The following is a 115,343-nucleotide window of genomic DNA, read 5'->3' as shown; positions in this document are numbered from 1 at the left end:
CAACTTTTTCGTGTGACGCAAAATAATCGCCGTCGTGTTTTGCCCTTTGACCAATTCAATATGGGTCACCGCTTTAACTGCACGCAGTTCCGTCAACCAGCGGTGCAAAGGCGCGAGCAGCACATTTAATTCGGGCACCAACACCACACACTGTTTGATGGGCGTGATGTCATTGCTGTAGCGCTGGCGAAAGCCGAGCGTCACGCTGCCGTCAGCTTCGTACCAAACACCTAGGCGCGCACGGCTGCGATAAGCGCGATCGCCTGCGCTGATTGCCAACAATATCTGTTTAGGCACTACTCCGCCCCAGCGCTGCAATTGTTCCAACACCGCATTTTGTTTCATTTCTATTTGCGCCGCGGGTTGCATATATTGCAGTTGGCAACCACCGCAGATGGCGAAATGTTCACAGGGAGGCACAACACGTTCCGGGGAGCTATCAATTAACTGGTCGATACGTGCATCGATAAAACGCGCATGATCTTCCACCAGCCGCGCAGTAACTTTTTCACCAACCAGAGCACCATCGATAAAAACGGTTTTGCCGTCGAGACTGGCAACACCGCGGCCATCGTGACTTAAACGATCAATGATAAATTCGCCAAGGCGCTTATTGGTTTGCGGCAGTTGCTTTTCTTCAACGCGCGCCTGATTGCGGCGCGGCGCATCATCGCGCACATACACGCTGCCATCGGCTTTTTTAGGGCGCGGTTTTTTGCCCAACAGGCTGCCGCCTTTTTTCGGCGTACCATTTTTTGATGAGCCGCCATTTTTACCACTGCGATTGGACATTAAAAATTCCCGGGATTACAAAAAGTAACGGCGCAGTAGTTGTGTGAATCATGCGCCGTCATCAGTTTTATTTATTGAGCTCAGTATCTATCCATTTGTAGCGCTCGCGCTGCCAGCGGATCATTTCTTTTACTTCCGCTTCATAGCTACCAGTGCCACCATGGCTGCCATGTATAATCCAATCAGCAAAATCCGTGACTGACCAGAGCAGATAATTTTTCTTTTGTTGCTTATCCAGCCAGGCCGCACGCGCTTCAGCATATTGGAAAACGTAATCCAGTTTTCCGTCCGCTTTTGCACTATTCCACCGCGCTTTTACTTTGGCTTTAAAAGCAGGATCTTGAAATAAACGGTCAAACCAGGGTGCGGGACGAATATGCCAGCCATAGGTTTTATCAACATCATCGTAACCCGCGTTGCCAAATGCCAAATCAAAATCCCAAATTGGTCCGAAAAATAATTTGCCATTGCGTTTTTTATACAAATAAAAACTCGCGACCGCGCCATCGGGATTTTTAAACAGTTCGTTAATTAAAAAATAATTCACCGCTGAATCCACATCGATATAGGCGGCGTAACCCAGTTGCGGATCGGTAAAGTTATTGCCAAACAATGCTGCTTCAGTATCTGTGATGTATTTGTTGATGTATTCGCGCTGAGCCGACCAATTTGCCTCTAACAATGTTTCGGGAGTATCGATACAGAACGGGTTCATGCCATGGGTTGAGTCCACACAAAAAGCCGCTTCGCGATCCATGTTGACGCCATTTACACAAAAACTTTCCCAGAACGCAGTTTGGCAATAATCCTTGTGCATACGGAAATCCACTTCCATCAAATAACCACCGGTAATTTTTTCGGCATCGGTATCAGCGACTTTTAACTCAGGAATGTTTACCCTGTCTTTACCAACGCGAATATGTTCGACTAATTGATACACACCCTGATAGGCGCCGTTAAGTGTCACTTCTACATACTGGTTTCTAACCGTATATTCCAATCCCAAGTGGCGACTTAACATAAATGCGATATCGTTGCGCATTAATGTTTTGTCCGCATAGTTCGCCAGCAATACCCAATGTTTACTTGCTGGCATACCCAACATTTCAGTGGAATTAGCCAGTTTAAGCCGATAGGGTTTCTTGACCCAACTCCAAGTCGAATTGCCGCGACCACGAATTTCCAACGCACCGTCTACTGGCGCCATACCTACACCGGTCAATTCAAAATTACCGTTGACATAGGTCTCTTTGGACAAGATAGGTGCACTGCCAGCAGTGGTAATTTTTAACACAGGTAATGCGTCAACAACACCAACTGGAAAATCTGCTGGCATGCTCGATGCAACACTGGAACTAGAGCTGAAGGATGAAAAATTTGCGGTCGATGAAACAGTCGCTGCAGCTGAACTCGCCGGTGACGAACTAATAGCAACCGGATCTTTTGAACCCGAGCTGCCACCACCACAAGCCTGCAGTAACACTGCAAAAAAAATAAACGTAAACCGAATTATTGCCGTCATAAAAAACCATCCACATTAGTTATTTTTAATAAATCCACGAACGCCTTGAATTGATCACGGATTGTGCTCCGGTCTGCAATCCTTAATTAAACAAGCCAGACGATAAATAGCGGTCACCACGATCGCAAATAATCGCCACTATCACGGCATTTTCTACTTGCCGACTTAATTCCAGCGCTGCCGCTACTGCACCGCCAGATGACACACCACAAAAAATCCCCTCTTTGCGTGCGAGGTCGCGCATCGTTTGCTCGGCCAGCGGCTGGGGCATACTGACAATTCCATCGACGCGATCGCGCTCGTATATCTTGGGCAAATAGGCTTCCGGCCAACGGCGAATACCGGGAATTTGCGCACCCTCAGCTGGTTGCAAACCAATAATCTGAATTGCCGGATTTTTTTCTTTTAGATAAAGCGATGTACCCATGATCGTACCCGTGGTACCCATGGAACTGACGAAATGGGTGATAGTGCCACCAGTTTGCTGCCAGAGCTCCGGGCCGGTGGTAGTGTAGTGAGCGAGTGGATTATCGGGGTTGCCGAACTGATCCAATACCTTACCCTTACCTTCGGCTTGCATTTTGAGTGCGAGATCGCGCGCGCCTTCCATGCCCGCCTCTTTGCTCACCAAAATCAGCTCCGCCCCATAAGCTGCCATTGACGCTTTGCGCTCGGCAGTGGAGTTATCAGGCATGATCAAAATCATCCGGTAGCCCTTGATCGCCGCGACCATCGCCAGTGCAATGCCAGTGTTGCCGCTGGTGGCTTCGATTAGCGTATCCCCGGGTTTAATATCGCCGCGTAACTCAGCACGGCTGATCATGGATAATGCGGGACGGTCTTTCACTGAACCTGCGGGATTATTGCCCTCCAGCTTTACCAATATTGTATTGCTCGATACACCCGGCAAGCGCTGCAAACGCACCAGTGGTGTATTGCCAACAAATGCCTCTATGGTGGGAAAATCCATACTGACCTCAAAGCTGATGATTCAGGTAAATAGCCGGTTGCGCTGGCGCGCGTGGGACGGCTATTCTACCTGTGATCACCCACCCTGCGAACACCCTGTGGTGAAACTCATTTAGGCCCAACACTCGCCGGCATAGTAAAAAATAAGGCAAAACTCTATGAATAATAAACGCAGCAGCATTAAATCCGATGTCTGGCGCCTGATTTTTATTCCCTCGATCAGCATTATTATTCTTATTGCTGCCAGTCTTACCTATTTATGTATTTCACAAATCAATAAATTTATAGATTTACGCGGCAGTGTACTTGCACAAAAAACAGCACACTTACTGCATAAACCTATGCTGGAAAATAATCGCGAATTGGTGCAATACATTCTCGATGCCTCCATCGAAGAACCTTACATTCGCGCTGTACATGCGTATTACACCGATACCGACCAAAGCTTTCACAGCGGCCCGCAATTTATGCAAACCGAGGATGCGGGCGAACCCAACATGCAGCAGCCGTTGGAGCGGCGCACTGATCGCACCTTACGCTTTTCGCATCCGCTGGTTAACCTCGAAAATAAAAATCCTATCGGTTGGGTCGAACTTGAATTAATGGCTGCACCATACGCCGTGGTGCGCTATGAAGCCATAGTGTTGACCATCGCACTCACGCTGTTGTGTTTGATTATGGGGGCCTATTTTGCTATTTCACTTTATTACCGCATTACCGATCCTCTCGACCATATTAAAAATATTGTCCATGCACTGGCGCGCGGTCGGCTGAATGAGCGGGTGGAGCAGCAAAACTCCAGCGAGTTTTTAGGTTTGGCTGAATCGATCAACACCATGGCCGATTATATGGAAGCTGCGCAGGCCGATATGCAATCGCACATTGACCACGCGATTGAAGATTTGCGCGAGACACTGGAAACCATTGAAATCCAAAACGTGGAGCTTGATCTGGCGAGAAAAGAGGCATTGGAAGCCAGCCGCGTAAAATCTGAATTCCTCGCCAACACCAGCCATGAAATTCGCACACCGCTAAACGGTATTCTCGGCTTTATCAATCTCGCACTCAAAACGGAACTCAATGAACAGCAGCGTGAATATCTGGAAACAATCCGCGATTCAGCGCAAAACCTTCTCACGGTGATCAATGGCATCCTCGATTTTTCCAAAATTGAATCAGGCAAACTCACCCTGGATTACGCACCCGTCCCCATTCGCAATTGCATCGATGAAGTGCTGCACATATTGGCACCCGATGCCCACGAAAAAAATCTGGAATTAATTAATTACGTCGAGCCCTGCATTCCCAAAAATTTATTGGGCGATGCACTGCGCTTCAAGCAAGTACTCTCCAATTTGGTGAGCAACGCCATTAAATACAGTAGCACCGGGAATATCCTGATTGATGTCAGTATCCTGCAACAACAGGAAACACAAATCACACTTAAAGTGTGTGTAAGTGATGAGGGGATAGGCTTAACTCGCGAAGAGCAAGACCAACTCTTTAGCCCTTTCAACCAAGCTGATTCCTCCAATACCCGCGAGCATGAAGGTACCGGTCTCGGCTTGGCAATTTGCAAAGGATTGGTTGAACGCATGCACGGGGAAATCGGTGTGGTTAGCGAGCCGGAACGAGGTTCTACCTTCTGGTTCACGGCGCGCTTAGGTATCGACAAACGCCAACCTTCGGTGAGCCAATTGGCCAACCTTAGTGACTACCGTATTTTGCTGTGCGGTGAAAATGCCGCGTCGTTAAAACAAATTGACTGCTTGCTCCGTGAATGGAACGGCAATACACAAAGCATTCCAGCAATACACGATTGCTTCCCTATATTGCGCAATGCGCGCAACAGCAATAACAATTTTGATTTGTTAATTTTGGATATCGCGCCCAATGAGCGCAAAATTCCGCCCGTTTTACTGAATAACTTGGCCGAACAATTAAATGTGGAATTTAATTGCACACTTATCGCTTGCTGCACCCCGGCACACCAGCGCTTATTCCGCGCGCATTCAGAAAAATCGCAGGTTTTGTTTATCAACAAACCTATTGCTTACGATTCACTCTTGCAAACGCTCGGTCGCCAATTGGATTTGCATATCAAAGATATGCGCGAGCAAGATGAAGAGGAAGCGTTGCGACCGAGTGTTGCGGTTTTATTGGTAGATGACAATCTTGCCAACTTGCAGCTCGCCTCCGAATTATTGCGCGGTTTAAATACCCAAGTCGTGCAAGCCAGCAATGGCAAGCAGGCAATTGAAGCCTGTAACGATAATGAATTTGATGTGATTTTTATGGACATCCAAATGCCGGGGATGGATGGTATGGAGGCAACACGGCATATCCGTGCTTTGGAACAAGGCAAACGCCGCACGCCAATTATTGCGCTCACAGCACATACCATCACCGAACAAAAAGCCGAATTATTAATTGCTGGCATGGACGACTGCATTAGCAAACCGGTTAATGAGGCGCAGCTGGCACATATCATTAATCGCTGGGCGAGTTTGTCAGGTAAAAAAGAAGTTGTGATCCAAATCGAAGAAAAAAACCACAATCTGAATGTGCGCGAACCAATCCCAACACAAGACCTCACTGGCTCAGTAGATATCCAACTCTGCCTGAAACTGGCTAACAACAAACCGGCACTCGCCCGCGACATGCTTAGCATGTTACTCAGTGGCTTGGAAACCGAAAAACAACAAATCAATGCTGCACTGGAGAATAGCGCGTATGAGGAATTGGGCGAGCTGATTCACCGTCTGTACGGTAGCAGTTGTTATTGCGGTGTACCGCGCCTGAAACATATCAGCGGGTTGCTCGATAAACTTTTCCAAAGTGAACAATACGAACAAGCGCGCGATGCAATCCCCGCGCTCAATCATGCGCTCGACGATTTAATTAATTGGGGGCGCGATAAAGAACTGGACCCATTATTTGGTTTGGAAAAAGCGGACGCCTAAAAAATAACAGAGAAATAAATAACGCGGGAACTCAGTCGTGTTTGACAGATACAAACAACTGCCGACTATTAAGCGGGCGACTACCAAGCAACGGTTTCAATAACCGGCGGGAGAGATACTTGGCTGCGAGGCGCGTTGCAGGGTCTGAATAATCTCCTGCTGCTATCGCCAACAACCATTCACCTTTTAACAAGAACTGCTCGGGAACTTCAGCCCCTGCACGAAAAAAACCTTCCTGAATATGGCACTCGTAAAACTCCTGTGCCTCTATTGTACAATCGTTGCGTACATCCGCACCAAAATCCAAACCGTAGCCCAACTCAGTTAATAAACGAAATTCAAATTCGCGCAGCAAAGGCTCAATATCGTCTTTGTTTTGCAACGCATTCAGGCTTTGTTCGTAGGCAAAATACAAACCGTTGTGCCCATCCATTTCCGGCAAGAGCCGCACCAGCAATTCATTGAGATAAAAACCGGAATATAAATGATTGGCGGTAAGCGAGAGAAAATGGTTGTCGGATTCAAAACTGGTCAAGAGTTTCATATCAGTTTTTCCCTGCCAACAAACCAGCAAACGGCTAAACGGATTTAATAATTGACGCTTGGGGGTTTTGTTTTTGCGCACACCGCGCGCAACTGCTGTGACACGCCCGAAGTCGGGCGTGAGAAAATCAATCAATAAACTGGTATCGCGATATGGACGTGTGTGCAGGATATAAGCGGGCTGAAGATCAACACGCATAGCTGTGAATTAAAACTCGTTGTAGCCGAGGCTGCGCAAGGCGCGCTCGTCATCAGACCAACCGGATTTTACTTTAACCCAAAGCTTGAGCATGATCTTCATCTCAAATAGTTTTTCCATATCTGTGCGCGCTTCAGTACCAATCAATTTAATACGGCTGCCTTTATCACCGATCAGGATTTTTTTCTGGCCATCGCGCTCAACTAAAATCAGTGCAGAAATATTAAGCAAATTACCTTCCTGCTTAAACTCTTCAATCTCTACTGCCATCTCGTAGGGCAATTCATCGCCCAATTGACGGGTAATCTTTTCACGCACAATTTCGGCAGCCATAAAACGCGAACTGCGGTCAGTGATTTGATCTTCCGGATACATATGTATACCTTCCGGTAAACGCTCGGTAACCAACTGCTCCAACCGATCCAGATTAGTATTGCGCAGCGCCGACATAGGAACAATTTCGGCTACGTTTAATTTTTCCGACAAGCTTTGCAAATGGGGCAGCAAGGTTTCTTTGTCTTCAATTTGATCGACTTTATTTACTGCCAAAATAATCGGACATTTTACATGCTGCAATTTTTCCGCAACTGCTTCATCTTCTTCAGTCCAAATAAAACGGTCGATTACAAAAACCACCACATCCACATCTTTCATCGCACTGGTGGCAGCTTTATTCATATAACGATTGATGGCCTTTTGTTGGCCGAGGTGCATACCGGGGGTATCCACAAAAATAATCTGCACATCGCCTTCCGTTTTAATACCCACAACAGCATTGCGTGTTGTTTGTGGCTTGCGCGAGGTGATACTGATTTTTTGCCCAAGGATATGATTGAGCAGCGTGGACTTGCCCACATTAGGGCGACCAACGATGGCAACATAACCGCAGCGACTGCCGATGGTTTCAGGCTGATCTGTATCTGATTCAAAAGTCATAAATAATACTGGAAGAGAGAATGGAAATTCGGGGCGATCTATTAATAAGCGAGCTTACAAAATTCAATCGATTTTTAACTGCGCCAGCATCAATACCGCGGCTTGTTTTTCCGCTTCACGGCGGCTTGAGGCCGTCGCACTGGTAGGCTGTTTGGTTAATGCAACACGGCATTCTATAGTAAACATTTGCGCATGCCCTTCGCCCCCCACCGCTACCACAACATACTCCGGCAATGGCTGGCGCTGGGCTTGCATATATTCTTGCAAGCGCGATTTGGAATCTTTGGCACTGGTATCAATACTTAAGGTATCAAGGCGTGGCGCGAACCAAGTGAGCACACGCTCGCGGCAGATATCCAGGCCGCTGGCGAGATATATTGCCCCGATAATCGCCTCAACGCTGTCCGCTAAAATCGAATCGCGCGTGTGGCCGCCAGATTTCATCTCTCCTTCGCCCAGCACCAGACACTCACCCAATTCAAATTCGCGTGCGAGTTCTGCAAGGGTATCGCCTTTTACCATCTGCGAGCGCAGGCGGCTCAACTGACCTTCACGCGCTTCAGGGAAACGTTTGAACAGAGCCTCGCCAACAATAAAATTTAAAATCGAATCTCCCAGGAATTCAAGGCGTTCATTGTTGGTTGCACCATGGCTGCGGTGTGTTAGCGCCAGCTGTAATTGGCGCTGATCCTCAAAGTGATAGCCAAGACGTAGCTCAAGGCGCTGGTATTTAAGTGTTAACACAAATTACTTGGTCTTTGGGGTAGCAGGAGGTTTGCAGCATTGACCGGGGCGAGAGCTGTCGAGATGATTCTGGAAGCTCACCACCAAATCAATATTCCAGAAAAGCGGTACGCGAGTTTCATAATCTACAGTAACCACAGCTTTTTCGCTTTCACGCACAACCTTGATATTTCTGGTTGGACCTTCGCTACGCACATTGTTAATCATGTAAAAATTATTGAGCTTACTTTTGATTTCTGCATCCGTCATCTGCTCCAGTTTTTCACTGCCGGTTTCCAGCGAGCGCAAGGCTGATTCAACATAGGTATTTTCAGCATAAAGTGGAATTACCTTGAATGCGAATAAGATAAAGAAACCCGCAACGGCTATTACCAAGGCCCATTGCAACATGCCAAGACCACGCTGGTGTTTAAGCAATTTGATAGTGTTAGCCTTCATTATGATTGACTCCGATTGAGAGGAATGACCAGCATTCAACTTACCACAGGTACTTATTTAATAACGCCGACATGATCAAAGGACGGAATGCTCAGGAACTTCTCCCAATGCATCCAGACTGCAAAGGCTTTGCCGACAATCGCTTCTTCCGACACAAAGCCCCACTCGCGGCTGTCCAAACTATTATCGCGATTATCGCCCATCATAAAGTAGTGACCTTCAGGGACGACCCAGGAACCATGCACACTCAAGCGACTGGGCTGTATGTGTTTATAGGCGGTGAATTCTTTACCGTCAATATTCTCGGTAACCATCCGCAGCATGGGCGCGCCCGCCGGCAACTCTGCCACTAATTTTTCTTCAATGACTTTGCCATTCAAGGTCAGCACATGATTATTGTAAGAGATATGGTCCCCCGGCACTCCGATCACACGTTTGATATAGTAAGTCTCGGGGGCATGCGGTGGGAAAAACACCATCACATCCCCGCGCTGGGGTTTGCCGGTAGGAATCATGGTGTTATTCAGCACCGGTGCCCGCACACCGTAGGCAAATTTATTTACCAAAATAAAATCGCCGACTTCCAATGTGGGGATCATTGAGCCCGAGGGAATTTGAAACGGTTCGACAAGGAACGAACGCAAAAAGAAAACAATAAACAAAACCGGGAAAAAGGATTTGGAATACTCAACCAAAATCGGCTCTTTGCCAGCCACGGCTTTGGCTTCTTCAAACGCCTCTTTTTGCTGCTCAGTATCCAATGCCATACCAGCAAACTGTTTTTCCACGGCAGCCACTTTGACTTTGCGCGGACGCGACAATACCAATGCATCAAACAACCACACCAAACCAGTAATCAATACCGCGAGCGTGAGAATCAGAGGAAGGTTAATACTGCTCATCAAGTTTCCTTAGTGGGTTATTTGTCTGCGATTACTATTATCTATGTTAACTAGCTATCGATTTTCAGTACGGCAAAGAACGCAGCTTGTGGAATTTCAACACTGCCCACTTGCTTCATGCGTTTCTTACCAGCTTTTTGTTTTTCCAACAGCTTTTTCTTACGGGTTGCATCGCCACCGTAACATTTGGCTGTTACATCTTTACGCAATGCTTTTACAGTTGAACGCGCAACGATTTGTCCACCAATAGCGGCCTGGATTGCAACGTCATACATCTGCCGAGGAATCAGCTCTTTCATTTTTTCAGTGAGCGAACGACCCATACCGTGCGCTTTATCGCGATGCACAATAATCGCCAAGGCATCCACTTTTTCACTGTTGATCAACACATCCAAACGAACCAGACTTGCAGCTTGGAAGCGGGTAAAACTGTAATCCAGCGATGCATAACCGCGGCTAACTGACTTTAACCGGTCAAAGAAATCAGTAACCACTTCATTCATCGGCAACTCATAGCGCACACGCACTTGCGAACCGGTGAACTGCAAATCTTTTTGCACGCCGCGCTTTTCGATACACAGGGTAATGACGTTACCCAAGTGTTCTTGCGGCACAAGGATATTGGCCTCAACGATCGGCTCGCGCATTTCCTCGATCGAGCCAGGGTCAGGTAATTTGGACGGGTTATCAACATAGATAACTTCACCGCCGCGCTTGACTACCTCAAACACTACTGTTGGAGCCGTAGTGATCAGGTCGAGATCGTATTCACGCTCCAAACGCTCCTGGATGATCTCCATGTGCAGCATGCCGAGGAAACCGACGCGGAAGCCGAAACCCAGCGCATCTGAACTTTCGGGTTCGTAGAACAAGGAAGCATCGTTCAATGTCAGCTTGGCCAAGGCTTCGCGGAAGTCCTCGAAGTCGTCGGAGCTGATGGGAAACATACCGGCGTAAACCTGCGGCTTGATCTTCTGGAAACCTTCCAGCGCTTCAACGTCAGGAGTTTGAGCATGAGTGATGGTATCGCCTACAGGTGCGCCATGAATGTCTTTGATACCAGCGACCACAAAGCCTACTTCACCGGCCTTGAGTTCTTTTAACTGGGTGGGCTTGGGGCTAAATACACCCACACCGTCAACAATTTGCGCTTTGCCGATGGTTTTGGTGATGATCTTGTCTTTCAAGCGCAGTGTGCCCTGCTTTACGCGCACCAGCGAGACAACGCCGAGATAGTTGTCGAACCAGGAATCGATAATTAGCGCTTGCAGCGGTGCATCAACATCGCCTACGGGTGGCGGAACCAGGCGCACCAGCTCTTCCAATACATCTTCCATGCCCAAGCCGGACTTGGCGGAACAGCGCACGGCTTCGGTGGCGTCGATACCGATAATGTCTTCGATTTCCTGTGCAACGCGGTCTGGCTCTGCCTGCGGCAGGTCCATCTTGTTCAAAACCGGAATTACCTCCAGGCCCTGCTCAATCGCGGTGTAGCAGTTGGCAACTGACTGTGCCTCTACGCCCTGCCCCGCATCGACAACCAGCAACGCACCTTCACAGGCAGCCAGCGAGCGGGATACTTCATAGGTGAAGTCCACATGGCCGGGGGTATCAATAAAGTTAAGCTGGTAGGTTTTGCCATCGCGCGCATTGTAGTAAAGCGTCACGCTGTGGGCTTTGATGGTGATGCCCCTTTCACGCTCCAAATCCATGGAATCAAGCACTTGCGCTTCCATTTCACGGTCACTCAGACCACCGCACATCTGGATGAAGCGGTCGGCGATGGTGGATTTACCGTGGTCAATGTGGGCAATAATGGAAAAGTTACGGATATGGCTCAGGTCAGTCACAGGCGCTTAACTACTTTATGAAGTTGGAATTTGTCCCCGGAATGGGGGGCGGAAATAGTGGGCGGCATTCTAGCCTATTTGGTAGGGGCATGCCATGAGCACACCCTGCAGCCTACGACTAACCGACTTCAGCCTACCCAGGCTTCACAATGGCGGCAATTCCGCCGCAACATCAGCGCTGGTGAGTTTGGTGCGCGCCTTGGTACTCAGATTTTGCAAATGGTTAATCACATCATTGGCGAGCCAGCTGACTGATTGATCCGGATGGCTCAACAGATTTTCTGCAGAGGGGATATGACTTTCGTTACCGGTAGCGCGCAGGGCGAGCAGCGCATCCAGAATTACACTGGTATCACTGTCTTGTACCAGTGGCACAATCGCAGCGGCGGCACCGGCATAGTGGGTTTTGGCCAGATCGTTCAGTGTCTGGCGGCGCACCGCGGGGTTGGTACTGCGCAAACCTGGCTGGGCTTCGGCGACTAACATGTGCATCAAATTGTTATCACCGCGCAGCGACAGTACCTGTGCAAGCACGCGTTTTAATTCGGTATTGGTTTGGTTGCGATAGAGTGTCTCCAGTTCCTGGTTTGTCAGGGTATCCGGGTTCTCAGCCAGATCGGCAACGACTTTACAGGCAATTGCGATGGTTTGTGGATGGGTGTTTTCTGCTACAAAGTCGCGCAGTTTTTCCCCAAAGCTGCGCGGGTCACCAATAAAACGTGTGCTCAGATCTTTGCGAATCTGCTCAATATCCAGGGCTTGGTGCGCGGTTTTATCGGCAGGTACCGATACTAGTTTCTGCGCGGATTCCAAGGTCTGGATTTTATGTTCCAGAGCAATAATTTTTTCGCGTTGTGCGCTGCCATCCAGCAAAATGCTTAGCACGCCATAGCTCACCACCGCGCCGATACACGCAGCCAATAACAAATGCTTGTTGGAATATCGGGGAATACTCATCTCTATCTCTCGTTATTATTTTTTAGGTATCGATTAAAGAAGGGGCGGGAAATCCCACCCCCTTGGTTGTGAAACTTAAGACTTACAGATTGCCGTAACCGATAGCGCCATTGCAATGCAGCCATTCACTGCCGCCATTGCCGCCGCCACAAGCGTTGTTTTGGTAAACACCGGTGTTGTAAGTTTGCGCTTCTGACTGACGCACGCTGCCATTCACACTGATGTAATCCACCTGCACATCGCGGCTGCCGGAATCGTTGAAGTATTCAACCAGCGAACCCCCCGACAAATTGGTCGTCGCCGTGTAGTTGTTCATACCGGTAGACAAGGTCCAGGTTTGCACTGTGGTGTTGTTCACTTTCAAACGGATTTGTTCCTGGCCGGTTGTCCCTCTGGCGCGCACTACAATAGTTTTGTTCCCGCCGGATGCTGAACTTGAGCTGCCGCCCCCACCACCACCACCACCATTACCGGCACCTTCACCGACAGTGATGTCAGAATTGCCGTTACTTTGATAGCCCTCAGTCGCCAATACCATGTAGTTGTGATTACCCAAATTCAGGCCTTTGCTTCTCCAGAAGTTAACGTGGTTAGCAAAGGTGATGGTGCCGGAAATATTGCCGAAACCTTTTTTAGGATTTCTCACACTGAAGTATTGATAAAACGTTTGGGTGCCATCAATCGAGGGCTGTTGGGTGCGCAGGCAACGACGCACATTATAAGTAGCACCATCGCTGGTGAAGCTGCCGTAGTCAGTACCACCAGAGCACGAAGCCGGGTTGTAAGAACCGTAGCTTTCGATTACGTAGTATTCAATCAGCGGGCTTCTGGTCCAACCATAAAGTGCCAGGTAGGAGTTTTGGCTGTTGCTTACGCCGTAGTAACCCGAATAGTTGACGACTTTTGAGCTGCTGCCAGGATTCCAGCCTTTGCCGCCCACCCAGTTATTGGTGTTGTTGGTCCATTGGGACGCGTAACGACCACCGGAATGCAAAGTCATGGATGCGCTGCCTGAATCTTTCCAAAAGCTGTAGTAAAAACCGTTATTGGTACCGGTCGAGTTGGACGTTAAGGTCTGCGCGCTAACGGTTGTTGCACAAAGCGCTGCTGCGCAGATAAAGGATGAAATTACATGCTTGCTGCTGATAAATAGTTTCATTATTAGACTCCAGGATATAGCCACCCAACCAATACCACCGTAGAGGAGGAGGGGCTGTTGGGACTTACCCTGTTCATTGCGAACAGGCGTTTATCGGGGGCCATACTGCGTTGCTGTTATAGGTATGAACCGGCTTGGCCACCGCGATAAGTGCCTATTTATTGTGATATTGTCTTATTGTCAAATAAACCATATATATTATGGTCTTAATAACCATATGCTTATGGTCTTATTAACAATAAATGTTAAAAGGTTCCCTTTTTTAACACTTTTTGCTTCTGGATTGAGTGCATTTTCGCGTCAATACTACGGTTATCCGAGCCACATTGAGATGAAAAATGCGCCATCATTTTATTAGTAAACGATTAATTTCATTAGAAGCCAAACTAGAGCTATGGCGCTGCTATTACCGGTAATTCAGCGACAATATCTGTGCTGGCCAGTTGGGTGCGCGCCCGCTCACTCAGGTTTTGCAGGCTATTGACAACATCTTTTGCCAACCAACTCACCGCCGGATCAGGGTGACTGACTAGCGTTTCAGCCAACCGGACATGGCTTTGGTTGCCGGTTGCGCGCAGTGCTAATAAGGCATCCAGTTTTACGTTGGTGTCGCTGTCCTGCAGCAGCGGTGCGATTGCACTGGCGGCACTGGCGTAACGTGTTTTACCCAGCTCGACCAGCGCTTGCTGGCGTATGGACGGGTTATCACTGCTCAAGCTGGCCTGTGCTTTGGTGATTTGCTTTTCAAGCAACCGGTTATCGCCGCGCGTCGACATCACCTGGGCGATAACCCGTTGCAGATCCGGGTTGGACTGGCTCTGGTAGAGCGATTCCAATTCATAGTCAGGCAGAACTTCAGGATTCTCCGCCAGATCAAACACACTTTTGCTGACAATAGCGACGCCTTCTATACCCGCATTACCCGCCAGCAGGGCATTGGCTTTTTCGGAAAACGAGCGCGGGTCGCGGTCAGAGAGGGTGCCCAAATCTTTTATTAGCTGCTGGCTATCCAAGCTTGCCGTGTCACTCGTCTGCTCGCTGCCGGCCTGGTCAGGCAGCACGTTGGCCGCTGCAGCAGGCTTCTGATGGTTGGTCGCACCAGATCCTGATAGCGCAGATGCGTCAGCTACACCAAATACGCCTGCGGAAAAAAAGCGCGCATCGGTCAGCTCTTCTTCTTTTTGCGCCAATAACAACTCCAAATCCAGAATCCGGCTTTCAAGGGCGCTAATCTGTTCGCGCTGGAGCGATTCATCGTCAAGTAAGGAGAGAGCACCGTAGGTAATAGCGGCCCCGATCAGTGCGGGCAATAACAGATGTTTTTTGAAATCAGGTTGGATACTCATCTTCAATATCCCTCGTTGTGTTTGGTTTTATTGTTATTGTTAGAGTAATTAATTTGATGAACAAAGGGGCAGATAATCTGCCCCTTTGTTTCACATTGCAGTTCAATCGCACTAAGGCTTACAGATTACCGTAACCGATGGCGCCGTTGCAGTGCATCCACTCGCTCAGGCCATTGCCACCACCACAAGCACCGTTTTGGTAAACCCCGGTGTTGTAGCTTTGCGCTTCCGATTGACGAACGCTGCCGTTCACACTGATGTAATCCACTTGCACATCGCGGCTACCGGAATCGTTGGTGTATTCCACCAGCGAACCGCCCGACAGGCTGGTCGTCGCTGTGTAATTGGTCATAGTGGTAGACAAGGTCCAGGTTTGCACCACAGTGTTGTTCACCTTCAAGCTGATGCTTTCACCACCGGCCGCACCGCGGGCGCGCACAACAATCGTCTTGCTACCAGACGGTGCCGAGCTGGAGCTGCCACCGCTGGTACCGGCACTTACGGTGATATCAGAACTGCCGGTGCTTTGATAACCTTCTGTCGCCAACACTTGATAGTCGTGGTTACCCAGATTCAAACCCTTGCTCGCCCAGAAGTTGGCGTGGTTAGCAAAGGTGATAGTGCCGGAGATGTTACCAAAACCTTTCTTCGGATTTCTCACGCTGAAGTATTGGTAGAAGGTTTGCGTGCCATCAATAGAAGGTTGTTGGGTGCGCAGACAGCGACGCACATTGTAGGTAGCACCATCGCTGGTGAAACTGCCGTAGTCAGTACCGCCCGAGCAGGAAGCCGGATTGTATGAACCGTAGCTTTCAATGATGTAATACTCGATCAGCGGATTTCTGGTCCACCCATAAAATGCCAGATAGGAGTTTTGTGAGTTGCTGACACCGTAATTACCGGAGTAGCTGACCACGCGCGAACTGGTACCCGGATTCCACCCTTTACCACCGACCCAGTTATTAGTGTTGCTGGTCCACTGCGAGGTGTAGCGTCCGCCAGCCTGTAAGGTCATAGAGGCGCTGCCAGAATCTTTCCAAAAGGTATAGTAAAAACCGTTGTTGGTACCGGTAGAATTTGAACTCAAGGTTTGCGCACTTACTGCAGTTACACACAAGGCTGCAGCACCGATGAGTGAAGTCAGGATTTTTTTGCCAGTGATTTTCATTATTAGTCTCTCGTTTTTGAGCCTCTCAACCAATACCACCCATAGAGGATGAGGACTGTTGCAAGGTTGATCCTGTCTGTTGCGGACAGGTGTATATCGAGAACCAAACAGGCTTGCTGTTATTGTTAAAACCACCCGGTGCTCGATGTATACATGTATACCGTCGAGACTATTTATTGTCAATAAAACCATAAGCATATAGTCAAATAAACTATATAAACATAATCAATGAGAAAATAGGTTACCTGGAAAGTAACACCTACCGTATTTTTGTTCCCATACGATGGTATTTTAGAAACACCCTGACAGTTCGTAAAACGGAGCTGTCAGGGATAACTATTGCAGAGGTATTGATCAACCCGCTGAAAAAATAAGGTTGAAGCAACTAACCATTATTTGACTATCACTGACCTGAAGACTGGGCGGTTTTGGCGATAGAACCGGATTGCCTTGGGTTCATTTTTAGGAAGCGTCTTGATTATCCTGGCGTAATCGTCAGTAGATTTAATCTCACTGAAAGCCAGTTGGGTAATCACATCACCCACCTGCAAACCTGCTTCAGCCGCCGGGCTACCGGGTTTGACATCGCGCACGACTACACCCGCCTCAGCACCACCACGCTGGCTTTGCTCCAGAGGGCTGACAACCAACCCAAGTACATCTGCCGAGTTTTGCAAGGGAACCGAAGCTGGACGCACCGCTGCTTCTGCAGGCGATACCGGCAATATACCCACGGTGACATTAATTGTCTGCTCTTTACCTTTGCGCATAATGACCACCGGCACCTTGGATTTAGGCGCAGTACGCCCCACGAGAGAGGGCAAATCACTGGAATTATGTACCGCATTGCCATTGAATTTGATAATTAAATCGCCCGCCTTCAAACCCGATTTCGCAGCTGGTCCCTCGCTATCGACTTCATTGATCAAAGCGCCCATGGGCTTATCCATACCGAGCGAACTGGCCAAATCCTTATCCACATCCTGAATCATCACCCCGAGCCAACCACGATCTACACGACCTTTTTCTTTTAATTGGGCGACCACATCGACAGCTAATGATGACGGGATTGCAAACGAAAGGCCGACAGAACCACCGCTAGGCGAGTAGATCTGTGAGTTAATACCTACCACCTCGCCGTTCATATTGAATAAAGGCCCACCGGAATTGCCGGGGTTGATGGCAACGTCCGTCTGGATGAATGGCACATAATTACTTTCACTATGTGCCGAAGGAATGCTGCGACCAATGGCACTGACAATACCTGCACTCGCGGAGTAATCCAGCCCGAAGGGCGAGCCTATAGCAACCACCCACTGACCAACTTTGAGTGTTTCATCTTTCGCCAAACTCAGGGTCGGCAAGCCTTTGGCATCCACTTTCAGCAACGCCAGATCAGAGCGTTCATCGCTGCCAATCAGCGTCGCTGTAAATTCGCGCTGGTCATTGAGGATCACCGTAATGGTGTCCATATTGGTTACCACATGGTCATTGGTCAGCACATAGCCATCACTGGAAATAATAAAACCTGAACCGAGTGAACCCCGATCGCGCGGCATCTGGCGGCGCTCCAACAACTCGCGAAAAATATCGGGTAACCCCTCCATATTGGGCGGCAATTGCTGCGGGGCTTGCGCGATTTCGCCTTTGGATACCGCTGTAATTTTCACCACAGCCGGAGCATGCTGTTCAATCAGTTGGGTGAAGTCCGGCAACTCCGCCGCACGACTAGAGAAGGGCAACACGCTGATAGTCACTACTGCGACCAGACTCGCCCAACTGGCAATCAATTTATGCATGGATGACTCCTGAATTAAACGATAACGAACAGATCATAAGTAATCTGGATTCGCAATTTCAGACTGACACGATATAAAAAAATTCCGAACCCGGCACAAATACCGAGTTAAGAATGATTTGGGAATTGTGGTTAAAAATTGCAAGGGACGAAAGAAAGGCTGGGGGCAATCAACAGCGCATCTGGTTATCTGCCACTGGTGAGATCCTGCTGCTCCACCATCTGCTCCAACTGCTCAAGCGTGGAAGGTAGTGAGGAATTACTGGCAGAGGATTGGCCTACCGTTTTTTCCGCCGCTTTTTGCTCTGCTAATTTAATAGCGGCAATTTTCTTGTCCATCTCCTGACGGGTGGACGCATTTTCCAGCCGCACCGTTACCCGGCGGTTTTTTGCCTGCCCAGCCTTGTTCATATTATTGGCAATAGGAAATTTATCGCCATGCCAGCGGATTGTGATGGTCCCGGCATCTACTCCTTTGTCGATCAGATAGCTCGCAACCAGCTCCGCCTGACGCTGCGTTACTACCTCCCCTGCCTCTGGTGTAGCCAGTTTGTCACTGTGGGCATCGATAAGAATCCCCAGCACGCGGGGATCGGCTTTGGTATAGCGGACTATCTTATCCAACTGGCTTTTTGCAGCAGCGTTGAGATCATCGGCATTGCTGGCGTAATTGATAACAGTGCGCGACAACTGGTCGAAAGTGTAAGGGATCAATCCCTCAATACATTGGCGGTACTGACCAGAAGCAGGGCCGAAATTCCGTGCCGCCAGGGCTACCCGCAAGCTGGTGCCATCCGAACTGATTTGCGTGCTACTGGCCACCACATTGGTTCCCTGCTCCAGCGCGCCTTTTATCGCTGCAATATTTGCCGTTATTTTCAAAGGCTCACCACCAACGCTCTGTGCCTGCCCAAGAACCAAGGGGCTAATATCACTGCGCCACGTGGGTGGCATGGTTTCAATACGCACAGCCCCTCCGGGAAATGCCTGACTGGTATGGAGCAGCTCCAAGAATTCGGCAGCATTTGCATTACGAGTAAAACGCGCACTGCCAAACCCGGGAATTTTATGGTTGAGACTACAGGCAAACGGTCCCGAATGCGCCGACCATTGGGAGTCAGAGAAACTGGCGCTGTAAACCTGTGCCTGCAACCACTGGGCACCTCCAAGCAGCGCTAGCACAAGCGGGAACTTAATCAGCACAGGTTTTAAAGCAGGCGAGGCAGACAACAACATGAATCGATCCGGTTATGGCACGAGAGAGTCTTTGCAGTATAGCCAGCCAACCGGGGAATGCAGTCTGCGACGAATATCATCTGGAGCCACCACGAATTAAGGCTGCGGATAAGGGGCAATTTTGATAGCATGCGGCGACTTTCAACCGTTACGCCTGTCTATTTTTACGGAATAACCTGCCCCATGACCCAGCAGCTAACCCTTACCCGCCCCGACGATTGGCATATCCACCTCCGCGATGGTGCCGCTCTCACCCGCACAGTGGGTGATGCCGCACAACAGTTTGCCCGCGCGATTGTCATGCCCAACCTGGTGCCGCCGGTAATGAATACCGAGCAAGCGCTCGCTTACAAAGAGCGCATTTTGGACGCACGCCCTAAGGGCAGCCAATTTGAGCCACTAATGGTGCTTTACCTCACCGACAATACCGACCCAGCCGAGATCGCTATCGCCAAAGCCAACGGTGTCACCGCCTGCAAACTTTATCCCGCCGGTGCGACCACTAACTCCGCCTCGGGCGTAACCGACCTGAAAAAAATCTATCCGGTGCTGGCAGCTATGCAAAACGCCGGTATGCACTTCTTGTTGCATGGCGAAGTAACCGACAGTGCGATTGATATTTTTGACCGCGAAAAAGTCTTCCTCGACCGCACTTTCAGCCAGGTGGTGAAAGATTTCCCCGCCTTGAACATGGTACTGGAACATATCACCACCGCCGATGCTGCCCAGTTTGTTGCCGAGGCGCCCAGCAATGTTGCGGCCACTATTACCGCGCATCACCTGCTCTACAACCGCAACCATATGCTCGCTGGAGGGATTCGCCCGCACTACTACTGCCTGCCGATCTTGAAGCGCGGCACGCATCAGCAAGCGCTGATCAAAGCAGCTACCAGCGGTAGCCCGAAATTCTTTGTGGGTACCGATTCTGCACCCCACGCCAAAGACAAAAAAGAAGCCGCCTGCGGTTGCGCCGGTAGTTACACTGCCTATGCAGCGATTGAACTCTATGCCGAAGCCTTTGAAGATGCCGGTGCGCTCGATAAACTCGAAGCCTTCGCCAGCCATTTCGGCGCTGATTTTTATGGTCTGCCACGCAATACCGACACCATCACCCTGATCAAACAAGACTGGCAAGTGCCTGACACTTTGAGCTTGGGCGACCAACCGCTGGTGCCGCTGCGCGCCGGTGAAATTTTACGTTGGCAGTTACAGACTGCTTAAGGCGAACAAGTGAATCCACCTGAAAATAACCGCGATCCTGATTCACCTATGGCGCAACGCTTTCGCGGCTTTTTGCCCGTGATTGTCGATGTGGAAACCGGCGGCTTTAACGCACAAACCGACGCCTTATTAGAAATCGCTGCCGTCACCATCCGCATGGACCAAGATGGCTATTTACATCGCCACGAAACTTTTTCGTTTCATGTCGAGCCTTTTGAAGGCGCCAACATCGAACAAGCCGCACTGGATTTTACCGGTATCGATCTCGACTGCCCCGAGCGTATGGCCGAACCGGAATTGATGGTAATGACCGATTTGCTCAGCGCGGTGCGTCGCGCCGTAAAAGAAAACGGCTGCACCCGCGCCGTGATCGTCGGCCACAACGCCCATTTCGATTTGAATTTCGTCAACGCCGTGATTGAGCGCTGCAATATCAAACGCAGCCCGTTTCATCCCTTCTCGGTCTTCGATACTGCTACCCTCGCCGGCCTCGCATTTGGCCAAACCGTTCTCGCCAAAACCTGTCAGGTTGCAGGAATCGAATTCAGCAACAGTGCCGCCCATTCAGCCGCATACGATGCGGAAAAAACAGCGGAATTGTTTTGCGTGATTGTGAATCGCTGGAAAGAATTGGGCGGTTGGATAGCCGACGACGAGTACGGTGACGAAGAAACCGAATAAATGATGGTTTCCCGGGAGCGGTAAACACATGGTGTTTGATGTAAAAAAATATCTGCTCAACAAACCCGAGGCCGTCGAAGCTTTCCCCTTCGGCCCCGAGGTTGCCGTCTATAAAGTGCGCGACAAAATATTTGCCCTGATCGGTATGGAAAATAATGAAGTGCGCATCAACCTGAAATGCGATCCCGCCGAAGCAGAGCAACTGCGCATGGTCTTTGATGCCGTGCTACCCGGCTATCACATGAACAAAAAACACTGGAACACAGTGATTATCAACGGTTCAATTCCCGATAGCGAAGTGAAACGGATGATTGATAATTCTTATGCGTTGATCGTAAAAAAACTGGGCAAATCAGCGGCGCAACTTCTTTTAAAATAAAGACTCATCAGGAGCAATTATGACAAGGTTGAAATATCTGTTTCTTTTCCTACTGTTTGGTTATGCCAACATCATCACATCGGCGTATGGATTAGAAGGAATAACAGATCCAGCACAAATCCCCGCCGAAAATTTTTTCAAAGAAAATACCGAATTTAGTTACCGTATATCTCCCGACGGAAAACAACTGGCGTTTATTCGAAAGTACACGCAAACCTACAATATAGTGATCACTGATCTGGATAAGTTTGTAGAAGTACACGAGTTCGCTGTTAGTAAAAACTCACCGGAACATTTAACCTGGATCAGCAATAGCAGACTAGTTTTTGGTTTGAGCGGTGTTATCTACTCTGTCAACCAGGACGGGGCAGACCTGCGCGTCTTACTCAGCAACATTTATGATGCAGATAAAGTAAAAGGCTACATTTCCTTTGTGGACAACCTACGCTATTGGTCACTATTAAAACGTCCCAGAGGCAATGAAGAAGATGTATTGTTTCTCTCCTATAACAGCGATGGCCATGCCAATGTGCATAAAATCAACATTTATACCGGCGAAAAAACCGACCTGTATGATGCTGAAGAACTAAAAGCTGACGGTCTTTACACTGATCGCGACGGAAAAGTTATCCTGATTGAAAAAATTAAAAAGGAACAGCATTCATTTTATCGTTTGGTCAATGACAAAGATGATCTGGAATTGGCGAGCCTCGATATCGCCAATCAACGCTACCAATTAAATTACGATGCTAAATCCTATTTGAACCGCTCTGTTGTAGTTCACGAGATAGGCTATGAAAAAGACACCATGTATCTCTCTGAGAAAACATCAGGAGACAGATATCAGCTGGTGAAATATAACTATGCAACCAATGCGCACGAAGTTATTGGCAGTGATCCTGTCTACGATGTAGGCAGCCCCGACGAAAGAGTATCACTTCACTATGACTACAAAAATAGAAAATTAGTAGGTTTTAGCTACAATGCTGACAAGCATAAAACAGTGTGGCTAGATGAACGGTTCAAAAAGTACCAGCAAACACTGGATAAAAAATACCCTGGGCAAATCAACATAATTTATGACTGGAACGAAAATGCAGACAAATTATTAGTCGTCAGTAGTGACTCCAAGACCAAAGGTAAAGTGATTGTTTTCGACGCCGCTAAAAACAAGGCGATAGTACAAACAGACTATTCCAATGTGTTAAGTCCCGACCACATGAAGGATACTTCAATCTATAAATACAAAACGCAGGATGGAACAGCTATTACGTCGTACCTGACACCTCCAGCCACAAGCAGCACTAAAAAGTGGCCATTGATAGTAATGCCGCATGGAGGCCCATTTGCACGTAGCCACTATGGGTATGATGGCCATATGCAATACTTTTCTACGCGCGGTTTTGCAGTATTGGAACCTAATTTTAGAGGTTCTACCGGCTATGGCGTACAGCATCTGATTGCAGGAAAACAACAAATAGCAGATCTAATGCTCGCGGATATCGCAGATGGTGTTCGAGCACTTATCAACGAAAATAAAGTTGATCCTTCACAGGTTTATATACTGGGCTTTAGTTACGGTGGTTATGCCGCAATCATGAGTGCAATTAAATACCCTGATTTATACAGTGCCGCAGTTTCGGCTGCAGCACCGCTGGATTTAAATAAACAGCTAAAACATTACAAAAAAGAAGAACACTGGTTTGCTTATGAATTCTGGCAGGATTTGATCGGTGTTAAACAGCAAGGCAAAAAATTTGTAGAGTCTATTTCGCCTTATCAACGCGTCGATGATATTAAAATTCCCCTGCTGGTATTTCACGGTGACCAAGACAGTATAATTCCGAAGGAACAAGCTGAAGACTTTAAAAAATTAGTTGAGAAGAAAAAGCTGAATATTCCCGTTAGAATTATCCAGTCAGAAGGACATGGATGGGATTTGGTAAGCAGCAACACTTATTTTGCTGAAAAAGCAGTGGAGTTATTCAAAGCCAATAAAAAATCAGCTCAATAACCCCCCCCCCCCCGCTTTACCGCATGAAGTACGGAGGAGTGGGGGCTACAAGCAAGCTAAAGTAACACGATTTAATCAATAACAATGATTGGCAGTACACCTGCAGCCAGGCGTTGTTTTTCGGCAGGTGCAATCACCTCAGCAATACCTTTCGCAATTAATTTGCCATCCTGGTTGTGCGCTTCGCATTCAAGTGTCACCAGCTTTATACGGTCTTTAATTTCACTAACAATCAAGGTGACGGTAACGGTATCGCCAATTTTTACCGGGTGTTTAAAATTGAGGCTTTGGCTGCGATAAACAGAACCAGGCCCCGGTAAGCAGGTGGCAATCGCCGCCGACACCAGTGCTCCCGTCCACATGCCATGGCCGATAGGTTCGCCGAAAGCGGTAGTTGCCGCGTATTCTTTATCGAGATGCACCGGATTTACATCGCCGGAACAGGCGGCAAACAGGATGATGTCCTGCTCCGTGAGAGTCTTGCTGTAATTTGCGCGCTGGCCGACAACAAGTTCATTGATTGGGTAATTTTCAAGCAAATTCATAGCCTTATCCTGGGTGAACTGTAAAAATGGCGTACAGTTTAATCCATATCAACTTTATTTCATCGCTATCCTAAGCGGCTGGGGGCTTTCGCGCTGTAAAAACCCCAAAGGGGTTGCTATGCTAGCCCCAACCAGAAAATAACAACCTAACTTTTTAGGGAACCAGTAGGAGCCAATATGTCCAAGTCACAGAAGCTGTTCGTTGTTGTCGACCCCAATGATACCCATCACATTGCCCTTGAACGCGCCATTATCGTTTCTTCCTTGATCCAGGGCCCAAAACCCAAGGTTCACGCTTTTGTTGCGGTTGATAGCGATGCAGTAGATACCCGCTCCGTTAACGATAATCTGTTCCGCGACCTCACCTGGTTTGAACAAAATATCAAAAGCCCGCTGGCCAATGCCGGTATTGAATACACGCTGGAAGTATCCTGGTCGAGCGAGTGGCAAAAATCGATTATGGAATCGGCCAAACGTTTTGATGCGGATTTAATTTATTTGCCCGTGCATGCAAAAACCAATACCAGCCGTTTCAGCTTCAGCGAATCCAAATGGGAATTGTTGAAAGGTGCTTACTGCCCGGTAGTGTTGATTCGTCCCAATGCAAAAGCACAGCGTAAAGTTATTATTGCCGCCGTAAACTTTCAGGCACAACGCGATGTACAGGTTGAACTCAATAAAAAAATTATTGAGCGCGCAAAATTTTATGCTGAAACCTACGGTGCGGATTTGCACGTAATCAACGGCTATCTCGACTCCATGAGCTATCCGGATCGCGGCCGCTTGGTAAACGAAACCGGTTTGCCTAACGATAAAATCCATGTCGACAATGGCTACACCTCTGATGTTGTTTCAGCATTGGCGGAAAAGATTAATGCCGATTTGATTATCATGGGTACACTTGGCCAAAACGGTATGACTAAAACCCGCCGCGGCAACACCGCTGAGCGTTTGATTGCTGCTGTCGATACCGACGTGATGGTTATCAATCATCACGAATAATTTTTTATTCGCGTAAGACAAAACCTTGGTTATCAACAATAACCGGGGTTTTGTTTTTTTACACGACGAGAATCTAATGAACTGATAGAGCGTGCGTCAATAAATAGTGCAACAATAAATAGTACAAAAAAACCGGCGAGAAAAACTCGCCGGATTTCTTTAGCATACTGAAGATGAGTGCTGTGGAAATTAACGCATCGAATCGCCAATCACTTTGATCAGCTCACCGCTGTTGGTATCTCCACTTAACTCCCAGAAGAAAGTACCACCCAAGCTTTGTTGGTGCACATAATCCATTTTACCAACCATGGTTTGCGGCGTGTCGTAGCTCCACCAGTTGCCACCGCAGAATGCGTAAGCGGTTCCACCAACAGTGCCTGTTGCAGGGCAAGTATTTTTCAACACTTTATAGTCTTCAATACCCGCTTCATAACTACCAGTTGCTGCACCAGTCGCGGCGCCACCGGGAGCTGCCTGGGTTACACCAGACCAACCACGACCGTAGAAACCAACACCTAACAAAATTTTGTTAGCGGGAATGCCTTTCGCTTTCAGCAACTGTACTGCCGCATCGGAATAAAATTCTGCAGTTGGAATACCAGAGTAACCGTAGAGTGCTGAATGCGGAGCAGTGGGCCCTTTAGCCGCAAATGCACCAAAGTAGTCGTAGGTCATTGGCATGATGAAGTCCAGATATTGGGCGGCGCCTGCATAATCAGCCGCATTGATTTTGGACGGGGCAGCACCAATCGCCGAGGTCACCAACGCACTGGCACCGAAGCGGGCACGCAACGCCTGGATCATATTTTTGTAAGCCGAGAAACCGCTGGTATCACAAGTCAGGCCGCAATCGTTTGGATATTCCCAATCGATATCGATACCGTCGAACACATCTGCCCAACGAGGATCTTCTACCAGGTTATAGCAAGAATTGGCAAACGCAGTCGGGTTAGCAGCAGCTTGACCGAAACCACCTGACCAGGTCCAACCACCGAATGACCAGATAACTTTGATATTCGGATAGGCCTTTTTCAATTTGCGCAATTGGTTGAAGCTACCGCGCAATGGTTGATCCCAGGTATCGGCAACACCATCAACACTTAGGTTGGCATCATAGGCGCGCTCGTAGTCGGCGTAGGCATCACCAATCACACACTGGCCACTTTGCACATTACCGAACGCGTAGAGGATATGCGTAAGCTGCGCTGCTGAACCACTGGTCGCAATATTTTTCACATGATAATTACGGGCATAAGTGCCCCACTGCGCGAAATAACCAACCACGCGTTTACCGCCAACGGATGCTACCGAGCTGGAGCTTTTGCTCGATGCGATTGAACTGGCAACTGAGCTGGCGATAGAGCTTGGTACCGAACTAGCGACAGAGCTTTTGCTTGAAGTGACGACCGAGCTGGCGACAGAATTTGCTACTGAAGATACCGAAGACGTACCGCAAGCACCCTTGTTAATCCACACACCATCGGAACCAGAATTGGTAACAGGATCTTGCCCCTGGGTCCACCATCTTGCTTCGTACAGTGAACCATTGCGGCTCGCTTTAATTCCACCGGTATAAATTGCTGCACTGGCCCAAGCGGCAACACCATTGCAGCCCGCTACTGAGGCAACAACTGAACTTTGAACCGCAGAGCTTTGCACCGAACTTTTTACTGAACTTGCCACCGAGGCAACGCTGGATGCAGTTGAAGAATTAGTAGATGTGCACGCACCCAGGCTTGACCACGCATTAGTCCATGCCCAACCCACACCCGGCTCATAAGGGCCACCGACAGTACACCAGCCGCCGACCGTACAGGAATAAGCATTACCGGCATTTTGTACCAAGGCACCCGTCGCATAGGTACCCTGCTTGTAATTGGCAACACCGGTGCAGTTATAGGCCTGCGCTTGTGATGCCAATAAGCCTGCCGCCGACAGCAGGCCGACAGTTGATAACAGTTTTAATACTTTGAAGGATTTCATCGAATTTTCCTCGGAATATTTTTTTGTTCTTCATCGCTCTCATGATCGCCGCAAAAAATCTGCGCGTGCCTGAGAGTCTCCCAGACTCGTTTACAAAGCCTTGCGGCCCATAACACCCCTCGCTCCATTTGTTATTTTTTTCCATCAGACAAGCTCCTTGCCAGACACGCATCCATATTTTTTCGGGTAATAGAAACCTTTAGGCAACAGAAGGCCCTGAGTTATCACCCAATAAAAATTCGTAAATTGAAGTTGGAAAATAAACGCACGCACCCTTGTATGAACAAGGTGGAATCAATGTCCCGATCGAGAAAAGTCCATGAAAACTACAATAATTTCCAGCGAGGGAAATCAGTCTTCACTGTCGCTCCTTGGCTTAGCACACTGCTTTTATTGTTGTAAAAATGTGTAAACTCAAAAGACAGGCTGAAATTACACCCAATGCGACAACGTTGTCAACGAATTATCAGAAAAATGTTTTTAGCGTCACATTTATTGGCTGGCAACGAAATATTGAAGTCAGGATAAAGCCCAAAACGCAGAGTGCTGCTTATGAAAATTTGTAGTGACTACGGGCAGTTGGCAGTGCTGTAACGTAAAAACAGCTATAAGAATCATCGCGGGATTAATGCGCAGCGGACAAAATTGCCCGCGGCAAAGGAATTGATTAACGGGATTTTTTTATCAGGTCGTAAGCCGCCTGTATTTCTTGGGAGCGCTCAGTGGCGGCTTTGATCATATCCTCCGGCATGCCCTGCCCGATTAGTTTATCGGGGTGATATTCGCTCATTAATTTTCGATAAGCTTTTTTGAGCTCTGCATCGGTCACCGTTTTTTCTACCCCCAGGGCTTCATATGCCAAGGCCAATTCATCTGCGCGAGGCGCCTGTTGTGCACTGCGCTGATAAGAACCCCGGGAGTTCGCCTGCTCTTGTCTAAACGCATTTTGCGCATTGAGCATGCGCAGCAATTGTTCAAAAGCGAAGCGGGAAAATCCGAGGCGCTCGGCAACCTGACGCAATACCTGCGCCTCTTCTTCATCCAGTACACCGTCGGCCATCGCCAAATTGACGAGATTGACCAACAGCATATTGATCAAATTGGGGCTCGCTCCGCAGTGTTGTTTAAACTCACCCATTACTGCATCGAGGTTAAAATCATCTGCCGCACCCAACTTGAATAACCGAATAGCTTCGCGGCGATGCTCGGGGGTTAAACCCATTTTACTCATCAAGGATTCGGTGAGTTGAATCTCGGTCTCACTCACGCGTCCGTCTGCTTTGGCCAAATGTCCGAGCAGTAAAAAAACGGTGGTAAAAAAATTAGCCTGCACTGCATGCAGTTGTTCATTCGACATTTTGGGTGCATAGCGTCTTTTACGATCAATCAAAAAGTGCCCCAAGAGTGCACCAACAATCGCACCAAAAGGACCACCTACAACTAACCCTGCAATAAAACCCAGCAGCTTCCCAATCATAATTTTCTCTTAATTTTTCAATAAATGCGGACATCTTCCGCACACCAATAAATGGAATGCCGAGCCAAACATCAATTTATCTTACGAACTACATGACAACATTGAACAACCCGCTTTGCGTCGCGCCCACTCGGGGCGCCTGGCAAAATAAGCTTCATACTCCGGTTGTTCATCATAAGGGTTGCGCAGTATTTGTAACAACTTTTCAACTTCAGAATTATCACCCTCAACCGCTTTATCAATCGCCTGTTGCGCCAAATAATTGCGCAACACATATTTGGGATTGACTGCATTCATTCGCTGACGACGCTGCAGATCATCATTGCCATTGACGACATAATCCTGTCGCAAGCGCTGTGCATAGCTGCGCAACCAATTAGCCATGATATTTTCTGCATTGGCATCCGGGGCTTGGTAATAGGCTGGCCGCACAATATCAACCCACTGCTGATCTGTGTATTGATGAATGTCATCGAGTGATACGCGCGCAAGCAGACGATAAAAAATCGTCATATCGATTTCAGCGGATTGTAATGCGTGTAATAAATTCTCTGTGAGTGGCTGATCTTGCACTGCGTTAAATTGGCTTAAACCCAATTTATTGGTCATATCGCGCTGCGCACAGCGCTCATATTCAGCGCGGTAATTTTCCAGCGCTTGCTGTAATGGTTCAACTGCATTAATAAGCGGATAAAGCGCGTTACCCAATTGCGCCAGATTCCAGAGCGCGATACGCGGTTGATTGATGTATCTATAACGGCGACCTTGGGCATCGGTGGTATTGGGGGTCCAATCCGGTTCATAACCTTCCAACCAACCGTAGGGACCATAGTCAATAGTTAACCCGAGAATAGACATATTGTCAGTATTCATAACACCATGCACAAAACCCACGCGCATCCAGTGCGCCATTAATTGCGCGGTGCTGATGCAGATTTCATTGAACCATTGCAGATAAGTATCAACAGTCATTTCCACCGTTGCATTTACCAACAAATGGGAGAAGTCAGTGCGGATAGTGAAATCGGCGAGTTGTTTTAGCAAATCAATTTCACCGCGTGCGGAAAAAATTTCAAAATTACCAAAGCGGGTAAAATTCGGGGCAACACGGCATACCACCGCACCGGGTTCCAATTGTGGATTGCCATCGTAAAACATATCGCGCCGCACCCATTCGCCAGTAGTGATCAGGCTTAGCGCACGTGTTGTAGGAACCCCCAAATGAAACATGGCTTCACTGCATAAAAACTCGCGCACCGATGAACGCAAAACGGCAAGGCCATCGGCCGTACGTGAATAAGGGGTCGGCCCCGCACCTTTTAATTGCAGCGTCCAATGTTCACTTTTTTGATTGCGCACTTCACCGAGATTAATTGCTCGACCATCACCTAATTGCCCCGCCCAATTGCCAAATTGATGACCACCATAACAGCAGGCATGCGGTTCCATTCCGGCAAGCAATTGGTTGCCGCCAAATATCTGTGCAAATTCTGGTTGGGTGAAAATCAATTCAGGCAAATCCAAGAGCGCGGCCACTTCTTTTGCACCGGCAACCAGTTGAGGATTTTTTACAGCCGTAGGACTTACGCGCGAATAAATCGCCCCGGTAACCTGCCGACGATAATTTTCCATTTCAGGGTCAGCAGGCAATTCGCGTACGAGGCGATTATCAAATTGGAGTTGGTTGAGCTGTGTGATCATGGCTACTGAGCGAAAAGTCGCTTATCTCTAATGGGGGATTAATACCCCCAAGATAAGCTTAAGCACGAGGGGAAGTGAAGAACTATTTTATACCGAGCAACTCAATTTTGTAGCCATCAGGATCTTCAACAAAGGCAAGGATAGTAGCGCCGTGCATCATAGGGCCTGGCTCTCGCACAATTTTCCCGCCTGCAGCACGAATGTTATCGCAAGTTGCATAAACATCATCGCACCCCAGCGCTATGTGTCCATAGCCCTTGCCTAAATCGTAGTGATCAACACCGTAGTTGTAGGTTAACTCGATGACAGTGTTGCTCGCCTCATCGCCATAGCCGATAAACGCCAACGTAAATTTTCCCTCGGGATAATCGTGCTGACGCAATAATTTCATTCCCAATACCTGGGTATAAAAATCAATGGACTTTTGCAAATTGCCGACACGCAGCATAGTGTGAAGAATACGCATAATAACTTAGTTAAACCTTAAAAATACCCATGACTAAAATCTTGATTGGGCACCTACCGTCAATTGGTATTTGCCCACGCCCGGTTCATTTCTGGCGGAAGTAGGCGTAGCTATGTCAATGTGCACTACATTGCCGATGCGCACTTTACTTGAACTCAGACGCAAGCCGAAACCGACATTACTCAACAGCGGGCTATAACCATATTGCTCTACCCCCCAGGCTTTACCCATATCGAAAAATACGACCGCTCCGACACGTAATAGATTAAAAATATGCATGTCAGTAAAATAGCGCCGCTCGACGGTGAACACATAGCGCTCATCGCCACGCTGGTAATCCGTGGGGTAGCCGCGCAGGCCAGTGATATCGCCCACAGTTAACTCTTCATACTGCGCCAGGTCTTGTCCCACTTCATAAAGCAAGCCCATATACCAACGTCGTTTTTCATCCTGAAAATAATTGTAAGTCAGATTAATGCCTGCCACGGTGCTATCCATACCGTTGAGTTTTGAGTGATGGCGTCCATCTAACTCAAATGTCGTTTCAAAAATATGTTGGCTATCGAAATCAACGATATTGGTATAGTTGCCGATGTAGCGAACTACGTCATCAGGGTTATCAAATTGGGTACCGGCATATCCCAAACGAAAACTCAAATTCTGGCCGAGTGCGATATCTTCCGGGCGCTGGATTTGATTGACGTTTTTAAATACACCGTAACGATTTTCAAGATACTGATATTCAATCCAGGGATAGACGGCTTTACGCTCACCGGGAATTGACTGCAAAGTATCGTCTGTTGCAAAAAAATTATCTTCCTCATTGGAAATACCTACCAACCAACGCTGTGTATGAGTCGGTGTTACGTCTGTCGCCAAACCAAAATAAATGCGGTTGTGCATGGTTTGGTGGCGGAATTCGTTAATCTGTTCATCCATATGGCGGATGGGTTCTTCAAGCGTTACGTCTTGCGTATAAAACCCGGCAGCCCAAGGTGTTTCCAACGAATAAAAGGGATGGGAAACATCAAAAATAGTATCGCGCCCATCACTGGTGTCGGCGTAATAAATTCGTGTGGCTATTTGTGAATTAAAAATGTGCGGGTTACTAAAATCGTAACTGATTAAATTGCGCTGGGTGTTTTCTTCATAACCAATGGTCAAACTATTGCCAGTGCCAAATATATTACCGTCGGCAATTGCAAACCCGGATTTAGTACCTTCAGATTCTTTGCTAAGTGATAATTGTGGCTCAAGTGCCCATGCATCCTGCGTTACCACCATTATGTCTACCTGATCGGCACAGACGATGACTGGGACTATGTAAGCGTTAGTAAGATAAGGGCGCTTACGCAAAATACGTTCACTCTCCTGAATTTTTTTAACATTCAGAGCCTCACCTTCTTCAAACAATAATTGCGCACGAACCACCTTGGGGCGGGTGTTGATGTGCAATTTATTCAGGGATAAATACAGCCAGTTATTTTCATCAGGATCATTCTCGTCGAACACCGAGAGCGTATTGAACTGGATACTGCGGATGTGTTTGCCTTCAAGACCGTCAAACAATTTGGAATCAATACGAGTGTCTTTGGCATCAGCCACTTTCTCACGCGAGACATAAAAATTTTCGCAGCTGGGATCAGTATCGACAGCCAGTTCAGTTTGGGCATGCGCACCCACTGACAGAACCCCAAAAACAACCGTCAATAAAAAATGTGAAGCGCAGAAGAACCCGATACGCGGGGTTTTGATCATAGTGATATCTCAAACGCTCGCTAGAGAACAGACGATAAAACTGTTGGTAAACACTTGGACAAAAAAGTATCACTTCAGTTTCAAGCTTAGCAGGCGCGCACCTTAGCATGGTGAAATTCGTTCGCCTAGCACAACACTGTTAAGAGTTTTTACCAGTGCTATTCATGCGCTGCATCTGAGGATGTTACGGAATGGTGGTGATGGGTGTCTGTCTGTTCCCGCACAGATTCTGGTTCTGCCGGTTGTTGTAGCGTGGTGGAGTGATGCATATTGGCGTGATTCATTCCAGTGTGATCCATCGCCGAATGGTCCACCCCCTCCTTCATCGATTGATGCTGGTCATGCTGGTGTTGATGGCTGCCGTGGCCACCGCCCCAAATAGTCCACAATCCAAACACAATAACCACCAGCGCAAAGCTCCAGCGGATTTGGCGACGTTGCAACAAGCGCCCCAACTGTTGCGCAACAAACCCAGTAGCCAGTACGGCAGGTAAAGTGCCCAAACCGAACGCGAGCATGATCAGGCCGCCTCCAATTGCATCTCCTTGCGCCATGGCATAAGCCAGCGCGGAATAGACCAACCCGCAGGGCAGCCAGCCCCAGATTCCTCCCAATGCAAGCGCTTTGGAGGTGTTATCAACCGGCATTAATGCTTTCCCCAAAGGCTGCAAATAAGCCCACAGATAGCGGCCGCCGGCCTCCAGATAGGTCAATCCACGCCACCAGTTGGCAAGGTACAGACCCATGGCGATCAACAGCAAACCAGCCAGCCAACGCAGCCACACTGCCCCACCCGATTCAGTAATCTGCTGCGCAAAGATACCAACTATCGCACCCATCAATGCGTAGCTGAAAACCCGCCCGAGGTTATAGCTGAGCATAATCGTCCAGCGACGCGCCTTGGCATTGGCCGGTATCGCCATGCTCAGCGCGCCCATAATGCCGCCGCACATACCCACGCAATGGGCGCTACTAAAGAGGCCGAGCAGAAATGCGGCAGTAAGGGCAGACCATTCAATTATCATGCGTGAGGATTCTTATCGTCGGACGTGTCTGCAGCAGCCTGGGACTGGGCTTTTTTGGATTTATCCGCATCAAACAAAATGCGATGCGCCTCAGTATCGAGATTGTCGTATTGGCCATTGTTGATCGCCCAAAACAGCACCTTGATTGCCAGACCAATAAAGACCAGTGCACAGGGGACTAGAAAATACAGACTTTCCATTTACAGCTCACGATGTTGAAACTACTTGGTTAAACGCAGTGCGTTAAAAATCACGATTAGCGAGCTGGCGGTCATACCCAGCGCCGCCAGCCAAGGGGGAATCATACCAGCCGCCGCCAGCGGCAAGGCGAGCAAATTGTAAACCAACGAAAAACGCAGGTTTTGGGTGATGATACCTTTGGTACGCCGGGCGATTTCCAGTGCATCTGCTATCACCTCAAGGCGGTCATTTAGCAGCACCGAATCGGCCCGGGTTTGCGCCAAATCGGAGGCCGAAGCCATAGCGACAGAAACGTCCGCACCTGCGAGCACTGGCACATCGTTAATGCCATCACCAATCATCAGCACTTTATCACCGACCGCCTGGCGCTGGCTCAGATGCGATAATTTGTCGCCCGGTTTTGCACCGGCGACATACTCACCTATACCTAAATGCTGCGCGAGTTGTGCGACGGCGCCGGATTGATCGCCACTCAATAGCTCGACGGCAATGCCGCAGGCTTTAAGCCGCTGGATCAAGGCCGCCGCATCGGGGCGGACTTCATCAACCAGGGCAATCCAAGCGAGAGGTATTTGTTCATTGGCCAACAGCAGCCACGTGTGAAGAGCATCCGGTAATGGAAGTGATGCCTTATCCCTCATAAATTCAGCTGCAAACTCTGCCGTACCCAGACGGTACGTCTCACCTTCAATTCGCCCTTCTACGCCGGCGGCCGTGATTTGCTTGACGTCGTCCGCTTTGTATTTATCTTGCCAAGGACGGAAGGCAGCGGCTAATGGGTGGTTGGACCCCGCTTCAAGCGCAGCAGCCAACCCCAATACGCGCTCCCGTGAAAAATCGACTTCACTGAACAAGCTGACCTGTTCAACCGCAAACCGGCCTTTGGTCAAGGTACCGGTTTTATCGAAAATCACCCGATTGATGCCGTTCAACGCCTCGATCACATGGCCGCGCGCCACCAGAAATCCGCGCTTGCGCAAGTTGGCAGTTGCGGCCGATAAAGCCGCGGGCATCGCCAAGGCCAGAGCGCAGGGACAAGTCACCACTAATACCGAGAGCGTGACCCAAAGCGCCTGCTCGGGGCGATACCAAAGCCAAAAAGCAAACACGGCGCTGCATACCACCAATAAGCGGGCGATAAAAAAACGCGCGATACGGTCGGCCGCCAGTACCTGCTGTGGCTTTTCGTCTGCCGCTTGGGTTGCTAAGCGCTCGATGGCCGAGAGTTGGGTCGCGGCGCCCAGAGCAGTCACTTCTACTTTTAATGGGCTGTGATTATTGAGCGTACCCGCGATCACCAGATCCCCCGGTTTTTTGCTTACAGGGTGGGATTCACCGGTCAACAACGCCTCCACTACAGCGCTTTCACCAGCCAACACACGGCCATCACAAGGAAAGGTTTCACCCGCTTTAACCAGGATCAGGTCGCCCAGCTTGAGGGTTTTGATTGGCATCGACTGCTCAACTTCACAGCCGTTTTCAACGCGCAAACAGCAGGCGGTAAGCGGCATCAACTGCGCGAGATTGCCAAACGCAAGGCGGTTGCGGTGGCGCGCGCGCAGCTCCACATAGCGCCCCACCAACAGGAACAGCGTGAACATGGACACAGATTCAAAATAGACCTCGCCGGTGCCTGAGACTGTCGCCCAGACGCTGGCGCTATAGGCCAAGCCGATCGCCAATGCGACCGGCACATCCATTACCAGATGGCGCATTTGAACGCTGCGCCAGGCGGCTTGGAAAAATGGCCAGGCGGAAAAAAATACCACCGGTGTCGCCACCAACATTGACAGCCAGCGCAAAAAATCCAGCCAGAAATCCGTCGCGCCGGTGTACATCCCTACCGCCACCATCATCGCCTGCATGGTGCCAAAACCCGCAACGCCAATACGAAACAGGGCGATACGGTTTTCTTTTTTGATCAACTGCTGTTGCTGGTCATCGGTAGCAGGGCGCGGCAAATAGCCGATGGCGGCGAGGGATTTGAAAATAGCACTGAGTGGATACTGCGCATCCCACACAACTGCACAACGATGGGTGCTGAGGTTGACAGTAACCGATTGGATGGCCGGATTTTTCTTGAGATGGGTTTCGATCAACCAACTGCAGGCGGCGCAGCTAATTCCCTCCAGTAACAAATTGGCCTGTTTGAGTTTGTCGTCAAAGGGAATCACAAACTCGGCCTGTACTTCGGGCAGGTCGTAGATATCCCAGCGCTGCGACGCCGACAATTCGGGGCGGTCATTGCTCGCGGTGCGAAATTGGTAAAAGTTCTCAAGGCCACCATCAACAATTGCCATAGCCACCGCTTGGCAGCCAGGGCAGCACATAAGCTGTTCTGTATCCTGAATGATGACAGGGTAATAGCTGGCGGGGGGCACCGGCAGGCCGCAGTGATAACAGGCCTGCCCAGTGGTGATACTTGTGGGGGACGCTGGGGTCGCCATCAACTGCTCGATTACTTGACGCGCGGCGCCAGCAGGGTTTTTTCGGTGGAGCGAAAGTTGATTTCACCGCTCAAGGTCCACGGCGCTTCTTTGCGCAAGGCGATATCGTTGACGGGGTAAAGCGTTAAGTACCAGGAATAATTCGGCTCGCTCACCAACTCACCACGATATTTGCCTGGTGCGATTGCAACCAGAGTAATAAGCTGGTCTTTCGCCGCTTTGACGGGGTGCCCCATCATCAATAGCAGTTGCTCTGGCATCAAGGTCGAATCAGCAGGCGCATTGGCAATCGTCAACGAAACCTCCCCGCTAGTGCGATCAAAACTGAGGTCGCCACTCAAGCCCAAGGCTTGCGCGCGCTTGTCCTGCTCCAGCGCCTGATTAATCATGCGCCCTTCTTTGTAATAGTTATCGATAATCACGTCATCAGCACCTTTGAGTGCAATAGTCACGGTAACGGAACACATGATGACGATGTAAATTAATGGACTGAATACAAACCAGAACCAAAATTGGCGATACCAAGGCTTACTCGCCTCGTCCGCTACCTCGCTAGTAGGATCTTGCTGTAAAACGCTCATGCAAACACCTGGGAAACAATCGCTTAAGGGCCAATAAAGGTCGTAGTGTTGGTTGCAGTAATTTCCGGGTTTTCCCGCGCTCGCACGCGGAAGCGGATCTCGGACTTTTTACTTTTCAATTCAGACTTTTTAACCGAAACCCGCACCGGAATCGTCAGTACTTCGCCTTCAATGGCGGGAATAGATTTGTAGCCCTGAACATCAAACTGGTAATCACCCTCCACTTCGACATCATAGGTATGGGTCGCGCGATCCATATTGCTGATTTTCAGGGTGTATACGTTCTGGATGCTATCTTCCACCACCCGGTACATCCGCACACCGCGGTCACGTTGCGCTTCCAACCCCACTGGTACACGGGTGGCGATGGAGTAGATAAACATGGAAATCATGATCGTCAACATCAAACCATAACCCAGCAGGCGCGGGCGGAAAACTTTGGTTTTGCCATTCAGGATGGCATCTTCCGTGGTAAAGCTGATTAGACCGCGCGGGTAATCCATCTTATCCATCACGCTATTGCAAGCATCGACGCACAAACCGCAATCGATGCACTCTGCCTGCAAACCATCGCGAATATCGATATCCACCGGGCACACCTGCACACACCAGGAGCAGTCGATACAATCGCCCAAACCTTGTGCTTTGTAATCATCGCCAATCTTGCGCGGCCCCCGTTTTTCACCACGGACACTGTTATAGGAAACAGTTAAGGTATCCTGATCGTACATAACTGCCTGAAAGCGCGCATAAGGACAAATGTACTTACAAAATTGCTCGCGCATAAAACCGGCATTCATATAGGTCGCGACCAAATACAGAAACACCCAAAAAGTGGTTATCAAATCCAAATTAAAGGTGAAAAAACCCACCACTAAATCGCGGACAGGTGTGAAATAACCAACAAAGGTGAGGGATGTGACTAACGAAATCACAATCCAGATAGATTGTGTCGCACCCTTTCGCCAAAGCTTCTCAAATCCCCAAGGCTGGGCATCCAGCTTCATGCGTTTATTTCGGTCACCCTCACACAAATGCTCGGCCCAAATAAACATTTGTGTCCAAACGGTTTGTGGGCAGGTAAACCCACACCAGACGCGCCCAACCAACACAGTTACTGTAAATAGCAAAAAGGCAGCGATCACCAGCAACCACGCGAGATACATCGCATCCTGCGGCCAGAAGGTGAGCCAAAGGATATGGAATTTACGCTCGGGAAGATCAAACAGAATCGCCGGGCGACCATCGATCACTAGCCAAGGCATGATCAGAAAGCCGAGCATCAACGGCAGGCCGGTATAGCGGCGCAAACGCTGGTAGAAGCCAGTGATACGGCGGGTGTAGATTTTGTCATCAGCCTCGTAGAGGTTTACATAGCGGATATTGTTATCCGCAGCTGACTTGTGTTCTGACGAAGGTTTTTCACTCAAAGGAATTACCTCTTATCCTCACTACACCGTCACTGCAGTAGCGGGAAACTAATTGAGCGCGAAAAAAAAGGCAGGCCTGAGCCTGCCTTCCTTGCAGGAAGAATTAGTTGGATTCTTCCAGTGACAGGCTGTAAACGTAGGCAGCCAGCAAATGTATACGGTCTTCTTTAAGTAGCTCTTGCTGTGCTGGCATTACCCCGTTGCGGCCATCACGCAGCGTCTGGCGAATAGTGGCTGGTTCACCACCGTAAAGCCAGATGTTGTCAGTCAGGTTAGGCGCACCAACCAGCTGGTTACCTTTGCCATCAACACCGTGACAAGCAACACAGTTAGTTGTGTAGAGCTTGGCGCCTATTTCGGCTTTTGCGGCATCGTGGTCATTGCCAGAGATTTGCAGTACATACTCGGCGACATCAGCAACACCCTCTTCGCCCAGAATTGAACCCCAGGCAGGCATCGCGGCTTTGCGGCCAAGCACGATAGTTTCATGGATTTTTTCCGGCGTGCCACCATACAGCCAATCTTTGTCGGTCAAATTGGGGAAGCCTGGATTGCCACCACCATCCGCACCATGGCATACAGCGCAGTTGTTGGAGAACAGACGGAAGCCCATTTTGAGCGCATCCGGATTTTTGGCGACTTCCTCAATTGGCATTTTGGAGTAGACGCCATAGGTTTCTGCATAGACTTTTTCCGCTTCCGCTTGATGGCCACGCAATTCGTTAACTGAGGTCCAGGACTTACCCTCTCCATCTTTAAGGCCTTCATAAGCGCCCATACCCGGATAGATAATCAGGTATCCAACAGAGAATACAAACGTCAGGATGAACATCCAGAACCACCAGCGTGGTAACGGATTGTCATATTCCTCAATACCGTCATATTCATGACCGGTGGTTTTTGCTTCCGTGCTTTCTTCCCCTACAACCGCACGCTTGCGGTTGGCAAGGAGAATCCATAACAGCAGCACCAGATTGGTGGTTGTCAGGATAACGATCCAAAGGCTCCAAAAAGTACTCATAGTTAAATCCGCCCTAATCGATGATTACTTGTGATCATCTGTGTGCTTGTCTTGAGGTTCATCAGCAAATGGCAACTTGGCATCTTCTTCAAAGCGCTTTTTGAGCTTGGGCGAAAACGCCCAGAAGCACACACCAAAGAATGCGATGGTCACCAGAACCGTTGAAATTGCGCCGACTGTGCCTGCGTCCATTAGCGCTTCTCTTTGAGCAACACGCCCAAGTTTTGCAGGTAAGCTACCAGCGCATCCATTTCGGTTACGCCTTTAACCGCTCGCTCGGCACCGGCGAAATCTTCTTCGGTGTATGGCACCCCTACTTTCGCCAAAGCGCGCATTTTGTCTGCGGTGTGCTTGCCGTCAAGCTTATTGTCATACAACTGCGGGTAAGCAGGCATAATTGATTCAGGTACCACAATACGCGGGTTAAACAAATGCACTTTGTGCCAATCATCCGAGTAACGGCCGCCTACACGTGCCAAATCCGGACCAGTACGCTTGGAACCCCAGAGGAACGGGTGCTCGTAGACTGATTCGCCCGCTACCGAGTAATGACCATAACGCTCAACTTCTGCACGTAATGGACGCACCATTTGGGTATGGCATACATGGCAACCTTCACGGATGTAAACATCGCGGCCTTCCAGTTGCACTGCATTGAGCGGCTTTAAACCTTCAATTGGAGTAGTGGTTTGTTTAAGGAAGAATTGCGGAACAATTTCTACCAAACCACCAAAACTAATAGCGACAACCATAAACACAGTCATCAAGCCGATATTCTTTTCTACTATTTCATGACCTTTCATGGCATTCCCCTTAAACAGCTGGCGCCTGAGCAGGCTGATGAGCACTTTCGGCCGCTTTTTTGGCCGCGTTTACGGTGCGATAGGTGTTATATGCCATGATCAACATGCCAGTGAGGAAGAAGGCACCGCCGATTGCACGCATCACATAACCACCTTTACTGAATACAACTGTTTCGATGAAGCTGTAAGTCAGTGAACCATCCGGGTTAAAGGCACGCCACATCAAACCTTGGCCAATACCGTTGATCCACATGGCTACTACGTAAAGTACAGTGCCCACAGTTGCCAACCAGAAGTGCAAATTGATCAATTTAACGCTGTACATCTCTTCGCGGTTAAACAGTTTTGGCAGCATGTGGTAAAGCGCACCAATAGAAATCATCGCCACCCAACCCAAAGCGCCTGAATGAACGTGACCCACGGTCCAGTCAGTGTTGTGAGAGAGTGCGTTGACGTTTTTGATTGCCATCATCGGACCTTCAAAGGTAGACATACCATAGAAAGACAGTGCGACAACGAGGAAACGCAAGGTGGGGTCGGTGCGCAATTTATGCCATGCACCTGACAGGGTCATAATACCGTTGATCATACCGCCCCAGCTTGGCGCGAGCAGGATCAGCGACATCACCATACCCAAAGATTGGGTCCAGTCCGGCAATGCGGAATAATGCAGATGGTGCGAACCCGCCCAGATATAAAGGGAGATCAGTGCCCAGAAGTGCACAATTGACAATTGATAAGAGTAAACCGGGCGACCAGCTTGTTTTGGCACAAAGTAGTACATCATCCCGAGGAAGCCTGCAGTCAGAAAGAAGCCTACCGCGTTGTGGCCATACCACCATTGCACCATAGCATCGGCAGCACCGGCATAAGCAGAATAAGATTTGGTCAGGGTAACCGGGATAGCAGCACTGTTAACAATGTGCAGCACGGCAACAGTGACAATAAAACCACCGTAGAACCAGTTAGCTACATAGATGTGCGAAGTACGGCGCTTGACGATAGTACCGAAGAATACAATCGCATAAGAAATCCAAACCAGCGCCAGCAGAATATCGATTGGCCACTCCAGCTCGGCATACTCCTTAGCAGAGGTCATACCCAATGGCAGGGTAATCGCTGCCAGAACAATAACCGCCTGCCAACCCCAGAACGTGAAGGGGACTAACCAGCCACCAAAGAGTGGAGCCTGACAGGTACGCTGAACCACATAATAAGAAGTAGCAAAAAGCGCACAGCCACCAAAGGCAAAAATAACCGCGTTTGTATGCAGCGGACGCAAGCGACCGAAGCTGGTGTAAGGCTGGAGCAGATCATTCAGACCTGGCCAAACCAATTGAGAAGCGATAAGAACGCCAACTCCCATCCCAAATATGCCCCATACAATGGTCATAATGGAGAATTTGCGCACTATATCGAAGTCGTATGCTGGAGGATCTCCAGCCACTGTCGCATGACTACCCATAGGACTTTCCTATTACTTAAAGAAAAATGAAAACTTTTTGTCTCTGTCAGCGCTACTTATCGCCCGGAGCAACACGGCACTATCTTTGTAAAAGGCCAATTTATAGCAAGCCTATAACCCTACTTTAGGTGCGGCATTTTGCCTTATGAGCGGCAATTTGTCTCACCCTTGTCGGTACAGGATTGATATTTATCAAATAATTTATGCGCTTTTACCTGCGAACAGAGCGCTTTTGATCAATAGATCCACAATAGGTCATTAATTGGCAACCCGCATCTGCAAGTGGATGCAGGTGCCACAATGTTTTAATGAACTGTTTTACTTGAGAGAACGACCTTTGTTAGCAGCAATACGCATACGCAGCGCATTCAGTTTAATGAAGCCTTCTGCATCTTTCTGGTTGTATGCACCGGCATCGTCTTCGAAGGTCGCTATTTTTTCGTCAAACAGACTGTCGGGAGAACGACGGCCAACCACACTTACAGAACCTTTATACAGCTTCACACGCACATCGCCATTCACATGCACTTGTGACTGATCAATCATCGCCTGCATCATAAGACGCTCAGGACTCCACCAGTAGCCGTTGTAAATCATGTCCGCATACTTGGGAATCAAGCTGTCCTTCAAGTGGGCAACTTCACGGTCCAAGGTGATAGATTCAATCGCACGGTGCGCACGCATCATGATGGTGCCACCAGGAGTTTCATAGCAGCCGCGAGATTTCATGCCTACGTAGCGATTCTCTACAATATCCAGACGACCAACACCGTTCTCACCGCCTACTTTGTTCAAGTAAGCCAGTACGGTAGCGGGAGACATTGGTTTGCCATCTATAGCAACGATATCGCCTTTTTCGTAAGTCAATTCAAGGTATGTCGCTTTATCCGGAGCTGCTTCAGGAGCAACAGTCCAGCGCCACATATCTTCTTCAGCTTCAGTCCATGGGTTTTCCAGAACTTTGCCTTCGTAAGAGATGTGCAGCAGGTTAGCATCCATAGAGTAAGGTGATTTTTTCTTCTTGGAGTAATCAACAGGAATATTGTGCTTCTCACAATAAGCCATCAGGGTTTCGCGGGAAGTCAGATCCCACTCACGCCATGGGGCGATTACTTTGATACCTGGCTTAAGTGCGTAGGCACCCAGTTCAAAACGAACTTGGTCATTACCTTTACCGGTAGCGCCATGGGAAATTGCATCTGCACCCACTTCGTTGGCGATTTCAATCAAACGCTTGGCGATCAATGGGCGAGCAATAGACGTACCGAGCAGATATTCACCTTCGTAAATAGTGTTAGCGCGGAACATAGGGAATACAAAATCGCGGACAAATTCTTCACGCAGATCGTCGATATAAATTTGCTTAACACCAAGCGCTTCGGCTTTAGCACGCGCTGGCTCTACTTCTTCACCCTGACCTATGTCAGCGGTAAAGGTGATTACTTCACAGTTGTAGTTTTCTTGCAGCCATTTGACGATAACTGAGGTATCGAGGCCACCGGAATAGGCCAACACGACTTTCTTGATAGATGACATGGGAAGCTCCCGCTATAACTCGTTGACAATTCACCGGGCACAAGCCATAGACCAGTACCTACTTGGGCGCGGGATTGTACTCGCAAGCCGGCCAAATTCCCACACTTGCGACGGCTAAATCACTGCTTTTAGCACTAAATGAAAATAGCTCTCAGCCATTAGCTAACCCCCTACTCCAAAAACAAAAGCAGCCTTATGGGCTGCTTCTGCTGTGCGAATAAATTCAGCAATTTTTACAGGCGGAAGGTAGACACCTTAGCGTTAAGCGCACGCGCCAAATCCTGTAAGCTTTGTGCACGCGCATCACCTTGGTGGGCAACTTCAGCGGAGTTGTCAGCCACTTGTTTAATCGCGTTGATATTATTCAACACCTCTTTCACCACATGGCTTTGCTCTTCTGCTGCAGTGGCAATCTGCACCGCCATGCCACTGATTGCACCTACGGCTACGTTAATTTTATCGAGGGAGTGGGAGGCGTTGTCGGCATTATCAACACTACCAGTGGCAAGGCGACGCCCCTCCTCCATGATCGATACTGCATTTTGCGCAGTCGATTGCAAAGAGCCAATCATGGACTGAATTTCCTCGGTGCTGGCATGGGTACGCTGCGATAGCACCCGCACTTCATCCGCCACCACTGCAAACCCCCTGCCCTGCTCACCGGCACGCGCCGCTTCAATCGCCGCGTTGAGCGCTAGCAAGTTGGTCTGCTCAGCGATGCCTTTGATCGTAGCGAGAATACCGCTGATATTTTGCGCATTCGTATTGAGGGTAGAAATAACACCGCCAGCCTGCTCCACCTTCTCAGCCAGCACAACGATCGAGTCGCGGGTTTTATCCACTTGCTGCTTGCCATCGCTCGCGCTGTTGACTGATTCGCGCACCGAATCTGCGGTGTGTTCGGCGTGATGGGCGATTTCCTGGGTCGCGCTGGTCATCTCATTCATGGCCTGCACCACCATGCCGATTTGCTGTTGCTGTACCCCCAACTCACGCACTGATGTCACCGCTGAATCGGCCATAGCACGGGCATTGTCCTGTAGGTCAGTCGCCTGAGTGCGGATATGTTTGACCAGATCATTCATATGCTCGACAAACGAATTAAAATTCGCAGCCAACAACCCAACTTCGTCATTGGAAGTCACCGGCAGGCGACGCGACAAATCACCACCACCGGATGCAATGTCTGACAGCGACTGGGACACATTGTGGAGCGGCAACAAGAGTACGCCGTTAAACCAGTTGAGCACCAATATTGTGACTACCAGCAAAATCAAAATCGCGGCTAACTGCCCCAGCAGCGTGGAATGGACGGGACCGACTAATAGCTCGCGCTCCAACACCATGATCAGGGTCAAATCGGTACCAGGGATGGCGTCGGCAAAAATTTGCATGGTCTTGCCATCCAATTCAATCAGATATAAACCATCTTTTGCACGCAACAATTGTTCAAGTTTGCTACTGGTTAGATCAGCGGAAATATCCAACAGGGATTTATTCAACAGCTTTTGGTCAGCGTGGGAAAACACCTTGTCGCCGCGTGCGATAAACATATAACCGTTGCCCGGTAAATCGATATCGCGCAGCTGCTGGACGATTGCATCAATTACCACATCAACGCCGAGAATAGCTTTGATGCTGCCATCGCTATTGATTACCGCACGCCCGAGTGATACCACATTTTTCCCTGTTGCCGATGCGACCGAGGGATTATCGATGAAGGTTTCGCGCGGGTTTTTAACAGCTGCTATATACCAACCCCAGACACGCGGATCATCATTGCCCGGCGCCATCACCAGATTATTAGCGTTGTAGAGTTTGCCGTCGGCAAAGGCCAGGAAACTGTTGTCTACATCAGCCGAAATTTTTACCTGGGTGAGATGCGCGTTGTAGCTTTCTTCCGTCGCACTGGCGGGAAAGCCTTCCAGAGCCTTTCCTTTGAGTGCAAACCAGTCATGGACGTATTTACTGAAGGTCGCGGAAATACCGGCGACCTGACGGTTGATATTGATCTCCATCGCCCTCATGGCAGAGGAATATGAGAGATAGGAAACTGCGCATCCAACGAGCAGGAGCGATACCGCAACTGACGCACTTATTTTCTTGCGTAATGACCAGCGAGCCGACATTATTTGACCTCCAACATAGTGGTCCACCCCGTGAAAGATGGAAAATATAATTATTAATGGAAAGTAGTTATGCGTACCGACCAGACCCTTTCCTTATTTATTCATCTGGCCATTGTTGTAGTGATTACTGCTAAACACGCCTCCGTTATTTATACATCTGGTCCAAAAAGGCTCTGTTTTAACTTATCGGCATATACTGCCAATTGCTTTAACAGATCTTGTTGCGATTCAGTTGTGTTCTCATCCGCCACCAGCAGCTGTACGCGTTTATAAAACTCATCCAGGGTTAAGCTGGCTTGCGCCTCTTTGGCGGTTAACCGCCAGCGGCAAAATGCCAGCCAACGCTGTCGCTCCTCATGGCTAAGACTAGTTGGGAAATTGCGTGCGCGGTAGCGAAACAGCATTTCTTTTAAGCGCGGATCACGAAAAGCAAATGGTTCGCGTGACAGTAACTCAGGCGTTGCTTGACGTACCTGCACCATCAACTGTTTGTCCTGCTCATCAAAAAAACCGCTGTAGAGCATTTGTTCCGGGTCGGTTTTTTCCGCAAACTCCTGGCCGCTATAGAGCTGGTAAAGCTTCTGTTGCAGGGATTGCCGCTCGTAGAGACTGAGATTGCGCAAGGTTTGCCAGTGTTGTTCACAGGTCGGTTTATCAATTGCCAATCGCTGCGCTGTCGAGTCATCTAACATCGACGGCGGCAACACCATAGGGGTTTTGTTCAAGTGGATTTCCTTAAGCGCCAGACGCTCAACTCCCTCAGGTAAATCCTCCGTGCGAGTAAATAGACGCAAGCGCAACTCATCAACTGGCAAGGTCAGCAACGCTTGCGGATCAGTGCCCAGGTTAAATGCGATCACCGAATTCTTGTTCGTGGGATGCATCATCAGCGGCAAGACCAGCGCCGCATTGCCATTTTCAACGGGGAAGCGCGACGAGATATGCAGCAGCGGTTTATGACTATCAATATCGATCAGGCTGGCGACAAACCGTTTATCGCGCAGGCGATAAGCGTAGTCGTACAGCTTGGGTTGTTTGGTTTTGATGAGCCTGGCCACGGCGATGGTGGCGTAAACATCCGAGAGCGCATCGTGCGCCGCCTCATGCTTGAGATTGTTGGCTTTACTCAGCATCTCCAATTTAAAACAGGGGCGGCCATCCTCGTAATTAGGCCACTCAATACCCTCGGGACGCAGGGCGCGGGTCATGCGCACCATATCGATAATGTCCCAGCGCGAATTGCCGTTGCGCCACTCGCGTTCATAGGGATCATAAAAATTGCGGTAGAGCATATAGCGCGTAACTTCATCGTCAAAACGAATGGAGTTGTAACCCACGCCGCAGGTGCCGGGGCGGGCTAATTCCGCATGGATCGCCGCGATAAATTCGCACTCCGGCAGGCCGCGCTCTTCCGCCACCTGTGGAAGCAGACCAGTGATCAAACAGGCCTCCGGTTTGGGCAATAAATCATGCGCGGGTTTGCAATAGATCATCAGCGGCTCACCGAGGATATTTAATTCCTCATCGGTGCGAATACCGGCAAATTGTGAGGGTTTATCAAGCGCAGGGGTTTCGCCCCAGGTTTCGTAATCGTGCCAGTAGAGGGTATTTTGCACAGCGGGCTTCATTGTTTTTATCCCTTCAGATTATACGGATCAAGCCTAAGAAAAAGCACAATGTAACACTCGACCTTCGCTTTCCCCTATACTGCGGCCTGATTTTTGCGTCGCAAAGCCACACCACAATTTTGAATTTTGTAAGTGTCCACGGGGAGAATGCCATGAGTGATTTAGATAGCCTGTTTGCCGCCAACGTGAAATGGGCAGAAGACATCAGACGTAAGGAGCCTGACTTTTTTTCCAATCTGGCCAAACAGCAAGCCCCGGAATATTTGTGGATAGGTTGCTCCGATAGCCGTGTACCCGCTAACCAGATTCTCAATCTGGCACCCGGCGAGATCTTCGTGCACCGCAATGTCGCCAACGTCGTTATCCATACCGACTTGAACTGCATGACCGTATTAAATTACGCCGTAGAGTTTTTGAAAGTGAAGCATGTAATGGTTACCGGCCACTATGGTTGCGGCGGTGTCAGGGCAGCGTTGGAAAATCACAAACTGGGGCTGATCGATTACTGGTTGCGCAATATCCGCGATGTGTATTACGCCAACAAAAATGTGCTTGATCGACTGGATGATCAGGATGAGCGAGTAAACCGCCTATGCGAGCTGAACGTAATACAGCAGGTGGACAATATTTCGCGCAGCAATATCGTACAAAATGCGTGGGCGCGTGGTCAGGAGTTAACTATTCACGGTTGGATTTACGATATTCATGACGGCATCTTGCACAAACTCACCCCGCCGATCGATCGCATCGAACAAATTCCCGAGCAGTATCGACTTTATTAAAAGTCGCCTTCATTAAAATGCGCCGCTGTTAAACACCAGCGGCAAACCTTGCATGAAATAACTGTTCAGTTTTAGCCGCCATAATCACATCATTTTCATGCAAGCCACGAATCTTATGTGTCCACCAGCTCACCTTTACCTTGCCCCACTCGGTTAACAGTGCAGGGTGGTGGCCATATTCCTCCGCCAACGCCCCCACCGCTTGGGTAAACGCCATGGCCTGCACAAAATTGTTAAAACGATAGGTGCGCGTAAGCTGATTAACCCCCGCCACGATTTCCACCGCCCACTCCGGCAACTGTAGCAGCGCCGCTTGCAAATCGGCTTCGCTGAGCAGGGGCGAATCAGCGCGGCAAGCGCTACAGTTTTTCTCACTTAAACTACTCATTATTCACCTCGTATCGAACAGTACTTAAATCAAAAAATCGGGTAATAACTTGTAATAGGCCGCAGTCGCAAGAACATCTAAGATGATCAAGATGACACACTAGAAACCAGCACAAGCTGTTCTATACTCACAGCAGCTTATACCAGTTCCATCGCAACCACTCCCGTGCCCTCCTACAACCTACACCAGTTGATTAACGGAATATTCAATGCCCGAGAAGACGCTATTACAGCAACCTATAGACGATGAGGCACTCAGCCAGTTTACGCTGGCTGACGAACAAATGCGCTCGCTCTACCATAGCCTGCCGATATCGCTGCTCTCCTCCATCATCATCGCACTGATCCTCAGCATCTCGCACTGGAAAGTCATTGGCCAGGCAGAAATTATTTTATGGAACCTATTATTGGGCAGCTCTTTGCTGGCGCGACTGATTCTGTGGATATTCTGGCACAACGTGCACCAACTCTACTCCACACTTTTTTGGATGAGCTGCTTCCGTATCGGTGTATGGCTAACCGGAGCGGCTTGGGGCATGGCTGCGATTTTATTGTTCGCACACGATGACACTATTTATCAAGCGCTCCTGGCATTTTCCCTCGCGGGCGTAGCGAGCGGCTCGATGACATCACTGAATGTCGATAAATATTCATCGCTGGGCTTTGTGGTTCTCGCCATCTCCCCGCTCAGTGTGATGATTTTTTTAGAAGATGGCCCAACCGCCATCGCCATGACTGGCATGAGTTTGTTATTTATCTTTTTTGTTATCGCCAGCTCCACACGTGCACGTCACAACATGGAAGATCAACTCAATAAAAACTTTCGCTTATTGCAGCTCACCAACAAATTAAATCACAAACAAAAACTGGAAAAAATTATCAATAACGCCCAATCCATTTACATTAGTGATGGCGACATAAAAACTGCACTCAGTACGCTGCTACACGAGACTCTGCCAATTTGCCACAGCGAGTTAGGTTTTATTGGCCAAGTAAAAAAAGACTCGGAAAAAAAACCTTATATGTGCGCTCTGGTATTTGGCAGCCATAAAAAAGAGGACCGTATATTAGAAAACTTCCGTGCGACCAACCTGCCGGAAAATGGTGAATACCGCAATCTGGACAATATGTTTGGCATGATTATGCGCTCGGACAAACCCATTATCAGCCCCAACCTTGCACGCGACATGCGCGCAGGCACCTTGCCCCAAGGGCACCCGGCCATCGGCAGTTTTATTGGTATTCCTATATTCAGTGGGCGCGAACAAATTGCTATTCTCGGGCTGGCTAATTCGCCCCTCGGTTACACTACCCAAACCGCCGAAGAACTGGAGCCCATCCTTAAAAGCATCGCGCAATTTGTGCAAACCATGAATCACGAGCAACAACATGCGCATGACAAGGCCGCGTTGGAAGCCAGCACCCAACACACGCAAACAATCCTCAATGATATTGCTGACGGTATCATCACCATATCAAAAGAGGGGATTATCCAAAGTTTTAATCATGCGGCCGAAACTATTTTTGGGTATCGCGCCAAGCAGATTATCGGCAAGAATGTCAGCGAGCTCATGCCGGAGCCGCACAAATCACAGCACAATGGCTACCTAAAAAATCATCTGAAAACGGGCAAAAAGAATATTCTCGGCATCGGACGTGAGGTCAGTGGATTACGACGTAATGGCGATGAGTTTCCCATGGATTTAATGGTGTCGCGGGTATTCCAAAATGGGGAGCCGATTTTTATTGGCATAGTGCGCGATATCACTGAAAAAAGACGGGTTGATAGTTTGCGCAGCCAATTTATCAGTGCCGCCAGCAAAGAAATTCTCGGACCTTTAAACGTGATTGCTGAAGCGATTAGCCTGTTACAAACCAATGATCCAGACGCTCTCCCGGAATCATTCCAGCACGCGGTCACCATAGCCAAGAACAACAGTATTAAATTACAAAAACTAATGAATGATTTAATTGAGGCGCAAAACCTTTCCAATGGAGAAGCTGCCTTTAAATTACAGACTCAAATGGTACTACCGCTGCTTGAAGAGACATTAAGACGCAATAAAGTCTATAGCGATATATATCAGTGCAGCATGTCAATAAAAGCCGCTGCGAACGACCTCACTATCCACGCTGATAGCTCGCGCTTTTACCAGGCTTTGGCGCAACTACTGCAATACACCTTAAAATTGACCGATCCCAAAAGTGAGTTACAGGTTCGGGTGAATGAAGATCGCAGCCGGGTTAAAATCAGCTTTAGCATTGGAGGCAAAACGCTCTCCGAAAATATCCGCAAAAATCTAACGCTGTATTTTGGCCGGCATGGCGAGCCAATCAATCAGGAACAGTATGCCGAAGGTGACTTGGGCCTTGCGATTGCAAAAGAAATTATTGAAAAAATGCACGGAAATATTTACATAGAGAAAAAGGATATGGAAAACAAGAATGAGGAATATTATTTTGTCGTGGAGTTCCCGCAGGCATTTAAACAATTCGCATAGCGGGATTGATCCCTAGTGGGATATTACAAACGATTGCCGCTGCCCATAGTGTTAATTTTATCTAACAGCGCAGCCCCCATCCGCTCCAAGGCGACTACCTGATCGACTCCACCTATAACCACCGCCTCTTTCGGCATGCCGTAAACAACACAGCTCGCCTCATCCTGCGCAAAGGTATAACCGCCCTGATTTCGAATATCCAACATGCCCTTGGCGCCATCTTTACCCATACCGGTTAGCAACACCCCCAACACATTTTTACCACCGGCCAACGCCACAGATTCCATCATCACATCCACCGCAGGCCGGTGACGATGCACAGGTTCGGCGTCAGATAGCTTCACGATATAATCCGCTCCCGAGCGCACCACCACCAAATGATGACCACCGGGCGCTAAAAAAGCGTGCCCAGGTAAAATACGCTCGCCGCCTTTTGCTTCCACCACATGCAAGCGCGTCACTTTATTTAAACGTTCAGCATAGGTGCGGGTAAAACCAGCAGGCATGTGCTGGGTCATCACAATTCCAGGTACGGCAGTAGGTAATTGCATCAATAAATCTTTAATCGCCTCTGTGCCACCGGTTGAGGCACCTATTGCAATTATTTTTTCAGTACTTTGCAAGCGCCCTGATATCACAGCTTTTTGGTTTGGTGATATATCCGGTTGGCTTTTCTTAACACTGGCTTTCACCCGCACCGCCGCTGCCGCACGAATTTTTTCTACAATCAACTCGGCGTATTCACGAATACCACTGGTGACACCCAATTTTGGCTTGGGAATAAAATCAACTGCGCCTAACTCCAATGCATGCAAGGTTGCCTCTGCACCGGCTTCAGTCAGGGTTGAAATCATTACCACAGGTGTGGGGCGAGCCTTCATTAGCTTTTCCAAAAATGCCAAACCATCCATGCGCGGCATTTCAATATCCAAGGTAATTACATCAGGTGCAAATTCATTCACCATATCGCGCGCCACATAGGCATCGGGCGCAGCCCCTACAAGCGTCATATCGGGAGTCTCGCGGATAATCTCAGCCAATAGGCTGCGCACCAACGCCGAATCATCTACCACCAATACTTTAATTGTCATGCGCAGTCCAATCACTCAATATTCTGTTTATGAAAAAAAGGCCAAAGGTAAAAACTTAATCATTAAACAATTCCACTTCACCGCTCTTAGGCGTGAACTTGACCTTCATCCGGTACTCACTTTCGCGATCAACAATAGTGGTGTTATGTATAGATTTAATTTTTTTCACGAGGACTTTTCCGGTGTCTGGGAAAAAATAAACTTTGCGCGGATAATCATCGAGCAAATCCTTTGCGACTATGGGTATTCTCTCGGTTTGCAAATAATCCAAGACAAACTCCACATTGCGCTGACCGACATTATTTACTTTAAGACCAGGCAACACGTTGCCTCCGCCAAATACTTTAGCTTCCATACGCGCTCGCGTTGCGCCCATTTTTAACAAATGATTGACAAGCAACTCCATCGCATAGACGCCATAACGCGCTGACTCAGTCAGCAAGCCGGTTTCATTAGTGCCATCATTTGGCAATAAAAAATGGTTCATCCCACCAATTCCATTGACCTTGTCACGCAGACATACCGCCACACAGGAGCCCAGCACAGTTACTATCAATTTGTCGCCATTGGTAACGAAATATTCTCCAGGTAATATTTTTACCGCGTGCCGTTCAAAGTGACGGTCATAATAGGTAGTAGGTGCAAGATGAACATTATTATCAAAGTTCATTGGCGCTCACCTGCATGATTATCAATAAGCTTATAGGTCGTCTTAGCAACTAACTTAACCAAATGAGAGGCGTTAGAAAAACTTTCTGAATGGCCAGCAATATATAGACCCTCCGGCTTCAACAGGCGCACCATACGCTCGAGCAGCTGTAACTGGGTTGGCTTATCAAAATAAATCATTACATTGCGACAGAAGATCACATCAAACCCTGCTCCCAAACGCCAGTCGCGATCCAGCAAATTGATTTGGCGAAAGTCGACCAATTGGCGCAACTTATCGATCACTTTTGCGCTGCCGTTATTTCGTCCCTTGCCGCGTAAAAAAAAATGCTTTTTTTGTTCAAGGCTCAAGACATCCAACCGATCCAGAGAATAAATACCTTGAGCAGCAAACTCTAAGACCGAGCTGTCTATATCGGAGGCAATAATTTCTACCGGAGGTGAATAGGAGCCATAGGCTTCTACTAGCGTCATCGCAATCGAATAAGGCTCCTCACCAGTACTGGATGCCGCGCACCAAACGCGCAACTTACCTGCAGTAGCTTTTCGATTGCGAGCATAATCGGCAAGAGTAGAAAAATGATGCGCCTCGCGAAAAAAGGCAGTGAGATTGGTGGTTAGCGCATTAATAAATTCTTGCTGTTCATTTTTATTGTGATCAAGGTAAGCAAGATATTCATCAAAATTATCTAATTGTAAAACCCGCAACCGCCGCGCCAAGCGGCTGTACACCAATTGCTTTTTACTATCACCCAAATTAATCCCGGCTTTGCGATAGATAATAGCCTTCACCCGGGCAAAGTCGGCATCAGCATAATTGAATTCACGTTCCGGAATATTTTTCACTATCGTCATCCGCACTGATGATCATTCATCAAGCGGCTGGCTACAGCCGCTATAACATCGAAGCGGGAATTAAAACTGTTCCCATTCATCGTCCTGTGATGATGGCGGCGGTGTTAATTTTTTACTGACAACAGGGGCTTTTTTAAGTGCAGGCTTTGACGGGGCTGCCACACGTTTTGCTGGAGCCGGACGGTGTAACTGGTCGTCAGACAACCGAAATTGCGCCACACTTTGGGTTAATTGGTCTGCTTGCGATTGCATACTCTCTGCCGCAGCTGCAGCCTCTTCCACCAGTGCGGCATTTTGTTGTGTCATTTCATCCATTTGCGATACAGCAGTCGATACCTCTTCAATACCCGTCGATTGTTCGGCCGAAGCGGCGGCAATTTCCGCCATAATGTCGTTAACGCGTTTAATCGCGTTAACTATCTCTTTCATGGTATCGCCAGATTTACCCACCAACTGATTGCCGTTATCAATTTTTTGTACCGAATCTGAAATCAACGCTTTAATATCTTTTGCGGCATTCGCTGAACGCTGTGCGAGTGTGCGCACCTCTGATGCAACAACAGCAAACCCTCGTCCCTGATCACCGGCACGTGCAGCCTCTACTGCGGCATTTAATGCGAGGATATTGGTTTGGAATGCGATACCATCAATCACACCAATAATGTCAGAAATTTTGCGTGCGGATTCATTGATCGCATTCATGGTCGTTACTACTTGCTGAATCAATGTACCGCCATCAGTGGCTACAGTAGATGCTTGCTCGGCGAGAACATTCGCTTGTTTTGCATTGTCCGCATTGAGCTTCACGGTTGAGGTTAACTCCTCCATTGATGATGCAGTCTCTTCCAAATTTGCCGCCTGCTGCTCGGTGCGCGATGATAAATCCGCATTACCTTGGGCAATTTCACTTGAGGCAGTAAAAATTGTATCTGCAGCAGTGCGGATATCGCCCAACATACTGGTAAGACTGCTGGTGGTTTCGTTACAGTAATTTTTGAGTTCGCCAAATGTTCCCAAATAATCGGCATCAATTCTTTCTGTGAGATCGCCTTTGGCGATGGCACCGAGCACGCGCGCCACATCGTTCAACCCTTTTTCTGCAGTAGTAACCAGCACATTCAAGCCATCTGCCAATTTCAAGAAAAAGCCATCTTTACCTTCGGTTTTGATTCGCTCGCTAAAATTACCTGCGGCCGCAGCCTCAACCAGGGCATTCACTTCCACTTCAACACCCACTTCGATAGTTCTATCCAACCACTCAACTACCGACCCAAGGCGCGTGCCGTCCTTGGAAAAAATAGGATTTGCCACCAAGCGAAAATGGCGTTTGCCAACTACGATATTGGAAGTGTAGGTAGTCGTCAGGTTTTCCAGGAGCTTCATTTGGTGTGCTGGATTTTTATGGAATATATCCATATTGCTGCCGACAATTTTATCTACCGCAAAATGTGGCAACACTGAACGTATATCAGCCTCCGCAACACGCAGCATTTTTTCGACGGATTTATTCATGTAGATAATTTTTCGCTCAGGATCAGCAATCATCACATTTGTTGTGGTAGTTTCCAACGCACCCAAAATTCGACTCATTTCATGTTCAGCAGCTACTTCTTTGGTGCGGTCAATCCATTCCACTACTGAACCCAATCGTTCGCCTTTTTCCGAAAAAATCGGGTTGGCTATTAATCTAAAACTTAAGCCAGCCACTACAATATTGCCAACGTAGGTTTCGCGTAGATTGGCCAATAACGTACTTTGGTGGGCAGGATTTTTATGGAATATATCCATACTGCTGCCCAAGACTTTATCGACAGAGAAATGAGGTAGCGCCTTCCGCAAATCTGGCTCTACCTTACGGAGCATTGCTTCGACTGCCTTGTTCATGTAAATAATATTGCGATTGGCATCTGCAAGCATAACGTTTGATGAAGTAGCATCCAAAGCCTGTTTCACGCGCGCATTGGATTCCGCAATAATAAATCCTTCTTTGATGGATTCTTTCATTACAGACATAGAGGACAACAATTCCCCTAGCTCATCCGAGCCCTTGGCTGTGATTGTACCGCTCACATCCCCGGCGGACAGCTTTCTGGCAACCTCCACAGCTTCACTCAAAGGACGGGTAATCAATTGCGATATAAAGTAACCGATAGCTGCGCCAATTATAATACCCACAAGGATGACGCCTATCATGGTGGAGCGACTAAATTGATAAAGCTCAAATATATCCCGTGATGCATTTTCCGCGTTTTCTACCTTGGCTTTACCAAGCTCACCCAAATAGCTATCAACATCTTTCAGTTGCTCACGGGCAACCGGGAGTAAAGCTTCAAATTCAGCACTCAAAGCGGCGACATTTTCATTGGGAACCAATCGAAATACAGTTTGCATCGTAGATTCCCATTGATCTATGTGCTCCTCAAGCTTGGAAAACGTTTCCTTGCCTTTTTGCGTGTAAAATAGCGGTTTGGCTTTCTCCAGATTCCCATCAAAGGCTGCCAGACTTTTTTTTGCACTTTCCAATTTCGATAATTTTTCATCCCTATCGGTGGCAATAATAGCTGCGCGCCAATCTCGAGCCACCTCTACCAAGTTGATATTGGCATCTTTAATATAAGAGACACCAAGAACTTCTTTTTCATACATAGTTGTTACTGAATGGTTTATTTTCGACATATTTGAAATACCGAAAATCCCGACAACAGCACTGACCAAGGCCACAACAATGAAGCTGATAATTAATTTTGCTTTAACTTTAATGTTTTCAAAGATCATGTTGATACTCCACATAAATATTGCAAATTTATTTCCTAATAGACTTATTCAACATCATTTCAATGCATTAACTTTCGCTTGAGCTAAATAAACTCATTTCTTCGCTGGATATCAATTCATTAATATCCACCATAATAATCATCTGCTCATTAATGGTCGCAAGGCCCAACAAATATCGACTGTCAAATGCCACACCAAAATCGGGAGGCGGGCGTAATTCATCTTTATTCAAACTGACCACATCAGACACTCCATCAACTACAATCCCTACAATACGATTTTGAATGTGCAACACAATTACAATGGTAAATTCATCATAGGTTGCATCTCCTACGTTAAACTTTATGCGCAAGTCAACAATAGGTACTATATCCCCTCTGAGGTTAATAACGCCTTTAATGAAAGCGGGAGCATTAGCAATTTTAGTTACGGATTCGTAACCACGAATTTCTTTTACCGTGAGGATATCCAATGCGTAATTTTCCTCACCCAAAGTAAAGGTTAAAAACTCTTGGTCCTTTTGGATATTGGCAACATCTGGCATAAGTCACTCCGACTGTGCTGTATTTACAATTCATCAATTATCGTATGTGATGGTTAGTTAAAAAGTTTCCCACTCATCAACTTGTGGCTTGGCTGTAAGCAATTTTTTAGTGGTAGGTTTTGCTATAGGTTTAACACTTGGATTGGCAATTACGGTACGCATAACCGGTGTTGGCAATGCATCACTCAAATAATTATTAACCTGAAACACTGCAACACGCTGTGTTAATTGATTTGCTTGCGATTGCAGGCTTTCAGCGGCTGCGGCTGCCTCTTCTACTAAAGCAGCGTTTTGTTGTGTCATTTCGTCCATTTGTGACACTGCGGTCGATACTTCCTGAATGCCTTGCGACTGCTCGGCAGACGCAGCAGCAATCTCAGTCATGATGTCATTAACGCGTTTAATCGAATTAACGACCTCTTTCATTGTCTCACCGGATTTTCCGACCAGAGCATTACCACTTTCAATTTTTTTAACCGAATCTGATATTAACCCTTTAATATCTTTCGCGGCATTGGCTGAGCGCTGCGCCAATGTGCGCACCTCTGATGCCACTACCGCAAACCCCCGCCCTTGATCACCTGCGCGCGCGGCTTCTACAGCGGCATTCAAGGCAAGGATGTTAGTTTGAAAAGCAATCCCATCAATGACACCAATAATGTCAGCAATTTTTCGTGACGATTCATTAATGGCACTCATGGTCATCACAACCTGCTGAATTAAATCGCCACCTCCCATAGCAACGGTAGAGGCTTTTTCAGCAAGCATATTTGCCTCTTTGGCATTCTCAGCATTCAACTTAACTGTTGAAGTTAATTCTTCCATGCTCGATGCTGTTTCTTCTAAATTGGCAGCTTGTTGCTCAGTGCGGGAGGAGAGATCACTATTGCCCGATGCAATCTCCTTGGCGCCAGTTGATATTTCACCAGCTGCGTTTTTAATTTGCCCTACAATTTCATCCATGTTTTCTATGAGTGCGTTAATGCCATTGCACATCAATTCAAGTAACCCTGTTTTCCCCGCCATGGAAATTCGCTGCGTAAGATCACCCTCAACTGCATATTTCACTGCATCCTGAACCTGATCTACGGCCTCCTTCATTGCCTGCACGCTATTCACTTGCTCGGTAATATCAGTGGCATATTTCACTACTTTAAATGGTTTATTATTAACATCCAGAATTGGGTTATAGCTGGCTTGTATCCACACTTCTTTGCCGCCACGACCTATGCGCTTATACTGTCCTGCGTCATACTCCCCGCGCCCCAATCGTTCCCAAAACATTTTATACTCACTGCTCTGGCGGTAAGCCGCATCCACAAACATACTGTGATGATTCCCTTTAACCTCCGGCAAACTGTAACCCAGCACACTTAAAAAATTGTCATTTGCATTGAGGATTACACCATCCAAACTGAATTCAATAACTGCTTGTGATTTTCCAATCGCAGCCAACTGCCCGGAGTAATCAGCATTCCTGATTTTTTCTCCCGTAATATCCGTTGCGTATTTCACCACCTTAAACGGTTTATTATTCGCATCCATAATTGGGTTATAGCTGGCCTGTATCCATACTTCATGTCCATTCTTTGCAATGCGCTTATATTGGCCTGCATCAAACTCTCCACGCCCCAGACGCTCCCAAAACTGGCGATATGCAGCTGATTGCTGATCAGCAGAATCAACAAATATACGGTGATGCTGCCCTTTCACCTCATCCAAACGATAGCCCAACACATTTAGAAAATTTTCATTGGCATTCAAAATAGTGCCATCCAATGCAAATTCTATAACTGCCTGGGATTTACTTATTGCAGCCAACTGTCCGGAGTAATCCGCATTACGCATTACGTCTGCGGTTATATCCGTAGCATATTTCACCACTTTAAACGGTTTGTTATTGCTATCCATAATGGGGTTGTAGCTTGCTTGTATCCATATCTCTTTGCCAGTTTTCCCAACACGTTTGTATTGTCCGCTATCATATTCACCGCGCGCTAAACGCGCCCAAAACGCTTTATACTCTGCACTTTTTTGATAGCGGTCATCTACAAACATTCGATGATGCTTGCCTTTTATTTCGTCTAGCTGATAACCCATAGCGTTAAGGAAGTTGTCATTCGCCGTTAATATATTTCCCTCCAAATCAAATTCAATAACAGCCTGCGACTTTCCAATAGCGGCAACCTGCCCGCGCAAATTTGCCAATTCGATTGCCTCAATCAACAGACGATTGCCGCTGTATTGATCTAAAATGTTTCTGATAATGCCCATACAATACCCTTGGTTTCCACTCTGAATTACCCTGCCAATTGCATATTACTGTTGACTGTCAGCGCAAGTGATTCCACATCCACAATCAAGGCAACGCTGCCATCACCCATAATCGTTGCACCAGCAATGCCTTGTACGCGTTTATAATGCTGCTCAAGACTTTTGATCACCACCTGTTGCTGTCCAACCAAACCATCGACAAATAATGCAAACCGATATTTATTGGTCTCAATTAATACCGCAATACCTTTGCTAACGTCGGTAAACTGCGGTTGCAATTGCATAATTTTGTGTAGCGGTAATATCGGCCAATACTCATCGCGCACATGCAATAACTGGTCGTCACCTGCCAGAGTTTTAACATCTTTGGCTGCAGGCTGCATGGATTCTACGATATGTACCAAAGGCACGATAAATGTCTGCTCACCAACCGAGACGCACATGCCATCAACAATTGCGAGCGTAAGCGGTAAATGAATAGTAAAGGTTGAACCCTGGCCTGCACGCGATTCAATATCAATACGTCCACCCAAACTTTGCACATTTCGCCTGACGACATCCATTCCCACACCGCGCCCAGAGACATCAGTAACAGCCGCTGCAGTGGAAAAACCCGGTGCAAAAATTAATTGCCATACCTCTTCATCTTTTGGATTTTCTCCAATCGGAATATTATTCTCGCGCGCTTTATCCAAAATTCGCTCGCGATTTAAACCACCGCCATCATCACTAATACTGATCACTATATTGCCGCCCTGTTGCGCGGCACGCAGAACCACCTTGCCAGTAGGATTTTTACCTAGCTCAGCGCGCCGTTCTGCTGATTCAATGCCATGATCAATACTATTGCGAACCAAGTGGGTTAACGGATCAACCAGTTTTTCTGTCAACCCTTTATCCAATTCGGTTTCACCACCTTCAATAATTAAATCGATTTGTTTACCCAATTTGTTTGACAAGTCGCGCACTACCCGGGGAAATCGGTTGAACACAAACGAGACAGGCAACATGCGAATAGACATAACTGCTTCCTGTATTTCGCGGGTGTTGCGCTCCAACTCATTAGCAACAGTTTGAAATTTTTCTGCCAGAGCGCCTTCCAGGCTCTTACCCAATAGACTCATCATGGATTGAGTAATGACAATCTCCCCTACCAAATTGATGAGCTGATCGACTTTTGCAACATCCACACGAATCGACGAACTTTCAACATTGGCTGTTTCACTGTTTTTAATTTTTGGTGCCGAATTAGTCGAATTTTTTTCACCATCCGGAAGCTGTTGAGCTGGCTCTATTGGTGTTGTCGACGTGAAAGCGTGTGTTGCAGGCACGGGGGACGCTGAAGTGGAAGTGGACGGTGATGAAGGATCTTCAAAAAAGCCAAAATAATCATTGATAGCCTGAACCGGCGAGGGAATGAATGAGGAAGCTGATTGAGCAGTATTATCATCAAAGAAACCAAAGGATTCTTCTTGCACAGCCGCAGGTGGAATTTGCTCATCAAAAAAACCAAAACTCTCCGTCTCTGCATGCTGATCTAATTCAGCAAAAAAACCATATCCTTCTTCATCTTCACTTTCTGCGCCATCTGAGGATTTACCTGCGGTAACCAATTCAAGCTTTTTAGTTAGTTCATGCACTCCCGCCCAATTTATTTCATCGCCCGTGCGATAACAGCGGAGAATATCTTTAAGTTGATCGACCGAACTTAAAAATAGATCGATCATGTCTTTCGTAATCGCCATTTTCCCTTGGCGAATCTTATCCAGCAGACTTTCCATAATATGGGTCACGCTCGCCAGCGCATCAAAACCAAAAATACCACTCCCACCTTTAATGGAATGTGCCGCACGAAAAATGCTATTCAGCATTTCGCTATCGGGATTAGTCACATCCAATTCGAGTAATAGCTGCTCCATCTCATCGAGATGTTCCTGACTCTCTTCGAAAAAAACGGCATGGAATTGTTTCATGTCAATCGACATTTCTCACATCCTTCGCAATACCAACATCATAACTGTAGGGGCGCCACTTGCTGCGTCCTTGTTTTTTGGGCGCAGCAAGCGGCTGCCCCTACATAGAGTTACCCCATCACCTTTTTAGCAATTTCCAGTAACTTAGTCGGATCAAATGGCTTAACCATCCATCCGGTTGCGCCCGCCGCACGCCCTTGGGCTTTCATCGCATCACTCGCTTCCGTTGTTAGCATCACAATCGGAGTTCGTGTGTGGGCAGGTAATCCGCGCAACGATTTAATTAACGTAAGACCGTCCATATTCGGCATATTTTGGTCAGTTAATACAAAATCATAGGTTTTGGTTTTGCATAAATTAAATGCCTCCAAACCATCTTTAGCTGCGGTCACTGTGTAACCTGCGGACTTAAGTGTGGCCTCCACCATTTGCCTTACAGACGTTGAATCATCCACAATTAATACATGCTTACTCATAACAATTTTCCTGTGAGCTAAGTAAAACAACATCCATTACGATGGACCTATTATGGCTTTGATGAAATTACCGGGTGGATATATTTCGACACTTTGTGCCAGATTATGAATCAACCGCAACCCACGACCAGAAAATGCCAAATCGCATGTATCTGTTGTGCCAAAAAAATTATAGCCATTGCCACTATCGCGTACACTTACTTCGAGATTAGGTCGCTCTTCACTTTCTTGCCATATAAGATGTAACTCAATAAAATCTGAATCAGTTAGCTGGGAAAGTCGCCTTTCGCGCTCATTAAAATAATGATTGAAACCGCCTTCATTTTCTTTCATCGACGATTCCAACTTCAAAATTCCGTGATCAATTGCATTACTTACCATTTCACTGACAACAAGAAAAATAATTTGACAAAAAACCTGATTAATTCCTAAATATTGCAAAAACTTATTACACAACGGAGGGATTTCACAAGAGGCGATCTTTTTTCCAGATATTTTTACACTCCATGAGAAATCACCTATGTCTTCCTGTACAAAACCATGGCTAATACTATCGCGTAGTTTTTGCTCACAACTTGAAAATATTGTCTGGGGTTGCAGCATACATATCGAGACGTCATCTTTATAATGATCACTCCCTGTGAAGTCTCTCAAGGCATTAATTAATATCGTCTGCAAATTCCCACGGTGAGATCTTACAATCTCATCCACCCGGGTAGATGAAAACGAATTACCTTCCTTATTTACTTCTTCAATCAATCCATCGCTATACGCAATGATGGTTCCCTGCCCAGGGAAATCGCAGGTAATCACATTTGCATCAAACAATTCCTCTTCTAAAATTCCCAGTGCCATATGCTGGGAACGAAAAGTTTGTAACACCTCACCCTGATGCACCCAATACGCTGTTGGCATGCCACCATTCCAAACATCAATCTCTTTTCGCTCTTGATGCATTTGAATCAGGATCGCTGCGACAAATCGATCTTGCGGGGTATCGCGAATTAATTTTTTATTGATTTCAGTCACTATAGGTTGAATGTGAAACCCTTTAGCAACCATGCTATTAAAAATGGATACGACGGGCATGACGGTGATAGCAGCAGACAAGCCATGGCCGGTTGCGTCCGCCAATAGAAAATAAAGGTCGCCGCTGGGTGATACTTTAGCCAAGGCGATATCACCACTGAAGGACGACGACGATTTTAACCACATTGATACGCCGTTAATGACTTCATTGTTCTGACGCAGCAAATATTCATAAGTAAATTTTGCAATGGATTCTTCACGTTCAGCCTCACGTTTAAAGTGTTCCAATTCGGCATTCTGCTGACTGATAACCCGCTGCATAGCCACTGAATTAATGAGCGCACTTACCTTTAATGTCAGAAGCGATAAATTAACAGGCTTAATAATGTAGTCAGCGACGCCGCTTGCAAAACAACTCTCTAAAAAGATGGCATCTTCATTACCACTTATCATAATTACCGGTGGATGCTGTAGCGATGCATGACTATTAATATTGGACAACAACTCCAAACCATTGCCGTCTGTCAGTTGATAATCCAATAAAATCAAATCAACTTCAGCGCCCTCTTTTAATGTCTGCATAGCAGCAGCGACACTATAGGCGGAACAGGTATTAAAACCTTTGGTTTTCAGAAACTGACAGAAAAGCTCATTGAGAAATTCGTCATCATCAACGACCAAAATGTAGCGAAGCGACGCATTGGAATTGTCATTCATGATAATCAGATGTACTCAAAAATCCTTTGCATATTTGCCATCGCCAAAATTTGCGCTGTGGCACCCTTAGCTCCCTTAATCATCATTTTTTTATTAGCAGCAGCAGCGCGCCGCTGCCACATCAACATCATTCCAAGTGCAGCACTATCCAAGTATTCAACGCGACTAAAATCAAAAACTATCCCTTCAATAGTGGCGTCATCAATACACATAGAGCATTGCCGCTGAAATTCAGCGTGATAGCCATAATCAAATTTATTAGGTAATACTACACCCGCATGTTTGCTCATAATCCAATCCATTTAGTCGATTTTAATAAAACATGTCGCCACCAAAAATTTAGCTAATATCGATAATTTTCTGCAGATTGGCTAACTGTAAAATTTCTTTTGGCGACGTTTTTAAATTGATCATGACCAATTTTGCCTGCCGCGCTTGCGCTTTTTTTTGTGACATAACCAACAAGCCTATACCTGCACTATCGATATATTCCAAATCCATGCAATCCAAGGTAATAGTTCCTGCGCCATTTAAATGATCGGAAACTTTCGAATTAAATTCCACACTGGCTGAATAATCAAAACGCTTTGGCATTTTAATGGTTGCTATATTAGTCATAAAATTCCCTTCCCAATTAATTTAGAATAGATCCACCGAACCACTTTCTACCGAACTGGCGGATACAGGGTTATGTTTTTGACGAGTGTTAGTCTCTTTATATCGAATTAATTCATTCGTTAACTGTGAAAAATTATTGTGCGAAGCAGCCAAGGAGGTAGTCAGTGGAATTAACTCCTCTAATCGCTGGATTATGTAGCGCATATTTTGGGTTGACATGTCTTCAAATTGCAGGGCACGTATGGCTTTGTGCAATTGGAACACTAAATCGGATACAATTGGCTCCATCTGCTTTGTAACTTGTCGATCACGCTCTGCCCTTTGAATTAAATTATCACTAACCAGCTTCATTTTAGATTTGACCTGCAAAACATAAGTCATATCTTGCGATGCAACTTCGCTAACTGTATCTTTCAGATCATCAATTCCCAGTGCTATTTCACGCAATTGAGTCTGGATCGCTAAACTAAATCCCGCCGAACGATTTGACAGCGCACGCACTTCATCCGCAACAACAGCAAACCCTCTACCACTTTCACCCGCTCTAGCAGCCTCTATGGCAGCATTCAAAGCTAATAAATTGGTCTGCGACGCAATCTGGTCAATATCTTGTAACGCCTTTAAAGCCTTGGGCATTTTTTCGGATATCGAACCCACTTTTTCCACTAACTCCATAAATGAAGCGCTCATAGTTACAGTAGTATCAACAAATCGATTCAACAATTCGTAAGTGCTATCAGCAAAATTACTCATACTCTGTGAAATCGCGTCATTACTATTGTCGTCACTTACATCCTGCAACAAGCTTTTCACGCTTTTCTGCTGCTCCTCCAATAAACTCTTAATTCCCTGAAACGCCGTTGAGAGTGTGTTTACCGCGTCAGATTGGATACCAATTTGTGCAACCAGATTACTCATGCTTTCTTGCACAACTTCATTGATAACCATACTGGTTTCGCTGAGCACTACGGGCGCGTTGACTGGTGAAGTGGCTTGATCCTGAATAGGGTTTGCAGATTTATTATTATCTGCCGGCACCAAGGCATACCCTAATACAGCAGATACAAATACCGGACCAGCCAACGGATGAAGATAGATAGCCAACAAGCCCCCACCCAACAAGGCAATAGCTATTAACCAAAGAGATTTCACCTGCATAAGTGCATCCAACTCCATTGATTCCATGGCAAATAACGATTGCTGATCACCAAGGGTATAACCGGGATCACAACACGATTATTTAAAAGTAGCAGGTTTATTTCAGCTTGCTTTGCTTGCCAAAGGTTTGACGGTGTTTTTATAAATTCGGGGTGAAATGTTTAATGCAGACCAAGGAAATGATGAATAGAAACATTGAATAGTTATTTTTTTATCGCAATTCTTTCTTAAAATTTATTTTTAGAAATAAAAAAACCGGCAGTTATTCATTGCCGGGTTTTTAGTAAGCGAAAATATTACAGAAGATTACACAGCCGCTTTCTACTGAACCTGTACGACACCTTCTTCAATTTTTGCTTTCCAGATTTGCGGGCCAGTGTTGTGCACAGATTCGCCACGTGAATCTACCGCGACAGTTACCGGCATATCTTTGACGTCAAATTCATAAATCGCTTCCATGCCCAATTCCGGGAAGCCCAATACTTTGGCGGATTTAATCGCTTGCGCAACCAGATAAGCAGCGCCGCCAACAGCCATTAAGTAAACCGATTTATTATCGCGAATCGCTTCAATCGCCGCCGGGCCGCGCTCGGATTTACCAATCATGCCAAGTAAACCAGTTTGCTCCAGCATAGTGCGGGTAAATTTATCCATCCGGGTTGCGGTAGTTGGACCAGCAGGGCCAACCACTTCGTCGCGGATGGGATCAACCGGACCAACGTAATAAATGAAGCGACCTTTCATGCTCACCGGCAGCTCTTCACCTTTCGCCAACATATCGGTCATTTTCTTGTGTGCAGCATCGCGACCGGTAAGCATCTTGCCGGACAGCAAAACGGTTTCGCCGGTTTTCCATTCGAGCACATCGGCAGGTGTGACTGTATCCAGGTTTACGCGACGCACGCTGTCGCCCACATCCCAACTGATTTCCGGATAATCTTCCAAGGATGGCGGTGTTTGCAGCGCTGGCCCCGAACCATCCAAAACAAAATGTGCGTGGCGGGTAGCCGCGCAGTTGGGAATGATGGCGACCGCTTTGTTGGCGGCGTGGGTTGGGTAATCTTTGATTTTGACATCGAGCACAGTAGTCAAACCACCCAAGCCTTGGGCGCCAATACCCAGGCTATTTACTTTATCGTACAACTCAATACGCAATTCTTCGTAGCGATCTTTTGCACCACGCGCTTGCAGTTCTTGAATGTCGACTGGATCAAGCAGTGCTTCTTTCGCAAGCAGCATGGCTTTTTCAGCAGTGCCGCCGATGCCAATCCCGAGCATACCCGGTGGACACCAGCCAGCCCCCATTTTAGGCACTTGTTCCAACACCCAATCCACTACGGAATCCGATGGGTTCAGCATCGCAAATTTGGTTTTTGCTTCAGATCCGCCGCCTTTGGCTGCTACATGCACATCAACGGTATTACCGGGAACTATGTTGTAGTGAATAACGGCGGGAGTATTGTCGCCGGTGTTTTTACGCGCGCCATCGGGATCGGCAAGAATCGATGCACGTAACACGTTATCGGGATTCATATATGCGCGACGCACACCTTCGTTGACCATATCGGTCAGACTCATTTGCGCATCCCATTGCACATCCATACCCACAGTGACGAATACGGTAACTATGCCAGTGTCCTGGCAAATCGGACGATGCCCCATAGCACACATGCGCGAATTGATGAGGATCTGCGCCATCGCATCTTTAGCCGCTTTGCTCTGTTCGCGCTCATAGGCCTGGTGTACGGCCTGGATGAAATCAACGGGGTGGTAGTAGGAGATAAATTGCAGCGCATCGGCGACGCTGTCGATCAAATCTTGTTGGCGAATCACGGTTGGCATAATGGACTTCTCGATTGTTAGGTCGTTAAGCGGAACGGATAAAAAGTGGCGGCAATTCTACACCATGCCGATGGATTATTTCTCCAGATTGCGTGCAAACACGCGACAACCGGCTAGGCTGAAATAAGCGACACTCTCAAGGAATCAATTGGTTATGAATTCTTTTTCACTACGCTTCAAACTCAGTCTTAGCGTTGCGCTTATCCTCGCATTTAGCATGGGCAGTTTAAGTTTTGTCGCCTGGCGCTCTATGACCAAGAGCGCGGAAACCTCTATCGAGCACAGCGCCAGCTCAATGCAGGAAACCATTGATGGCAGGCTACGCGATATCGCCCAGACCAGTGCATTGGAAACCAGCGTGTTACTCAACCGCAGCGCCGATATAGCACAACATCTGGCAGCCATTCTCAATAGTACGGCGATTGGCGCAAACGCACCCAGCTATTCGCGCGCGCAGGTAAAACAACTTACTTATGACCTGCTGCTAACCTCCCCCTCGATTTCAGCCATCTATGCCCAATTTGATCCCAATGGTTATGACGGACGCGACAGTGAGTTTGTCGGTGATCAACTCTATAGCTCGGAAATTGGCAGCATGGGAATTTACTGGGTCAAAGAAAATGGCAAACCCGTCTTCAATAAGATTGCTTACTCCTCGCAAACCGATGCCAGCCTTGATGAAAATGGCCAACGCAAATCTGAATGGTATTTGTGTAGCAAGGACACCATAAAAACCTGCCTGATGGAACCCTACCTTTATGAAATCAGCCCTGGCAACTTTATGCTGATGACATCCGTCGTCGCCCCCGTTGTGGTCAATAACCAGTTTCGAGGTGTAGGTGGTCTGGATATTAATTTACCGGTGTTGCAGGAGCGATTGCTCGCGCAGGCGCAGTCACTTTATTCCGGTAAAACCAGCATGTATTTGTTGAGTACAAAAAATTTGGTGCTGGCGAGCAATCAACATCCTGAGCTTTTGGGTAAACCACTTGATGCAGGCGACAAACCACTCGCCAACGCAATTGCACAAAGCAGCCAAAACCAATTCGTGTTCAACGACAATATTATTACCATCGCACCTATCAACGTAGATGCAGTACAAAATCAGTGGAAAATGGTGATAGTAACGCCGCGTGCAATCGCATATGAGGTGGTCGATGAGCTTTCCACTTCACTGCAGGAGAGTAGCATTAGCACAGCAACCAATATGATTAGCCTCGCTATTGTTTTGCTTATTGTATTTGTGGCCATTGTCTCTTTCTGGATTAAAACCTCGACCCAACCGATTGTTCGCATGAGTGCAATGATGCGTGATCTCGCCAGTTCCGATGGCGACCTGACCCGCAAATTAATTCCATCCAAAGATAAAGAATTAATTGATATGGCCGATGGCTTCAACAGTTTTACCGAAAAATTGCGCGCGATGATCCTGGCCATCAAACGCGACTCCGAGCAACTCAAACAACAATGCAACAATTTAACCGGCACATCAAAAAATACCCGCTCTGCGACAGAAGTTCAGGTTGAACAAATTCAAAATATTATGACGGCGATTCATCAAATGTCTGCCACCGCGAATGAAGTGGCAAAGCTGGCAAGCAATACATCTACCGACTCAGAAAGCTCAGTCAAAGCCATTACTAATGCGCGGGACTTATTCCAACGTACAGTGGAAGAATTTAAAGGGGTCGCAACCGACTTCTCCAACTCCAGCCAAAAAATTCAATTAGTGGCCGAAAGCAGCAACAAAATCAGCGGCATTACCGATGTGATTCAAAGTATAGCGGCGCAAACCAATTTACTTGCACTCAACGCAGCCATTGAAGCGGCACGCGCGGGTGAGCAAGGCCGGGGGTTTGCAGTAGTTGCCGATGAAGTGCGCTCACTGGCTGCTCGCACTCAAAAATCCACGGAAGAAATTAAACAGTTGATTCAAGCATTGCAGCAACAAGTCGATCAAACGGTTGTGCAAATTAACCAAAACACCCAACGTGTTGGCGATACATTAATTGAAGCAGAGCACGCATATGAACGATTAACCACGGCAACAGAAGGCATGAATGCCATCACCGATAGTTCTTACCAGGTCGCAGCCGCCGCTGAAGAACAAAATCAGGTGACCGAAGAAATTAATCGCAATATTTCAGCGATTGGCGATGCGACACAAGAATTGGAGCGGCTTTCAAACAGTATTTATACGGCCAGTGGCAATGTCGATAAAATTACCCAGGATATCGACAGCCATCTAACCCAGCTGCGTTGTTAACAAAAATAAAAAGGGGGATCGATATTTATCGATCCCCCTTTTTTATCGTCATAAATTGCGTATCGAGTAGAGCACAATTACTTGGGCACAGTACCCATTTGCTGTTTGATTTGTAAAATTTCGCGGTTGGTACTACGGCGGAAATCATCAATCGCAGAAATCGCTTCTTCATTAGTGCGCATACGTGCCGCCAAACTATCCAGCGCGGTCATTTCCAACTGCATCTTATCCAATTCTTCTTTCAGGTTTTGCACGCTCTGGGTTTGCTGGCTCACACTGGTACTCATGCCATCAATTTTTGCAGCGGCAGCATCAGCAACCGTTTTATTGGCTGCTACTTCTTGCTTGAGTGAAGTCACACCTGCTTTTGCATCAGTTCCCAATTTTTGAGCATTGGCGGCGTCGCGCGCAACGGCCGTCGTTTTTTCGGTGTTAGCTGCAATGGCTTTGCGATTGGTTTCTACCAAGCCTGCGATGCGGCGCAATTCTCCATCCATTTTTTTCAAATTGGATTGCAAGGTGACTACTGACGCGCTGGACTCTTCTGAAGTCAAACTTAACTGCTGTTCCAACCCCTGAATACGGGTATCGGCCTGCTTGAGCATCTCCTGCGCCTGAAACAATTGCCAACCCAGAAAACCCGCACCACCTGCAGCTACCAATGCAATCACTAACGCGATCGCGGGCATACTGCTGGATGGAGCAGCCTGTGCATAGGCGGGAGTCGACTGTGGTGTTGGTTTGCGTGTGGGTCTTGCCGGTGGTAAATCGTCATCATGGTCGTGTGCTTGAGGTTGTTGACGACGCGGTGCGGATTCCGTCGGCTCAGACACTCCGCCGGTAGATAATGTGGGTTCTCTGCGTTCCATAACAACAAATACCTTAACGATGAGACAGTGATCGAAATGTGTGACAAGTGTGCGCGCATTTTATAGCAGCGGCCAGTACAAACATAGGCCAAGTATTTTATTTCGCATAATAAAAAACGGGCGCGAGGCCCGTTTTTTTGTACCGCAAAACCAATTACTTAGCGTAGTTGGCGTTTACGAATTCCCAGTTTACCAACGCCCAGAAAGCGTTCAGGTAAGTTGGGCGAGCATTGCGGTAATCAATGTAGTAAGCGTGTTCCCACAAATCCACAGTCAGGATTGGAGTAACAGAAGCATCGGTCAACGGAGTGGCTGCGTTGCTGGTGTTAACGATGGCAACAGAACCATCCGCCTTTTTCACCAACCAGGTCCAGCTTGAACCGAAGTTGTTGATGGCAGAGTTGGTGAATTCTTCTTTGAATTTGTCGAACGAGCCAAAGGCTTTGTTGATTGCTTCAGCGACTGCGCCAGTTGCTGCGCCGCCGCCGTTAGGGCTCAGGCAGTGCCAGTAGAAAGTGTGGTTCCAGATTTGTGCAGCATTGTTGAACACGCCACCTGAAGAGGTTTTGATCACTTCTTCAAGAGTTTTGCCTTCAAACTCAGTGCCAGGAACCAAACCATTCAGTTTGTCTACGTAGGTCTTGTGGTGCTTGCCGTGGTGGAATTCCAGGGTCTCAGCAGAAATGTGGGGAGCCAATGCATCTTTTGCGTAAGGCAGTGCAGGTAATTCAAAAGCCATGATGTTTCTCCTAGGTCACGGTTGTTTAGGTTCTATCTCTGTTTAAAATCCGGTAGCGAATGATAACAACTAAACGAATTCGCGCTTATTAAAAATTCGCTATCGCAAAAAATGGGGGCTATCTATTAATAAAAGCAATCAACAATCGCCAAAAACAATTGCGGCCCACTAGGGGCCGCAACTATAACGCAAATTTACTGTTTAACAGCGGTGGCACCATTGAGGTGCTCACGCGCTGACCAAACTGAAGAAATATTTGCGACCATTTTACAATTCACCGGAACGGATGACTTACATCATTCCGCCCATACCACCCATACCGCCCATATCGTGGCCATGGCCACCAGCTGGTTTATCTTCTGGCAGATCGGCAACCATAGCTTCGGTGGTGATCATCAAACCAGCGATAGAACCCGCTGCCTGCAATGCAGAACGGGTTACTTTAGCTGGATCGAGAATACCCATTTCCAACATATCGCCATATTCACCAGTTGCGGCGTTGTAACCGTAATTGCCAGAACCTTTCTTCACTTGGTCAGCAACAACCGACGGCTCATCACCCGCATTGGCAACGATTTGACGCAAAGGTGCTTCCATCGCACGGCGTGCAATGGCGATACCGGCGTTTTGGTCTTCGTTGTCGCCTTTCAGGTCAGCAATTGCAGCAACAGCGCGCAGCAATGCAGTACCACCTCCAGGAACCACGCCTTCTTCTACCGCAGCACGGGTAGCATGCAGGGCATCTTCAACGCGCGCTTTCTTCTCTTTCATTTCCATTTCTGTTGCAGCGCCAACTTTGATTACCGCAACACCGCCAGCCAATTTGGCTACGCGCTCTTGCAGTTTTTCGCGGTCGTAATCAGAAGAGGTTTCTTCGATTTGCACACGAATTTGTTGTACGCGCGATTTGATTTCGTCCGCGTTACCGGCACCATCAACGATAGTGGTGTTGTCTTTGTTCATGGTGATACGTTTTGCAGTACCCAAGTGCTCCAGGGTTGCACTTTCCAGATCCAGACCAACTTCTTCAGAGATCACAGTAGCACCAGTCAATACAGCGATGTCTTGCAACATTGCTTTACGACGGTCACCGAAACCAGGTGCCTTAACAGCAGCTACTTTCACGATACCGCGAATGTTGTTTACTACCAGAGTTGCCAGCGCTTCGCCTTCAACGTCTTCTGCAACGATGACTAATGGCTTACCGGATTTGGCAACGCCTTCCAACACTGGCAGCAATTCGCGAATGTTGGAGATTTTTTTGTCGACCAGCAGAATGTAAGGATGGTCGTGTTCAACACTCATGTTGTCTTGATTGTTGATGAAGTAAGGAGACAGGTAACCGCGGTCAAACTGCATGCCTTCTACTACATCCAACTCGTTGTCGAGGCTGGTACCTTCTTCAACGGTAATCACACCTTCTTTACCTACTTTGTCCATGGCTTCTGCAATCAGAGCACCGACAGAGGTATCGCTGTTGGCAGAAATACTGCCCACTTGTGAAATAGATTTGCTATCAACACATGGCTGCGCGATTGACTTAACGTGAGCAACAGCAGCAGTGATTGCTTTGTCGATACCGCGCTTCAGGTCCATCGGGTTCATACCGGCGGCAACAGATTTCAAACCTTCATTAACAATGGCTTGCGCCAATACGGTTGCAGTAGTAGTACCGTCACCGGCGTCGTCAGAAGCGCGTGAAGCAACTTCTTTCAACATTTGTGCACCCATGTTTTCAAACTTGTCTTTCAAATTGATTTCTTTGGCAACTGATACGCCGTCTTTAGTCACGGTAGGAGCGCCGAATGACTTCTCCAACACCACGTTACGGCCTTTCGGGCCAAGGGTCGCTTTAACAGCATCGGCCAGAATATTCACACCAACCAGCATACGTTGACGCGCGTTATCACCAAATTTCACATCTTTAGCTGACATATTTTCAATTCCTACAATCTTGTGTTAACACCAGGAAGCCGACTCAATGCGACTTCACGTTAAATTCTTTAAGGCTGTGGATTACACCAGAACCGCTTTGATATCGGATTCGCTCAGGATCACCAGCTCTTCACCATCGATATTGATGGTATCGCTGCCTGCATACTTACCGAACACCACTACGTCGCCCACTTTTACATCCAGCGGACGCAATTCACCACTTGCCAGTACACGGCCATTACCAACAGCCAGCACTTCACCTTGATTCGGCTTCTCTTTCGCAGCACCGGACAGGATGATCCCGCCAGCGGTTTTGGTTTCTTCTTCTTTGCGACGAACTACAACGCGATCATGCAACGGACGAATTTTCATGGAACTTTGTCTCCTAACAAAACAGATTGAACGAGCTTGGAACCGGGCTTTCACCGACACCCTGAGGGTATGGGAAAAGCGTTGTGGCTCCGCGTGATGACATATAGGGACGCCCGGAAAAGTTTCAAGGCCGTCCATTAAAGCCACCGATTTTAAGGGGCTAGCCCCTTAAATAGTGACCAAAAAGCGGTGACCAAAAAGTGGTGACACCTATCTGGGGCTGGGTTTGGGGATTTCAACAGAGGAAGGTTTAATTTTGTCGAAAGAACGCTGATTTATTCGCTTTTGGGGGCTTTAGGCGTTGGTGATTCAGGCTGTTGGTCAATTATCACACCGCTAATGGCTTTATCAGTATCGGTTTGAGCCGAACCTTGATGCTCGTAGACATTACCGGTTGCGGAGGTAGATGAGCCAGACTTGAATGGATCAGCCCCAAAACCCGTCATTTTAAAACCGCGCGCGCTGGCATTCATGGCGACTTTTGCCAACCAGCGCTTGAGCAGTAGCCTGCGCACCAGTGGGATAAAGCACAACAGTGCCATTAGATCTGTAATAAAACCGGGAATAATCAATAACACTGCCCCCACAGCTTTAAAGAGTCCATCCGCCAAGGTTTGGGCGGGCATAGCACCGCCGCTGCGCATATTTTGCGCCGCTTGCAGCATGCTGGACGCGCCCAGGTAACGGAGCAGATTTATGCCAAGAACAATCATCGCCACCAGCCAGAGAATCACCGCCAAGGCACCCACTTCCCCGCCGATTTCAATCATCAGCCAGAGTTCTAATACCGGTAAAAGCACAAAGACAGGAAAAAGAGGAATGCGCATCAAGAGAGCCCAAAGTCGTGGAACAGGCAGTTTACCACTTGTAACTCACCCCCAGCGACATACGCGTGTCTTTGCCTTTGCGTGCTGGTTGCGGCTCATTATCTAGCCAATAATCAATTTTGAATTCGGAATAAATGCGTTTGAGGATCATCGAACTTAAACCCGTGGTGGTCTTCACCCGCCAATTGGGCTCATCCTCGGTCGATTGAAACATCTCATTGTTGTGGAAAAAACCAACCCCCAAGGGCAAGTTGTAGCGGAAATCCGTAGCGAGGCGCAGTGCCATAAAAGAATCTTCCGCAGCAAAATCACCGATCAAATCCGCGGGGAATACGTAGCGTTCATCCATATACGCCATGCCGCTCTTGAACGATAACGCCGAAGCAGAGGTTTCAAAAAACTGATAGCCCGCCCCCGACCCCAAACTTTTGTACTTAGCCATGCCCCGCTGTGGATCTGCCCCGATCAGTGCACCGTTATACCAAAACCAATGGTCACCCAAAAACCAATCGAGGGAATAGCGGGTATTCCAACGCTCTTGCGGCGCAGAATAAAACCAGGAAGAGCGCGCGTATTCAGCACCCACTACATGGCGGAAATCACTGCGACGAAAATCCATCTCACTCTGTAAATTCCACTCATCGCGCACTTCATTGCCGCGCGAGTAGGCGCCCCACAAATTCAAACGCCCATGATGGACATAGTCACCTTTTTTATAGTCTTCGTAAGGCAACAGGGTTTTGATGGTTAGCAATGAAGTGCGCTTAATACGCGATGATTTTTCGCATTGGTAAACCAACTGCTCTGCTTCCATTTTTTCCAGCAAGCATGCGGATTTACTGCCATTGATTTTGAGTGGTTTGCTTGAAGTGATATTGGAGATGTTGGTTTTTTTAATCCACTGCTCGCCAAAATTGGTGGATTTCCACACCAAGTGCTCGCCGTCAACACGTACCAGCTCACCTTCTAGCCGGTCGCCATTGCGCAATTCCACTACGCCAGCCTGCGCGCCAGAGTTAAAGAACAGAATAAAAAAGACGATAAGATGCTTCACAACTATTTTTTGTACCAAGAGCCTGCTCCGGTTTATCAACTGACCTATGTCAATTAAAGTGACCGCATCAGCAACGGGCAACGCCAGAAATGTTAATAGTGTTAATTTAGGTTAGGCTTGGGTTTATTCCGGTAAGCACAGGTTTAGCAAGATCAATTTACAGGCACATCAGTCAATATGGCATCAACTCTAGCAAGCACCACCTCTGCAACCAACCGGGAAGCCATTTATCTGGCATTGATGTCGATTCCCGCAGGCAACGTGATTACCTACGGGCAACTGGCTACCTTGGCTGGGTTACCCGGTGCAGCGCGCCTCGCGGGAACCGTGCTGTGTGGATTACCGGAAAATACCGAACTGCCCTGGCACAGGGTGATTAATGCGCAAGGAAAAATTTCTCTGCCGCCCGACTCAGCCGCGTATAAAAAACAATGGCAGCGCTTACAAGCAGAAGGCGTAGAAATAAAAAATGGAAAAATCAATTTGCGTATTTATGGTTACAATAATTAACCGCCGTTTAAATACCGCAATTTCTTATCCCTATTGCTGAAACAGCACTGAACTAAAAAATGATGACACCAACTGCGCAAACTTCACCCGAAGAAAATAACTACAAAGGCTGGCGCGGTATCAAGCGCGCGTTTGCTACCCCCTCCGCACTCACTATGCTGTTTTTAGGTTTTGGTTCAGGGCTACCCTTTTTATTGGTGGGCGTTACGCTCTCCACTTGGTTGCGAGACACCGGTGTCGCATTAAGTGTGATTGGGCTGATAAGTTACGCCAGTTTTTTTTATGTGCTGAAATTTTTGTGGGCGCCGTTAATTGATCGCTACCCACTGCCTTTTTTAGGTCGGCGCAAAGGCTGGTTGGCGCTATCGCAATTACTACTCATTGTCGCGCTCTCTAGCATGGCAATAATAGGGCCACAATCATCGCTGTTATTGTTTGTTGCGCTCGCCGGGCTCGTTGCATTTGCGGGGGCTACGCAGGACATAGTGATTGATGCCTATCGTATTGAAGTAGCGCCAGTGGAATCGCAAGCTGCACTCGCGGCGACCTATATTTTGGGCTATCGCTTCGGGTTGATTATATCGGGCGCCATAGCCCTTTATTTAGCAGAACTCACTGGTTGGACGACAGCTTATTTAATAATGGCCGCCTGCATTTTACTGCCGTTACTAGCGGGCTTATTATCCAAAGAACCCGCCGCACAAGAATTAATTGTGCGCGAAATTCGTTTGTGGGATGCGTTTATAAAACCCTTTCAGGAATTTTTTTCACGCAATGGTTTTTGGCTCGCGCTGGCGTTGTTGGCGTTTGTGGGATTATTTAAATTGCCCGACCAAATGATCGGTGTACTGGCTGGACCGTTCTACCTAGACTCAGGTTATACCAAAGCCGATATAGCCACAGTTTCAAAAGTGTACGGCGTGTGGATTGGTATCGCGGGCGCATTTTTGGGTGGTATCTGCATTGCGGCATTTAGTTTGCGCTCAATGTTGGTGATTGCCGCACTGGCTATATCTGTTTCCAATGTTGCCTACTTATTGATGGCGCATAACCCCGGTGAGAGCTGGGCTTTTTTTGCCACAATCAGTGCAGACAATTTATCGCAAGGCTTTGCTGGCGTTGTGTTGGTCGCATTTATGTCGAGCCTTACCAACCGCAATTTCACCGCAACACAATATGCGCTACTCGTTTCACTCGCGCACTTGCCAGGAAAATTTATCGGTGGCTTGTCAGGATACATAGTGGAAGCCAGTAGCTATTCCACTTTTTTTATTATGAGCACTTTTTCTGTCATACCTACACTGTTATTGCTAGCCTGGATCTGGCATCGCATTCAGGGTGATAACTCGCAAAATCTTTAACGAAACAAATAAAAAAGCCGCTGGATTTTCTCTAGCGGCTTATTTATTTCAGTGCATCTGCCTGCGATAATTAATCCCTGAAGTTCTCAAACTGCATCGGCATTCCCAGTTCAGCAGCGCGCAATGCCGCAATACACTCTTGCAAGTCGTCGCGCTTTTTTCCAGTAATGCGCACCTGCTCACCCTGGATGCTGGCCTGAACTTTCAATTTTTTATCTTTTACGAGTGCAACAATTTTTTTCGCCAAGTCTTTATCAATTCCCGTTCGCACAGTGACATCGCGCTTCACTTGTTTACCCGCGCTTTTTACCTGGCCGATGTCCAAACAACTCACATCAATACCATTTTTTGCCATAGCGGGCCTGAGTAAATCCAGCATTTGATCGAGCTGCATTTCAACATCAGAGGTAAGGGTAATCACATACTCTTTAAGTTCGAAACTTGCATTCACACCCTTAAAATCAAAGCGATTGGTGATCAAACGCTGGGCTTGATCAACCGCATTGGTCAAATTGTGTTTATCCACTTCGGACACTACATCAAACGATGGCATAACTAACCTCTTACAAACAAAATTAAATTGCTATTTAAACAATAAGCGTTGCAAACGCTATCGCACAAATCCAGAACAACAGCGAGCGCGAATACAGCGGCACGCTGGATTTTACCAAGGCAAACGAATAGGCGGGTTCGGAGTGAGTGGTGATGACATCACCGGTCAGGTCCTCAATAATATCCTGCGTCTCTTCTTCCATCTCCTCCTGCATTTCAGCTTTTTCTACAGGCGCCATCTGTGCCATAGCGGCAGCAGAACAATCAGTCGAGGCACCTAATGCACCGCGCAGGCATTCATTTAAGATGTAATCAGACGGGCTGTGCATGTCCAATAAATTTTTTCGCAGCGGACAGGTTTCAAAATTGCCCACAAATGCCCAGGTTACACCCATCAACCGAACCGATGGCAACTCCAGCAACCACAACCATTTACCCGCTGTTGTTGCAGCGTCGCTGCCGTCTTCCGAAAAATCACGATACAAAACACTCAGGCGGTATAACAAGGCACCAAAAGGTCCGGCAATAAAAAACCAGAAGAGCACAGCAAACATGCGTTCAAAACCGCGATAAGCAAATACTTTCAATGCCTCGGTATGCAGCCCGCGCCAATCGCTGACGTCAGCAGCGGGGCCACCTGTGCTTAGACGATCCAATAATTGTGCAGCCGCGACAGTGTCTCCACGAGTGGCGAGTGCAATATATTCCTGAACATCCGTCAAAATATTTCCGCGTCCGAGACTGTAGAGCAACACAGGAACATAGAGAAAAAATAACCACTGTTTGCCTGCGAGCTGATGCACCAACAAAAAGGCGAGCACCAACACAGATAATGGAATCAACAGAGCCAATGCCAGAGGTAACACAGGTGCCGCAGAGAGGCCTGGAATTTTTTGCAGGCGGCTAATCAGCCATTTGAACCAGCCATCATATTGGAGGATGCTGGCAGAGCCGAGCCAATAGACGATAGCGAGTACCGCAACCAAACTGAGAAAAATCATTTTTGTTAATCACTCGTCAGTCAATAAAGAAAGAAAGAAAAAATGGCGTTAGCCGAGAGAATTGCGATAACGCTGCCAATCAAATGCGGGCCCTGGATCGGTCTTTCGCCCGGGTGCGATATCTGAATGACCAGTGATACGCTCAGGTGTTAGTTTAGGATAAGTCAGCAGCAACTGGCGAGAAACTTTCTCCAGTGCCCGGTATTGCGCATCGCTGTAGGGAATGTCGTCTGCCCCCTCCAACTCGATACCAATGCTGTAATTATTGCAGTCGGCGATGCCGGCAAAGCTGGAGCTACCCGCATGCCATGCGCGCGCATCAAACGGGACAAATTGTGTGACTTTACCGTCACGTTCGATGAATAAGTGCGCAGAAACCTTGAGTTCAGCGATAGTTGAAAAATACGGATGCAGGCTTGCATCCAGTGTATTTTGAAAAAACTTCTGCACATAACCGCCGCCAAATTCACCGGGCGGCAAGCTGATGTTGTGGATAACCAATAGGCTGATATCGGTATTTTCAGGGCGAAAATTAAAATTGGGCGACGGACATTGCGTGGACCATTGCAGCCAGCCATCAATGATCATCGCGCCATTTTCATAAGCATCAGTCATCTAAACACCTTACGCGGGAATAGTCCGGTCTTGGGCCCACACACGCAGGCTTGCGATTTGCTCGGACATTACCACCGAGAGCGGACTGGTTGCGGCAATTTCGCGCAACAAAATATCCGTAACAAGCGGCTTACCCTCTGCACCAGCCGAGTAGAGTGCGGCGATAATCGCCTGCTCAATTTCCGAACCGGAAAAGCCCTGGGTCGCATCAGCGAGCTGATCGAGATTGAAGTTTGCAACAATACAGTTGCGCTTACGCAAGTGAATCGCAAAAATATCTTTGCGCACACTTTGCTCCGGCAAATCGACAAAAAAGATTTCGTCGAGACGGCCTTTACGAATTAATTCTGGTGGCAAGCGGGAAATATCATTACTGGTGGCAACAATAAATACACGCGTGCGCCGCTCTGCCATCCAGGTCAGTAATGTACCGAGTAAACGTTGCGATACACCGTTGTCGTTGCCGTCTTGCGCCATGCCTTTTTCGATTTCGTCGAGCCACAACACACAGGGCGACATTGCATCGGCGAGCTTTAATGCCTCGCGCAAATTTCTCTCCGTTTCGCCGTGGAATTTATTGTAGAGCGCACCGACATCCATACGCATTAATGGTAATCCCCACAAACCAGCAACGGCTTTAGCCGCGAGACTTTTACCACCACCCTGCACGCCAAGCAGTAAAATACCTTTGGGACGGTCGAGCGTGGAGTCGTCATCGTTAAACGCATCGCGCCGTGTTAATAACCAACGTTTTAAATTAACCAGACCACCCACATTGGAAAAATCTTCAGTCTGCTGTTCAAAACTGACGACACCTTCCATATCCAGCAGAGCAAATTTTGCTTTGTTGATGCGCGGTAAATCATCTTCACTGAGCGAACCATCATTCCAAATTGCGGAGCGCACCAAACGGCGCACATCGCTGGCGCTCATACCTTGCAAATTGTTCACGACTTTTTTGAGGGTAATGTTATCGGTTTTGACACGCGCGCCGGCGTGGCGATCAGACCAATCTTTCGCCTCTTCGCGAATAATTTCCATGATCTTGTCTTCATCGGGCAAGGTCAGTGAATAGGCAGCACTGTAGCGTGTCAGCTCGGGCGGTAAGCGCAATTGATGGCTAAGCAACACAAGTGTATGCGGTACCGCAAAATGATTGAGTGCAATATCTTTTAGTAAGCGCACAACTTGCGGTTGATCGATGAGGAAGGGATGTATATCGCAAAGTGCAAACATGGCTGGTTGCTGCTGTTGTTTGATATGGCGCAACATTTCTTCCGGCTCATTCAGTTCACTGCCCTTGGGCACTAATTGCGGACCAAAATTCAAACGTGTGAGCCCTTCAGTAACTGACCAGCGATGCAGATCCTTGCCATGTTTATTGGCAACTTTGAGCAGCACGTCCAGCGCCTTTTTTTCCTCGAAGGTTTCAATCACTAACAGTGGGATACGGGAATCTAACAGCAGTTTTATTTCGTCAACGTCTTGCACGCTTGTCTCCTTTCAGCCGGGCGAATAGTTATAGTGGCTGAATAAGCATGAAGTGAGGATTGCATCCTTGCAATAGTTTTTTACGCGGTAAGTATGTTGCGGGGGTCAAGGGACGCTGATATCAATCTCCTGGCGCAAGCGGATATCACTACTGGAAGCACCCACCTGGATCTCATAGCGTCCAGCATCTACGGCATAGGCTTTTTTCTGTTCATCGTAAATAAGCAAATCCTTATTCGGCAACAGTGTGAAACTCAACTCCTGCTGCTCGCCTTTTTGCAAATGCACTCGCTCAACTGCGCGCAACTCTTTTAGAGCACGGGCACGCTGGGGATTAATAGGTTTGATATACACCTGCACCACTTCATCGCCCGCGTATTTGCCTGTATTTTTTAGTTGCATCCGCACCTTAATAGATTCATCCGCAGCGAATGTTTTTTGATTCACGTTTAGGTTGGAATAGCTAAAACGCGTATAGGACAACCCGTAACCAAAAGGATAAAGCGCTTCGCCGCTAAAATAACGATAGGTGCGGTTGTGCATTGAGTAGTCGTCAAACGCGGGCAATTTTTCATCGGCTTTGTAAAAGGTAACGGGCAGACGACCAGCGGGATTCACATCACCAAACAGCACGTCCGCCATTGCATTGCCACCGCGCTGGCCGGGATACCAACCCATCAGAATCGCAGGCAGGTTTTGATCGGCCCAATCAATCGCCATGGCCGCGCCGCCGGTGAGCACCATCACGACTGGCTTGCCCGTTTTATGCAGGGCTTCCAGTAATTTTTGTTGGATTGCAGGCAAGCGAATATCAGTGCGGTCACCACCGGCAAAACCGGGGTAATTCACTTTCATTTCTTCGCCCTCTACATCGCCCGTTAAACCGCCCACAAAAATAATGACCTCAGCATCCTGCGCTATTTCAATCGCCTCTTCGAATGGTGCCTTCGCTTTAGGCAAACGCCAACCCAAACGCACTTCGGCATCGCGGATATCTTCAAAATAGTCGAGCCGGATGTCGTAAGCTTTGCCCGCCTCCAATTCAACCGCAACACTGTGGCTGCGCAAACGCTCAGCCAAGGCCCAGGAATCGATCAGGGTCTTGCCATTAATTGTTAATCGCACACCATCGTTGGCGCTGACATTTAATTCGTACACACCGGATACGGGCGGCAGCAATTGCCCCGTCCAGCGCACACTGTAATTATCACTGGGTAACCCGGCGACTGCTGCAATTTCACCGCGCGCAACAAGTGAATCGGTTGGTGCGCCGCGATCCCAACGAAAAGCAATGCGCGCATCGATACGGGTTAGCAATGGTGCGCCGGTTAAATCAGCAGTTTTAAAATACTCCCCGAGTAAACCTTGTTCGGTCGAATTTGGCGAGGGGCGTAAGTAAGTGGGTTCAATCACAGTCGCCGCGCGCGGATCTTCCCTTCCCTCCACCAAATCCACTCCGCGCGCATAACTTACTTGGGTATTGGGAACCGCTGCACGGATGCCTTGCAGAATCGTCACGGGTGCCGCTGGTGTGCCGTAATAATTACCGAGCAGCGACATTACCTCATCTGCAGTTGGTCCAATCACAGCAATTTTTTTCAATGATTTTTTTAGGGGTAAGATGCCGTTATTTTTTAATAGCACAATCGATGATTGCGCAGCTTTGTGCGCGAGCTGATCATGTTCGGCGGATTGGTTTATCGAATAGGGAATTTGCGCCCAAGGCACATCGCTGTCTGCATCGAACATTCCCAAGCGGAAACGAGTTAAAAATAAACGACGCAGCGAATCATCCAACTCTGCTTCCGTAATCAACCCTTTTTTAACTGCGCCTACTAGCGCATGATAAGTTTTTCCACAATTTAATTCAGTGCCTTTTCTAACACCGAGTGCCGCCGCCTCTTCGGCTGTTTTAACTATCTTGTGATACAAAAAAATATCTTCAATCGAATCACAGTCCGATACCACGTAACCGGTAAAACCCCAGTCTTTACGCAGCACATCAATTAACAAACGCTGGCTGGCGGAGGCTGATTCACCATTGACACGGTTGTATGCACCCATCACTGAAGCAACATTGGCCTCTTGTACCAAGGCTTTGAAGGCGGGCAAGTAGGTCTCGTATAGATCGCGCTCACTGGGGTAGACATCGAAACGGTGGCGATCGGCTTCCGGGCCGCTATGCACCGCAAAATGTTTAGCTGTTGCATCGGTTTTGCGATATTTGTGCGTGGGTGCATCGGTGTAATCACCTTGCAAACCTTTTACAAATTCAACGCCCATCCGGCTCGTGAGGTAGGGGTCTTCCCCGTAGGTTTCCTGGCCGCGCCCCCAGCGCGGATCACGAAAAATATTGATATTGGGCGACCAGAACGTCAGGCCTTGATAGCGCAGCCGCTGATCGCGTTTAGCAAAGGCATGATGCTTTGCGCGGCCTTCGTCACTTATCACGCGCGCAACTTTACCCACCAATTCAGGATCAAAAGTCGCCGCCAACCCAATCGCCTGCGGGAATACCGTCGCATCACCCGCACGCGCCACACCATGCAACGCTTCATTCCACCATTCGTATTTGGGCACACCCAACCGCGGAATGGCGGGAGCGTCGTTCAGCATCTGGCTGACTTTTTCTTCCAGTGTCATGCGCGCGACTAAATCTGCGGCGCGCATTTCAAAATTGCGCGATTGATCCTTGTAAATTGGGGTTGGTGCTATCGATGTCGCCTGCTGGGAAAGACATAATGAAGAAGCGCTGCCAATAAGCATCAGCAGTAAAGACCTAAATAAAGCCATGATGAATTTCCCCAAGAGAGCCACTATCAAAATGTTATTGTTTAAATGACTATAAATAGAGTTTTGCTTGCATACAAGTAAAATAGGGTTAAGTGGCTGCCGGATTTCTGTTTAAATAGCTTATCGCCCAAGGGGGAACCAATATGCCCAGCACACAGTTAAGCCTGATCGACACACTTATCGTCAACGCGGACCGCGCGTTGCGAACCCTCGCAGCCGGAAGTGATATGACCAGTGAGCGCGCTTCGCCCGCTCGTTCATTAAATGAAGCCGATCTCAGCGAGGCCGAACGCAAAAAATCAGCGGCATTGATGCGCGTAAATCACACCGGCGAAGTCTGCGCCCAAGCGCTTTATCAGGGACAGGCGCTAACGGCCAAATTACCTAATGTACGCGCCGAAATGGAAAAGGCAGCCGAAGAGGAAATCGATCATTTAGTCTGGTGCCAGGAGCGCATAGACGCACTCGGCAGCCACACCAGCTATTTAAATCCGCTGTGGTACGGACTTTCATTTGCGATTGGTGCAGGTGCAGGTTTGGTTAGCGACAAAGTCAGCTTGGGATTTGTTGCAGCAACAGAAGATCAGGTATGCAAACATTTACAAGATCACTTACAAGAATTACCGGAGCAGGATGTCCGCAGCCGCGCGGTCGTCGGACAAATGCTCGAAGATGAAGCGCGCCATGCGGATATGGCATTGAACGCTGGTGGTTATAACTTTCCAAGACCGGTGAAAGGCTTTATGACGCTGGTATCTAAGGTAATGACAACAACCAGTTACCGAATTTAAGGATAAAGTCTTCGCACAAAATTATCACAAAAAAATGCCCGCTCTCAGCGGGCATTTTTATTTCACAAAACCGATTCTAAACTTACGCTTCGCGAATCTCGTAGGAGTGAGTAATCTCTACTCCACCGGCTTCCAACATAATCGATGCAGAGCAGTATTTGGTGGCTGACAACTCCACCGCGCGTTTTACCTGTGCCTCTTTTAATTCTTTGCCGGTGACCAAAAATTTCATATGAATTTTGGTAAACGGCGACGGCACACCATCCGCGCGCTCCGCATCCAGCTCGCAGCGGCAATCTGTTACCTGCTGACGCGCCTTAGTCAGAATGCTCATGACATCGAATGAAGAACAACCACCCAAACCAATCAGCAGCATTTCCATAGGGCGAACACCCGTATTGCGGCCACCGTGATCCGGCGGACCATCCATTAATACCGCATGCCCGCTGCCCGATTCGCCTAAAAATTGCGCACCATCAACCCATTTCACTACTGCTTGCATAATCGTACCCGTTGTAAGAATGCCCCAGAAAATTGGCGCTTAGCCTATCACAGCGAGGCGAAAAATCGAAAATGGCGTCAAAATCAACAATTATCTTATAAATGGTGACTTTTTGTAGACAATTCAATTGTCTAGGCTTATAACTGCATCACAAATTTTCAGCTTGTCATGGCATATCTATAGCAGTGTGATGGCCTTGTCGTCATAATAAATTTCATATTTGAATTAGTAATATAAAAATCCATCAACAGGAGCCACACCTTGGTCGCTGTCTCGCTTACACCGCACATTAAGAATGTGGAAGAGTTTTTAATTCATTGTCACCGTCGCCGTTATCCCGCCAAAAGCACCATTATTTACGCGGGCGACAAAAGTGATTCGCTGTACTACATCGTTAAAGGTTCAGTCACTGTATTGATCGAGGACGATGAAGGGCACGAGATGATTGTCGCCTATCTAAATGACGGCGACTTCTTCGGTGAAATGGGCTTGTTCGACGAGAAAGATTCGCGCAGTGCTTGGGTGCGCGCGAAATCCGAATGTGAAGTAGCTGAAATCAGCTACGCCAAATTCCAGGAAATCTCTGAAACCCACCCTGAGTTTCTGTTTGCACTGGGCAGCCAAATGGCTCGTCGCTTGCGCGCTACGACACGCAAGGTGGGCGATCTGGCCTTCCTTGATGTGACTGGCCGTGTTGCACGTACGCTGCTGGAACTCTGCAAAGAACCAGATGCAATGACCCACCCGGATGGTATGCAAATTAAAATCACCCGCCAGGAAATCGGCCGTATTGTTGGCTGCTCCCGCGAGATGGTTGGCCGCGTACTCAAGACCTTGGAAGAGCAAGGCTTGGTGATGGTAAAAGGCAAAACCATGGTGGTTTACGGTACACGCTAAGACTTTTGCTTAGTGCAAAAATAAAGCCCGCACAATGCGGGCTTTGTTTTTCTACTGACTGTAAAAAAATGGTCGATGCTGAGGGAAATAAATTTATTGGGAGAAGAACTCTGCCAATGCGACACCCGGCTCATCTGCTCGCATAAAGGCCTCACCCACCAAAAATGCATTTACATTTTTGCTGCGCATGGCCTGCACATCGGCTGGTGCAAGAATTCCGCTTTCTGTTACTACAATACGATCGCTGGCGATTTTATCCAGCAATTTGTATGTCGTTTCCAGAGTTACATCAAAGGTGTGCAGATTGCGGTTATTAATACCGATCAATTTATTCGGCAACTCCAGCGCAATATCCAGCTCGACTTCATCGTGCACTTCTACCAATACATCCAACCCGATTGATTGCGCAAGCGTATTGAGTTCCTTTAATTTTTCCGATGACAGTGCGGACACAATCAAGAGTACGCAATCAGCCCCCATGGCACGCGCTTCGTAAATCTGGTATTCGTCAACGAGAAAGTCTTTACGGATCACCGGCAAACTTACCGCTGCACGCGCCTGCTGCAAATATTCATCTGCACCTTGGAAGAAATCCACATCAGTCAGGATTGACAAGCAAGCAGCGCCACCTCGTTCGTATGAGCGGGCAAGTTCAGCGGGAACAAAATGCTCACGAATCACACCTTTACTGGGCGATGCTTTTTTAATTTCAGCGATCACGCCCGCGTTACCTTGCGCAATTTTATTTTCGATTGCCTTTACAAAACCACGTGCTGGCGCTTGTTGAGCTGCATGTGCTTTTAATTGTTCCAGCGAAACCTGCGCCTTACGCTCAGCGATTTCTTCCCATTTGCGCGCAATAATCTTACGCAGTACCGTTGGTGTATCAGACATGGAATTTTCCAAAAACGTGTGGCAAAAGAGTTATTGCAAATATTGCGTAAAAGCAGCCAGTTCGCGAATTTTTTCACCTGCAAGACTACTGCCAATGGCATCGCGCGCCATTTCAACACCGTCGGATAATGTACTAGCGACGCCGCTAACATAAATCGCTGCACCAGCATTAAGCGCAATAATATCGGCTGCTTTTTCCGCGTATTGACCACGGCGATTACCTAATGCATCGCGAATCAACAACAATGAATCTTCGGCATTAGATACACTCAAGCCAATCAAACTTTTGGACTGCATACCAAAATCTTCGGGCTTGATGATGTATTCGCGAATCTCACCGTTTTTTAGTTCAGCGATCTGTGTTTCAGTCGATAAGCTAATTTCATCCAAACCGTCTTTAGCGTGCACCACCATCACATGCTCGCTGCCAAGACGACCAAGCACTTCAGCCATAGGTTTACACAACTCGCCATTAAACACACCAATAACCTGACGCTTAACTTTCGCGGGGTTAGTCATAGGGCCGAGCATATTAAAAATGGTGCGCATACCTAGTTCTTTGCGCGGGCCAATTGCATGGCGCATCGCACTGTGATGTGCAGGGGCAAACATAAAACCCACTCCAATTTCACGCACACAGCGCGCAACTTGTTCAGCGGTGATATCAAGCTTTATTCCCGCAGCCTCCAAAACATCCGCGCTACCGGTTGAGCTGGAGACTGAGCGATTACCGTGTTTTGCCACGCGTCCACCGGCAGCGGCGACAACAAATGCGCTGGCAGTGGAAATATTAAATAAGTTTGCACCATCGCCACCGGTGCCGCAGGTATCGACTAAATAATTCACATCAATATCTACCGGCGTCGCCAGTTCGCGCATCACCATGGCCGCACCGGTGATTTCATCCAGGGTTTCGCCTTTCATCCGCAGCGCCACCAAAAAGCCACCAATTTGTGCGGGTGTTGCTCCACCAGTCATAACTACTCGCATCACAGAAATCATTTCTTCTGTGCTTAAATCAATCCGTGCTACCAATTTTGTTAATGCTTGTTTGATATCCATTGCAATTACCTTTTATGAATCAGTACGCCGTTAAAAAATTGCGCAGCATATCGTGGCCATGCTCGGTCAAAATCGATTCCGGATGAAATTGCACGCCTTCCAATGCGAGCGTTTTATGTTTCACTCCCATAATTTCTGCCATGCTGCCATCTTCATTTTGCGTCCAGGCGGTGATCTCCAAACATTCAGGGATGGACTCCTTTTCAATAACCAGCGAGTGATAGCGCGTTGCCTGAAACGGATTTTTCAACCCGGCAAATACACCTTTATTGTCGTGATACACAGGTGACGTTTTACCGTGCATTACGAAGGGGGCGCGAATCACTTTACCGCCCAACGCCTGACCAATACTTTGGTGACCAAGACAAACCCCGAGCAGCGGAATTTTTCCGGCGAAGGTTTTGATGGTATCCACCGACACCCCCGCTTCAGTAGGGGTACAAGGGCCAGGGGAAATGACAATTTTTTCTGGTGCTAAGGCTGCAATCTCTTCGATGGTGATTTCATCATTGCGTACAACTTTAATATCCGCACCCAACTCGCCAAAATATTGCACCAGGTTGTAGGTGAATGAATCGTAGTTATCAATCATTAAAATCATGTTGCATCCCCTTTTACTGCAGCAGTGCCTACCATATCAACGGCTTTAAAAATTGCGCGCGCTTTATTCATGGTTTCTTTCCACTCCAGCGCAGGCACTGAATCGGCCACTACCCCTGCACCTGCTTGTACATAGAGTTTGCCGTTTTTAATGACAGCAGTGCGAATAGCAATGGCAGTATCCATATTGCCATTCCAGGAGATATAACCCACAGCGCCACCGTAGATACCGCGTTTTTCCGGCTCCAATTCGTCGATAATTTCCATCGCGCGAATTTTTGGGGCGCCACTTAACGTGCCTGCAGGTAATGCTGCGCGCAATACATCCATCGCACGCAGATCATCTTTTAATTTGCCAGTAACATTTGAAGTGATGTGCATTACGTGCGAGTAGCGTTCAACCACCATTTTATCGGTCAGTTTTACGCTGCCGATTTTCGCCACGCGGCCTACATCGTTACGCCCCAAATCAATCAGCATTAAATGCTCGGCGATTTCTTTAGGGTCATTCACTAATTCAATTTCCAGCGCTTTATCCTCTTCGGGCGTGTAGCCGCGACGACGGGTTCCTGCAATCGGGCGCACTGTCACTTCGCCATCTTCCAAACGCGCGAGAATCTCTGGGCTGGAACCGACGACATGGTGATCGCCTAAATCCATAAAATACATGTAAGGCGATGGATTTAAATTGCGCAGGGCGCGATAAAGGTTGATCGGCTCTTGGGTAAAATCAATGGATAACCGTTGGGAGACAACAACTTGCATGGTATCGCCCGCCAAAATGTATTCTTTGATTTTATCAACGTAGCGATGGAAATTTTCTTCGCCACAATTAGAAGTAAAAAGCGGCTCGTTGTGGCCGTTATTGCCCAAAGATAAGCTCGGTGTTGCCGGAATTTCACCGCGCAGTTTGTGCTCTAACTCATCCAGACGCGCATTGGCTTTGGCAAATGCGTTTTCAACTTCCGGATTGGCGTGAATAACAAAAATCAATTTACCGGCGAGGTTATCGAACACCAATACTTCATCGGAGACGCTGAGCAAAATATCCGGTGTGCCAATCACATCTTTGGGTGTGCCGGCCTTTAAATGTGGTTCCACATAACGCACGCAGTCATAACCAAAATAACCAACCAACCCACCGGTAAAACGCGGCAGCCCAGGCAACTCAGGTGCGCGATAACGCTTCTTGAACTCTTCCACAAACGTCAGAGCATCGGCGCAGATATGGGTTTCAACAATCTTGCCCTCGCGTTCAATTTGAATCGCATCGCCAAAGGCTTTAAGCACAGTGCGCGCAGGCAAGCCGATCATGGAGTAACGCCCCCATTTTTCGCCGCCTTGCACAGATTCAAATAGGTAGGAGTAAGGGCCAGCGGCCAACTTCAGATAAGAGGACAGTGGCGTATCCAGATCCGCCAGCACTTCACGCATAACGGGAATACGGTTGTAACCTTGCGCGGCCAATTGGGTGAATTTTTCTTGATCAATAAACGGGTCAGAGTTCATGGAATTACCTTTATGCTCGCCAGACGAAGGGGCAAGCTTTTATCTTTATCAATATTGTATTTGCGCAGCAGTGTTCATGAAAAACCATTTTTAAACATCTATGAACAGATAGCCTATGCGCAAACAGGGAAAGGTAGGCTCAGTGCAAAATCAATGAAGATGTTGCCAAAGCGAGATGAACTAGCGACGCCATCGGGCGGCAAGGTGGGTAGCGCACTCTGTAAATAAGGTTGCGTGTTTCACGAGGATGATTCCTGTTTGAGCTTCGAGCAAGTGTACTGAAATAAAGCGCCTGTGCCTACCCTCTGGACGCCGCCTAACCCGCAAAGGAGCGGCTATTTAACCAAAGCCAATTGCTCGCGCATTTGGGCGATAACCGCAGCGTAATCGGGCGCGTTAAAGATCGCCGAACCTGCGACAAAGGTGTCGGCACCGGCTTCTGCAACTTCGCGAATGTTCGCCAGACCAACCCCACCATCAACCTCAAGACGAATAGGAAAACCACTGGCATCGATAAGCGCGCGGGCTTCGCGCAGTTTATCGAGGATATAGGGAATAAACGTCTGACCGCCGAAACCCGGGTTAACCGACATCAACAGCAGCATATCCAGCTTACCCATTACATACTTGATATGGTCGAGAGAACTGGCGGGAGTGAGCACCAGACCCGCTTTGCAGCCCTTATCCTTAATCAGTTGCAGCGAACGATCTACATGGCGCGAGGCTTCCGGATGGAAAGTGATGTAGGTCGCACCTGCATCGGCAAACTGGACGATCAAATCATCCACCGGCTCGACCATCAGGTGCACATCAATCGGAGCCGCAATTCCATATTTGCGCAGGGCTTTGCAGACCATAGGGCCGACAGTCAGATTGGGGACATAGTGGTTATCCATCACATCGAAGTGGATGATATCGGCACCAGCTGCGAGTACTGCATCTACCTCAGCACCCAAACGGGCAAAGTCCGCCGAAAGGATTGAAGGTGCTATTTTGTAATCTCGCTTAAAGTTCTGCATAAATGTCCCGATATTGATAAATGGCAGTCCGCATTCTACGTGATAAGGTTTGCCACCAAAACCCACTAAAGAGCCAAACCATGCCTGCGAACACCGGCCCATGGCCAATGAGATTTATTAACCGCCGCCCGCGATTAGCGCATGCCCTGCTTGCCCTTTGCCTGTTACCCCTGGCTGCGATCGCGCAGGAGCCGGAAGAAAACACCGAATCCTCTGCCGCAAGCAGTGCGATTAGCTCGATTAGCAAATCATCCGAAGCTCCGCTTTACCCATCGCGCGATATTCGCGATAAAAGTTTGATCGCCGCCGCCATGAATGATGAGGCGCAATGGTTGGAGACTGAACACGGAAAAATTCTTGCGCTTTATCGCCCGACTGAGGCTAAAAAAACGCTCGGCGTATTGATCCTGTTCCATGCGGCAGAAAACCCCCAACTCTGGCCGCCCACTCTGGAGAACCTGCGCGCGAACCTGCCGCGCTACGGATGGGAAACTCTGGCGATTAGCCTGCCACAACGTTATCTGGCGGCAATTCCCGCCCGGCCTAGTTCAGCATCGGCGAGCGCATCCTTTTCAAGCGCCGTTGCAGATACTGAAGCTGCAGCGGAAACACCCCCCGAAGAGACGGCGGCGGCATCCGCCTCCAGCAGTGTACCAAGCTCATCCACCGCAACCTCTTCAAGCGTTGCGCGCGATGCGCTAATCGCCACTTATGTCGATGCGGCGTTTAATTTCTTAAAAGAAAAGGGTCAACTCAACACGGTAGTACTGACCGACAACAGCGTGGCATTTCAGATTATGCAGATACTAGCCCCGAAAATTAAGGATAACAGCCGCGATACAACAGTTGTTGATGGACCACTACAAGCCCTTATTGTCACCAACCTCCAGCAACAAGAGCCAATAATCAAGCAGGAACTGGAAACCATTTTTGCTGCAAAACAACTGCCCGTACTAGATCTTTTCTTCGCACCGATTGATGCGGGGCAACTGCAAGCGAGGGTGTTGCACAGAGCAGTCGCCATGCGCAAGAAAGTAGTGGATTACCAACAGCTACTAATCGATGATCAACCCAAGTTAGTCGAACAGGATCACCAAAGCTTTTTATTAGGAAGGGTGCGCGGCTTCATGCAACAAAAAGCCAGCGGTACTGAGTTGAAAGCACAAAGCGAAAATGTACAACAGTAAAACGAAAACGGGATCAGTCGCCGACTGATCCCGTTTTCGTTTTACTTGCCAGATTCGGAACATCCGGTTCCGAATCGTGGAATCGCCACTCGTGAGCATGACCTGATTAAATGAAAATGGCGCTATGAATTAGGCGCTTCCCTTGACCCTGCTTGGTCAACCTACCTTCCCTGACGACCTCCTTGTTAGAAGCCATTTTCAAGAAAATTGGGGAGTGACGATAGTCGCAAAATTCAATGAATGTTGTAGGAAATTAGCTACAGCTCACAGCGGCATTTGGCTTATAACCCTGCGGAAACCAGGCAGATATCAAGCCTTTTTGTAAGCCGCCATCCGTTCATGCAACTCGCCAATGACGGGGGCGACTGCCCCGCGCGTTGCCAGGTAGTGCAGATTAAATAATTCAAAATAATCCTGTAAGGCACTGGCGGCACGCACTTCGCCCGCCATCTCCAAACACAATCCAGCCGCTTCAGCGGTAGACAGATAATGCTCCTGATGAGATTTACGCACCGCATAGCCGCGCACTAAAGCTTCAGGCAAGACTACACAGGGGATTTCCTCCAACCATCGGCTCAAATGAAACATACGGCCACTTTGCTTCCAGGTGCCATCCAACAATACAAAAGTTGTGATTTTTCCATCATCCGGTAATTCAGTTACCAAACCCCGCTGCTTTGAACCCGTTTCGTTAGCATCAGCAGGGAATACAATCACACAGCGGCGGCGGGAATCCCCCAACAAATCCAACAATTCCTGCGCAGGTTCCGTGCGGCTCCAGCAAAACACATGAGTCTGCTGCGGCAATAGCTCAGCGATCAAGCGCCCGGTATTAGTTGGTTTGAATACCTCATTGCGATGCATCAACAATACAAACTCGCAGCGCGCCTCCAAATCCGGGCGCCACGGACATATACAGGCAAATGCAGCTAATTGACAATGCTCACAGCGCACAACCGATTTACCACGCGCAAGAAATTCGCGAGTGGATTCAGCCAAACGCTGTGCACGCAATTGCAAATATTGGTTGGAGAAATTATTGGTCATCAATTACCCGCAGGGAGAGTTAGCTACACAAACCATCAAATTACAGACGAAAAAAAAGCGCTCTTGTGAGCGCTTTTAATTTGGTGCCCTGGGCCGGACTCGAACCGGCACAGCATTCGCCACTACGACCTCAACATAGCGTGTCTACCAATTCCACCACCGGGGCATTAACTCTAAAATTACTCTTTCTTTGCTTCTGTTTGAGCGGCTGCATCTACAGACGCTGGAGCAGCTTCAGCTTGCGCAGCTGGCACATCAGATGCAGCCGCTGCAGGTACTTCACTGGCAGGCACGTCGGAAGCCGAGGGAACTTCTTGTTGCTGCACAGCGGGGACAACTATACCCTGCGTTGCTACTTTTGAATGATTTTTCGCAATAATTGCCAAACCAAAGCTAGTACAAAAAAATACGGTTGCAATAATCCAAGTTGCGCGAGTGAAAAAATTACCGCTCCCTTCACTGCCGAATACAGTTTGCGAAGCTCCAGCGCCAAATGATGCGCCTGCTGCTGCGCCCTTACCTTGCTGCAGCAAAATCAAGCCAATAATAGCCAGTGCCGCAAGCGAATGAATAATCAGTACCAGTTTTTCCATTGCAAAGCTCTCTTGAGCGCTTGGTGTTTAGCTGATGAAATTAATCAGCAGCCCTACAGATTGCTAAAAACTCGTCAGCGTCTAAAGATGCGCCGCCAAGTAAGGCACCGTCTATATCGGGCAATGCAAACAACTGTTGTGCATTGTGCGCTTTGACGCTACCACCGTACAAAATCCTGACTTTCCCAGCTAACTCACCCAGCTGTGCACGCATAAAACGGTGCACTTCTTCTGCTTGCTCAGGTGTAGCTGTCTTGCCGGTCCCTACAGCCCATACAGGTTCGTACGCAAGCACGGCATTATTGAATACATCTTTACCTGTATGCGCAAAGACCGCATCGAGCTGCCGGCCAATAGTCTCTAACTGACGCCCCTGTTCGCGATCCTTTAGAGATTCACCTACACAGAGTATCGGTATTAAACCAGCTTGCTGTACAGCTATAAATTGGCGAGCAACTTGCTCATCCGTTTCACCCTGCAGTCGGCGGCGCTCATTGTGACCAATTATTACAAATTTGCAATCCAAATCTGCAAGCATTGATGCTGAAACTTCGCCTGTGTAAGCCCCCTTACTATGCTCACTTGTGGTTTGTGCACCCAGCAATATCGCTGAACCAGACAACAAACTTCCAGTGTGTATTAAATAAGGAAACGGTGGGCAGATAACTACATCTGCATTATGCTCACCTTGCCAACCAGCCACAACCTTGACCAACAAGTCTGCATTTTCATGCAGGTTTCCATTCATTTTCCAATTGCCAACCACCAGTTGGCGACGCTTGGCGTTACTTGCTTTGTTCAACAGCAATACCTCCCCCAAAGCGGGCGCCAATGTTAGCTAAGAAGATTTGAACATACAACCCAATCTTCGCTTACACCCTGACTTTTATCCGTTTTTTTACGATACAACCGGCAATATTGCCCTGAGCACCGAGCATCTGAATATAAAATCTGCGCCTTGGCCGATTTTTGAGCGCTGATTTGTCATCACTCTTTTTATTAACAAATTGCATTCCCGTTAATATTAGCTGAGCGCGGCCTCTACCGTCGCTGCAAGCTCTTGAGCCAACTCTTTAACTTGTTTTTTATCCTCTCCTTCAACCATTACCCGCACCACAGGCTCAGTGCCCGAAGGGCGCAGAAGAACGCGTCCGGTTCCCGCGAGCTTTTCTTCCGTCAGTTTTACTGCTGCTTGAACGGTGTCATTATTCGCCAGATCAACACGCTTTGATATATGTACGTTAATCATGACCTGAGGCAGCTTGTTCATCCCCTTCTTGATGCGATGTAAAGAATCACCCATTGTGGTTACAGCAAGCAGCACTTGTAAGGCTGCAATTATTCCATCACCCGTAGTGGTGACATTGCTGCACACGATGTGACCAGAGTTCTCGCCTCCCAATCGCCAGCCGTTGCTGCGCATCATCTCGATAACGTAACGATCACCCACCTTAGCGCGCGCAAAAGGGACATTCAGTTTTTTAAGCCCCAACTCGAAGCCGAAGTTACTCATTAAAGTGCCGACCACACCATCGCAACCGCCCGCATATTCCTGTTGATATGCGGCAATGATGTAGAGCAGCTCATCGCCATCAACTAATTCACCCTTGTGATCCACAAACACTACGCGGTCGCCATCGCCATCAAACGCGATACCTATATCAGCGCCCAGCTCAACTACCTTTTCCTGCAGTGCTTCAGGTTTAGTGGAGCCGCAACTGCGATTGATATTGGTGCCGTTAGGTTCAACAAACAAAGAGGTGACATGGGCACCCAATTCGGTGAATACATCAGGTGCGATGTTGTAGGTTGCACCGTTTGCGCAGTCCAGAACGATATGCATCCCTTTGAGATTAAATCCCCACGGCATAGTGCCTTTGCAGAACTCAATATAGCGACCCGATGCATCCGCAATACGGCGAGCTTTACCCAGCTTTTCGCCGGTGGACATGGGTCTTTCAAGTTGCGCTTCAATCAGGGTTTCCAATTCGTCGGGAAGCTTGCTGCCATTGCCACCAAAAAACTTGATCCCGTTATCGACATAGCTGTTGTGAGATGCGCTGATCACTATTCCGGCCTGAGCCTTAAATGTTCGTGAGAGATAAGCGACACCAGGGGTGGGCATAGGGCCAAGCAAGCCGACATCAACGCCGGCATTAATCAATCCAGCCTGCAATGCAGATTCAAACATATAACCGGAAATACGCGTGTCTTTACCGATCAAAATCATGTTTTGGCCATCAAAACGATCCTTGAGTACACAGCCAGCCGCCCAACCTAACTTGAGCATAAAATCCGGAGTGATTGGGAACTCGCCCACCAAACCGCGAATACCATCAGTGCCAAAATACTTGCGAGACATAATTCCTTACTCCGCTAACAAAAAAATGCGCTGCGATTATTCAACCACAGCAGCGAGAACCTTTAATACATCTACCGTGGCAGCAACATCATGCACACGGATAATGGCAGCGCCGCGTTCAGCTGCCAGCATTGCCAAAGCCAAACTGCCCGGTAAACGCCCATCAACCGGACGATTGAGCAACTGCGCGACCATGGACTTGCGCGACATACCCACCAACAAGGGATAACCCCAGTCACCCAACTCCGGCAAGCGCCGTAAAAGCGCGAGATTATGCGCGAGTGTTTTACCAAAGCCAAACCCGGGATCGAGAATAATTCGCTCTGAAGGAATACCCTGTGCATGACAAGCCGCTATACGTGCGTGTAAAAAATCACTCACTTCTGCTATCACATCATCGTAGTGTGGGTTTTGCTGCATGCTGTCAGGTTGCCCTTGCATATGCATCAAACAGACAGGCAAACCGCTAGCAGCAGCAGCAAGCAATGCACCGTCACGCTGAAGTGCGCGCACATCATTAATCAATCCTGCACCTTTTTTTGCCGATTCGGTGATCACACTCGCGGTGCTGGTATCGACCGAGACTAATGCACCCAGTTTATCAACCAATGCCTCGACCACAGGGGCAACACGATCCAACTCTTCTTGCTCAGATACTGTTGCGGCGCCTGGCCTTGTTGATTCCCCGCCAACATCAATGATCTGCGCGCCTTCTGCCATCATCTGTTCTGCGCGATGCACAACCAGATCCAGATTCAGCGCGCTGCCGGTGTAATAGCTGCCTCCGTCGGAAAAGGAGTCCGGCGTAGTATTGAGAATTCCCATCACTACAGGGCGAGTGAGATCAAGTTGATGTCTACCGCAAATAAGAAGGGTTTTATCTGGATGGGATTGCATTCAAATGCCTAAGCTATTTTTGAGGTGATTAAAACTGATAGAGGGAAAAACAATAACCCCGAGCAAGCCCGGGGTTATTATTGGCAAAAATACAAAAAATTAATGCGTGTTAGCTGGGCCACCTATAGGGCCTGCCGGGGTTTCCCCAGAGGCATCCTTATCGCGCAAATGGCTGTTGAAATCATCATCATTCCACTCGCGCGGCGGGCGCACTTTACGGCGCGCCATCAAATCAGCAACCTGTTCAGCATCGATGGTTTCATATTCCATAAGGGCATTTTTCATCGATTCCAGAATATCGCGGTTATCCTCAAGAATTTTGGTAGCACGTGCATAGCAGTCATTAATAATTCGGCGCACTTCTTCATCGATATTGCGCGAAGTGTCATCAGAGTATTGTTGTGTCGCCATGCCCGGATAAGCGCCCTCTTCCTCGCCGTAATGCAGTGGACCCAACTTAGCGGACAAGCCCCATTTGGTCACCATGTTGCGTGCCAGCTGGGTAGCACGTTCGATATCATTCGACGCACCGGTAGTAACGCCATCGATTCCCAAAGTCATTTCTTCTGCGATGCGTCCGCCGAAAAGCGTACACAAACGCGACTCCAATGAGCGTTTGCTATAACTGTATTTGTCTTCCTCGGGCAGATACTGGGTAACACCCAATGCGCGGCCACGAGGAATAATAGTCACCTTATGCACCGGATCATGTTCTGGCACTACACAGCCAATAATGGCGTGCCCAGCCTCATGATAAGCAGTGTTTTCTTTTTCCTTTTCGCTCATCACCATGGATTTGCGCTCTGCACCCATCATGATTTTATCGCGCGCTTTTTCGAAGTCTTCCATAGTGACCAAACGCTTGTTGCCACGCGCTGCCATCAAAGCTGCTTCATTGACAAGGTTAGCCAGCTCAGCACCGGAAAAGCCCGGCGTGCCGCGCGCGATGACTGATGCACTGACGCGATCCTCCAATGGCACTTTGCGCATATGGACTTTCAGAATTTGCTCGCGGCCGCGAATATCGGGCAATCCAACATAAACCTGACGGTCAAAACGACCTGGGCGTAACAGCGCTTTATCCAGCACATCGGCACGGTTAGTTGCAGCGATAATGATTACGCCATCGTTACCTTCAAAACCATCCATCTCGACCAACAACTGGTTCAGAGTTTGTTCGCGCTCATCGTGACCGCCACCATGTCCACCGCCGCGATGACGACCCACGGCATCGATCTCGTCGATAAAAATAATGCACGGCGCCTGCTTCTTGGCCTGATCAAACATGTCGCGTACCCGGCTTGCGCCTACACCGACAAACATCTCAACAAAGTCAGAACCGGAGATTGAAAAGAAAGGAACTTTTGCTTCGCCGGCAATGGCTTTGGCCAGCAAGGTTTTACCGGTACCTGGTGGGCCTACCATCAATACACCACGCGGGATCTGGCCGCCCAAACGCTGGAACTTGGTGGGGTCGCGCAAATACTGCACAAGCTCCTGCACTTCTTCTTTGGCTTCATCGACCCCTGCCACATCGGCAAAGGTTGTTTTGATTTGATCTTCACCAAGCAGACGCGCCTTACTTTTACCAAAACTCATAGGGCCGCCTTTACCGCCAGCGCCACCTTGCATCTGACGCATAAAGAACCAGAAGACTGCAATAATGATCAAAATAGGGAAACTGGCGACCAGCAATTGGTTCAACAGGCTTGGCTGCTCAACTTCGCGCCCTTTGATCACTACATTGTGGTTGTAAAGGTCGTCAATCAACTTGGGATCTTGCAGATTGGGGCGAATAGACTTAAAGGTAGTATTGTCCTTATAGATCCCCTCGATAACCAAACCATCAATGGTTACCTCCTGCACCCGATCATCGCGCACACTGGAGATAAAATCGGAGTAGTTGAGCGTGTTGCTAGTGGATTGCTTGTTGAAGCCCTCAAAGACACTGAAAAGGACTACAGCAATGACCAGCCAAAGCACGAGATTCTTGGTTATATCGTTCAAGGAAAATTCCTCACAGTTACATCAAATTTATTAATGGCTGGCAATAAACACCCAATCAATAGGCTAGTAGTATTAGCTATGGTTTACCGACAGCAGATACTTGCACATTTACCAGTTGAAATCGTCGAATTTTTCATAGCTTAACGCCTTTTTGACGCCTGAATCTGACTTTCAAGGTAGCATTCATCACCTTGAAATACGAACAATCAGGATACCTTAGACGAGCCGCCAGACAAACTTATCTATGCAAGTCATTTGGGGGCTGGTGCTCAAATTGCAAGCCCCGACTTGTAAATCCACATACGCCTAGTAGTAAAACTAAGGCAACCAGCCAGGCAAATCCAAACGTCGGAACGCAGAATGGAGTAGAATGACCACCATTATTTCTTCCAATCCTTAAGGTAAGTTTATGCCGATTAATCCTGAGCGTAAAAAACAATTTCGTACTATTGGCCACAAGCTTAATCCCATTGTCACCATTGCCGGTAATGGCTTGAGCGATGGCGTACTCGCCGAACTCAATCGTGCGTTAGATGACCATGAGCTGATCAAAGTAAAGCTGGCCATTGCCGAGCGCGACGAACGCAAAGAAGTCGTCGCCGAGCTTGAAGCCCTGCCCAATGTTGAACTGATTCAGGAAATTGGCAAAGTAGTTTTACTCTATCGCCACAATAAAAGAGCCAATCCCAAGCTTTCTAATGTGCAGCGTTAAGATCACAGAGCTAAATACCCATAAAAAAACCGCCGTTAAATGGCGGTTTTTTATGGGTGATAATTCCTGGATCAGCTAGATATGCTCTACTTTATCGATTTCGTAATCTACATCGCCGCCCGGTGCTCTGACCACCACCACATCACCCTCTTCCTTCCCCACCAATGCGCGCGCAATAGGTGAGTTGACCGAGATTTTATTGGCTTTTACATCCGCCTCGTCATCGCCCACGATCTGATAAGTCACTGACTGATCAGTATCAAGATTAATGATGGTAACGGTAGTGCCAAAAATCACTTTGCCGGTATGCGGGATTTTGGTCACATCAATAATTTGCGCATTGCTAAGCTTGCCTTCAATTTCCTGAATGCGGCCTTCACAAAAACTCTGCTGCTCACGCGCGGCAGAATACTCAGCGTTTTCTTTCAAGTCGCCGTGGGCACGCGCCTCGGCAATCGCGTTAACGATGCGCGGGCGCTGTACTTTTTTCAGGTCTTCCAATTCAAGCGCTAATCTTTCAGCGCCTTGATTAGTCATGGGGAACTTGGTGCTCATGGACAATCCTTATTTATTCAGGCGCTGATGCAAATCTTGCAAACGGCGCACTTCAATATGTTGACCTTGTTTCAGCGCCATACATACAGCCTGACTTGCAGCCAATGTGGTGTTGTAATAGACACGGTGATTTTCGGCACTGCGGCGAATGGATGATGAATCGCGCGTAGCCTGGCGACCTTCCACAGTATTGAGGATTAAATCGATCTCGTCATTCTTGATCATATCCACAATATGCGGGCGACCTTCCTGAACTTTATTGACGATCTGCACATCCAAACCAGCTGCTTTTAACACTGACGCAGTACCGCGTGTAGCAACCAGTTTAAATCCAAGACTCGCCAAATCGATACCCACGCCGACAATACCATCTTTATCCATATCGCGAACACTCAGGAACGCAGTGCCGGTCGCAGGAATACGGTTGCTAGCGCCCAATTGTGATTTGCCATAGGCCTCGCCGAAGGTATCGCCCACGCCCATCACCTCACCGGTCGATTTCATTTCTGGCCCGAGGATCGGGTCAACGGCCGGGAACTTATTGAACGGGAATACCGCTTCTTTCACGCTGAAATAGGTTGGGATAATTTCTTTGGTAAAGCCTTGCTCCGCCAAAGAGGTGCCTGCCTGACAGCGTGCAGCAACTTTCGCCAGCGACAAACCGATACATTTGGACACAAACGGCACAGTGCGCGATGCACGCGGATTTACTTCGATGACATAAATTTTGCCATCTTGATACGCGAGCTGGGTGTTCATCAAACCGATAACACCCAACTCAATTGCCATTTGTTTTACTTGCTCGCGCATTTCGTCCTGCACATCGGCAGGTAGAGAGTAAGGTGGCAGCGAACAAGCCGAGTCACCGGAGTGAACGCCACATTGTTCAATGTGTTGCATGATGCCGCCGATCACAACTTGTTGGCCATCAGACACAGAATCAATATCGACTTCGATAGCATTATTGAGGAAGTGATCAAGCAAAACCGGAGCATCTTCTGATACTTGTACCGCAGTACGCATATAAGTGCGCAGCTCATCTTCTTTATAAACGATTTCCATCGCCCGGCCCCCCAATACATAAGACGGGCGAACGACCAATGGATAGCCAACTTTATCAGCAGCAAGTAATGCTTCTTCCAGCGAACGAACGATCGCATTTGGCGGCTGCAACAGACCCAACTTGTGGATCATTTGTTGGAAGCGCTCGCGGTCTTCCGCTTTGTCGATAGCATCCGGGCTGGTGCCGATAATGGGCACGCCTTCCGCCTCCAATGCACGCGCTAATTTCAGCGGCGTCTGGCCACCGAATTGCACAATCACACCAACCGGTTTTTCTTTGTGGACGATTTCCAATACGTCTTCCAGAGTCACTGGCTCGAAGAACAAGCGATCAGACGTGTCGTAATCGGTCGATACGGTTTCAGGGTTACAGTTAACCATAATGGTTTCGTAACCATCTTCGCGCATCGCTAATGCGGCGTGTACACAGCAGTAATCGAACTCGATACCTTGACCGATACGGTTAGGGCCGCCGCCAATAACCAAAATCTTTTTCTTATCGCTCGGGTTAGCTTCACACTCTTCTTCGTAAGTCGAATACATGTAAGCAGTCGAGGTAGAGAATTCCGCCGCACAAGTATCTACACGCTTGTAAGCCGGGCGAATGTTTAACCCTTGGCGATGATGACGCACGGCCTTTTCAGTCGCACCTACCAACAGTGCTAAACGCTTGTCAGAAAAACCTTTGCGCTTGAGCTGGAACAATTTGTCTGCATCGAGATCGGTGAGTGATTTACCGCGCAGCGACTGCTCGATATCGATCAACTCTTTTACTTGCACCAAAAACCATGGATCGATCTTCGACAGATTAAATGCATCATTGACGCTCATGCCCATGCGGAACGCATCTCCGAGATACCAGATACGCTCGGCACCAGCAGTCGTCAATTCGCGGCGAACTTTTGCAGCGCCTTCTTCAGTGGTGTAATCCACTTTGGATTCAAAACCGGCCGAGCCCACTTCCAAACCGCGCAACGCTTTTTGCAGCGATTCCTGGAAAGTGCGACCAATCGCCATCACCTCACCAACGGATTTCATTTGCGTTGTTAAACGCGCATCAGCGTCACCGAATTTTTCAAAGGTAAAGCGTGGCACTTTGGTAACGACGTAATCGATCGATGGCTCAAATGATGCCGGTGTTGCGCCGCCGGTAATTTCATTTTGCAATTCGTCGAGGGTATAACCAATCGCCAACTTGGCAGCGATTTTTGCAATCGGGAAGCCCGTCGCTTTGGATGCAAGTGCGGATGAACGCGATACACGCGGGTTCATCTCAATCACCACCATGCGGCCATCAACTGGATTCACCGCAAATTGCACGTTGGAACCGCCCGTTTCCACGCCGATTTCACGCAATACCGCAATCGATGCATTGCGCATGATCTGGTATTCCTTATCGGTAAGGGTTTGCGCTGGAGCAACGGTGATCGAGTCGCCGGTGTGCACACCCATCGGATCAAAGTTTTCAATCGAGCAGACGATGATGCAGTTGTCGTTTTTATCACGCACAACTTCCATCTCGTACTCTTTCCAACCGAGCAGGGATTCATCAATCAGCAGTTCATTGGTCGGTGACAGATCCAAACCGCGCGTACAAATTTCTTCGAACTCGTCCCAGTTGTAAGCGATACCGCCACCGGAACCACCCATGGTAAATGACGGGCGAATGATGCATGGGAAACCGAATTCTTTCGGTGCTTCTTTCGCCTCTTCCAAGGTATGAACGATTTTCGCGCGAGCGCATGAAAGGCCAATACGCTTCATCGCCTGGTCGAACAAATTGCGGTCTTCTGCCATGTTGATGGCTTCTTCTTTCGCGCCAATCAACTCAACATTGTACCTTTCCAACACACCGTGTTTAGCAAGCGCCAACGCACAGTTGAGCGCCGTTTGGCCGCCCATGGTGGGCAGGATTACATCGGGGCGTTCTTTTTCAATAATTTTTTCTACGGTTTGCCATTCAATCGGCTCGATGTAGGTGGCGTCCGCCATCGCCGGGTCGGTCATGATGGTGGCTGGATTGGAGTTCACCAAAATAACGCGGTAACCCTCTTCGCGCAGGGCTTTACAGGCTTGTGCGCCCGAGTAGTCAAATTCACACGCCTGGCCGATTACAATCGGGCCAGCGCCGAGAATCAATACACTGTTTATGTCTGTACGTTTTGGCATGTCTGCTCCGATTAGGACGCCTTGCGCGCTTGCATCAATTCAATAAAGTGGTCGAATAAGGTATCGGCATCATGTGGACCGGGGCTGGCTTCAGGGTGACCCTGGAAGCTGAACGCGGCCTTATCGGTGCGATGAATACCTTGCAAGGAACCATCGAATAAGGATTTATGTGTCGCCTTGAGGTTGGCGGGCAGGCTGGATTCTTCTACCGCAAAACCGTGGTTCTGCGCAGTGATCATCACACGTTTGGATTCCAGATCCTGTACCGGATGGTTGCCGCCGTGATGGCCAAATTTCATCTTGATGGTTTTGGCGCCGGAGGCCAAGGCCAACAATTGGTGGCCGAGGCAAATACCAAATACCGGAGTATCGGTTTCCAGAATATTTTTAATCGCTTCGATGGCATAGGTGCATGGCTCAGGATCGCCAGGGCCATTAGAGAGGAAAACACCGTCCGGATTCATTGCCAGTACGTCGGCAGCTGTGGTTTTGGCGGGCACTACAATCAACTCGCAATCACGATCCGCAAGCATGCGCAGGATATTGCGCTTCACACCGTAATCGTAAGCGACTACTTTGAATTTTTTCGCGCCGGTCAGGGCTTTGTGGCCTTCGCCCAACACCCAACTACTTTCATTCCAAGTGTATGACTCACTCACTGTTACTTCTTTGGCGAGATCCAAGCCTTTCAAACCGCCGAAAGCTTTGGCAGCAGCGAGGGCTTTGGCTTCGTCAATATCATCACCCGCCATCAAGCAGCCGTTTTGGGCGCCTTTATCGCGCAGGATACGGGTCAAGCGGCGGGTGTCTATATCGGCGATGCCAATCACATTGCGCGCCTTAAGATAATCGGAAAGACTTTCCTGATTGCGGAAGCTGCTGGCAAGCAATGGCAGATCGCGAATCACCAGGCCAGTGGCCCAAATGCGCTCGCACTCTTCATCTTCGCTGTTGGTACCGGTGTTGCCGATATGGGGATAAGTGAGGGTAACAATTTGCTGGGCGTAGGATGGATCGGTAAGGATTTCCTGATAGCCGGTGATTGCGGTATTGAACACCACCTCACCCACTGATAAACCTTCAGCACCAATTGCGGTACCACGGAAAACACTACCATCGGCAAGGACCAAAATGGCCTTCTTCGGGGCAGGAAGGGATTCCTGAGTAGTCAAAACAACCTCCTGAGCTGGTTGGGTTTTGGCTTGGAGAACACCGGCAGTCACTAACCCTGCGGGATACCCTTAAAGCAAGCTAATAAATCGTTGTAGGTTCGTCATCCAAATCGCACAGACGTTCAGTTTTTTCAGGCTCAAAAAGTCAGTCGCATTGACACTTATAAAGTGAACATCGCGATAAGTCATTGAGTTAAAAGGCAAAATTAATCTGACTGTAAAACGTTTGGTTGTAAAAAAGCGAGATGAAACTCAAATCTCATCTCGCCTTTTTATGTTCTTGTGCGAACCGTTTTGTATTCTTTGTGCAGAGCCGTTTGAGGCGGCCGCAATCTGGCTGCGAATTCTACGGGACTCGCCCGCGCCTGTCCATTGGAATCTACCCGAATCGGGCCAGTATCAGCCTTTACGAAACAACTTCCCAACCAAACTCACCACCGCCAACACCAAGGCCCCAATCACCACACCCGCCACACCGTTCAATACCGACGAAGTCAACCAACCCACCGGTTCAGTTGCGGCAGCAGCATGCTCAATCCAATGATGAATAACAGGAATACTGTGCGTCACAATACCGCCGCCGACCATAAACATCGCCGCAGTACCCAATACGGATAAGAGCTTCATCAGGCGCGGAGCAGCGGCCAGTAAAAAATTTCCGGAAAATTGTGCAACTGGGTTGGGCTTTTTGCACAGGTGCATGCCTATATCATCCAACTTCACAATCAATGCGACAAACCCATAGACGCCCACAGTCATCAATACCGCAATACTGACGACCACTGCGGCCTGCTTGGCAAAAGTCGCAGCAGCTACCGACCCAAGTGCGATAACGATGATTTCTGCCGAAAGAATAAAGTCCGTACGCACGGCGCCTTTAATTTTTTCTTTTTCGAAAGCGACCATATCCACTTCCGGATTGGCAACAGCTTCGATCAATTCGCGATGATGTGCGGAATCCTCTGCTTTGGAATGGAAATATTTGTGCGCGAGTTTTTCAAATCCTTCAAAACACAAATAAGCACCACCGATCATCAGCAGTGGAACAATTAACCAGGGAACAAATGCGCTGATAAACAGTGCGGCGGGAACCAGAATCGCTTTATTGAGCGCAGAACCTTTGGCAACCGCCCATACCACGGGCAACTCGCGTTCTGCGCGCACACCCGCAACTTGCTGTGCATTAAGCGCTAGATCATCGCCCAGTACACCGGCTGTTTTTTTCGCAGCGACTTTGGTCATAACCGCCACATCGTCGAGCACTGTAGCAATATCATCAAGCAATGCTAATAAACTGGAACCAGCCATTCTTTAATTCCCTGAGCGATTTTCTGGAAAGTTGATTTTAAATTTATCGCAAACCCAACACATCCTGCATATCAAACAAACCGGATTTTTGTTGTTGCAACCATACTGCTGCGCGCACGGCGCCGTTGGCAAATGCCAGACGGCTTGATGCTTTGTGAGTAATTTCCACACGCTCTCCATCAGCCATAAACATCACTGTGTGATCACCCACTACATCGCCGCCGCGCACAGTGGCAAAACCAATAGTATCGCGCGGACGCGCACCGATTTGGCCTTCGCGACCATAAACCGCCACTTTATCCAAATCGCGCTCCAATGCATTCGCGAGTACTTCACCCATACGCACCGCAGTGCCGGAAGGTGAATCGACTTTATGACGATGATGCGCCTCGTAGACCTCCACATCGTATTCATCGCCCAATACCCGCGCGGCTAAATCGAGCAATTTAAAACACAGGTTTACACCGGTAGAAAAATTGGCCGATAACAGCAAAGGAATTTGTGTTTGATAGGAGAGCAGATCCGCTTTTTCTGTGGCACTGAATCCGGTGGTACCAATGACGATAGGCTTATTGTGCGCTGCGCAAATTTTTACATGATCGAGTGTCGCGAGCGGCGAGCTGAAATCGATCAACACATCGAATTGGTCGATTACATCGGCGATGTTATCTACCAGGGTTACACCGAGTTTTCCCACATTACCCAGCTCACCGGCATCCACACCCACCAGTGAACTACCTGCACGCACGGTTGCAGTACCCAATGTGGTTTGTGGATTTTTTTGTGTGGCTTCAATCAACGCCTTGCCCATACGGCCTGCGGCACCGGCGATTGCTATTCTTGTCATTGTCTTACTCTCGATAAAAGATCATTGCAAAAAAATTAAACATTATTCGTCGTCTTCACTATTAAACAAATGGCCAAGCTTACCTGCTTTTGTTTCAAGGTATTTTGCGTTGTGAGGATTGCGGCCAGTCTGATGCGGGATGCGTTCCACTACATTGATGCCCATATCCTGCAAGGCTTTTACTTTACGTGGATTATTGGTGAGCAATTTTAAAGCTTTGATATTGAGATGTTCGAGCATGGGCTTGAGGATGGAGTAATCGCGCATGTCTGCACCAAAACCCAATTGCTCATTGGCCTCTACCGTATCGGCGCCCTGGTCTTGCAAATGATAAGCCTTGATTTTATTCAGCAATCCGATACCGCGCCCTTCCTGGCGCAAATAAAAAATCACCCCGCGTCCAGCAACGCCAATTTTGTGCATAGCAGCCTGTAACTGTGGTCCACAATCGCATCGCAGACTAAATAATCCATCACCAGTAAGACACTCGGAATGAATACGGGCAAGCAAAGGTGCAGGGTCATTAATATCACCCATTGTTAACACAACATGCTCTTTATCTGTTTCAGCATCAGTAAAACCATGCATCACAAACACCCCAAAGGGAGTTGGCAATTTACAGGACTCTATAAATCGAATTGTCACTGAAGACCTCTATTGCTCTTTCATAAAAAGAGCACTCTAAAAAATTAACTGCTTATTAATTACATTTACTTTTCTGTAAGAACTAACACACCGTTAGCGATGGACATATTCACTTTACCCAGGTAACTATTGCCCAATAGAATCACCTCCGGTGACTCTGTTGTGCTGACAGCTGCGGTCAACTGATTAAGCTCAATATCGCCCACGGAAACACGATTCAGAACAACCGCGTATGCTTGCGCAACACCATTCGCCGTTCTCACAGAAATGGGAGTTCCCGCAAGGTAGTCAATACCAATTTTTTCAGCTTCACGGTAATTCATTGCAATACCAGTCGCACCAGTATCAACCATAAACTTAACTGAAGTGCCGTTGATTTTCCCCTGCGTAAAGTAATGTCCACCTTCTGCGGAGGCTATACGCACTTCCGCTTTTTCCGCCTGAATAAATTGTGTAGAGATTTTTCGATTTAACTTCAATGTTTCTCGCTTGCCAGCCACATCAACTACTGCATGAAGACCATCTGCTGATACCAACTTAACTCCTTCAGGGCTGACCGCGCCTACACGTAACATGCGCTGCTTACCATCAACAACAATTAGCGCGGCATCCTTTGCCAACATTTTTACCTGCAAATCCATCGCTTTCACCTGAGCAGCAAAAAAAACACACGCAATCAACGAAAGATTCAACCAGTAATACAACATGCGAACTCCCTATCCGAACAATGAAACGCCCCACCAGAGAGCTGCCAATTGTAAAAAAATGAACGCATAAATCCCGGCGAGCGCATCATCGATCATTATGCCGAAACCCCCGTGCACTTTTTTATCCAGCCAATTGATTGGCCAGGGCTTCAGAACATCAAAAAACCGAAACAACACAAACCCGATGAGTATCCACAGCCAACCAGTGGGCGCCATAAACATAGTGATCCAGAAGCCGACAAATTCGTCCCACACAATACCACCATGGTCGTGCACTCCTAGTGCCCGGGATGAGCGGTCACACCAGAGCACACCTAATGCAAAGGTCACTATTAACCAACTCAAATACACTGGCCAGGATAAATTTTGCAATAGCAAAAAAAACGGAATCGCTGCAAGTGTGCCAAAAGTGCCGGGAGCTTTTTTGGCAAGGCCACTGCCAAATCCAAATGCAAATAAATGGTTAGGATTGGCGAGCAATTGTTTAAACGTGGGAGTGCTCATTAGAAATGTTGGTACCCCGTTTTAGCCAACTTGAATGGTTCGCCTTCGTACTCACAGATGACTTTACCGCCTGCGATCATTTCCCCGATCACTGTGGCTTGTAATTCTCCCTGCGCAATTAACATAGCGATATCAGCCATCTTTTCAGGCTGAACCGTAAAACACAGTTCGTAGTCATCGCCACCACTGAGCGCCCATTGGTAAGCTTGCGCATCATTGTTTAAAGATTTTAGCGCAGGTGATAGCGGCAAGTTTTCGACATCAATCACCGCCCCCAAATCACTTGCATCGCATATATGTTGCAAGTCGGCAACCAAACCATCAGAAATATCCAATGCACTGCTGGCGAGTTCACGAATTAATGCAGACTCAGCCAAACGCGGTGTTGGGCGATAAAAACGTTGCTGCAAATAGTCTGTATGCTCATCGGTAAATTGTTGGGTATTTTGAATTGCGGCCAATGCAGCTGCACCGTCACCCACAAAATTGGTCACTAAAACAAAATCACCAATATTGGCACCATCGCGCCGCAGTGTGTGTTGCGGTTGGGTTGCACCCATCACCTGGATCGTAATCGATAAGGGGCCTGATGTCGTATCTCCTCCAACCAATGCAATGCCGTATGCGCGCGCGCATTTAAATAACCCACGACTAAAACTGCGCAGCCAGTCTTCATTGGCTTCCGGTAGGGTCAGTGCAAGTGTGAACCAGAGCGGATCTGCGCCCATAGCGGCGAGATCGCTTAAATTGGTTCTTAATGCGCGCTCGGCAATTAGTTCGGGATCAGCATCCCTAGGAAAATGCACATCAGCAACCAGCGTATCGACCGATACTGCTAGTTGCTTTCCAGCGGGGATTTGCAAAAGTGCGCAGTCATCACCAATCCCCAGCAACACGCCTTCGGCAGGCTGCTCGGCTTGCTCGCGCTGGAAAAATTGTTGGATCAGTTGGAATTCACTGGGCACTTTTACGTCTTTTTAAAAAATTAAGCCGTTTTAGAAGAGTTGAATCGCCTTTGGAACGAAGAGCGACGGACAATCGCCCGAACAATTAACGGCTTTTGCGTTCGGCGTTGACTTCCAATGCGCGCAATACCACGGCCGCTTTATCTAACACACCGTTGATAAATTTGTGACTGTCTTCTGCACCAAATTTTTTCGCCAAGGCAACAGCTTCGTTGATGACTACTTTGTATGGAACATCAATACGGAATTTAAATTCGTAGGTGGCAAGACGCAGCAGCGCGCGAGTGATTGCATCCAATTCTGCCAGTGAGCGATCAACCAGAAAGGGTTCGTAAACGGCATCAAGTTCGCTTAAATGTTCAGGCACACCGTGGAGGATATCGTGGAAATATTCCACATCCACTTTGCTCATATCGTTATCGGTGCGGAATTCTGCTTCGATTGAGTTGAGCGAATTACCGGTCATATGCCATTGATACAGCGCTTGCATCGCGTAGTGACGAGCCATACGGCGGGTTGCAGCGGTGTGGCCTTTTTGCGCGGATGCTCCGGCTTGACCTGAAGGAGTAGTCATGAACAATTACCTGATAAAGAACTTGAATGCCCGCGTGCACGGGCATGAAATAAAAATAACAACAATTAAATCGTAACGGGCGTTATATTTTCCCAAACAGGGAAACCATTTCCAGTGCGGTGGAAGCAGCCTCAACACCTTTGTTACCCGCTTTGGTGCCCGAGCGTTCAATTGCTTGCTCGATTGAATCAACAGTCAGTACACCAAAGGTTACGGGCACACCATATTGCAAGGAAACCTGAGCTAAACCTTTAACGCACTCGCCCGCAACATAATCAAAGTGCGGTGTGCCACCGCGAATGACTGCACCTAACGCAATGATCGCGTCGAATTCTTTTTTCGCTGCAATTTTTTGTGCAGTCAATGGAAATTCAAAAGCGCCGGGAGCGTAATAGATGGTGACATTTTCATCTTTGATGCCGTGGCGGCGCAAAGTATCCAATGCGCCGTCTTTCAGACTCTCTACAACAAAGCTGTTCCAACGGCTAACGATCAACGCGTACTTACCTGCTGACGCGGAAAAATCACCTTCAACTACTTTGATATTGCTCATGCTATTTTCTCTTAACGATGAAATTGTTAATCGCCCTCAGGGAAAACCTTTTAGTCACCCTCAGGGCAAATATATTCAACTACTTCCAAATCAAAACCCGAGAGCGCTGAGTAGCGCATGGGCGCCGACATCACGCGCATTTTGCGCACGCCTAAATCACGCAGGATTTGCGAGCCGGTGCCCACTTGTTTGTAGAGCACTTCCGAGCTGCGGCGCATTTGTTTGCCGGAGATCAACCAATCGATGCTGTCTTCAACTTCTTTAGTCGATTCGTCGTGGCAGATCAGCAGTACGACACCCTTACCCTCTTCGCTCACTTTGCGCAGCGCATCCTGGTAGGTCCAGCTTTTGCCACCAGCGACTGACGTGCGCTTGAGGCTCAACACGTCGCGGGCAATATCCATAACGTGTACACGAACCAGCGTTGGCTCGGCATCTATCTCGCCTTTGATCATCACAAAGTGCAGATCGCCGCGCGCCAGATCGCGATAAGTGCGCAGTTCAAATTCACCGTAAAGGGTTTCTACTTTGCGGGTATTGATGCAGGCAACGGTTTTCTCTTTGGTGGCGCGGTAGTGAATCAGGTCGGCAATGGTACCGATTTTCAGGTGATGTTGCTCGGCAAATTGCTCAAGATCCGCGCGGCGCGCCATGGTGCCGTCGGGGTTCATCACTTCAACAATCACCGCCGCTGGCTCGAAACCGGCCAGACGCGCAAGGTCGCAACCAGCTTCCGTATGACCCGCACGGCTCATAACACCACCCGGTTGCGCCATCAAGGGGAAGATGTGACCGGGCTGCACTATGTCTGTCGGCTTGGCATTAGCTTTTACCGCTGCACGCACAGTCAGCGCGCGATCGGCCGCCGAAATACCGGTACTAACACCTTCTGCTGCTTCAATCGATAAAGTGAAATTAGTGGTGTGCTGGGATTTGTTGTCGCTCACCATCAGCGGCAAATCCAGTTGTTTGCAGCGCTCAGGCGATAGGGTTAAACAGATCAAACCGCGAGCGTGAGTCGCCATAAAGTTGATATCTTCCGGGCGCACCTGCTCGGCGACCATAATCAAATCGCCTTCGTTTTCACGGTCTTCGTCATCCATCAGGATGACCATTTTGCCGTGGCGCAGGTCTTCGATCAGTTCTTCAATTGTGTTGAGTTGCATAGACAATCTCTATGTAAGGAAGTAATTCCGGTTAAGCAAAACCATTCTTCGCCAAAAATTCCAGGGTAATGCCCTGCCCTTCACCTTCGGCGGCTTTGTCGCCAAGCATCAGGCGCTCAAGGTAGCGAGCGAGCACATCCACTTCCAGATTGAGCTGAGTACCAGTCTTGTAGCTATCCATAATGGTCCACTGCAAGGTGTGCGGGACGATGTTGAGTTCAAATTCGGCGCCGTCCACTTTATTAACGGTAAGACTAGTACCATCTACCGTGATTGACCCCTTGTGGGCGATATATTTTGCCAATGACTTGGGCGCACGGATGCGAAAGCGCTCGGAGCGCGCGTCAGGATGACGACTGACAACTTCGCCTACACCATCGACATGGCCGCTAACAATATGGCCACCCAAGCGGGTTTGCGGGGTCAGGGCTTTTTCCAGATTAACCCGCTGGCCAACTTTCCAGCCGGGCAAGGTGGTGTTATCCAAAGTTTCGCGCGATACATCCGCCCAATAGCCATCGCCGGGCAAATCCACCACCGTCAGACAAACGCCGTTGGTAGCGATGGAGTCCCCCAGATGTACATCACCCAGATTCAAGCTGTGGGTTTTGATGCGCAGACGCAGATCGCCATTTTTAGGTTGCAACGCCACCACTTCGCCGATGGCTTCAATAATTCCGGTGAACATAGATTTACCTCGGAATCGCGATAGTCGAGAGACTTATACGATGATGCTGGTTGGTTTGCCTTGGGTAACAGGGATTCTTAAATCAATCACTTTAGTGCCGGCAAGATGATCGTGGATGCAGCGCTTGTCCGCACGGAAAATCGCCAGAATATCCACCAAGCGCAATATGCCACCCACCATAGGCACACGGCCTGCCAACCATTGGATCAAATAGCGCTGGACGATCAATTGGAAAAACGGCGGGACGCGATTATCCATAGTTACAATGGCAATACCCATGATGCGCTTGCCGATGGTTTGCCCGTAGCGGCTGAGCAAATACCCGTGTAATACCAAAAATGAAATGTAGGGAAACAACGCGAGCAATACCTTTTGTCCATTCGACAAAGCGGCCACTTTGGCAAGGATTTCGGATTGCATCGCCTGGGCATCCTGCGCCTTGTTCGGGTCAAATTCGGTCATTCCCAGATACTGCATCAGGAACATCATCGAAATGACCATGAACACGCCATCCAGCATAAACGCCGCAAAACGCTGGCCGAGCGAAGCCGAATTGTCCACCTGCGGTGAATTTGGAGCGGGTTGTAAATCGGGAGCTTGATCGTTCAAGGTGTTACCTATCTAGTATTCAGTGTCGGGCACGGCGGTGATACGCCAGTCACGCCCGACGGCGCGAATATCTTTAATTTTCAGTGAGAGCGCGGCGGACATAGTATCCAGCGGCAAACCAAACAGTGGCAGCGCATTGTTGCCCAATAGCTTCGGGGCCATGTACATAATAATTTCATCGAGCAGCCCACGGCGTAAAAAACTGCCGGAAAGCGTAGCACCCGCCTCAACCAGCACTTCATTGCAATGACGACGGGCGAGCTCGCGTAAGAGCGCGTTTAAATCGATACGGCCATCTTTACCCGGCAACGCAATCAGCTCAACAAAATCCGGCCAGCCTTGTAATTGCTCAGCCTCAACCTTGCCATTGTGTACCAGCAATATCGGGGTGAATTGTTTAAACATCAAGGCGGTGCGCGGTGTGCGCAGTTGTGAATCGAGGATCACCCGTAGCGGTTGTTTCGCGGCGGCCTCTTCAGCGTTAGGCAAACCCAACTCATCCACACGCACGGTGAGTGAAGCGTTGTCCTGCAAGATGGAATCGACACCGGAAATAATCGCGCATGAACGAGCACGTAGACGCTGCACATCTGCACGCGCTTTGGGGCCTGTAATCCACTTGCTTTCGCCCGAAGCCATAGCAGTACGGCCATCAATACTCATCGCCATTTTGCAGCGCACGTAAGGCAGTTTGCGTTCCATGCGGCGGACAAAACCGGGGTTGAGCACACGCGCATCCTCTTCCAAAACCGGGCCATCAACTTGAATACCCGCAGCGCGCACCATGGCGATGCCATTGCCCGAAACGAGCGGATTGGGATCTTCCATGCCATATACCAACCGCGCGATACCGGCATCGATCAAGGCTTGCGAGCAGGGGCCGGTTTTACCGGTATGGCTGCAGGGTTCAAGGCTTACATAAGCCGTTGCGCCGCGCGCGCCGTCGTGAACTGCAGAGTCGCGCGCCGCAGTTAACGCATTAACCTCGGCATGGGCTTCACCGGCGCGGACATGCCAGCCTTCAGCGATCACCTGCCCGTCCTTCACCAGCACACAACCGACACGCGGATTGGGCATGGTGGTGTAAAGGCCGCGCTCCGCCAAACGGAATGCATGCGCCATAAATTCAAAATCAACCGAAGATAGGGTCATCAGAAAATTAGTCGTTTTCAGGTTGCTGTTCGAGGCGGTCGATTTCCTGGCGGAATTCGTTGAGATCCTTAAAGCGGCGATACACAGAAGCGAAGCGCACATAGGCAACTTCATCGAGCTTTTGCAATTGCTCCATCACTTTCTCGCCTACCAGCAATGCCTTTACTTCGCGCTCGCCGGTCGCCTGCAAAAAGTGTTTGATATGGTTAATGGCCGATTCAATCGCCTCGATACTCACCGGGCGTTTTTCCAGCGCACGCAATAAACCGGCGCGCAGTTTGTTTTCATCGAAGGGTTCGCGGGTACCGTTTTGCTTGATGATGCGCGGCATCACCAATTCGGCCACTTCAAAAGTGGTGAAGCGCTCATGGCAGGATAAACACTCGCGACGACGGCGCACCTGATCGCCTTCCGCCACCAGGCGTGAATCTATAACTTTGGTATCTTCCGCACTACAAAACGGACAATGCATGATCATCGGCCCCAGCGATTGATAAAGTGGGCGCATACTAGCACAAAATCTAGTAAATCTGGCTGTGGCGAGGGGTATTCATAGCCCTTGTGGTGGGAGGATGAGAGGAAGCCTGCACTCACCTAGATAACCACCAGGCCGAGTAATTTGCCCGGATTTTTCCCGCAGTCGCTTGTTAGCCTTGTTAAATTACACCCAAACCTAGACGTATAGCGAGCGCTCTTACATATTCAGGATGGCGTATATTATGAGTCTCTAAAACCTGTTTCTGTAGCAGGTTTCGGGCTTTTTCTGTTTCATTTTGCTTAGTGTAAATAATTGAACTAACTATTCTCGGTGTGTTGCAGTAGCTTAAATTATTTTCAGCACCTTCTAGCTCTTTTAGAATACACGCTCGACTTTCAAAGCGATTTAAAAAATTAAGTCCGAACGTAAGCAACAAAGTTCGAATTTCCTCAGTTACAGCAGGCGTATTTTGGGTTCGCCACCAAATGTCTTTGGTTAAACCACTTAAGGGCCCTAAACGATCACGAATACAACAATTGTATTCTTGAACCCATGATTTCGCTAAGCACCCTCCGTGAAATTCAGCAACTTCGGGGACATACACACCAAGGTTTACAGTAAACAGCCCGTAGAAATTTTCTTTTAAACCCGGAATGAATACACTAGCCGGAGGTTCGGATTGTCCCATTTGGAAATTTATAACTTGCGTAAGACCATCAAGGGTTTGTCTGTTAAAAGTACGCCCACGAACTTTGAACCCGAATTCCTTGAGTGAGTTACGAATGGAGCTTTGAATTGCATCCACTTCAATTACGACTTCACTTTTGCTCATTCGCTTTTTCCATTGGCTAACGAAGCCGTAGAAAAACCTAATAACCACTAATTTTTCCTGCAGCCAATTGATTAATATTTAATTGACTAACTTTTGCCCAATTATTTTCTGATTTTCAATCAATCTTGCTCAACTAACGCAATGCAATCAAAAAACGTCAAATCAACCGCTATTAACTGCTATTTTC

At 48.2% G+C, this 115,343-nt stretch carries 103 protein-coding genes and 1 tRNA gene (1 of these 104 running past the window's edge); 16 read left to right on the top strand and 88 right to left on the bottom strand.

Going from position 1 to position 115,343, the window contains the following annotated elements; genetic code table 11:
- The 3 genes from rlmD to cysM form a co-directional block, all read right to left on the bottom strand.
- On the bottom strand, positions 1–792 hold the 5' portion of the coding sequence (gene rlmD / locus J2X05_RS13925; RefSeq protein ID WP_310073442.1) for a 23S rRNA (uracil(1939)-C(5))-methyltransferase RlmD. Its footprint begins 714 nt before the window's first position; 792 of the gene's 1,506 nt are visible here — the first part of the coding sequence; its start codon is at positions 790–792; its stop codon lies beyond the left edge, outside the window.
- 67 nt (positions 793–859) lie between these two features.
- Positions 860–2,314, bottom strand: a complete 1,455-nt coding sequence (locus tag J2X05_RS13920) for a CotH kinase family protein (protein ID WP_310073440.1) — start codon at positions 2,312–2,314, stop codon at positions 860–862.
- Between the two features lie 82 nt (positions 2,315–2,396).
- The gene (cysM, locus tag J2X05_RS13915) at positions 2,397–3,284 is read right to left on the bottom strand and encodes a cysteine synthase CysM (RefSeq protein ID WP_310073437.1); all 888 of its coding nucleotides are present in this window, start codon (positions 3,282–3,284) and stop codon (positions 2,397–2,399) included.
- A 157-nt stretch (positions 3,285–3,441) separates the two neighbouring features.
- On the opposite strand from cysM, the gene J2X05_RS13910 reads away from it, so the two are divergent.
- Positions 3,442–6,246, top strand: coding sequence for a response regulator (locus tag J2X05_RS13910; RefSeq protein WP_310073435.1), 2,805 nt, complete (start codon positions 3,442–3,444; stop codon positions 6,244–6,246).
- A 31-nt stretch (positions 6,247–6,277) separates the two neighbouring features.
- Here the strand turns inward: J2X05_RS13910 and recO are convergent, their stop codons facing one another.
- The 12 genes from recO to J2X05_RS13850 all read right to left on the bottom strand — a co-directional run bounded on the left by recO (position 6,278) and on the right by J2X05_RS13850 (position 19,522).
- Positions 6,278–6,988 (bottom strand): DNA repair protein RecO, encoded by a 711-nt coding sequence (recO, locus tag J2X05_RS13905; RefSeq protein ID WP_310073433.1) that lies wholly within the window; start codon positions 6,986–6,988, stop codon positions 6,278–6,280.
- Between the two features lie 9 nt (positions 6,989–6,997).
- Complete coding sequence (gene era, locus J2X05_RS13900; RefSeq protein ID WP_310073431.1) at positions 6,998–7,924, bottom strand: GTPase Era; 927 nt, start codon at positions 7,922–7,924, stop codon at positions 6,998–7,000.
- Between the two features lie 63 nt (positions 7,925–7,987).
- Entirely contained in the window at positions 7,988–8,668 is a 681-nt protein-coding gene (gene rnc, locus J2X05_RS13895) for a ribonuclease III (protein WP_310073430.1), read from the bottom strand.
- A 3-nt stretch (positions 8,669–8,671) separates the two neighbouring features.
- Positions 8,672–9,106 (bottom strand): DUF4845 domain-containing protein, encoded by a 435-nt coding sequence (locus J2X05_RS13890; protein ID WP_310073429.1) that lies wholly within the window; start codon positions 9,104–9,106, stop codon positions 8,672–8,674.
- A 53-nt stretch (positions 9,107–9,159) separates the two neighbouring features.
- On the bottom strand, positions 9,160–10,008 hold the full coding sequence (lepB, locus tag J2X05_RS13885; protein ID WP_310073428.1) for a signal peptidase I: 849 nt from the start codon (positions 10,006–10,008) through the stop codon (positions 9,160–9,162).
- A gap of 50 nt (positions 10,009–10,058) precedes the next feature.
- Complete coding sequence (lepA, locus tag J2X05_RS13880) at positions 10,059–11,858, bottom strand: translation elongation factor 4 (protein WP_310073426.1); 1,800 nt, start codon at positions 11,856–11,858, stop codon at positions 10,059–10,061.
- A gap of 144 nt (positions 11,859–12,002) precedes the next feature.
- A complete protein-coding gene (locus J2X05_RS13875; protein WP_310073424.1) occupies positions 12,003–12,815 on the bottom strand; it encodes a HEAT repeat domain-containing protein in 813 nt (270 codons plus the stop codon).
- A gap of 82 nt (positions 12,816–12,897) precedes the next feature.
- On the bottom strand, positions 12,898–13,974 hold the full coding sequence (locus tag J2X05_RS13870) for a glycoside hydrolase family 11 protein (RefSeq protein WP_310073422.1): 1,077 nt from the start codon (positions 13,972–13,974) through the stop codon (positions 12,898–12,900).
- A gap of 392 nt (positions 13,975–14,366) precedes the next feature.
- On the bottom strand, positions 14,367–15,320 hold the full coding sequence (locus J2X05_RS13865; RefSeq protein ID WP_310073420.1) for a HEAT repeat domain-containing protein: 954 nt from the start codon (positions 15,318–15,320) through the stop codon (positions 14,367–14,369).
- Positions 15,321–15,438: 118 nt separating this feature from the next.
- On the bottom strand, positions 15,439–16,488 hold the full coding sequence (locus J2X05_RS13860; protein WP_310073418.1) for a glycoside hydrolase family 11 protein: 1,050 nt from the start codon (positions 16,486–16,488) through the stop codon (positions 15,439–15,441).
- Positions 16,489–16,880: 392 nt separating this feature from the next.
- On the bottom strand, positions 16,881–18,287 hold the full coding sequence (locus J2X05_RS13855) for a Do family serine endopeptidase (RefSeq protein WP_310073415.1): 1,407 nt from the start codon (positions 18,285–18,287) through the stop codon (positions 16,881–16,883).
- A gap of 185 nt (positions 18,288–18,472) precedes the next feature.
- On the bottom strand, positions 18,473–19,522 hold the full coding sequence (locus tag J2X05_RS13850; protein WP_310073414.1) for an OmpA family protein: 1,050 nt from the start codon (positions 19,520–19,522) through the stop codon (positions 18,473–18,475).
- Between the two features lie 183 nt (positions 19,523–19,705).
- On the opposite strand from J2X05_RS13850, the gene pyrC reads away from it, so the two are divergent.
- From pyrC to J2X05_RS13830, 4 genes are read left to right on the top strand one after another with little or no spacing between them, the layout of a single operon-like run.
- Positions 19,706–20,743 carry a dihydroorotase gene (gene pyrC, locus J2X05_RS13845; RefSeq protein ID WP_310073412.1) on the top strand — a complete coding sequence of 346 codons (1,038 nt, stop codon included), beginning with the start codon at positions 19,706–19,708 and terminating at the stop codon, positions 20,741–20,743.
- A 9-nt stretch (positions 20,744–20,752) separates the two neighbouring features.
- On the top strand, positions 20,753–21,424 hold the full coding sequence (gene rnt, locus J2X05_RS13840) for a ribonuclease T (protein ID WP_374725278.1): 672 nt from the start codon (positions 20,753–20,755) through the stop codon (positions 21,422–21,424).
- A 28-nt stretch (positions 21,425–21,452) separates the two neighbouring features.
- Complete coding sequence (locus tag J2X05_RS13835; RefSeq protein ID WP_310073409.1) at positions 21,453–21,803, top strand: MmcQ/YjbR family DNA-binding protein; 351 nt, start codon at positions 21,453–21,455, stop codon at positions 21,801–21,803.
- A gap of 19 nt (positions 21,804–21,822) precedes the next feature.
- The gene (locus J2X05_RS13830) at positions 21,823–23,817 is read left to right on the top strand and encodes a S9 family peptidase (RefSeq protein WP_310073407.1); all 1,995 of its coding nucleotides are present in this window, start codon (positions 21,823–21,825) and stop codon (positions 23,815–23,817) included.
- Between the two features lie 71 nt (positions 23,818–23,888).
- Here the strand turns inward: J2X05_RS13830 and J2X05_RS13825 are convergent, their stop codons facing one another.
- Positions 23,889–24,362 carry a MaoC/PaaZ C-terminal domain-containing protein gene (locus J2X05_RS13825; RefSeq protein WP_310073406.1) on the bottom strand — a complete coding sequence of 158 codons (474 nt, stop codon included), beginning with the start codon at positions 24,360–24,362 and terminating at the stop codon, positions 23,889–23,891.
- 177 nt (positions 24,363–24,539) lie between these two features.
- On the opposite strand from J2X05_RS13825, the gene J2X05_RS13820 reads away from it, so the two are divergent.
- The gene (locus tag J2X05_RS13820; protein ID WP_310073405.1) at positions 24,540–25,364 is read left to right on the top strand and encodes a universal stress protein; all 825 of its coding nucleotides are present in this window, start codon (positions 24,540–24,542) and stop codon (positions 25,362–25,364) included.
- A gap of 189 nt (positions 25,365–25,553) precedes the next feature.
- Here the strand turns inward: J2X05_RS13820 and J2X05_RS13815 are convergent, their stop codons facing one another.
- From J2X05_RS13815 to sbcB, 17 genes are all read right to left on the bottom strand, one after another.
- Complete coding sequence (locus J2X05_RS13815; protein ID WP_310073403.1) at positions 25,554–27,347, bottom strand: glycosyl hydrolase family 18 protein; 1,794 nt, start codon at positions 27,345–27,347, stop codon at positions 25,554–25,556.
- A 667-nt stretch (positions 27,348–28,014) separates the two neighbouring features.
- Positions 28,015–28,824, bottom strand: a complete 810-nt coding sequence (gene djlA / locus J2X05_RS13810) for a co-chaperone DjlA (RefSeq protein ID WP_310073401.1) — start codon at positions 28,822–28,824, stop codon at positions 28,015–28,017.
- Between the two features lie 81 nt (positions 28,825–28,905).
- Positions 28,906–30,525 carry a protein adenylyltransferase SelO gene (locus J2X05_RS13805; RefSeq protein WP_310073399.1) on the bottom strand — a complete coding sequence of 540 codons (1,620 nt, stop codon included), beginning with the start codon at positions 30,523–30,525 and terminating at the stop codon, positions 28,906–28,908.
- A gap of 82 nt (positions 30,526–30,607) precedes the next feature.
- Complete coding sequence (gloA, locus tag J2X05_RS13800) at positions 30,608–30,991, bottom strand: lactoylglutathione lyase (RefSeq protein ID WP_310073397.1); 384 nt, start codon at positions 30,989–30,991, stop codon at positions 30,608–30,610.
- Between the two features lie 33 nt (positions 30,992–31,024).
- Positions 31,025–32,749: a BamA/TamA family outer membrane protein gene (locus J2X05_RS13795; protein ID WP_310073396.1), complete on the bottom strand. Its 1,725-nt coding sequence runs from the start codon at positions 32,747–32,749 to the stop codon at positions 31,025–31,027.
- Positions 32,750–32,907: 158 nt separating this feature from the next.
- Positions 32,908–33,774 carry a sulfite exporter TauE/SafE family protein gene (locus J2X05_RS13790; RefSeq protein ID WP_310073394.1) on the bottom strand — a complete coding sequence of 289 codons (867 nt, stop codon included), beginning with the start codon at positions 33,772–33,774 and terminating at the stop codon, positions 32,908–32,910.
- Positions 33,771–33,974, bottom strand: coding sequence for a cbb3-type cytochrome oxidase assembly protein CcoS (gene ccoS, locus J2X05_RS13785; RefSeq protein ID WP_310073392.1), 204 nt, complete (start codon positions 33,972–33,974; stop codon positions 33,771–33,773). Before ccoS ends, J2X05_RS13790 begins: the two co-directional genes overlap by 4 nt.
- A 21-nt stretch (positions 33,975–33,995) precedes the next feature.
- Positions 33,996–36,422 carry a heavy metal translocating P-type ATPase gene (locus J2X05_RS13780; protein WP_310073391.1) on the bottom strand — a complete coding sequence of 809 codons (2,427 nt, stop codon included), beginning with the start codon at positions 36,420–36,422 and terminating at the stop codon, positions 33,996–33,998.
- An 11-nt stretch (positions 36,423–36,433) separates the two neighbouring features.
- Entirely contained in the window at positions 36,434–37,003 is a 570-nt protein-coding gene (locus tag J2X05_RS13775; RefSeq protein WP_310073390.1) for a FixH family protein, read from the bottom strand.
- A 23-nt stretch (positions 37,004–37,026) separates the two neighbouring features.
- Entirely contained in the window at positions 37,027–38,433 is a 1,407-nt protein-coding gene (gene ccoG / locus J2X05_RS13770) for a cytochrome c oxidase accessory protein CcoG (protein ID WP_310073388.1), read from the bottom strand.
- A 103-nt stretch (positions 38,434–38,536) separates the two neighbouring features.
- The gene (gene ccoP / locus J2X05_RS13765; protein WP_310073385.1) at positions 38,537–39,454 is read right to left on the bottom strand and encodes a cytochrome-c oxidase, cbb3-type subunit III; all 918 of its coding nucleotides are present in this window, start codon (positions 39,452–39,454) and stop codon (positions 38,537–38,539) included.
- 24 nt (positions 39,455–39,478) lie between these two features.
- The gene (locus tag J2X05_RS13760; RefSeq protein WP_310073383.1) at positions 39,479–39,646 is read right to left on the bottom strand and encodes a cbb3-type cytochrome oxidase subunit 3; all 168 of its coding nucleotides are present in this window, start codon (positions 39,644–39,646) and stop codon (positions 39,479–39,481) included.
- Positions 39,646–40,257, bottom strand: coding sequence for a cytochrome-c oxidase, cbb3-type subunit II (gene ccoO, locus J2X05_RS13755; protein ID WP_310073381.1), 612 nt, complete (start codon positions 40,255–40,257; stop codon positions 39,646–39,648). The genes J2X05_RS13760 and ccoO overlap by 1 nt, the downstream gene beginning before the upstream one ends.
- 10 nt (positions 40,258–40,267) lie before the next feature.
- The gene (gene ccoN, locus J2X05_RS13750) at positions 40,268–41,722 is read right to left on the bottom strand and encodes a cytochrome-c oxidase, cbb3-type subunit I (RefSeq protein ID WP_310073379.1); all 1,455 of its coding nucleotides are present in this window, start codon (positions 41,720–41,722) and stop codon (positions 40,268–40,270) included.
- A gap of 318 nt (positions 41,723–42,040) precedes the next feature.
- On the bottom strand, positions 42,041–43,258 hold the full coding sequence (locus J2X05_RS13745) for an argininosuccinate synthase (protein WP_310073377.1): 1,218 nt from the start codon (positions 43,256–43,258) through the stop codon (positions 42,041–42,043).
- A 233-nt stretch (positions 43,259–43,491) separates the two neighbouring features.
- Positions 43,492–45,387, bottom strand: coding sequence for a methyl-accepting chemotaxis protein (locus tag J2X05_RS13740; protein ID WP_310073375.1), 1,896 nt, complete (start codon positions 45,385–45,387; stop codon positions 43,492–43,494).
- Between the two features lie 149 nt (positions 45,388–45,536).
- Positions 45,537–47,015 carry an exodeoxyribonuclease I gene (gene sbcB, locus J2X05_RS13735; RefSeq protein WP_310073373.1) on the bottom strand — a complete coding sequence of 493 codons (1,479 nt, stop codon included), beginning with the start codon at positions 47,013–47,015 and terminating at the stop codon, positions 45,537–45,539.
- Between the two features lie 152 nt (positions 47,016–47,167).
- Here sbcB and can point away from each other — a divergent pair, with 152 nt between their 5' ends.
- The gene (gene can, locus J2X05_RS13730) at positions 47,168–47,797 is read left to right on the top strand and encodes a carbonate dehydratase (protein ID WP_310073370.1); all 630 of its coding nucleotides are present in this window, start codon (positions 47,168–47,170) and stop codon (positions 47,795–47,797) included.
- 28 nt (positions 47,798–47,825) lie between these two features.
- Here the strand turns inward: can and J2X05_RS13725 are convergent, their stop codons facing one another.
- Complete coding sequence (locus J2X05_RS13725) at positions 47,826–48,185, bottom strand: 4a-hydroxytetrahydrobiopterin dehydratase (protein ID WP_310073368.1); 360 nt, start codon at positions 48,183–48,185, stop codon at positions 47,826–47,828.
- Positions 48,186–48,393: 208 nt separating this feature from the next.
- Between J2X05_RS13725 and J2X05_RS13720 the strand changes: the two genes are divergently transcribed.
- Positions 48,394–50,685 carry a PAS domain S-box protein gene (locus J2X05_RS13720; protein ID WP_310073366.1) on the top strand — a complete coding sequence of 764 codons (2,292 nt, stop codon included), beginning with the start codon at positions 48,394–48,396 and terminating at the stop codon, positions 50,683–50,685.
- 23 nt (positions 50,686–50,708) lie between these two features.
- Here the strand turns inward: J2X05_RS13720 and J2X05_RS13715 are convergent, their stop codons facing one another.
- The 13 genes from J2X05_RS13715 to J2X05_RS13655 form a co-directional block, all read right to left on the bottom strand.
- Positions 50,709–51,776, bottom strand: a complete 1,068-nt coding sequence (locus tag J2X05_RS13715) for a protein-glutamate methylesterase/protein-glutamine glutaminase (protein ID WP_310073365.1) — start codon at positions 51,774–51,776, stop codon at positions 50,709–50,711.
- Between the two features lie 55 nt (positions 51,777–51,831).
- On the bottom strand, positions 51,832–52,446 hold the full coding sequence (gene cheD / locus J2X05_RS13710; protein ID WP_310073364.1) for a chemoreceptor glutamine deamidase CheD: 615 nt from the start codon (positions 52,444–52,446) through the stop codon (positions 51,832–51,834).
- Positions 52,443–53,291, bottom strand: coding sequence for a CheR family methyltransferase (locus J2X05_RS13705; protein WP_310073362.1), 849 nt, complete (start codon positions 53,289–53,291; stop codon positions 52,443–52,445). Before J2X05_RS13705 ends, cheD begins: the two co-directional genes overlap by 4 nt.
- A 69-nt stretch (positions 53,292–53,360) precedes the next feature.
- Positions 53,361–56,075: a methyl-accepting chemotaxis protein gene (locus J2X05_RS13700; RefSeq protein WP_310073360.1), complete on the bottom strand. Its 2,715-nt coding sequence runs from the start codon at positions 56,073–56,075 to the stop codon at positions 53,361–53,363.
- A gap of 67 nt (positions 56,076–56,142) precedes the next feature.
- Positions 56,143–56,619 (bottom strand): chemotaxis protein CheW, encoded by a 477-nt coding sequence (locus J2X05_RS13695; RefSeq protein ID WP_310073358.1) that lies wholly within the window; start codon positions 56,617–56,619, stop codon positions 56,143–56,145.
- Positions 56,620–56,676: 57 nt separating this feature from the next.
- Positions 56,677–58,893, bottom strand: a complete 2,217-nt coding sequence (locus J2X05_RS13690; RefSeq protein ID WP_310073356.1) for a methyl-accepting chemotaxis protein — start codon at positions 58,891–58,893, stop codon at positions 56,677–56,679.
- 26 nt (positions 58,894–58,919) lie between these two features.
- Entirely contained in the window at positions 58,920–60,878 is a 1,959-nt protein-coding gene (locus J2X05_RS13685; protein ID WP_310073354.1) for a chemotaxis protein CheA, read from the bottom strand.
- A gap of 98 nt (positions 60,879–60,976) precedes the next feature.
- Positions 60,977–61,342 (bottom strand): response regulator, encoded by a 366-nt coding sequence (locus J2X05_RS13680; RefSeq protein WP_310073352.1) that lies wholly within the window; start codon positions 61,340–61,342, stop codon positions 60,977–60,979.
- 36 nt (positions 61,343–61,378) lie between these two features.
- Positions 61,379–63,088: a SpoIIE family protein phosphatase gene (locus J2X05_RS13675; protein ID WP_310073351.1), complete on the bottom strand. Its 1,710-nt coding sequence runs from the start codon at positions 63,086–63,088 to the stop codon at positions 61,379–61,381.
- A gap of 5 nt (positions 63,089–63,093) precedes the next feature.
- Positions 63,094–63,378 carry an STAS domain-containing protein gene (locus tag J2X05_RS13670; protein ID WP_310073350.1) on the bottom strand — a complete coding sequence of 95 codons (285 nt, stop codon included), beginning with the start codon at positions 63,376–63,378 and terminating at the stop codon, positions 63,094–63,096.
- A 49-nt stretch (positions 63,379–63,427) separates the two neighbouring features.
- Positions 63,428–63,706 carry an STAS domain-containing protein gene (locus J2X05_RS13665; protein WP_310073348.1) on the bottom strand — a complete coding sequence of 93 codons (279 nt, stop codon included), beginning with the start codon at positions 63,704–63,706 and terminating at the stop codon, positions 63,428–63,430.
- Between the two features lie 21 nt (positions 63,707–63,727).
- The gene (locus J2X05_RS13660; RefSeq protein ID WP_310073347.1) at positions 63,728–64,891 is read right to left on the bottom strand and encodes a methyl-accepting chemotaxis protein; all 1,164 of its coding nucleotides are present in this window, start codon (positions 64,889–64,891) and stop codon (positions 63,728–63,730) included.
- A 294-nt stretch (positions 64,892–65,185) separates the two neighbouring features.
- On the bottom strand, positions 65,186–66,706 hold the full coding sequence (locus tag J2X05_RS13655) for a fumarate hydratase (protein ID WP_310073345.1): 1,521 nt from the start codon (positions 66,704–66,706) through the stop codon (positions 65,186–65,188).
- Between the two features lie 154 nt (positions 66,707–66,860).
- Between J2X05_RS13655 and J2X05_RS13650 the strand changes: the two genes are divergently transcribed.
- Positions 66,861–68,972, top strand: coding sequence for a methyl-accepting chemotaxis protein (locus tag J2X05_RS13650; RefSeq protein WP_310073343.1), 2,112 nt, complete (start codon positions 66,861–66,863; stop codon positions 68,970–68,972).
- A gap of 77 nt (positions 68,973–69,049) precedes the next feature.
- Here the strand turns inward: J2X05_RS13650 and J2X05_RS13645 are convergent, their stop codons facing one another.
- The 6 genes from J2X05_RS13645 to J2X05_RS13620 all read right to left on the bottom strand — a co-directional run bounded on the left by J2X05_RS13645 (position 69,050) and on the right by J2X05_RS13620 (position 74,768).
- Positions 69,050–69,841, bottom strand: a complete 792-nt coding sequence (locus tag J2X05_RS13645) for a hypothetical protein (RefSeq protein WP_310073341.1) — start codon at positions 69,839–69,841, stop codon at positions 69,050–69,052.
- A gap of 154 nt (positions 69,842–69,995) precedes the next feature.
- Complete coding sequence (sodB, locus tag J2X05_RS13640; protein WP_310073339.1) at positions 69,996–70,580, bottom strand: superoxide dismutase [Fe]; 585 nt, start codon at positions 70,578–70,580, stop codon at positions 69,996–69,998.
- Between the two features lie 291 nt (positions 70,581–70,871).
- Positions 70,872–72,515 (bottom strand): chaperonin GroEL, encoded by a 1,644-nt coding sequence (gene groL / locus J2X05_RS13635; protein WP_310073337.1) that lies wholly within the window; start codon positions 72,513–72,515, stop codon positions 70,872–70,874.
- 81 nt (positions 72,516–72,596) lie between these two features.
- On the bottom strand, positions 72,597–72,887 hold the full coding sequence (locus J2X05_RS13630; protein WP_310073334.1) for a co-chaperone GroES: 291 nt from the start codon (positions 72,885–72,887) through the stop codon (positions 72,597–72,599).
- A gap of 275 nt (positions 72,888–73,162) precedes the next feature.
- A complete protein-coding gene (locus J2X05_RS13625; RefSeq protein WP_310073331.1) occupies positions 73,163–73,714 on the bottom strand; it encodes an FxsA family protein in 552 nt (183 codons plus the stop codon).
- Positions 73,715–73,745: 31 nt separating this feature from the next.
- Positions 73,746–74,768: a DUF481 domain-containing protein gene (locus tag J2X05_RS13620; protein WP_310073330.1), complete on the bottom strand. Its 1,023-nt coding sequence runs from the start codon at positions 74,766–74,768 to the stop codon at positions 73,746–73,748.
- Between the two features lie 177 nt (positions 74,769–74,945).
- Here J2X05_RS13620 and J2X05_RS13615 point away from each other — a divergent pair, with 177 nt between their 5' ends.
- Together J2X05_RS13615 and J2X05_RS13610 are read left to right on the top strand one after the other, a co-directional pair.
- Positions 74,946–75,278, top strand: a complete 333-nt coding sequence (locus J2X05_RS13615; protein WP_310073328.1) for an MGMT family protein — start codon at positions 74,946–74,948, stop codon at positions 75,276–75,278.
- Between the two features lie 59 nt (positions 75,279–75,337).
- Positions 75,338–76,639: an AmpG family muropeptide MFS transporter gene (locus J2X05_RS13610; protein WP_310073326.1), complete on the top strand. Its 1,302-nt coding sequence runs from the start codon at positions 75,338–75,340 to the stop codon at positions 76,637–76,639.
- 70 nt (positions 76,640–76,709) lie between these two features.
- On the opposite strand, the gene J2X05_RS13605 is transcribed toward J2X05_RS13610, so the two are convergent.
- From J2X05_RS13605 to J2X05_RS13585, 5 genes are all read right to left on the bottom strand, one after another.
- Complete coding sequence (locus J2X05_RS13605; protein WP_310073324.1) at positions 76,710–77,192, bottom strand: YajQ family cyclic di-GMP-binding protein; 483 nt, start codon at positions 77,190–77,192, stop codon at positions 76,710–76,712.
- A 34-nt stretch (positions 77,193–77,226) separates the two neighbouring features.
- Positions 77,227–78,192: a regulatory signaling modulator protein AmpE gene (gene ampE / locus J2X05_RS13600; RefSeq protein ID WP_310073323.1), complete on the bottom strand. Its 966-nt coding sequence runs from the start codon at positions 78,190–78,192 to the stop codon at positions 77,227–77,229.
- Positions 78,193–78,240: 48 nt separating this feature from the next.
- On the bottom strand, positions 78,241–78,807 hold the full coding sequence (gene ampD / locus J2X05_RS13595; protein ID WP_374725277.1) for a 1,6-anhydro-N-acetylmuramyl-L-alanine amidase AmpD: 567 nt from the start codon (positions 78,805–78,807) through the stop codon (positions 78,241–78,243).
- Positions 78,808–78,816: 9 nt separating this feature from the next.
- Positions 78,817–80,298: a Ycf46 family AAA ATPase gene (locus J2X05_RS13590; RefSeq protein ID WP_310073322.1), complete on the bottom strand. Its 1,482-nt coding sequence runs from the start codon at positions 80,296–80,298 to the stop codon at positions 78,817–78,819.
- A 105-nt stretch (positions 80,299–80,403) separates the two neighbouring features.
- Positions 80,404–83,091 (bottom strand): glycoside hydrolase family 3 protein, encoded by a 2,688-nt coding sequence (locus J2X05_RS13585; RefSeq protein ID WP_310073321.1) that lies wholly within the window; start codon positions 83,089–83,091, stop codon positions 80,404–80,406.
- 143 nt (positions 83,092–83,234) lie between these two features.
- Here J2X05_RS13585 and coq7 point away from each other — a divergent pair, with 143 nt between their 5' ends.
- Complete coding sequence (coq7, locus tag J2X05_RS13580) at positions 83,235–83,882, top strand: 2-polyprenyl-3-methyl-6-methoxy-1,4-benzoquinone monooxygenase (protein WP_310073320.1); 648 nt, start codon at positions 83,235–83,237, stop codon at positions 83,880–83,882.
- 82 nt (positions 83,883–83,964) lie between these two features.
- On the opposite strand, the gene J2X05_RS13575 is transcribed toward coq7, so the two are convergent.
- Entirely contained in the window at positions 83,965–84,384 is a 420-nt protein-coding gene (locus J2X05_RS13575) for an OsmC family protein (protein ID WP_310073319.1), read from the bottom strand.
- Between the two features lie 261 nt (positions 84,385–84,645).
- Here J2X05_RS13575 and crp point away from each other — a divergent pair, with 261 nt between their 5' ends.
- A complete protein-coding gene (gene crp, locus J2X05_RS13570) occupies positions 84,646–85,281 on the top strand; it encodes a cAMP-activated global transcriptional regulator CRP (protein WP_133684469.1) in 636 nt (211 codons plus the stop codon).
- 93 nt (positions 85,282–85,374) lie between these two features.
- On the opposite strand, the gene trpC is transcribed toward crp, so the two are convergent.
- From trpC to trpE, 4 genes are read right to left on the bottom strand one after another with little or no spacing between them, the layout of a single operon-like run.
- Complete coding sequence (gene trpC / locus J2X05_RS13565; RefSeq protein ID WP_310073318.1) at positions 85,375–86,175, bottom strand: indole-3-glycerol phosphate synthase TrpC; 801 nt, start codon at positions 86,173–86,175, stop codon at positions 85,375–85,377.
- A 30-nt stretch (positions 86,176–86,205) separates the two neighbouring features.
- A complete protein-coding gene (gene trpD, locus J2X05_RS13560; RefSeq protein WP_310073317.1) occupies positions 86,206–87,237 on the bottom strand; it encodes an anthranilate phosphoribosyltransferase in 1,032 nt (343 codons plus the stop codon).
- A gap of 19 nt (positions 87,238–87,256) precedes the next feature.
- On the bottom strand, positions 87,257–87,838 hold the full coding sequence (locus J2X05_RS13555; RefSeq protein ID WP_310073316.1) for an anthranilate synthase component II: 582 nt from the start codon (positions 87,836–87,838) through the stop codon (positions 87,257–87,259).
- Complete coding sequence (gene trpE / locus J2X05_RS13550; RefSeq protein WP_374725276.1) at positions 87,835–89,346, bottom strand: anthranilate synthase component I; 1,512 nt, start codon at positions 89,344–89,346, stop codon at positions 87,835–87,837. The genes J2X05_RS13555 and trpE overlap by 4 nt, the downstream gene beginning before the upstream one ends.
- Positions 89,347–89,358: 12 nt before the next feature.
- Between trpE and J2X05_RS13545 the strand changes: the two genes are divergently transcribed.
- Positions 89,359–89,574 carry a hypothetical protein gene (locus J2X05_RS13545; RefSeq protein ID WP_310073314.1) on the top strand — a complete coding sequence of 72 codons (216 nt, stop codon included), beginning with the start codon at positions 89,359–89,361 and terminating at the stop codon, positions 89,572–89,574.
- Between the two features lie 107 nt (positions 89,575–89,681).
- On the opposite strand, the gene rpe is transcribed toward J2X05_RS13545, so the two are convergent.
- A complete protein-coding gene (gene rpe, locus J2X05_RS13540; protein ID WP_310073312.1) occupies positions 89,682–90,365 on the bottom strand; it encodes a ribulose-phosphate 3-epimerase in 684 nt (227 codons plus the stop codon).
- A gap of 107 nt (positions 90,366–90,472) precedes the next feature.
- On the opposite strand from rpe, the gene J2X05_RS13535 reads away from it, so the two are divergent.
- On the top strand, positions 90,473–91,552 hold the full coding sequence (locus tag J2X05_RS13535; protein WP_310073309.1) for a DUF3530 family protein: 1,080 nt from the start codon (positions 90,473–90,475) through the stop codon (positions 91,550–91,552).
- A gap of 309 nt (positions 91,553–91,861) precedes the next feature.
- Here J2X05_RS13535 and J2X05_RS13530 read toward each other — a convergent pair whose 3' ends face one another.
- From J2X05_RS13530 to ftsH, 7 genes are all read right to left on the bottom strand, one after another.
- The gene (locus J2X05_RS13530; RefSeq protein WP_310073307.1) at positions 91,862–92,599 is read right to left on the bottom strand and encodes a tRNA-uridine aminocarboxypropyltransferase; all 738 of its coding nucleotides are present in this window, start codon (positions 92,597–92,599) and stop codon (positions 91,862–91,864) included.
- 81 nt (positions 92,600–92,680) lie between these two features.
- Positions 92,681–92,765, bottom strand: a tRNA-Leu gene (locus tag J2X05_RS13525).
- 13 nt (positions 92,766–92,778) lie between these two features.
- Positions 92,779–93,192: a preprotein translocase subunit SecG gene (secG, locus tag J2X05_RS13520; RefSeq protein WP_310073306.1), complete on the bottom strand. Its 414-nt coding sequence runs from the start codon at positions 93,190–93,192 to the stop codon at positions 92,779–92,781.
- 40 nt (positions 93,193–93,232) lie between these two features.
- On the bottom strand, positions 93,233–93,994 hold the full coding sequence (tpiA, locus tag J2X05_RS13515) for a triose-phosphate isomerase (RefSeq protein ID WP_310073304.1): 762 nt from the start codon (positions 93,992–93,994) through the stop codon (positions 93,233–93,235).
- A gap of 222 nt (positions 93,995–94,216) precedes the next feature.
- Entirely contained in the window at positions 94,217–95,554 is a 1,338-nt protein-coding gene (gene glmM, locus J2X05_RS13510) for a phosphoglucosamine mutase (RefSeq protein WP_310073303.1), read from the bottom strand.
- Between the two features lie 36 nt (positions 95,555–95,590).
- Positions 95,591–96,451, bottom strand: a complete 861-nt coding sequence (gene folP, locus J2X05_RS13505; RefSeq protein WP_310073302.1) for a dihydropteroate synthase — start codon at positions 96,449–96,451, stop codon at positions 95,591–95,593.
- 99 nt (positions 96,452–96,550) lie between these two features.
- Positions 96,551–98,458 carry an ATP-dependent zinc metalloprotease FtsH gene (gene ftsH, locus J2X05_RS13500; RefSeq protein ID WP_310073300.1) on the bottom strand — a complete coding sequence of 636 codons (1,908 nt, stop codon included), beginning with the start codon at positions 98,456–98,458 and terminating at the stop codon, positions 96,551–96,553.
- A gap of 409 nt (positions 98,459–98,867) precedes the next feature.
- Between ftsH and J2X05_RS13495 the strand changes: the two genes are divergently transcribed.
- Positions 98,868–99,170, top strand: coding sequence for a YhbY family RNA-binding protein (locus tag J2X05_RS13495; RefSeq protein WP_133684458.1), 303 nt, complete (start codon positions 98,868–98,870; stop codon positions 99,168–99,170).
- Between the two features lie 75 nt (positions 99,171–99,245).
- On the opposite strand, the gene greA is transcribed toward J2X05_RS13495, so the two are convergent.
- The 17 genes from greA to J2X05_RS13410 all read right to left on the bottom strand — a co-directional run bounded on the left by greA (position 99,246) and on the right by J2X05_RS13410 (position 115,156).
- Complete coding sequence (gene greA, locus J2X05_RS13490; RefSeq protein WP_310073297.1) at positions 99,246–99,725, bottom strand: transcription elongation factor GreA; 480 nt, start codon at positions 99,723–99,725, stop codon at positions 99,246–99,248.
- Positions 99,726–99,734: 9 nt separating this feature from the next.
- A complete protein-coding gene (gene carB, locus J2X05_RS13485; protein ID WP_310073295.1) occupies positions 99,735–102,956 on the bottom strand; it encodes a carbamoyl-phosphate synthase large subunit in 3,222 nt (1,073 codons plus the stop codon).
- An 11-nt stretch (positions 102,957–102,967) separates the two neighbouring features.
- Positions 102,968–104,128, bottom strand: a complete 1,161-nt coding sequence (gene carA / locus J2X05_RS13480) for a glutamine-hydrolyzing carbamoyl-phosphate synthase small subunit (RefSeq protein WP_310073293.1) — start codon at positions 104,126–104,128, stop codon at positions 102,968–102,970.
- A gap of 399 nt (positions 104,129–104,527) precedes the next feature.
- Complete coding sequence (locus J2X05_RS13475) at positions 104,528–105,436, bottom strand: DUF808 domain-containing protein (RefSeq protein WP_310073290.1); 909 nt, start codon at positions 105,434–105,436, stop codon at positions 104,528–104,530.
- Positions 105,437–105,479: 43 nt separating this feature from the next.
- Positions 105,480–106,283, bottom strand: coding sequence for a 4-hydroxy-tetrahydrodipicolinate reductase (gene dapB / locus J2X05_RS13470; protein WP_310073288.1), 804 nt, complete (start codon positions 106,281–106,283; stop codon positions 105,480–105,482).
- Between the two features lie 42 nt (positions 106,284–106,325).
- Positions 106,326–106,928, bottom strand: coding sequence for a GTP cyclohydrolase II (gene ribA / locus J2X05_RS13465; protein WP_310073287.1), 603 nt, complete (start codon positions 106,926–106,928; stop codon positions 106,326–106,328).
- 65 nt (positions 106,929–106,993) lie between these two features.
- Positions 106,994–107,635 carry a retropepsin-like aspartic protease family protein gene (locus J2X05_RS13460; RefSeq protein ID WP_310073286.1) on the bottom strand — a complete coding sequence of 214 codons (642 nt, stop codon included), beginning with the start codon at positions 107,633–107,635 and terminating at the stop codon, positions 106,994–106,996.
- A 9-nt stretch (positions 107,636–107,644) separates the two neighbouring features.
- Positions 107,645–108,139 (bottom strand): phosphatidylglycerophosphatase A family protein, encoded by a 495-nt coding sequence (locus J2X05_RS13455; RefSeq protein WP_310073284.1) that lies wholly within the window; start codon positions 108,137–108,139, stop codon positions 107,645–107,647.
- Positions 108,139–109,104, bottom strand: coding sequence for a thiamine-phosphate kinase (thiL, locus tag J2X05_RS13450; RefSeq protein WP_310073283.1), 966 nt, complete (start codon positions 109,102–109,104; stop codon positions 108,139–108,141). Before thiL ends, J2X05_RS13455 begins: the two co-directional genes overlap by 1 nt.
- Before the next feature lie 85 nt (positions 109,105–109,189).
- Positions 109,190–109,678: a transcription antitermination factor NusB gene (gene nusB, locus J2X05_RS13445; protein WP_310073281.1), complete on the bottom strand. Its 489-nt coding sequence runs from the start codon at positions 109,676–109,678 to the stop codon at positions 109,190–109,192.
- 82 nt (positions 109,679–109,760) lie between these two features.
- On the bottom strand, positions 109,761–110,231 hold the full coding sequence (ribH, locus tag J2X05_RS13440) for a 6,7-dimethyl-8-ribityllumazine synthase (protein WP_310073279.1): 471 nt from the start codon (positions 110,229–110,231) through the stop codon (positions 109,761–109,763).
- Positions 110,232–110,281: 50 nt separating this feature from the next.
- Complete coding sequence (gene ribBA, locus J2X05_RS13435; protein ID WP_310073278.1) at positions 110,282–111,397, bottom strand: bifunctional 3,4-dihydroxy-2-butanone-4-phosphate synthase/GTP cyclohydrolase II; 1,116 nt, start codon at positions 111,395–111,397, stop codon at positions 110,282–110,284.
- Positions 111,398–111,428: 31 nt separating this feature from the next.
- Positions 111,429–112,085 carry a riboflavin synthase gene (locus J2X05_RS13430; protein WP_310073276.1) on the bottom strand — a complete coding sequence of 219 codons (657 nt, stop codon included), beginning with the start codon at positions 112,083–112,085 and terminating at the stop codon, positions 111,429–111,431.
- A 33-nt stretch (positions 112,086–112,118) separates the two neighbouring features.
- Positions 112,119–112,694, bottom strand: coding sequence for an RDD family protein (locus tag J2X05_RS13425; protein ID WP_310073274.1), 576 nt, complete (start codon positions 112,692–112,694; stop codon positions 112,119–112,121).
- 12 nt (positions 112,695–112,706) lie between these two features.
- A complete protein-coding gene (gene ribD / locus J2X05_RS13420) occupies positions 112,707–113,846 on the bottom strand; it encodes a bifunctional diaminohydroxyphosphoribosylaminopyrimidine deaminase/5-amino-6-(5-phosphoribosylamino)uracil reductase RibD (RefSeq protein WP_310073273.1) in 1,140 nt (379 codons plus the stop codon).
- Between the two features lie 7 nt (positions 113,847–113,853).
- On the bottom strand, positions 113,854–114,318 hold the full coding sequence (nrdR, locus tag J2X05_RS13415; protein WP_310074004.1) for a transcriptional regulator NrdR: 465 nt from the start codon (positions 114,316–114,318) through the stop codon (positions 113,854–113,856).
- 184 nt (positions 114,319–114,502) lie between these two features.
- Positions 114,503–115,156 carry a DUF4304 domain-containing protein gene (locus tag J2X05_RS13410; protein WP_310073270.1) on the bottom strand — a complete coding sequence of 218 codons (654 nt, stop codon included), beginning with the start codon at positions 115,154–115,156 and terminating at the stop codon, positions 114,503–114,505.
- Between the last annotated feature and the right edge of the window lie 187 nt (positions 115,157–115,343).

Origin of the sequence: Cellvibrio fibrivorans, from assembly GCF_031457055.1 — a bacterium.
Classification (GTDB): Bacteria; Pseudomonadota; Gammaproteobacteria; order Pseudomonadales; family Cellvibrionaceae; genus Cellvibrio; species Cellvibrio fibrivorans.
Note: the sequence above shows the minus strand (reverse complement) of the source record. Positions and strands in the feature narration are given on the sequence as shown.

Coding starts and splice junctions, on each gene's coding strand:
- J2X05_RS13870 (WP_310073422.1), bottom strand. CDS start 13,974: ATGAAACTATTTATCAGCAGCAAGCATGTAATTTCATCCTTTATCTGC.
- J2X05_RS13695 (WP_310073358.1), bottom strand. CDS start 56,619: ATGCCAGATGTTGCCAATATCCAAAAGGACCAAGAGTTTTTAACCTTT.
- can (WP_310073370.1), top strand. CDS start 47,168: ATGAGTGATTTAGATAGCCTGTTTGCCGCCAACGTGAAATGGGCAGAA.
- J2X05_RS13630 (WP_310073334.1), bottom strand. CDS start 72,887: ATGAAAATTCGTCCGTTGCATGATCGCGTTGTAGTTCGTCGCAAAGAA.
- glmM (WP_310073303.1), bottom strand. CDS start 95,554: ATGTCTCGCAAGTATTTTGGCACTGATGGTATTCGCGGTTTGGTGGGC.
- sodB (WP_310073339.1), bottom strand. CDS start 70,580: ATGGCTTTTGAATTACCTGCACTGCCTTACGCAAAAGATGCATTGGCT.
- J2X05_RS13625 (WP_310073331.1), bottom strand. CDS start 73,714: ATGCGCATTCCTCTTTTTCCTGTCTTTGTGCTTTTACCGGTATTAGAA.
- J2X05_RS13835 (WP_310073409.1), top strand. CDS start 21,453: ATGGTGTTTGATGTAAAAAAATATCTGCTCAACAAACCCGAGGCCGTC.
- J2X05_RS13545 (WP_310073314.1), top strand. CDS start 89,359: ATGCTCGCCAGACGAAGGGGCAAGCTTTTATCTTTATCAATATTGTAT.
- J2X05_RS13715 (WP_310073365.1), bottom strand. CDS start 51,776: ATGACAATTAAAGTATTGGTGGTAGATGATTCGGCGTTGGTGCGCAGC.
- J2X05_RS13865 (WP_310073420.1), bottom strand. CDS start 15,320: ATGAGTATCCAACCTGATTTCAAAAAACATCTGTTATTGCCCGCACTG.
- J2X05_RS13410 (WP_310073270.1), bottom strand. CDS start 115,156: ATGAGCAAAAGTGAAGTCGTAATTGAAGTGGATGCAATTCAAAGCTCC.
- J2X05_RS13855 (WP_310073415.1), bottom strand. CDS start 18,287: ATGCATAAATTGATTGCCAGTTGGGCGAGTCTGGTCGCAGTAGTGACT.
- J2X05_RS13745 (WP_310073377.1), bottom strand. CDS start 43,258: ATGTCATCTATCAAGAAAGTCGTGTTGGCCTATTCCGGTGGCCTCGAT.
- J2X05_RS13775 (WP_310073390.1), bottom strand. CDS start 37,003: ATGAGCGTTTTACAGCAAGATCCTACTAGCGAGGTAGCGGACGAGGCG.
- J2X05_RS13795 (WP_310073396.1), bottom strand. CDS start 32,749: ATGATCAAAACCCCGCGTATCGGGTTCTTCTGCGCTTCACATTTTTTA.
- pyrC (WP_310073412.1), top strand. CDS start 19,706: ATGACCCAGCAGCTAACCCTTACCCGCCCCGACGATTGGCATATCCAC.
- J2X05_RS13825 (WP_310073406.1), bottom strand. CDS start 24,362: ATGAATTTGCTTGAAAATTACCCAATCAATGAACTTGTTGTCGGCCAG.
- ribH (WP_310073279.1), bottom strand. CDS start 110,231: ATGAGCAATATCAAAGTAGTTGAAGGTGATTTTTCCGCGTCAGCAGGT.
- J2X05_RS13815 (WP_310073403.1), bottom strand. CDS start 27,347: ATGAAATCCTTCAAAGTATTAAAACTGTTATCAACTGTCGGCCTGCTG.
- ribD (WP_310073273.1), bottom strand. CDS start 113,846: ATGACCCTATCTTCGGTTGATTTTGAATTTATGGCGCATGCATTCCGT.
- J2X05_RS13875 (WP_310073424.1), bottom strand. CDS start 12,815: ATGAGTATTCCCCGATATTCCAACAAGCATTTGTTATTGGCTGCGTGT.
- J2X05_RS13830 (WP_310073407.1), top strand. CDS start 21,823: ATGACAAGGTTGAAATATCTGTTTCTTTTCCTACTGTTTGGTTATGCC.
- ccoP (WP_310073385.1), bottom strand. CDS start 39,454: ATGAGTACTTTTTGGAGCCTTTGGATCGTTATCCTGACAACCACCAAT.
- J2X05_RS13460 (WP_310073286.1), bottom strand. CDS start 107,635: ATGTTGTATTACTGGTTGAATCTTTCGTTGATTGCGTGTGTTTTTTTT.
- J2X05_RS13860 (WP_310073418.1), bottom strand. CDS start 16,488: ATGAAAATCACTGGCAAAAAAATCCTGACTTCACTCATCGGTGCTGCA.
- nusB (WP_310073281.1), bottom strand. CDS start 109,678: ATGACTACTCCTTCAGGTCAAGCCGGAGCATCCGCGCAAAAAGGCCAC.
- groL (WP_310073337.1), bottom strand. CDS start 72,515: ATGTCAGCTAAAGATGTGAAATTTGGTGATAACGCGCGTCAACGTATG.
- J2X05_RS13615 (WP_310073328.1), top strand. CDS start 74,946: ATGGCATCAACTCTAGCAAGCACCACCTCTGCAACCAACCGGGAAGCC.
- ribBA (WP_310073278.1), bottom strand. CDS start 111,397: ATGCAACTCAACACAATTGAAGAACTGATCGAAGACCTGCGCCACGGC.
- J2X05_RS13850 (WP_310073414.1), bottom strand. CDS start 19,522: ATGTTGTTGTCTGCCTCGCCTGCTTTAAAACCTGTGCTGATTAAGTTC.
- rpe (WP_310073312.1), bottom strand. CDS start 90,365: ATGCAGAACTTTAAGCGAGATTACAAAATAGCACCTTCAATCCTTTCG.
- J2X05_RS13610 (WP_310073326.1), top strand. CDS start 75,338: ATGATGACACCAACTGCGCAAACTTCACCCGAAGAAAATAACTACAAA.
- J2X05_RS13650 (WP_310073343.1), top strand. CDS start 66,861: ATGAATTCTTTTTCACTACGCTTCAAACTCAGTCTTAGCGTTGCGCTT.
- J2X05_RS13920 (WP_310073440.1), bottom strand. CDS start 2,314: ATGACGGCAATAATTCGGTTTACGTTTATTTTTTTTGCAGTGTTACTG.
- gloA (WP_310073397.1), bottom strand. CDS start 30,991: ATGCGTATTCTTCACACTATGCTGCGTGTCGGCAATTTGCAAAAGTCC.
- ccoN (WP_310073379.1), bottom strand. CDS start 41,722: ATGGGTAGTCATGCGACAGTGGCTGGAGATCCTCCAGCATACGACTTC.
- greA (WP_310073297.1), bottom strand. CDS start 99,725: ATGAGCACCAAGTTCCCCATGACTAATCAAGGCGCTGAAAGATTAGCG.
- J2X05_RS13605 (WP_310073324.1), bottom strand. CDS start 77,192: ATGCCATCGTTTGATGTAGTGTCCGAAGTGGATAAACACAATTTGACC.
- J2X05_RS13820 (WP_310073405.1), top strand. CDS start 24,540: ATGTCCAAGTCACAGAAGCTGTTCGTTGTTGTCGACCCCAATGATACC.
- secG (WP_310073306.1), bottom strand. CDS start 93,192: ATGGAAAAACTGGTACTGATTATTCATTCGCTTGCGGCACTGGCTATT.
- J2X05_RS13910 (WP_310073435.1), top strand. CDS start 3,442: ATGAATAATAAACGCAGCAGCATTAAATCCGATGTCTGGCGCCTGATT.
- lepB (WP_310073428.1), bottom strand. CDS start 10,008: ATGAGCAGTATTAACCTTCCTCTGATTCTCACGCTCGCGGTATTGATT.
- dapB (WP_310073288.1), bottom strand. CDS start 106,283: ATGACAAGAATAGCAATCGCCGGTGCCGCAGGCCGTATGGGCAAGGCG.
- folP (WP_310073302.1), bottom strand. CDS start 96,451: ATGCAATCCCATCCAGATAAAACCCTTCTTATTTGCGGTAGACATCAA.
- cysM (WP_310073437.1), bottom strand. CDS start 3,284: ATGGATTTTCCCACCATAGAGGCATTTGTTGGCAATACACCACTGGTG.
- J2X05_RS13780 (WP_310073391.1), bottom strand. CDS start 36,422: ATGGCGACCCCAGCGTCCCCCACAAGTATCACCACTGGGCAGGCCTGT.
- J2X05_RS13585 (WP_310073321.1), bottom strand. CDS start 83,091: ATGGCTTTATTTAGGTCTTTACTGCTGATGCTTATTGGCAGCGCTTCT.
- J2X05_RS13890 (WP_310073429.1), bottom strand. CDS start 9,106: ATGAAGGCTAACACTATCAAATTGCTTAAACACCAGCGTGGTCTTGGC.
- era (WP_310073431.1), bottom strand. CDS start 7,924: ATGACTTTTGAATCAGATACAGATCAGCCTGAAACCATCGGCAGTCGC.
- recO (WP_310073433.1), bottom strand. CDS start 6,988: ATGCGTGTTGATCTTCAGCCCGCTTATATCCTGCACACACGTCCATAT.
- ampE (WP_310073323.1), bottom strand. CDS start 78,192: ATGATTTTTCTCAGTTTGGTTGCGGTACTCGCTATCGTCTATTGGCTC.
- trpE (WP_374725276.1), bottom strand. CDS start 89,346: ATGAACTCTGACCCGTTTATTGATCAAGAAAAATTCACCCAATTGGCC.
- J2X05_RS13555 (WP_310073316.1), bottom strand. CDS start 87,838: ATGATTTTAATGATTGATAACTACGATTCATTCACCTACAACCTGGTG.
- J2X05_RS13475 (WP_310073290.1), bottom strand. CDS start 105,436: ATGGCTGGTTCCAGTTTATTAGCATTGCTTGATGATATTGCTACAGTG.
- J2X05_RS13700 (WP_310073360.1), bottom strand. CDS start 56,075: ATGATCTTTGAAAACATTAAAGTTAAAGCAAAATTAATTATCAGCTTC.
- J2X05_RS13690 (WP_310073356.1), bottom strand. CDS start 58,893: ATGGGCATTATCAGAAACATTTTAGATCAATACAGCGGCAATCGTCTG.
- J2X05_RS13790 (WP_310073394.1), bottom strand. CDS start 33,774: ATGATAATTGAATGGTCTGCCCTTACTGCCGCATTTCTGCTCGGCCTC.
- J2X05_RS13680 (WP_310073352.1), bottom strand. CDS start 61,342: ATGAGTAAGCATGTATTAATTGTGGATGATTCAACGTCTGTAAGGCAA.
- J2X05_RS13530 (WP_310073307.1), bottom strand. CDS start 92,599: ATGACCAATAATTTCTCCAACCAATATTTGCAATTGCGTGCACAGCGT.
- nrdR (WP_310074004.1), bottom strand. CDS start 114,318: ATGCATTGTCCGTTTTGTAGTGCGGAAGATACCAAAGTTATAGATTCA.
- J2X05_RS13430 (WP_310073276.1), bottom strand. CDS start 112,085: ATGTTCACCGGAATTATTGAAGCCATCGGCGAAGTGGTGGCGTTGCAA.
- cheD (WP_310073364.1), bottom strand. CDS start 52,446: ATGAACTTTGATAATAATGTTCATCTTGCACCTACTACCTATTATGAC.
- J2X05_RS13495 (WP_133684458.1), top strand. CDS start 98,868: ATGCCGATTAATCCTGAGCGTAAAAAACAATTTCGTACTATTGGCCAC.
- J2X05_RS13665 (WP_310073348.1), bottom strand. CDS start 63,706: ATGACTAATATAGCAACCATTAAAATGCCAAAGCGTTTTGATTATTCA.
- J2X05_RS13685 (WP_310073354.1), bottom strand. CDS start 60,878: ATGTCGATTGACATGAAACAATTCCATGCCGTTTTTTTCGAAGAGAGT.
- sbcB (WP_310073373.1), bottom strand. CDS start 47,015: ATGAAGCCCGCTGTGCAAAATACCCTCTACTGGCACGATTACGAAACC.
- J2X05_RS13535 (WP_310073309.1), top strand. CDS start 90,473: ATGAGATTTATTAACCGCCGCCCGCGATTAGCGCATGCCCTGCTTGCC.
- trpC (WP_310073318.1), bottom strand. CDS start 86,175: ATGTCTGATACACCAACGGTACTGCGTAAGATTATTGCGCGCAAATGG.
- J2X05_RS13670 (WP_310073350.1), bottom strand. CDS start 63,378: ATGAGCAAACATGCGGGTGTAGTATTACCTAATAAATTTGATTATGGC.
- J2X05_RS13740 (WP_310073375.1), bottom strand. CDS start 45,387: ATGTCGGCTCGCTGGTCATTACGCAAGAAAATAAGTGCGTCAGTTGCG.
- djlA (WP_310073401.1), bottom strand. CDS start 28,824: ATGATTGGGAAGCTGCTGGGTTTTATTGCAGGGTTAGTTGTAGGTGGT.
- J2X05_RS13720 (WP_310073366.1), top strand. CDS start 48,394: ATGCCCGAGAAGACGCTATTACAGCAACCTATAGACGATGAGGCACTC.
- J2X05_RS13725 (WP_310073368.1), bottom strand. CDS start 48,185: ATGAGTAGTTTAAGTGAGAAAAACTGTAGCGCTTGCCGCGCTGATTCG.
- carB (WP_310073295.1), bottom strand. CDS start 102,956: ATGCCAAAACGTACAGACATAAACAGTGTATTGATTCTCGGCGCTGGC.
- J2X05_RS13805 (WP_310073399.1), bottom strand. CDS start 30,525: ATGATCACACAGCTCAACCAACTCCAATTTGATAATCGCCTCGTACGC.
- trpD (WP_310073317.1), bottom strand. CDS start 87,237: ATGGATATCAAACAAGCATTAACAAAATTGGTAGCACGGATTGATTTA.
- J2X05_RS13655 (WP_310073345.1), bottom strand. CDS start 66,706: ATGCCAACCGTGATTCGCCAACAAGATTTGATCGACAGCGTCGCCGAT.
- J2X05_RS13660 (WP_310073347.1), bottom strand. CDS start 64,891: ATGGAATCAATGGAGTTGGATGCACTTATGCAGGTGAAATCTCTTTGG.
- coq7 (WP_310073320.1), top strand. CDS start 83,235: ATGCCCAGCACACAGTTAAGCCTGATCGACACACTTATCGTCAACGCG.
- J2X05_RS13675 (WP_310073351.1), bottom strand. CDS start 63,088: ATGAATGACAATTCCAATGCGTCGCTTCGCTACATTTTGGTCGTTGAT.
- ampD (WP_374725277.1), bottom strand. CDS start 78,807: ATGACTGATGCTTATGAAAATGGCGCGATGATCATTGATGGCTGGCTG.
- J2X05_RS13645 (WP_310073341.1), bottom strand. CDS start 69,841: ATGGAACGCAGAGAACCCACATTATCTACCGGCGGAGTGTCTGAGCCG.
- ccoS (WP_310073392.1), bottom strand. CDS start 33,974: ATGGAAAGTCTGTATTTTCTAGTCCCCTGTGCACTGGTCTTTATTGGT.
- J2X05_RS13760 (WP_310073383.1), bottom strand. CDS start 39,646: ATGGACGCAGGCACAGTCGGCGCAATTTCAACGGTTCTGGTGACCATC.
- J2X05_RS13575 (WP_310073319.1), bottom strand. CDS start 84,384: ATGCAAGCAGTAGTGAAATGGGTTGATGGTGCGCAATTTTTAGGCGAA.
- J2X05_RS13455 (WP_310073284.1), bottom strand. CDS start 108,139: ATGAGCACTCCCACGTTTAAACAATTGCTCGCCAATCCTAACCATTTA.
- ccoO (WP_310073381.1), bottom strand. CDS start 40,257: ATGAAAGGTCATGAAATAGTAGAAAAGAATATCGGCTTGATGACTGTG.